The sequence below is a fragment of the Demequina subtropica genome, assembly GCF_000971235.1.
Taxonomy (GTDB): domain Bacteria; phylum Actinomycetota; class Actinomycetes; order Actinomycetales; family Demequinaceae; genus Demequina; species Demequina subtropica.
Genome location: NZ_BBMB01000011.1, coordinates 228,600 through 341,295 on the forward strand (window position 1 = coordinate 228,600; position 112,696 = coordinate 341,295).

At 71.5% G+C, this 112,696-nt stretch carries 105 protein-coding genes, 3 tRNA genes and 1 other RNA gene (2 of these 109 only partly in view); 53 read left to right on the plus strand and 56 right to left on the minus strand.

The window, feature by feature from the left end; translation table 11 throughout:
- Positions 1–32, minus strand: the start of a protein-coding gene (locus AOM06_RS10715) for a DHA2 family efflux MFS transporter permease subunit (RefSeq protein WP_062305730.1). Its footprint begins 1,405 nt before the window's first position; only the first 32 of its 1,437 coding nucleotides appear in the window; it begins with the start codon at positions 30–32; its stop codon lies off the left edge, out of view.
- A 91-nt stretch (positions 33–123) separates the two neighbouring features.
- Here AOM06_RS10715 and AOM06_RS10720 point away from each other — a divergent pair, with 91 nt between their 5' ends.
- The gene (locus AOM06_RS10720) at positions 124–738 is read left to right on the plus strand and encodes a TetR/AcrR family transcriptional regulator (protein ID WP_062305733.1); all 615 of its coding nucleotides are present in this window, start codon (positions 124–126) and stop codon (positions 736–738) included.
- 53 nt (positions 739–791) lie between these two features.
- Here AOM06_RS10720 and AOM06_RS10725 read toward each other — a convergent pair whose 3' ends face one another.
- Positions 792–2,231: a sensor histidine kinase gene (locus AOM06_RS10725; protein WP_062305736.1), complete on the minus strand. Its 1,440-nt coding sequence runs from the start codon at positions 2,229–2,231 to the stop codon at positions 792–794.
- Entirely contained in the window at positions 2,228–2,911 is a 684-nt protein-coding gene (locus tag AOM06_RS10730; RefSeq protein WP_062305738.1) for a response regulator transcription factor, read from the minus strand. The genes AOM06_RS10725 and AOM06_RS10730 overlap by 4 nt, the downstream gene beginning before the upstream one ends.
- Positions 2,912–3,099: 188 nt before the next feature.
- Between AOM06_RS10730 and AOM06_RS10735 the strand changes: the two genes are divergently transcribed.
- The 3 genes from AOM06_RS10735 to AOM06_RS10745 are packed head-to-tail and all read left to right on the plus strand — an operon-like array spanning position 3,100 to position 6,299.
- Positions 3,100–3,708, plus strand: coding sequence for a DUF4956 domain-containing protein (locus AOM06_RS10735; protein WP_062305741.1), 609 nt, complete (start codon positions 3,100–3,102; stop codon positions 3,706–3,708).
- Positions 3,705–4,466: a polyphosphate polymerase domain-containing protein gene (locus tag AOM06_RS10740; RefSeq protein ID WP_062305745.1), complete on the plus strand. Its 762-nt coding sequence runs from the start codon at positions 3,705–3,707 to the stop codon at positions 4,464–4,466. Before AOM06_RS10735 ends, AOM06_RS10740 begins: the two co-directional genes overlap by 4 nt.
- Before the next feature lie 21 nt (positions 4,467–4,487).
- Positions 4,488–6,299 carry a carbohydrate-binding domain-containing protein gene (locus AOM06_RS10745; RefSeq protein ID WP_062305748.1) on the plus strand — a complete coding sequence of 604 codons (1,812 nt, stop codon included), beginning with the start codon at positions 4,488–4,490 and terminating at the stop codon, positions 6,297–6,299.
- A 456-nt stretch (positions 6,300–6,755) separates the two neighbouring features.
- On the opposite strand, the gene AOM06_RS10750 is transcribed toward AOM06_RS10745, so the two are convergent.
- Entirely contained in the window at positions 6,756–7,634 is an 879-nt protein-coding gene (locus AOM06_RS10750) for a LysR family transcriptional regulator (protein WP_062305750.1), read from the minus strand.
- A 78-nt stretch (positions 7,635–7,712) separates the two neighbouring features.
- Here AOM06_RS10750 and AOM06_RS10755 point away from each other — a divergent pair, with 78 nt between their 5' ends.
- The gene (locus AOM06_RS10755) at positions 7,713–8,744 is read left to right on the plus strand and encodes an aminotransferase class V-fold PLP-dependent enzyme (protein ID WP_156163679.1); all 1,032 of its coding nucleotides are present in this window, start codon (positions 7,713–7,715) and stop codon (positions 8,742–8,744) included.
- An 85-nt stretch (positions 8,745–8,829) separates the two neighbouring features.
- Entirely contained in the window at positions 8,830–10,599 is a 1,770-nt protein-coding gene (locus AOM06_RS10760; protein WP_082105505.1) for a glycoside hydrolase family 6 protein, read from the plus strand.
- A 12-nt stretch (positions 10,600–10,611) separates the two neighbouring features.
- Here the strand turns inward: AOM06_RS10760 and AOM06_RS10765 are convergent, their stop codons facing one another.
- Complete coding sequence (locus tag AOM06_RS10765) at positions 10,612–11,289, minus strand: TetR/AcrR family transcriptional regulator (protein WP_228372929.1); 678 nt, start codon at positions 11,287–11,289, stop codon at positions 10,612–10,614.
- Between the two features lie 76 nt (positions 11,290–11,365).
- On the opposite strand from AOM06_RS10765, the gene AOM06_RS10770 reads away from it, so the two are divergent.
- A complete protein-coding gene (locus AOM06_RS10770) occupies positions 11,366–11,827 on the plus strand; it encodes a DUF6326 family protein (protein WP_062305756.1) in 462 nt (153 codons plus the stop codon).
- A gap of 83 nt (positions 11,828–11,910) precedes the next feature.
- Here the strand turns inward: AOM06_RS10770 and proC are convergent, their stop codons facing one another.
- Genes proC through AOM06_RS10785 form a run of 3 tightly spaced genes read right to left on the minus strand, consistent with a single transcriptional unit; the run spans position 11,911 to position 14,624 of the window.
- Positions 11,911–12,756 (minus strand): pyrroline-5-carboxylate reductase, encoded by an 846-nt coding sequence (gene proC, locus AOM06_RS10775; RefSeq protein ID WP_062305759.1) that lies wholly within the window; start codon positions 12,754–12,756, stop codon positions 11,911–11,913.
- Between the two features lie 9 nt (positions 12,757–12,765).
- Positions 12,766–13,380 carry a TetR/AcrR family transcriptional regulator gene (locus AOM06_RS10780; protein WP_062305762.1) on the minus strand — a complete coding sequence of 205 codons (615 nt, stop codon included), beginning with the start codon at positions 13,378–13,380 and terminating at the stop codon, positions 12,766–12,768.
- On the minus strand, positions 13,377–14,624 hold the full coding sequence (locus AOM06_RS10785) for a hypothetical protein (protein ID WP_062305765.1): 1,248 nt from the start codon (positions 14,622–14,624) through the stop codon (positions 13,377–13,379). Before AOM06_RS10785 ends, AOM06_RS10780 begins: the two co-directional genes overlap by 4 nt.
- Before the next feature lie 74 nt (positions 14,625–14,698).
- On the opposite strand from AOM06_RS10785, the gene radA reads away from it, so the two are divergent.
- Positions 14,699–16,072: a DNA repair protein RadA gene (gene radA, locus AOM06_RS10790; RefSeq protein WP_062305768.1), complete on the plus strand. Its 1,374-nt coding sequence runs from the start codon at positions 14,699–14,701 to the stop codon at positions 16,070–16,072.
- 24 nt (positions 16,073–16,096) lie between these two features.
- On the opposite strand, the gene AOM06_RS10795 is transcribed toward radA, so the two are convergent.
- On the minus strand, positions 16,097–16,801 hold the full coding sequence (locus AOM06_RS10795; protein ID WP_062305769.1) for a hypothetical protein: 705 nt from the start codon (positions 16,799–16,801) through the stop codon (positions 16,097–16,099).
- Positions 16,802–16,861: 60 nt separating this feature from the next.
- Between AOM06_RS10795 and AOM06_RS10800 the strand changes: the two genes are divergently transcribed.
- The gene (locus AOM06_RS10800) at positions 16,862–17,776 is read left to right on the plus strand and encodes an HhH-GPD family protein (RefSeq protein ID WP_439644739.1); all 915 of its coding nucleotides are present in this window, start codon (positions 16,862–16,864) and stop codon (positions 17,774–17,776) included.
- 242 nt (positions 17,777–18,018) lie between these two features.
- On the opposite strand, the gene AOM06_RS10805 is transcribed toward AOM06_RS10800, so the two are convergent.
- The gene (locus AOM06_RS10805) at positions 18,019–19,032 is read right to left on the minus strand and encodes an aldo/keto reductase (RefSeq protein WP_062305771.1); all 1,014 of its coding nucleotides are present in this window, start codon (positions 19,030–19,032) and stop codon (positions 18,019–18,021) included.
- Positions 19,033–19,114: 82 nt separating this feature from the next.
- On the opposite strand from AOM06_RS10805, the gene AOM06_RS10810 reads away from it, so the two are divergent.
- Positions 19,115–20,320, plus strand: a complete 1,206-nt coding sequence (locus AOM06_RS10810) for a hypothetical protein (RefSeq protein ID WP_156163680.1) — start codon at positions 19,115–19,117, stop codon at positions 20,318–20,320.
- Between the two features lie 104 nt (positions 20,321–20,424).
- On the opposite strand, the gene AOM06_RS10815 is transcribed toward AOM06_RS10810, so the two are convergent.
- Entirely contained in the window at positions 20,425–22,941 is a 2,517-nt protein-coding gene (locus AOM06_RS10815) for an ATP-dependent Clp protease ATP-binding subunit (protein ID WP_062305778.1), read from the minus strand.
- Positions 22,942–23,124: 183 nt separating this feature from the next.
- Positions 23,125–24,231, minus strand: a complete 1,107-nt coding sequence (locus AOM06_RS10820) for a zinc-dependent metalloprotease family protein (RefSeq protein ID WP_062305782.1) — start codon at positions 24,229–24,231, stop codon at positions 23,125–23,127.
- Positions 24,232–24,512: 281 nt separating this feature from the next.
- Here AOM06_RS10820 and AOM06_RS10825 point away from each other — a divergent pair, with 281 nt between their 5' ends.
- Both AOM06_RS10825 and AOM06_RS10830 read left to right on the plus strand, forming a co-directional pair.
- A complete protein-coding gene (locus AOM06_RS10825) occupies positions 24,513–25,454 on the plus strand; it encodes an ABC transporter ATP-binding protein (protein WP_062305785.1) in 942 nt (313 codons plus the stop codon).
- The gene (locus AOM06_RS10830) at positions 25,451–26,272 is read left to right on the plus strand and encodes an ABC transporter permease (RefSeq protein WP_062305788.1); all 822 of its coding nucleotides are present in this window, start codon (positions 25,451–25,453) and stop codon (positions 26,270–26,272) included. Before AOM06_RS10825 ends, AOM06_RS10830 begins: the two co-directional genes overlap by 4 nt.
- 52 nt (positions 26,273–26,324) lie before the next feature.
- Here the strand turns inward: AOM06_RS10830 and dtd are convergent, their stop codons facing one another.
- From dtd to AOM06_RS10880, 10 genes are all read right to left on the minus strand, one after another.
- Positions 26,325–26,750, minus strand: a complete 426-nt coding sequence (dtd, locus tag AOM06_RS10835; protein WP_062305792.1) for a D-aminoacyl-tRNA deacylase — start codon at positions 26,748–26,750, stop codon at positions 26,325–26,327.
- Positions 26,751–26,757: 7 nt separating this feature from the next.
- Positions 26,758–27,093, minus strand: coding sequence for a DUF2516 family protein (locus AOM06_RS10840; protein ID WP_062305795.1), 336 nt, complete (start codon positions 27,091–27,093; stop codon positions 26,758–26,760).
- Positions 27,094–27,127: 34 nt separating this feature from the next.
- Positions 27,128–27,559, minus strand: a complete 432-nt coding sequence (locus tag AOM06_RS10845) for a type II toxin-antitoxin system VapC family toxin (protein WP_062305798.1) — start codon at positions 27,557–27,559, stop codon at positions 27,128–27,130.
- 4 nt (positions 27,560–27,563) lie between these two features.
- Positions 27,564–27,818 (minus strand): type II toxin-antitoxin system Phd/YefM family antitoxin, encoded by a 255-nt coding sequence (locus AOM06_RS10850; protein ID WP_228372942.1) that lies wholly within the window; start codon positions 27,816–27,818, stop codon positions 27,564–27,566.
- Between the two features lie 52 nt (positions 27,819–27,870).
- Positions 27,871–29,007 (minus strand): CAF17-like 4Fe-4S cluster assembly/insertion protein YgfZ, encoded by a 1,137-nt coding sequence (gene ygfZ / locus AOM06_RS10855; RefSeq protein ID WP_062305805.1) that lies wholly within the window; start codon positions 29,005–29,007, stop codon positions 27,871–27,873.
- Between the two features lie 25 nt (positions 29,008–29,032).
- Positions 29,033–29,623, minus strand: a complete 591-nt coding sequence (locus AOM06_RS10860) for a heme-binding beta-barrel domain-containing protein (RefSeq protein ID WP_062305809.1) — start codon at positions 29,621–29,623, stop codon at positions 29,033–29,035.
- Positions 29,624–29,801: 178 nt separating this feature from the next.
- Positions 29,802–30,158, minus strand: a complete 357-nt coding sequence (locus AOM06_RS10865) for a DsrE family protein (RefSeq protein ID WP_062305812.1) — start codon at positions 30,156–30,158, stop codon at positions 29,802–29,804.
- 1 nt (position 30,159) lies between these two features.
- Positions 30,160–30,600, minus strand: coding sequence for a DUF4395 domain-containing protein (locus AOM06_RS10870; protein WP_062305815.1), 441 nt, complete (start codon positions 30,598–30,600; stop codon positions 30,160–30,162).
- 53 nt (positions 30,601–30,653) lie between these two features.
- Positions 30,654–31,088, minus strand: a complete 435-nt coding sequence (locus tag AOM06_RS10875; protein ID WP_062305817.1) for a thioredoxin family protein — start codon at positions 31,086–31,088, stop codon at positions 30,654–30,656.
- A gap of 18 nt (positions 31,089–31,106) precedes the next feature.
- On the minus strand, positions 31,107–31,841 hold the full coding sequence (locus AOM06_RS10880; protein ID WP_062305819.1) for a hypothetical protein: 735 nt from the start codon (positions 31,839–31,841) through the stop codon (positions 31,107–31,109).
- Between the two features lie 57 nt (positions 31,842–31,898).
- On the opposite strand from AOM06_RS10880, the gene AOM06_RS10885 reads away from it, so the two are divergent.
- Together AOM06_RS10885 and nhaA are read left to right on the plus strand one after the other, a co-directional pair.
- Positions 31,899–32,603 carry a response regulator transcription factor gene (locus AOM06_RS10885; RefSeq protein WP_062305822.1) on the plus strand — a complete coding sequence of 235 codons (705 nt, stop codon included), beginning with the start codon at positions 31,899–31,901 and terminating at the stop codon, positions 32,601–32,603.
- A gap of 46 nt (positions 32,604–32,649) precedes the next feature.
- Positions 32,650–33,996, plus strand: a complete 1,347-nt coding sequence (gene nhaA, locus AOM06_RS10890) for a Na+/H+ antiporter NhaA (protein ID WP_082105506.1) — start codon at positions 32,650–32,652, stop codon at positions 33,994–33,996.
- Positions 33,997–34,008: 12 nt separating this feature from the next.
- Here nhaA and nth read toward each other — a convergent pair whose 3' ends face one another.
- Entirely contained in the window at positions 34,009–34,719 is a 711-nt protein-coding gene (gene nth / locus AOM06_RS10895; protein ID WP_062305824.1) for an endonuclease III, read from the minus strand.
- A gap of 114 nt (positions 34,720–34,833) precedes the next feature.
- Between nth and AOM06_RS10900 the strand changes: the two genes are divergently transcribed.
- On the plus strand, positions 34,834–35,214 hold the full coding sequence (locus AOM06_RS10900; RefSeq protein WP_156163681.1) for a hypothetical protein: 381 nt from the start codon (positions 34,834–34,836) through the stop codon (positions 35,212–35,214).
- 1 nt (position 35,215) lies between these two features.
- Complete coding sequence (locus AOM06_RS10905) at positions 35,216–35,908, plus strand: Crp/Fnr family transcriptional regulator (RefSeq protein WP_062305829.1); 693 nt, start codon at positions 35,216–35,218, stop codon at positions 35,906–35,908.
- Positions 35,909–36,036: 128 nt separating this feature from the next.
- Here AOM06_RS10905 and AOM06_RS10910 read toward each other — a convergent pair whose 3' ends face one another.
- Together AOM06_RS10910 and sp36 are read right to left on the minus strand one after the other, a co-directional pair.
- Positions 36,037–36,510 (minus strand): RidA family protein, encoded by a 474-nt coding sequence (locus tag AOM06_RS10910; protein ID WP_062305833.1) that lies wholly within the window; start codon positions 36,508–36,510, stop codon positions 36,037–36,039.
- Between the two features lie 2 nt (positions 36,511–36,512).
- A complete protein-coding gene (sp36, locus tag AOM06_RS14785) occupies positions 36,513–36,671 on the minus strand; it encodes a Sp36 family protein (protein ID WP_074789164.1) in 159 nt (52 codons plus the stop codon).
- 77 nt (positions 36,672–36,748) lie between these two features.
- Here sp36 and AOM06_RS10915 point away from each other — a divergent pair, with 77 nt between their 5' ends.
- The 6 genes from AOM06_RS10915 (at position 36,749) to AOM06_RS10940 (ending at position 43,898) form a co-directional block, all read left to right on the plus strand.
- Complete coding sequence (locus AOM06_RS10915; RefSeq protein WP_082105507.1) at positions 36,749–39,346, plus strand: penicillin-binding protein; 2,598 nt, start codon at positions 36,749–36,751, stop codon at positions 39,344–39,346.
- A gap of 2 nt (positions 39,347–39,348) precedes the next feature.
- Complete coding sequence (locus AOM06_RS10920) at positions 39,349–40,251, plus strand: metallophosphoesterase (protein WP_228372930.1); 903 nt, start codon at positions 39,349–39,351, stop codon at positions 40,249–40,251.
- Between the two features lie 55 nt (positions 40,252–40,306).
- Positions 40,307–40,380 (plus strand) — tRNA-Pro (locus AOM06_RS10925).
- A gap of 305 nt (positions 40,381–40,685) precedes the next feature.
- Entirely contained in the window at positions 40,686–41,789 is a 1,104-nt protein-coding gene (locus tag AOM06_RS10930) for a sugar ABC transporter substrate-binding protein (RefSeq protein ID WP_062305840.1), read from the plus strand.
- An 85-nt stretch (positions 41,790–41,874) separates the two neighbouring features.
- Complete coding sequence (locus AOM06_RS10935) at positions 41,875–42,624, plus strand: ATP-binding cassette domain-containing protein (RefSeq protein ID WP_062305843.1); 750 nt, start codon at positions 41,875–41,877, stop codon at positions 42,622–42,624.
- Entirely contained in the window at positions 42,621–43,898 is a 1,278-nt protein-coding gene (locus tag AOM06_RS10940; protein ID WP_228372931.1) for a sugar ABC transporter permease, read from the plus strand. The genes AOM06_RS10935 and AOM06_RS10940 overlap by 4 nt, the downstream gene beginning before the upstream one ends.
- Before the next feature lie 245 nt (positions 43,899–44,143).
- Here the strand turns inward: AOM06_RS10940 and AOM06_RS10945 are convergent, their stop codons facing one another.
- Positions 44,144–45,187, minus strand: a complete 1,044-nt coding sequence (locus AOM06_RS10945; RefSeq protein WP_062305846.1) for an aspartate-semialdehyde dehydrogenase — start codon at positions 45,185–45,187, stop codon at positions 44,144–44,146.
- Positions 45,184–46,455: an aspartate kinase gene (locus tag AOM06_RS10950; RefSeq protein ID WP_062305849.1), complete on the minus strand. Its 1,272-nt coding sequence runs from the start codon at positions 46,453–46,455 to the stop codon at positions 45,184–45,186. The genes AOM06_RS10945 and AOM06_RS10950 overlap by 4 nt, the downstream gene beginning before the upstream one ends.
- Before the next feature lie 131 nt (positions 46,456–46,586).
- Between AOM06_RS10950 and AOM06_RS10955 the strand changes: the two genes are divergently transcribed.
- The 3 genes from AOM06_RS10955 (at position 46,587) to AOM06_RS10965 (ending at position 50,401) form a co-directional block, all read left to right on the plus strand.
- Positions 46,587–48,095: a carboxylesterase/lipase family protein gene (locus tag AOM06_RS10955; protein ID WP_062305851.1), complete on the plus strand. Its 1,509-nt coding sequence runs from the start codon at positions 46,587–46,589 to the stop codon at positions 48,093–48,095.
- A 111-nt stretch (positions 48,096–48,206) separates the two neighbouring features.
- A complete protein-coding gene (locus AOM06_RS10960; protein WP_062305854.1) occupies positions 48,207–49,145 on the plus strand; it encodes an ABC transporter ATP-binding protein in 939 nt (312 codons plus the stop codon).
- Complete coding sequence (locus AOM06_RS10965; RefSeq protein WP_062305856.1) at positions 49,142–50,401, plus strand: ABC transporter permease; 1,260 nt, start codon at positions 49,142–49,144, stop codon at positions 50,399–50,401. The genes AOM06_RS10960 and AOM06_RS10965 overlap by 4 nt, the downstream gene beginning before the upstream one ends.
- Positions 50,402–50,529: 128 nt before the next feature.
- On the opposite strand, the gene recR is transcribed toward AOM06_RS10965, so the two are convergent.
- From recR to ffs, 3 genes are all read right to left on the minus strand, one after another.
- On the minus strand, positions 50,530–51,126 hold the full coding sequence (recR, locus tag AOM06_RS10970) for a recombination mediator RecR (RefSeq protein ID WP_062305859.1): 597 nt from the start codon (positions 51,124–51,126) through the stop codon (positions 50,530–50,532).
- A 115-nt stretch (positions 51,127–51,241) separates the two neighbouring features.
- Positions 51,242–53,215, minus strand: coding sequence for a DNA polymerase III subunit gamma and tau (locus tag AOM06_RS10975; RefSeq protein ID WP_062305862.1), 1,974 nt, complete (start codon positions 53,213–53,215; stop codon positions 51,242–51,244).
- 66 nt (positions 53,216–53,281) lie between these two features.
- An RNA gene (ffs, locus tag AOM06_RS10980) (signal recognition particle sRNA small type) lies at positions 53,282–53,372 on the minus strand.
- Between the two features lie 66 nt (positions 53,373–53,438).
- Between ffs and AOM06_RS10985 the strand changes: the two genes are divergently transcribed.
- Together AOM06_RS10985 and AOM06_RS10990 are read left to right on the plus strand one after the other, a co-directional pair.
- A tRNA-Ser gene (locus AOM06_RS10985) sits at positions 53,439–53,526 on the plus strand.
- Positions 53,527–53,557: 31 nt separating this feature from the next.
- Complete coding sequence (locus tag AOM06_RS10990) at positions 53,558–54,232, plus strand: LytR C-terminal domain-containing protein (protein WP_169747761.1); 675 nt, start codon at positions 53,558–53,560, stop codon at positions 54,230–54,232.
- Positions 54,233–54,341: 109 nt separating this feature from the next.
- Here AOM06_RS10990 and arfA read toward each other — a convergent pair whose 3' ends face one another.
- The 3 genes from arfA to AOM06_RS11005 are packed head-to-tail and all read right to left on the minus strand — an operon-like array spanning position 54,342 to position 58,278.
- Complete coding sequence (gene arfA / locus AOM06_RS10995; RefSeq protein ID WP_062305868.1) at positions 54,342–55,844, minus strand: arabinosylfuranosidase ArfA; 1,503 nt, start codon at positions 55,842–55,844, stop codon at positions 54,342–54,344.
- Positions 55,845–55,891: 47 nt separating this feature from the next.
- Entirely contained in the window at positions 55,892–56,998 is a 1,107-nt protein-coding gene (locus AOM06_RS11000; protein WP_082105508.1) for an arabinan endo-1,5-alpha-L-arabinosidase, read from the minus strand.
- A complete protein-coding gene (locus AOM06_RS11005) occupies positions 56,995–58,278 on the minus strand; it encodes a glycoside hydrolase family 27 protein (RefSeq protein ID WP_228372933.1) in 1,284 nt (427 codons plus the stop codon). Before AOM06_RS11005 ends, AOM06_RS11000 begins: the two co-directional genes overlap by 4 nt.
- 385 nt (positions 58,279–58,663) lie before the next feature.
- Here AOM06_RS11005 and AOM06_RS11010 point away from each other — a divergent pair, with 385 nt between their 5' ends.
- The 5 genes from AOM06_RS11010 (at position 58,664) to AOM06_RS11030 (ending at position 64,149) form a co-directional block, all read left to right on the plus strand.
- Complete coding sequence (locus AOM06_RS11010; RefSeq protein ID WP_062305874.1) at positions 58,664–60,073, plus strand: ABC transporter substrate-binding protein; 1,410 nt, start codon at positions 58,664–58,666, stop codon at positions 60,071–60,073.
- Positions 60,074–60,144: 71 nt separating this feature from the next.
- Entirely contained in the window at positions 60,145–61,101 is a 957-nt protein-coding gene (locus tag AOM06_RS11015) for a carbohydrate ABC transporter permease (RefSeq protein ID WP_082105509.1), read from the plus strand.
- 18 nt (positions 61,102–61,119) lie between these two features.
- On the plus strand, positions 61,120–62,067 hold the full coding sequence (locus AOM06_RS11020) for a carbohydrate ABC transporter permease (RefSeq protein WP_228372934.1): 948 nt from the start codon (positions 61,120–61,122) through the stop codon (positions 62,065–62,067).
- Position 62,068: 1 nt separating this feature from the next.
- Positions 62,069–63,430: an arabinan endo-1,5-alpha-L-arabinosidase gene (locus AOM06_RS11025; RefSeq protein ID WP_062305877.1), complete on the plus strand. Its 1,362-nt coding sequence runs from the start codon at positions 62,069–62,071 to the stop codon at positions 63,428–63,430.
- Positions 63,431–63,438: 8 nt separating this feature from the next.
- On the plus strand, positions 63,439–64,149 hold the full coding sequence (locus AOM06_RS11030) for a YesL family protein (protein ID WP_062305880.1): 711 nt from the start codon (positions 63,439–63,441) through the stop codon (positions 64,147–64,149).
- A 183-nt stretch (positions 64,150–64,332) separates the two neighbouring features.
- Here the strand turns inward: AOM06_RS11030 and AOM06_RS11035 are convergent, their stop codons facing one another.
- Both AOM06_RS11035 and AOM06_RS11040 read right to left on the minus strand, forming a co-directional pair.
- Positions 64,333–65,325, minus strand: a complete 993-nt coding sequence (locus AOM06_RS11035) for a LacI family DNA-binding transcriptional regulator (RefSeq protein WP_062306059.1) — start codon at positions 65,323–65,325, stop codon at positions 64,333–64,335.
- Positions 65,326–65,354: 29 nt separating this feature from the next.
- The gene (locus AOM06_RS11040; RefSeq protein ID WP_062305882.1) at positions 65,355–67,295 is read right to left on the minus strand and encodes a glycoside hydrolase family 127 protein; all 1,941 of its coding nucleotides are present in this window, start codon (positions 67,293–67,295) and stop codon (positions 65,355–65,357) included.
- A gap of 150 nt (positions 67,296–67,445) precedes the next feature.
- Here AOM06_RS11040 and AOM06_RS11045 point away from each other — a divergent pair, with 150 nt between their 5' ends.
- The gene (locus tag AOM06_RS11045) at positions 67,446–68,015 is read left to right on the plus strand and encodes an NADPH-dependent FMN reductase (RefSeq protein WP_062305884.1); all 570 of its coding nucleotides are present in this window, start codon (positions 67,446–67,448) and stop codon (positions 68,013–68,015) included.
- Between the two features lie 83 nt (positions 68,016–68,098).
- Positions 68,099–68,671 carry a hypothetical protein gene (locus AOM06_RS11050; RefSeq protein WP_062305887.1) on the plus strand — a complete coding sequence of 191 codons (573 nt, stop codon included), beginning with the start codon at positions 68,099–68,101 and terminating at the stop codon, positions 68,669–68,671.
- A 13-nt stretch (positions 68,672–68,684) separates the two neighbouring features.
- Here the strand turns inward: AOM06_RS11050 and AOM06_RS11055 are convergent, their stop codons facing one another.
- The 7 genes from AOM06_RS11055 to AOM06_RS11085 form a co-directional block, all read right to left on the minus strand.
- On the minus strand, positions 68,685–69,044 hold the full coding sequence (locus tag AOM06_RS11055) for a DUF2200 domain-containing protein (protein ID WP_062305889.1): 360 nt from the start codon (positions 69,042–69,044) through the stop codon (positions 68,685–68,687).
- A gap of 74 nt (positions 69,045–69,118) precedes the next feature.
- The gene (locus AOM06_RS11060; protein WP_062305892.1) at positions 69,119–71,431 is read right to left on the minus strand and encodes a hypothetical protein; all 2,313 of its coding nucleotides are present in this window, start codon (positions 71,429–71,431) and stop codon (positions 69,119–69,121) included.
- A 90-nt stretch (positions 71,432–71,521) separates the two neighbouring features.
- The gene (locus AOM06_RS11065) at positions 71,522–72,607 is read right to left on the minus strand and encodes an FUSC family protein (protein WP_062305895.1); all 1,086 of its coding nucleotides are present in this window, start codon (positions 72,605–72,607) and stop codon (positions 71,522–71,524) included.
- Positions 72,608–72,668: 61 nt separating this feature from the next.
- Positions 72,669–73,721 carry a DUF998 domain-containing protein gene (locus AOM06_RS11070; RefSeq protein ID WP_062305897.1) on the minus strand — a complete coding sequence of 351 codons (1,053 nt, stop codon included), beginning with the start codon at positions 73,719–73,721 and terminating at the stop codon, positions 72,669–72,671.
- Positions 73,722–73,803: 82 nt separating this feature from the next.
- Positions 73,804–75,018: a M20 metallopeptidase family protein gene (locus tag AOM06_RS11075; RefSeq protein ID WP_062305899.1), complete on the minus strand. Its 1,215-nt coding sequence runs from the start codon at positions 75,016–75,018 to the stop codon at positions 73,804–73,806.
- Entirely contained in the window at positions 75,015–76,472 is a 1,458-nt protein-coding gene (locus tag AOM06_RS11080) for an MFS transporter (RefSeq protein WP_062305901.1), read from the minus strand. The genes AOM06_RS11075 and AOM06_RS11080 overlap by 4 nt, the downstream gene beginning before the upstream one ends.
- A 1-nt stretch (position 76,473) precedes the next feature.
- Complete coding sequence (locus AOM06_RS11085) at positions 76,474–77,082, minus strand: TetR-like C-terminal domain-containing protein (RefSeq protein ID WP_062305903.1); 609 nt, start codon at positions 77,080–77,082, stop codon at positions 76,474–76,476.
- Between the two features lie 243 nt (positions 77,083–77,325).
- Here AOM06_RS11085 and AOM06_RS11090 point away from each other — a divergent pair, with 243 nt between their 5' ends.
- On the plus strand, positions 77,326–78,624 hold the full coding sequence (locus AOM06_RS11090) for a hypothetical protein (protein ID WP_062305904.1): 1,299 nt from the start codon (positions 77,326–77,328) through the stop codon (positions 78,622–78,624).
- 91 nt (positions 78,625–78,715) lie between these two features.
- On the opposite strand, the gene AOM06_RS11095 is transcribed toward AOM06_RS11090, so the two are convergent.
- The 3 genes from AOM06_RS11095 to AOM06_RS11105 form a co-directional block, all read right to left on the minus strand.
- A tRNA-Ser gene (locus AOM06_RS11095) sits at positions 78,716–78,806 on the minus strand.
- Between the two features lie 34 nt (positions 78,807–78,840).
- Positions 78,841–79,938, minus strand: a complete 1,098-nt coding sequence (locus AOM06_RS11100) for an FUSC family protein (protein ID WP_062305906.1) — start codon at positions 79,936–79,938, stop codon at positions 78,841–78,843.
- On the minus strand, positions 79,939–80,394 hold the full coding sequence (locus AOM06_RS11105; RefSeq protein WP_228372935.1) for a nucleoside deaminase: 456 nt from the start codon (positions 80,392–80,394) through the stop codon (positions 79,939–79,941). It lies immediately after the preceding gene.
- Positions 80,395–80,478: 84 nt separating this feature from the next.
- Here AOM06_RS11105 and upp point away from each other — a divergent pair, with 84 nt between their 5' ends.
- The 5 genes from upp to AOM06_RS11130 all read left to right on the plus strand — a co-directional run bounded on the left by upp (position 80,479) and on the right by AOM06_RS11130 (position 87,572).
- Positions 80,479–81,120, plus strand: coding sequence for a uracil phosphoribosyltransferase (gene upp, locus AOM06_RS11110; protein ID WP_062305909.1), 642 nt, complete (start codon positions 80,479–80,481; stop codon positions 81,118–81,120).
- A gap of 456 nt (positions 81,121–81,576) precedes the next feature.
- Positions 81,577–84,474, plus strand: coding sequence for a ribonucleoside-diphosphate reductase subunit alpha (locus AOM06_RS11115; RefSeq protein ID WP_439644741.1), 2,898 nt, complete (start codon positions 81,577–81,579; stop codon positions 84,472–84,474).
- Between the two features lie 28 nt (positions 84,475–84,502).
- A complete protein-coding gene (locus AOM06_RS11120; protein WP_062305911.1) occupies positions 84,503–85,492 on the plus strand; it encodes a ribonucleotide-diphosphate reductase subunit beta in 990 nt (329 codons plus the stop codon).
- 147 nt (positions 85,493–85,639) lie between these two features.
- Positions 85,640–86,905: a multidrug effflux MFS transporter gene (locus tag AOM06_RS11125; protein WP_228372936.1), complete on the plus strand. Its 1,266-nt coding sequence runs from the start codon at positions 85,640–85,642 to the stop codon at positions 86,903–86,905.
- A 58-nt stretch (positions 86,906–86,963) separates the two neighbouring features.
- Complete coding sequence (locus AOM06_RS11130; RefSeq protein WP_062305913.1) at positions 86,964–87,572, plus strand: DJ-1/PfpI family protein; 609 nt, start codon at positions 86,964–86,966, stop codon at positions 87,570–87,572.
- Positions 87,573–87,578: 6 nt separating this feature from the next.
- On the opposite strand, the gene AOM06_RS11135 is transcribed toward AOM06_RS11130, so the two are convergent.
- Positions 87,579–90,575 carry a sigma-70 family RNA polymerase sigma factor gene (locus AOM06_RS11135; protein WP_062305915.1) on the minus strand — a complete coding sequence of 999 codons (2,997 nt, stop codon included), beginning with the start codon at positions 90,573–90,575 and terminating at the stop codon, positions 87,579–87,581.
- Positions 90,576–90,735: 160 nt separating this feature from the next.
- Between AOM06_RS11135 and AOM06_RS14790 the strand changes: the two genes are divergently transcribed.
- Both AOM06_RS14790 and AOM06_RS11145 read left to right on the plus strand, forming a co-directional pair.
- Entirely contained in the window at positions 90,736–91,509 is a 774-nt protein-coding gene (locus AOM06_RS14790) for a hypothetical protein (protein WP_169747762.1), read from the plus strand.
- Positions 91,510–91,671: 162 nt separating this feature from the next.
- Positions 91,672–92,283 carry a TetR/AcrR family transcriptional regulator gene (locus AOM06_RS11145; protein ID WP_082105515.1) on the plus strand — a complete coding sequence of 204 codons (612 nt, stop codon included), beginning with the start codon at positions 91,672–91,674 and terminating at the stop codon, positions 92,281–92,283.
- 21 nt (positions 92,284–92,304) lie between these two features.
- Here the strand turns inward: AOM06_RS11145 and AOM06_RS11150 are convergent, their stop codons facing one another.
- The 4 genes from AOM06_RS11150 to dnaK all read right to left on the minus strand — a co-directional run bounded on the left by AOM06_RS11150 (position 92,305) and on the right by dnaK (position 96,280).
- Positions 92,305–92,718 (minus strand): heat shock protein transcriptional repressor HspR, encoded by a 414-nt coding sequence (locus tag AOM06_RS11150; RefSeq protein ID WP_062305923.1) that lies wholly within the window; start codon positions 92,716–92,718, stop codon positions 92,305–92,307.
- Between the two features lie 55 nt (positions 92,719–92,773).
- Positions 92,774–93,736 (minus strand): DnaJ C-terminal domain-containing protein, encoded by a 963-nt coding sequence (locus AOM06_RS11155; protein ID WP_062305924.1) that lies wholly within the window; start codon positions 93,734–93,736, stop codon positions 92,774–92,776.
- Between the two features lie 16 nt (positions 93,737–93,752).
- Complete coding sequence (grpE, locus tag AOM06_RS11160) at positions 93,753–94,334, minus strand: nucleotide exchange factor GrpE (RefSeq protein ID WP_062305927.1); 582 nt, start codon at positions 94,332–94,334, stop codon at positions 93,753–93,755.
- Positions 94,335–94,411: 77 nt separating this feature from the next.
- Positions 94,412–96,280 (minus strand): molecular chaperone DnaK, encoded by a 1,869-nt coding sequence (dnaK, locus tag AOM06_RS11165; protein WP_062305929.1) that lies wholly within the window; start codon positions 96,278–96,280, stop codon positions 94,412–94,414.
- Positions 96,281–96,509: 229 nt separating this feature from the next.
- Here dnaK and AOM06_RS11170 point away from each other — a divergent pair, with 229 nt between their 5' ends.
- The 4 genes from AOM06_RS11170 to cofC all read left to right on the plus strand — a co-directional run bounded on the left by AOM06_RS11170 (position 96,510) and on the right by cofC (position 99,570).
- Entirely contained in the window at positions 96,510–96,992 is a 483-nt protein-coding gene (locus AOM06_RS11170) for a rhodanese-like domain-containing protein (RefSeq protein WP_062305932.1), read from the plus strand.
- A gap of 153 nt (positions 96,993–97,145) precedes the next feature.
- Entirely contained in the window at positions 97,146–98,144 is a 999-nt protein-coding gene (locus AOM06_RS11175) for a TIGR03557 family F420-dependent LLM class oxidoreductase (protein WP_062305934.1), read from the plus strand.
- 5 nt (positions 98,145–98,149) lie between these two features.
- Positions 98,150–98,953, plus strand: coding sequence for a coenzyme F420-0:L-glutamate ligase (cofE, locus tag AOM06_RS11180; RefSeq protein WP_062305935.1), 804 nt, complete (start codon positions 98,150–98,152; stop codon positions 98,951–98,953).
- Entirely contained in the window at positions 98,950–99,570 is a 621-nt protein-coding gene (gene cofC, locus AOM06_RS11185; protein WP_062305936.1) for a 2-phospho-L-lactate guanylyltransferase, read from the plus strand. Before cofE ends, cofC begins: the two co-directional genes overlap by 4 nt.
- Before the next feature lie 7 nt (positions 99,571–99,577).
- Here cofC and cofD read toward each other — a convergent pair whose 3' ends face one another.
- The 5 genes from cofD to AOM06_RS11210 form a co-directional block, all read right to left on the minus strand.
- The gene (cofD, locus tag AOM06_RS11190) at positions 99,578–100,552 is read right to left on the minus strand and encodes a 2-phospho-L-lactate transferase (RefSeq protein ID WP_228372937.1); all 975 of its coding nucleotides are present in this window, start codon (positions 100,550–100,552) and stop codon (positions 99,578–99,580) included.
- Positions 100,549–101,349: an ABC transporter ATP-binding protein gene (locus tag AOM06_RS11195; RefSeq protein ID WP_062305937.1), complete on the minus strand. Its 801-nt coding sequence runs from the start codon at positions 101,347–101,349 to the stop codon at positions 100,549–100,551. Before AOM06_RS11195 ends, cofD begins: the two co-directional genes overlap by 4 nt.
- Positions 101,340–102,377, minus strand: a complete 1,038-nt coding sequence (locus AOM06_RS11200) for an iron chelate uptake ABC transporter family permease subunit (protein ID WP_062305940.1) — start codon at positions 102,375–102,377, stop codon at positions 101,340–101,342. Before AOM06_RS11200 ends, AOM06_RS11195 begins: the two co-directional genes overlap by 10 nt.
- Positions 102,374–103,375: a putative F420-0 ABC transporter substrate-binding protein gene (locus tag AOM06_RS11205; RefSeq protein WP_062305942.1), complete on the minus strand. Its 1,002-nt coding sequence runs from the start codon at positions 103,373–103,375 to the stop codon at positions 102,374–102,376. The genes AOM06_RS11200 and AOM06_RS11205 overlap by 4 nt, the downstream gene beginning before the upstream one ends.
- Positions 103,376–103,476: 101 nt before the next feature.
- Entirely contained in the window at positions 103,477–104,874 is a 1,398-nt protein-coding gene (locus AOM06_RS11210) for an aminotransferase class I/II-fold pyridoxal phosphate-dependent enzyme (RefSeq protein WP_062305945.1), read from the minus strand.
- Positions 104,875–105,002: 128 nt separating this feature from the next.
- Between AOM06_RS11210 and AOM06_RS11215 the strand changes: the two genes are divergently transcribed.
- From AOM06_RS11215 to AOM06_RS11245, 7 genes are all read left to right on the plus strand, one after another.
- A complete protein-coding gene (locus AOM06_RS11215) occupies positions 105,003–105,851 on the plus strand; it encodes a nitrilase-related carbon-nitrogen hydrolase (RefSeq protein ID WP_062305948.1) in 849 nt (282 codons plus the stop codon).
- 13 nt (positions 105,852–105,864) lie between these two features.
- Positions 105,865–107,301, plus strand: coding sequence for a dihydropyrimidinase (gene hydA, locus AOM06_RS11220; protein WP_062305950.1), 1,437 nt, complete (start codon positions 105,865–105,867; stop codon positions 107,299–107,301).
- Positions 107,302–107,312: 11 nt separating this feature from the next.
- The gene (locus AOM06_RS11225; protein WP_062305953.1) at positions 107,313–108,329 is read left to right on the plus strand and encodes a TIGR03842 family LLM class F420-dependent oxidoreductase; all 1,017 of its coding nucleotides are present in this window, start codon (positions 107,313–107,315) and stop codon (positions 108,327–108,329) included.
- An 8-nt stretch (positions 108,330–108,337) separates the two neighbouring features.
- The gene (locus tag AOM06_RS11230) at positions 108,338–109,213 is read left to right on the plus strand and encodes an ABC transporter permease (RefSeq protein WP_062305956.1); all 876 of its coding nucleotides are present in this window, start codon (positions 108,338–108,340) and stop codon (positions 109,211–109,213) included.
- A complete protein-coding gene (locus AOM06_RS11235; RefSeq protein WP_062305958.1) occupies positions 109,210–110,022 on the plus strand; it encodes an ABC transporter ATP-binding protein in 813 nt (270 codons plus the stop codon). The genes AOM06_RS11230 and AOM06_RS11235 overlap by 4 nt, the downstream gene beginning before the upstream one ends.
- Complete coding sequence (locus AOM06_RS11240; RefSeq protein ID WP_062305961.1) at positions 110,019–110,786, plus strand: ABC transporter permease; 768 nt, start codon at positions 110,019–110,021, stop codon at positions 110,784–110,786. The genes AOM06_RS11235 and AOM06_RS11240 overlap by 4 nt, the downstream gene beginning before the upstream one ends.
- 66 nt (positions 110,787–110,852) lie before the next feature.
- Positions 110,853–112,034 carry an ABC transporter substrate-binding protein gene (locus tag AOM06_RS11245; protein ID WP_062305963.1) on the plus strand — a complete coding sequence of 394 codons (1,182 nt, stop codon included), beginning with the start codon at positions 110,853–110,855 and terminating at the stop codon, positions 112,032–112,034.
- A gap of 86 nt (positions 112,035–112,120) precedes the next feature.
- On the opposite strand, the gene AOM06_RS11250 is transcribed toward AOM06_RS11245, so the two are convergent.
- Positions 112,121–112,696, minus strand: the 3' portion of a protein-coding gene (locus tag AOM06_RS11250; protein ID WP_062305966.1) for a GNAT family N-acetyltransferase. It continues 108 nt past the right edge of the window; only the last 576 of its 684 coding nucleotides appear in the window; its start codon lies off the right edge, out of view — the gene reads right to left on this strand; the stop codon is at positions 112,121–112,123.

The following is a 112,696-nucleotide window of genomic DNA, read 5'->3' on the forward strand; positions in this document are numbered from 1 at the left end:
CCCAGCGGCGACCGGCGTGTGGTGGATGACATGTTCCCTCCCCGGAAGTCTGTGGAGCCACCGTGAGTAATCAATTGATTACTACGCTTCGCACCCTAAGTAATCGGCTGATAACATGTCAACATGAACGCGGAAGAAGGCCGTCTGACCAGCGATGACAGGCGTGAGCAGGTGCTCGCGGCCGCGACGATCGTGTTCGGGGACAGGGGATATGCGGGCGGGACCACCGATGCGATCGCGCGCCAGGCAGGGATCTCCCAGGCCTATGTGGTGCGGATGTTCGGGTCGAAGGAGAACCTGTTCCTCGAGGTCGCCCGCCGCGCGACGGGCCGGCTGCGCGTCGCGTTCCGCGACGTCATCGCCGGCTTCGACGGCGGCGAGTCCAACCTCGAGCGCCAGCACGCGCTCGGCGGTGCGTATGGCGAGCTGGTCGCGGACCGCGGGATCCTGCTGAGCCTCCTGCACCTCTTCGGCCTCGGCCAGGACCCCGTCTTCGGTCCCGAGGCGCGCGAGTGCTTCCTCGACGTCTACAGCATCGTCCGTGACGAGGCCGGGTTCACGGCGCAGGAGGCGACCGAGTTCTTCGCGCGCGGCATGCTCAACACGATCCTGCTCGCCATGCGGATGCCCGACATCGGCGACGATGCACGCGCCTTCGAGCTCATGTCCACGTCGATGGGCCCGCAGTGCGAGACCATCCTCGCCAGCTACGCGGCGCAGGCCCTGGCGCGCGGCTGATCTCAGCGCGCGGCTGATCTCAGCGCGCGGCTGATCTCAGCGCGCGGCTGATCTCAGCGCGCGGCTGACAGCTGCGCCGGCGCGGCCGGCAGCGCGATCGTCACCGTGGTGCCGTCGCCCTCGGCCGACTCGACCGTGAGGGTGCCCCCGTGCACCGCGATGATCGCGGCGGTGATCGCGAGCCCGAGCCCCGAGCCGCCGGTGGCACGCGCGCGGGAGTGGTCTCCGCGCACGAACCTCTCGGTCGCGCGCGCCGCGATCTCGGGCGCCATGCCCGGCCCGTCGTCGAGGACCTCGATCCTGGCCAGCGCATCGTCCTGGCGCACGCGGACGGTGACATGGTCGCCACCGTGGATCGCGGCGTTGGTCACCACGTTGATGACGGCCTGACGCAGGCGGTCCGGGTCGCCCTCGATGGTCACGGGCTCCGGCGCGTCGAGCGTGAACGTCACGCCCTCGCGCGCCGCGGTCGCGTCCCTCACCACCTCGCCGCACACGTGCGCGAGGTCGAGGGGGATCGGGTTGAGCTGGGGCTCGGCGTCGTACTTCGCGAGCGTGAGCATGTCCTCGACCAGGCGCTTCATGCGCTCGGCCTCGGCCTCGGTGCGCCGCCACGCGTCGGCCACGTCCTCGTCGCGCGCGATCGCACCGCGACGGTAGAGCTCGGCGTAGCCGAGCACGGTGGTGAGCGGCGTCCGGAGCTCGTGCGACGCGTCCGCGACGAACTCCCGCAGCCGAGCCTCGGAGCGCTCGCGCTCCTCGAGCGACGCCGTGAGCGTCCCGATGACGGCGTTGAGCGACGTCGCGAGCTCCGCGCTCTCGGAGCCATGTCCGGCGCCCTCGAGCCGCACGTCGAGATCGCCCTCGGCGATCCGGGACGATGCCGCGACCATCCGGCGCATGGGGTTGACCCCGAGCGAGATCACGAACCACGCCACCGCTCCGAGCCCCGCGAGCACGGCCGCGATGCCGAGCGCCTCGATCAGGATGAGGCGGTGGGTCGCGTCCTCGACCCCGGAGGTGGACAGCGCGGTGATGTCGGTGCCGATGCTGGTGGCGCGTGCGAGCACGCGGTACTCGCCCTCGTCGTCGGTGGCGGGGACCGTGAGGTACGCCGAGCCCTCGGTGGGCAGCTCGACGCCGGCGAACGACGGGGACGAGGTCTCGCCGTCGAAGACGTTCGGCGTGAAGAAGACGTAGCAGTTCCCGTCGGTGTCGACGAAGCCTCGGAAGACGTCGGACGGACGATCGCCGTCCTCGTCCGCAGCAGCCTCGTCTCCCGAGCCGCACTCGAGCAGGAGCTGGGGCTCGCCGCGCTCGAAGCGAGCGCCGACGGACCCGGACGAGGACGCGAGGCGCTCGTCGAGCTGCCCGATGAGGAACGTGTGGGTGACCGCGGTGACCACGATGGCGATGGCGATGGCGATCGCCGCGATGGCCCCGAGGCCGATGAGGACCCTCGAACGCAGCGTCAGCCCGGCACGGGCCGTCACGACACCCTCAGGGTGTAGCCCACGCCGCGGACGGTGTGGATGAGCTTGGGCTCGTGGGTGTCGATCTTGCGGCGGATGTAGCCGATGTACGTCTCCACGACACCCGGGTCGTCGTCGCGCGAGTAGCCCCAGACGCCCTCGAGGAGCTGCCCGCGCGACAGCACCCGACCGGTGTTCTGGAGGAGGTGGCGCAGCAGGTTGTACTCGGTGGGCGACAGCTGGATCTCGGCGCCGGCGCGCGTGACGCGGTGCGAGACGTCGTCGAGCTCGAGGTCGGCGATGCGGTACACGTCCGACGCGCTCGGCGCGTGCTCGACGCGGCGCGAGACGGCCTCGACGCGCGCGACCAGCTCGTCGAGGTTGAACGGCTTCTGGAGGTAGTCGTCGCCGCCGATGGTGAGCCCCTCGACCTTGTCCTTCGCGCTGTCGCGCGCGGTGAGGAAGATGATGGGCGTGCGGTCGCCCGACTCGCGCAGGCGACGGCACACGGCGAAGCCGTCGAGGCCGGGCATCATCACGTCGAGCACGATGAGGTCCGGGCGCTGCTCCTTCACGGCCTTGAGGCCGGACTGGCCGTCGGTGGCGTCGGACACCTCGTAGCCGGCGTAGCGCAGGGCTGCGCAGAGCATCGTGCGGAGGTTGTCCTCGTCGTCGATCACGAGGATGCGTCGTTCAGGCATGCGTCAAGTATCGCCGGGGAACCTCACGATTCGCTGGGAGGCACCTGGGCGTGGGCCGGGACGCGCGTCGCCCGGCGTCCCAGGCGACTCCAGCGGCGCTCCCAGGGTTCTCCCAGGTCCGCTGGGTTAACTACTGGTGAACGAACGGCCTGGGGCACCACCCGGCGCCCCCTACCTGAGAGGTCACCATGCCCGTCTACGCCTTCATCCTCGCCGACCTGATCGCGATCGCCATCATGGTCTTCGGCCTGTACTTCCCGCGTCATCGCCGCCGCGACCTCATCGTCGCGTTCCTGTCGATCAACGTGGGCGTGATGGGCGTGACCTACGCGATGACCAACGCGGACATCTCGCTGGGCTTCGGCATGGGCATCTTCGCGGTCCTCTCGATCATCCGCCTGCGGTCGACCGAGATGGACCACGCTGAGATCGCGTACTACTTCACGGCGATCGCGATCGGCCTCCTCGGCGGCTTCCCCGCGCTGTCGGCCTCGCTCAGCTTCACGCTCATGGCGGTGCTGCTCGCCGTGATCCTCGTGGGCGACAACCCGCGCCTGCTGCCGCGCAGCCGCCAGCAGCAGATGATCCTCGACCAGGCCTTCACCACGGAGGAGGGGGCGCGCGAGTACCTCGAGGCGCTGCTCGGCGCGACGGTCCACCGCGCGACCATCCGCAAGGTCGACCTCCTCAACGAGTCGACCGTGGTGGACGTGCGCTACACGCTCCACGCGCAGGTCGAGCGCCCCGCCGTCGAGCGCATCGGCGCCCAGGGCGTGGCCGCCGAGGTGGCGCGATGACCGCCTGGGAGGCGCGCCTCGAGCGGCTGCCCGCGGTCACGCTCGCGGAGCTCGAGAGCGAGTACGCCCTGCTGACCCGCGTGGACCGCAAGTACATCGTCTCGCCGGCCGTGTGGGCCGACTTGATGGCCGAGGTGGAGGGCCTGCGAGCCCTCGAGATCGACGGGGTCCGCTCGTTCGGCTACGAGTCGGTCTACTACGACACCCCGGAGCTCGACTCGTACCGCGACGCCGCGCGACGCCGGCCCGCCCGCTACAAGGTCCGCACCCGCGAGTACCTCGACACGGGCGGCCGGGCCATCGAGGTCAAGCTGCGCTCGCCGAAGGGCGAGACGGTCAAGCACCGCGAATGGCTCGCGGACGATGCGCCGGCGGAGCCTCTCGAGGGCTCGGCACGCGAGTTCGTCGCCTCCTTCCCGCAGGTCGGTGCCGCGGTCGACGACCTCGCCCCGGTCCTCACCACCCGCTACCACCGCTCGACGCTCGTGGCGCATGGCGCCCGGGTCACGGTCGACACCGGCGTGACGGGCATCTCCGCGGAGGGCCCGCGCATCGACTTCGGCGGGGCGCTCATCGTCGAGACGAAGTCTTCGATGCGGGCCGGCGACGTGGACCGCGCGCTGTGGGCGCGCGGCATCCGTCCCACCCGCGTGTCCAAGTACTGCACCACCCTGGCCGCGCTGCAGCCGGACCTGCCGTCGAACCGGTGGTCCCGCACGCTGCGCCGGCACCTGACGACCGCCGCACACGCGGCCTGAGACCTGAGAGAGACGATCCCCATGCGCAAGCCCACCCTCGCCTTCGCCGGCCTCGTGACCGGCGCCCTGATGCTGACCGGCTGCTCGACCACCACCGCCGACACGGCCGCCGAGGAGGCGACCACCTCCGAGGACACGACCGCGACCGAGACGACCTCGACCGCCACGACCAGCGACTTCACCGAGGTCGAGTACTCGGGGCTCCAGGTCAAGGACGAGGACCTCACGGTCGACGAGTCCGCCGCCGTGGACATCGTGCTCGCCGACGGCGCGACCGAGGCGGTCGACGGCGTGACCGTCGACGGCGACACCGTCACCATCACCGAGGGCGGCGTCTACCGGCTCTCCGGCACCCTCACCGCCGGTCAGGTGGTGGTCGCCACCGACGACAAGGACGTCACGCTCATCCTCGACGGCGTCGACATCACCGCCGCGGACACCGGCGCGCTCGACATCGAGGACGCCGACGAGGTGATCATCCTGCTCGCGGACGGCTCGACCAACACCATCTCCGACGCGGTGGACGCGACCGCCAGCACCGACGAGGACTACGACGGTCCCAACGCCGCGCTGTTCTCGCGCTCCGACCTCTGGATCACCGGCGAGGGCTCCCTCACCGTCAACGGTGTCGCGAACGACGGCATCACCTCGAAGGACGGCCTGGTCATCGACTCCGGCACCATCTCCGTCACCGCGACGGACGACGGCATCCGCGGCAAGGACTACCTGGTCGTCACCGGCGGCGACATCACGGTCGAGGCCGGCGGCGACGGTCTCAAGGCCGACAACGAGAACCTGGCGAACGACGACGGCGCCGCCGTCGGCGTCGCGTGGATCTCCGGCGGCACGCTCGACATCACCGCGGGCGTCGACGGCATCGACGCGTACTACCAGGTGACGATCGAGGGCGGCGAGCTCAGCATCGCCGCCGACGACGACGGCATCACCACGAGCGGCGTGCTGCACATCGTCGACGGCACGGTCGACATCACGCAGTCCTACGAGGGCCTCGAGGGTCGGGTCATCCGGCTCAGCGGCGGCGCCGGCACCATCGTGTCGAGCGACGACGGCTTCAACGTGAGCTCCGGCTCGGGCTCCACCGCGGGCGACGGCACGGCGGACGTCGGAGGCGGGATGGGCGGCGGCATGGGCGGCGGCGACCGCGGCGATCGCTCCGGCGGCCCGGGCGCGGCGCCGAGCTCGACGGACACCGATGACTCGACGGCCTCCACGACGGCCACGACCGCCGCGTACACGACCACGGCATCGTCCGACGACGGCGCGACGGACGCGACCACCGTCGCGGGCGGCGGCGGCATGGGCGGCTTCGGCCAGGCCGAGGAGGGCCTCGAGCTCGAGATCACGGGCGGCACCTGGTACATCGACGCCGAGGGCGACGGGCTCGACTCCAACGGCGACGCGGTCATGACCGGCGGCACCGTGGTGATCGACGGCCCCACCAACAACGGCAACGGCGCGGTCGACACCAACGGCGAGTTCACCATCAGCGGCGGCACCCTGGTCGCGTCGGGCTCCTCCGGCATGCTCGAGGCGCCCGAGGCCGACGGTCAGGGGGTCCTCACCATCGCCTTCGCCTCCGCGATCGAGGCCGGCACCACCATCACGGTCTCGGACTCGGACGGGGACGCGGTCGCGACCTACACGACCGGCAAGGTCTCGCAGTCGGTGGTGCTGTCCAGCGACGCCATCGTCTCCGGCGAGAGCTACACCGTCTCCACGGGCGGCACGGTGAGCGGCGACGCCTTCCACGGCCTCGTGGTCGGGGACGGTGCGTCCGGCGCCACCGAGCTCGGCACGGTGACCGCGGGCTGACGCCCCCCGCTGACAGCCGCAACGGAATCGCGAACGACGCGCCGGTGCATCGGCCCACGACGGCCGATGCACCGGCGCGTCGCCATGAGATCCGTTGGCGCTGTCAAGGGAGAGGGCGGCTCCCCGCGACCTCGCATCCCGCTCCCAGCGTTCTCCCAGGCGGCGCCGTGAGTATTGATACCAGGGCCCCCACCCCCCCAGGGGTCCCGAGCCGAGAGGCGCCCATGGTCGCCGGTCGGCCCGTCCATCGCTCGCGTTCCCTTCCCACCTCCCGGAGGGACCGCGACGGACGGGCCGGGCCGGCAGGCTCCGGATCTGATGACCGGCTTCGGCCGGGCCGGAGCAGGGCCGCGGACGCCTCTCGGCTCGCCCCCCTCGGGGCGGCGGCTGCCAACGTCGTCCCGACCGATACGCGAGGCCCCTGGTGACTGCCAACACCGGGGGCCTCGCGGCGTCTCACAGGCCGGTGACCAGCAGCTCCGCGAAGGCGCGCGCGGCGGGCGCCGGCGACGCGGGCAGGGCCACGAAGATGTCGCGGTAGGTCGCGGTGCGGGTGGGCACGGCGACGATGCCGGGGATGGCGGGGCTCGCGTCGAGCGCCATGCGCGTGAGCAGGGCGACGCCCAGGCCCTCGGCGATGAGCCGCTGCGCGGCGATGTAGTCCTCCGTGACGAACGCGATGTGGGGGTCGAAGCCGGCCTCCCCGGCGGCCGCGACCAGGTGGGTGCGGCAGCGGATGCAGCCGGAGATCCAGCGCTCGTCGGCGAGCGCCGCCATGTCGACCGCGGGGCGGGACGCGAGCGGATGGGTCTCGGGCAGGATCGCGAGGTACTCGTCGCGCCCGAGCGGCGTGGTGGGCATGTCGAGGGGCGGCGGCGTCGCGGCATCGGAGAAGCCGATGACCAGGTCCGCGGCGCCCTCGCGCAGCAGGGCGAGCGCGGGGTCCGTCTCGGTCTCCTCGAGGCCGATCTCGATGCCGGGGTAGGTGCGAGCGAACTGCGCGAGCGGGCGCGGGAGCACGGTCGCGCAGAACGAGGTGAACGCCGCGATGCGCAGCGTCCCCACGCGCAGCTCGGAGTGGTGGTGCAGCGCGCGCTCCGCGTCCTCGAGGCTCGCGGCGATCGCATCGGCATGCGCGACGAGCGCCTCGCCTGTCGCGGTGAGGCGGGTGACCCGGCCGGCGCGCAGGGTCAGCGGCACGCCCGCCCGGCGCTCCAGCGCGCGCAGGTGGTGCGCGACGGTCGGCTCGCTCAGCTGGAGGGCGCGCGCCGCCGCGGCCTTCGACCCGTGCCGGGCCACCTCGCGGAGGATGAGCAGACGTTCGACATCGATCACCGGACCATCATCTCATCGAGGTCTGGGTGCTGGTCATGCGGTCTTGTGGTGGTGTCGGCGCACGGTGAGCATGGGGGCATGCTCGACATCGCCTCGGCCTTCCGCCCCGCACCCGGGTACCTCGACACGCCGTCGTACGGGCTGCCCGCCCGCGCGACCGCCGCAGCCGTGCGGCACGCCGTGCGGGCGTGGGAGCGCGGCACCCTCGACCCGGTCGCGCTCGACGGCGCGGTCGACCGCATGCGCGTGGCCTTCGCGGCGCTGGTCGGGACGCGGGCGGAGGACATCGCCCTCGCGGGCTCGACGTCGCAGGTGGTGGGCATGGTCGCCGCCTCGCTCCCCGACGGCGCGCGCGTGGTGATCGCCGAGGGCGACTTCTCCTCGGTGATGCTGCCGTTCACCCACGACCCGCGGCTCGACGTGCGCGTGGTGCCGCTCGCGCGCATCGTCGCCGAGACCCTGAGCGGCGCGGACCTGGTCGCCGTGAGCGCGGTCCAGAGCGCCGACGGCGCGGTGCTCGACCTCACGGCGCTCGCGGACGCCGCCCGGGTGTCGGGCACCCGCACGCTGCTCGACGTCAGCCACGCCGCGGGCTGGATGACGCTCGACGCGCGCGCGTTCGACGTGGTGGTCGCGAGCACCTACAAGTGGCTCGGGACGCCCCGCGGGATCGCGCTGGCCGCCGTGCGGCCCGAGGCGGCCTGGGTCCGCCCCGTCGCGGCGAGCTGGTACGGCGCCGACTGTCCGTGGTCCGCGCTCTACGGTCCCCACGTGGAGCTGAGCGAGAGCGCGCGGCGGCTCGACACGTCGCCGCCGTGGCAGCTCGTCGAGGCCGGTGCGGTGGCGCTCGAGCTCCTGGTGCGCCAGGGCGTCGAGAGCATCGGCCGCCACAGCGTGGGCCTCGCGGACGGCCTGCGCGCGCGCCTCGGCCTCGCGCCAGGCGCGTCGCCCATCGTCTCCCTCGCCGGCGTCGACGCGGCCGTGCTCGCCCGTGCGGGGATCCGGGCCGCGGGCCGCGGCGGGCGCGTCCGCCTCGGCTTCTATCTCTACAACGACGAGCGCGACGTCGATGCCGTGGCGAACGCCCTGCGTGTCGCGCACGCCGCCTGATCCGTCCCTCGCGCGCCGCCGACCCGGGTGATGTGGGCGCGCCTCCGCGCCGGTTACGCTTGCCGGATCGGGGGCAGGAGGGACGATGCGCATCGCACCACGGATCGCCGCGGCGGCGTCCGCGCTGCTGCTGCTTGCGGGCTGCACCGGCGACGAGCAGCCGGATCCCGGGCCCAGCGCCACGGGCGCGCCGACCACGGACGCCGGCGTCCCCGTCAGCCGTGAGGGGCACGTCGAGAACCCCTACGAGGGCGCGACGATGTACGTGAACGCGGACTGGACCGCGAACGTCCTCTCGACCGCAGGGGAGACCGCCGACTCGTTCCTCGCGGACGACATGCGCGCGCTGTCGACGCAGCCGACCGGCGTGTGGCTCGACCGCATCAAGACCATCGCCGGGACGGACTCCGTCCGGGGTCTCGAGGCGCACCTCGACGACGCGGTGAGGCAGGCCGCGAACGATCCCGACGGCGCGCCCGTCGTGGTGACGCTCGTGATCTACGACCTCCCGGGCCGCGACTGCTACGCGCTCGCCTCGAACGGCGAGCTCTCCGCCAACCAGGAGGACATGGCGCGGTACCGCACCGAGTACATCGACGCGATCGTGGACATCCTCGCGCGGGACGAGTACGCGGACCTGCGCATCGCCGCCGTGATCGAGCCCGACTCCCTGCCCAACCTCGTGACCAACGCGGATGCGGAGGCGTGCCAGGAGGCGGCGCCGTACTACCGCGAGGGCATCGTGTACGCCCTCGACACGTTCGCGTCGCTCGCGAACGTGTACTCGTACCTGGACGCCGCGCATGCCGGCTGGCTCGGATGGCCGGACAACGCGGGTGCGGCGGCGGCGCTGTTCGCGGAGGTCGCCCAGGAGACCCAGTCGGGCTTCGCGTCGATCGACGGCTTCGTCACGGACACCGCGAACACCACGCCGCTCGAGGAGCCGTTCCTCGAGGCCGGGGCCCAGGTGGGCGGGCAACCCGTGGAGGCCGCATCGTTCTACCAGTACAACCCCGACCTCGACGAGGCCTCGTGGGCCGCCGACCTGTGGCAGCGCCTGGTCGCCGCCGGCTTCCCCGAGTCCACCGGCATGGTGATCGACACGAGCCGCAACGGTTGGGGAGGCCCCGACCGCCCGACCGCCGCCTCGACCTCGAACGACCTCGAGACCTATGTGGACGAGTCCCGGGTGGACCGCCGCGGGCATCGGGGCGCGTGGTGCAACGTGTCCGGCGCCGGGATCGGCGAGCGGCCCGTCGCGTCGCCCGAGGGCTACCCCGACGCGCACCTCGACGCCTTCGTCTGGGTCAAGCCGCCGGGCGAGTCGGACGGCTCCTCGCGCCTGGTCGCGAACGATCAGGGCAAGGGCTTCGACGAGATGTGCGACCCGGCGTACCGCTCGGACCGGCTCGACGGTCAGCTGACGGGCGCGCTCCCGGACGCGCCCATCTCGGGTGCGTGGTTCCCGGCGCAGTTCAGCGAGCTCGTCGCGAACGCGTACCCCGCCGTCGGGCAGGGGTCGGAGTCGGCCGGCGGCTCCACCTCGGGCGAGACCGAGGCGCCCACGATCGACGGGGCCTGCGCCGCGACGCTGACGATCGAGCAGATCTGGACCAACGGCTACACCGCGCGGGTGCTCGTCACGGCGAACGCCGACCTCAGCACGTGGGCGGTGATGCTCCCCGCAGGCACCCAGATCCGTGGCTCCGACTTCTGGAACGCGGAGCACAACGACGGCATCGCGACCCCCAAGGAGTGGAACGACGACCTCACGGCAGGCGCGACCGCGGACTTCAGCTACATCGGGGAGGGCGATCCTCCCGCGGACGGTCCGCTCGAGTGCCGCGCGGAGTGAGGCGCGCGGCGCTCAGCCCGCGAGCTCGAGCCGACGCGCCTCGAGGCCGTCGAGCACCAGGCCGAGCGTGAACTCGAACTCCGCCTGCGTGTCGCACATGCTGAGCGCTCCCTCGGCCGCGTGCAGCTCCATGTCCGCCATCTCGAGCAGGTGCGGGAAGGTGGCCGCCATGGCACGCATCGCCGCCTCGTCGGGCTCTTCGTCCCCGCCGGGGGCGGGGTCGAAGAGCTCGTTCGAGAAGCCGAGCACGAACGAGCCCAGCGCGTGGATCGCGCGATGCGCGAGCGCGTGGTCGAATCCCGCGGCGAGCAGCGTCCCCACGAGCTCGTTGTAGAGCACGAACGCGGACGCGGGCGACTCCTCCTGCTGCGCGATCACGCTCGGCGCCCAGGGGTGGGAGAGCATGATGCGGCGTGCCTCGAGGCACCGCTCGCGCACCGTCGCGCGCCAGTTCGCGCGGTGGACGGCCGTGCCGGCCTCCGCGACCTCGGCCACCACGGCGTCGACCATGCCCGCGATCAGGGCCTTCTTGTCGGCGACGTGGTGGTAGAGCGACATCGCCTCGCGATCGAGCTCGTCGCCGATCGCACGCATCGTCACGGCTCGCATGCCGGACTCGTCGGCGAGCCGGACCGCGGCGTCGAGGATGCGGGCGCGGGTGAGCGGCTCCTTCGCATGCTCGTCGGACACATGACCTCCTGTTGCCTTCATGAACCTTACGGCGTATGGTCGCCTTACGGTGTAAGGACACATCCGGGGGGATCTCATGAACTCGACCACCGCGACCACCCATGACCCGTCCACGGCCGCCTCGGCGGTCTCTCCGAGGACCGCGCCGTATCGGCAGCCGCGCACGCTGCTGTCCGCGCTCTGGCTCTTCGTGATCCTCAACTACCTCTACTGCGACGTCATCGGCTTCTTCGACAAGGACGTGATCCGCGACACCCTCGACGGCACCGGGGCGATGGGCGACTACGGGCAGCCTTTCCTGCTCGGCGCCTCGGTGCTCATGACCATCCCGATCTCCAACGTGCTGATCGCACGCATCGCGCCGCGCGCGCTGGTGCGGTGGGCATCGATCATCGGTGCCGGGGTCATGACGCTCGTGCAGGTCGCGACGCTGTTCGTCGGCTCGTTCACCGTCTACTACGGCTACTTCTCGGCGATCGAGATCGGCACCACCATCGCGATCCTCATCGTCGCGTGGAGGTGGCGCGGCGTCGCATGAGAGCACGGGGCGCGATGCGCCGACCTCAGACGTGGAGCGCCGGCCGGGCGTGTGCTCGGCCGGCGCTCCACGTCTCGCTGGTCTCAGCCGGCGAGCTGCGCGCTCATCTCCCGGGTGCGGGCCACCGCGGCCCGCGCCCCGGCCGAGACGACCCCCTGAAGGCCGGCATCGGTCATCGCCTCGAGCGCGGCCAGGGTGACGCCGCCGGGGGAGCTCACGCGGCGGCGCAGCTCCTGCGGGGTCTCGCCTGACTCGGCGAGCAGCTGCGCGGCGCCCGCGAAGGTCTGCTGCGCGAGCAGCGCGGCGAGGTCGCGCTCGAGGCCCTGCATCACGCCCGCCTCCGTGAGCGCCTCGGTGAACGCGTAGAAGAAGGCGGGCGCGGAGCCCGCGACCACGGTCACCGCCTCGATCAGCTCCTCGGGCACCCGCACCACCAGGCCGGTCGCGCGCAGCATCGCCTCGGCGACGAGCAGGTGCTCCTCGGTCGCGTGCGCACCGGGCGACACGGACGTCGCGCCCCGTCCCACGACCGAAGGCGTGTTGGGCATGATGCGGATCACGGGCGTGCCCCCCGCGAGACGCTCCTCGTAGAACGAGGCGGGCAGCGCGGCCGCCACGGTGAGCACGAGCGCGCCGGGCTCGACCGCCGAGGCGATCTCCTCGAGCACGTCGGCCATCTGCTGGGGCTTGACCGCGAGCACCACCGCCTGGGCCCCGGCGACGGCCTCCCGGTTGTCACCGGTGGCCTTGATCGCATGCGCCTGCACCAGGGCCTCGCGCTTCGCCTCGCCGCGGTTGGCGACCGTGATCGACTCGCCCGGCCAGCCCGCGACCTTCATCGCGGTGATGAGGGTGCCGCCGATGACGCCCCCGCCGATGACGGCGACGGTGGGCAGCGCGGACGGGGAGGACGTGGCTTCGATGCTCATGCGTCCAACCTATCGCGGCGCCTCCGCGAGGTCGCCGTCGAGGTAGCGCTGCAGCGTCGGCGCGTAGACCGCGCAGAGCTCGTCGACCGTGGCGTCGGCGAGCGCGGGGATCGCGAGCACGTAGCGCCCGAGCGCGAGGCCGGTGATCTGCGTCGCGCATGCCGCGGCGCGCGCATCGGCCTGGTCCTTCCGCACGATGCGTCGCAGCAGGTCGCGCTGCATCACGGTCGCCATCGCGGGACCCACCTCCGCGGTCGAGACGGCGGAGGCGAGCACCGCGCGCAGCCGCACGTTCGCGACGGGGTCCTCCCACAAAGACAGCGCGAGCCGCAGGAGGCCCTCGCCCAGGCGCTCGCGCGGCAGCGACGCGAGGTCGACGACCCGCGCATCGTCGCTCTCGAGCGGGCGCATCACCGCGACGAAGAGATCCTGCTTGGTGCCGAAGTAGTGCCGCACGAGCGCCGGATCCACGCCGGCCGCCCGCGCGATCTCCCGCAGGGACGATGCGGCGTAGCCCTTGTCGCCGAAGACCTCCGCGGCCGCGGCGAGGATGTCGCCGCGCGTGTCCGCGCCCGGGCCCCGCGGACCTCGGCCGCGCGGACCGTCCGCCGCGGGGGCCGTCATAGCCCGAGCATCTCCGCGAGGTCGGCGACGTCCTCGGCCGCGCCCTTCGCGACGAAGAGGGCGCTGCCGTTGGTCCAGGCCACGCGCGTGACATCGTCGGACTCGAGCACCGCGCGCTCGCCCACGACGGTGCCGTCGACGGTCGCCTCCGTGAGGTCGGCACCCTTGCCGGCCACCTTGGCGAGCGCCTTGGCGGCGTCCTCCTGCGAGTACAGCTGGCGTGCGACGACCGTCACCTCGTCGGTGCCGTCGGAGTAGGTGAGCAGGTATGCCTCGGCGATCCGTCCGGGCAGCGCGCCGTCGGAGGCGGCGTCCCTCGCGGCCGCGTCGATGAGCGTCCAGTCGCCAGCCGCCGTGGGCATCGCCGCGAGGAAGGGGCTCGGGTCGGTGGGGACGAACGGCTCGAGCGTGCTGCCGGGCTCGGCTGACGGCACGCTCAGCACGTGCTGCTCGGGCAGCGTGATCGCCTCGGGGCGCAGCAGGAGGAACCAGGCCGCGGCGAACGCGGCGCCCAGGATCACCAGTCCCACGAGGATGAGCGGCCAGGCGCGTCCGGGCGTGCGGCCCTCGTCGACACCCGTGCCGTCGCCGCCGTCACCCGCGTCGCCGCCTGCGGGGGCCTCGCTCCCCGCCGTCGCCGCCGGGCGCGCGCCGGCGCTGCCAGAGGCCTCGGCCGGGACGCGCGGCCGGTACAGCGCCGGGGTCGGCTCGTCGTCGCTGCCGGGCTTCGGGACGGTCGCGGCGATGGTCGCCCACGAGGGCACGGCCGGCACGGGCGCCATGGCCGGTGCGGGGGACGATGCGGCGGTGGGGCGAGCGGCATCGTCCGCAAGGACCGGGGTGAAGGCGGGGCCCTCGTCCGCGAGCGGGGCGGGGTCGAGGATGCGGCCGCGCACCTGAGGCACGCCCGCGAGCGGGGTGGGGGCTCCGGCCGCGTGGAGCGCGGCGTTGGCCGCCGCGGTCGCCCCGAGGGCCTCGACGGACGTCCGGTACGACGCCTCGACCTGGGCGGCGGGTCCGCGGTCGCCGTCCGTGGGAGACCACGCCTCGGGAAGGACCTCGTCGGGATCCGGGCCCTCGTACGGGGTCGCGACCTCGTCGATGTCGAGGTCAATCGGCTCGGGCGAGTCCTGGCGCGCGCGTGCGGGGGCGCGCGGCGGCGCGGGCTTCGACGGCGCCACCTCCTCGGGCTGTCCGGCTCGGGCCTCGTGGACCGGGGCCCAGCTCCACTCGTCGCGCGTCATGCGCCCCAGCCTAAGGGCGAGCGCCGACCCCGCCGGCGAGCCGCGCTGTCGGAGGCCGCCGGTAGCGTGAGCGCATGGCGACCTCGACCCGCAAGACCCTTCCCGGCTACCGCTGCAGCGAATGCGGCTGGACCGCCGTCAAGTGGGTGGGGCGCTGCGGCGAGTGCCAGGCGTGGGGAACCGTGGTGGAGGTGGGGGCCGCGCCCGCGGGGCCCGCGACCAAGGCCACCGCGGTGACGGCTCCCGCGCTGCCCATCCCCGAGGTCTCGGCGGCGGCGGCCGCGCGCGCCGCGACGGGCGTGGGGGAGTTCGACCGCGTGCTCGGCGGCGGGCTGGTTCCCGGCGCGGTGATCCTGCTCGCGGGGGAGCCGGGCGTGGGCAAGTCGACGCTGCTGCTCGACGTCGCCGCGCGCACCGCGCGGGCCGGCGGGCGCGTCCTCTACGTGACGGGCGAGGAGAGCGCGGGACAGGTGCGCCTGCGAGCCGAGCGCATCGGGGCGCTCGAGCAGGAGGTGCTGCTCGCGGCGGAGACGGACCTCGGGGCCGTGCTCGCGCACCTCGACGCGGCGGAGCCCGCGCTGGTGATGATCGACTCGATCCAGACCATCGCGTCGGCCCAGGTCGAGGGTGCGCCGGGTGGCGTGGGTCAGGTGCGAGAGGTGTCGTCGGCCCTCATCCAGGCGGCCAAGACTCGCGGCCTGCCCATGGTGCTCGTGGGCCATGTGACCAAGGACGGTTCCGTTGCGGGACCGCGCATCGTCGAGCACCTGGTCGACGTGGTGTGCCAGTTCGAGGGCGACCAGCACAGCCCGCTGCGGCTGCTGCGGGCGCTCAAGAACCGCTTCGGCTCGGTGGACGAGGTCGGCTGCTTCCAGCTGGTCGACTCCGGCATCGAGTCCATCGCCGACCCGTCGGGGCTGTTCCTGTCACGCGACGCCGAGTCCGTGCCCGGCACGTGCCCCACCATCACCATCGACGGCAAGCGGCCCCTGCCCGCGGAGATCCAGGCGCTCGTGGCGCCCAGCGCGCTCGCGAACCCGCGCCGCGCGACCTCGGGGGTGGACGGCTCGCGGGTCGCGATGCTGCTGGCCGTCCTGCATCGTCGCGTGGGGTTGCCGGTCGCCTCCGAGGACGTCTACGTCTCGACCGTGGGCGGCGCCCGCGTGAGCGAGCCGGCGGCGGACGTCGCGCTCGCGCTCGCGCTCGCCTCGGCGCGTGCCGACACCCCGGTGAGGCCCGGCTGGGCCGCGGTGGGCGAGGTCGCGCTGTCGGGCGCGGTCCGGCCCGCGTCGGCGATCTCCCAGCGCGTCGCGGAGGCGGCGCGGCTGGGCTTCACCGACGTGATCGTGCCCGCATCGACCGACACGTCCCGCCTGCCGAGCCAGGTCCGCGTCCACGCGGTGGGCTCGGTCGCGCAGGCCGTCGATCTCGCGCTCCCGCGCGACTGACCGTCGGGACACGCCCCGCCAGCGTCAGGACAGCACGAACGGGATGCGCTCCGCGGTCTGGCCCTGGAAGGTCAGCTGCGCCCAGTACGTGCCAGGCTGGGGAGCCCGGGTGCTGGGCGTGCCGCAGCCCTCGGAGCTCCACGCGCGCGGCCACGAGACCTCGAAGGTCTTGGACTTGCCCGCGTCGAGCAGCCACTCCTTGTCGGCGAGCGTCTTGGTCGCCTTGCAGTCGGACGACGACCAGATGCGCGTGTCGCCCGAGGTGATGAGCAGCGAGCTCTTGCCGGTCGAGGCATCGAGCAGGCAGGCCTCGTCGCCGGTCTGCGTGAGGGTGACGTCGAAGGCGACCGACTCGGCACCCACCCGGGCCTTGTCGCCGAGCACCACGGAGATGTCGCCCTGCTCGCAGGCCCCGATCGAGGCGGCGGGCTCCTCCGCGACGACGGTCGGCTCCGCGGTGGCGCCCGACTGGTCCGCCACCTCGGTGACGGTTGCGTCGACGTCGGCTGCCGCATCGTCCGCGGGTGCGTCGGCGGTCTCCGTCACGGCGGGCTCCGACCCGCCGGCGGCTCCCGCGCCGTCCGTGCCGGTCTCCGAGCCGGACGCGACAGCGCTCCAGATGAGCTTGCCGACCAGCACGATGACCACCACCGCGACCACGAGCACGATCCTGCGTCGCCAGTACACCTCGGCGGGATGCTCGCCCACGGGCTCGCGTAGACCCTTCATGGCAGCCACCTCCGATCCCCATCCACGGTAGGGGCGTCAGGCGCTGGGATGATGGAGGGCGTGCCGACCGTCCCCAGAAACGCCGCCGTGCCTGCGATGTCCGAGACCGCCGCGCGCGTCGACGCGGTGCGCGCGTGGTTCCGGGAGGCCGGCCGCGACCTCCCGTGGCGAGACGACCGCACGTCGGCGTGGGGGGTGCTGGTCAGCGAGGTCATGCTCCAGCAGACGCCGGTGGTGCGCGTCGAGCCGGTGTGGCGGGAGTGGATGTCCCGGTGGCCCACGCCCGCCGCGCTCGCCGCGGACACCCAGGCCGATGCGGTGCGCGCGTGGGGTCGGCTCGGCTACCCGCGGCGCGCGAAGCGTCTGTGGGAGTGCGCGGTCGCGCTGGTCGAGCGGCACGAGGGCGAGGTGCCCTGCGACCTGGAGGCGCTGCGCGCGCTTCCCGGCGTGGGGGACTACACCGCGGCGGCCGTGATGTCCTTCGCGTTCCACCGGCGCGCGCTGGTGCTCGACACGAATGTGCGGCGCGTCATCGGGCGCGCGTGGAGCGGCGAGCCGTTGCCGGCGGCGCACCAGACCGTGGGCGAGCGCGCGCTCGCGGCGTCGCTGATGCCGGAGGACGATGCGGCGGCCGCCGAGTGGGCCGCGGCCTCCATGGAGCTGGGCGCCCTGGTGTGCACGGCGCGCGTCGCGCGCTGCGACGAGTGCCCGCTCGCCGCGTCCTGCGCGTGGTTCGCGGACGGCTGCCAGGGGCTCGAGGCCGCGCCGCGTCGCACGCAGCCGTGGCACGGGACGGACCGCCAGGTCCGCGGGAGGATCATGGCGCTGCTGCGCGCCGCATCGGCTGGGGTGAACGTGACGGGGCACGCGGCGCTCGCGGACGTCGAGCCGGGGCAGCTCGACCGCTGCCTCGAGGGGCTGCTCGAGGACGGCCTGGTCACCCGCGACGAGGCGACGGGACGCTGCTCGCTCTAGCGGCGCATCGTGCCGTCGCCCGCGCGCCCGCGCCCGCTGCGTGCCACTCGTGCCGCTCGTGCCCCGCGCGCCGCGCCTCGCGCGCCCCGCGCGCCCCCGCGCCCCGCGCCCCGTGCTGGCGGGACATGAGGGCCGGGATTCACCCGGATCCAGCCTCTATGTCCCGCCAGGAGGCGGATCAGGCGTAGCGCAGGTCAGGCGTAGCGCGGATCAGGCGTAGCGCAGGTCAGGCGTAGCGCGGATCAGGCGTAGTGCGTGCCGTGGACCGCGTGCGGCTCGATCGCCGCGAGCTCCTCGTCGGTGAGGTCGGGGAAGTCCAGCGCCGCGACGTTGGCCGCGAGCTGCGCGACCGAGGAGGCGCCCACCAGGGCGGAGGTGACGCGCCCGCCGCGCAGCACCCACTGGAGCGCGAGCTGAGCGAGGGACTGGCCGCGGCCCGCCGCGATCTCGTTGAGCGCCCGCGTGCGCTCGAGGTAGGTGTCGGTCAGCTGGTTCTCGTGGAGGAACTGCGAGTGCGTGATGCGCGAGCCCTCCGGGATGCCCGCGAGGTACCGGTCCGTGAGCATGCCCTGCGCGAGCGGCGAGAAGACGATCGACCCGGCGCCCACCGCATCGAGGGCGTCGAGGAGGCCGTCCTCTGCGGTGCGCTCGTACATCGAGTACTTGAACTGGTGGATGAGCAGCGGCGTGCCCAGCTCCTTGAGGATGCGCGCCGCCTCCTCGGTCTCCGCGGGGCCGTAGTTGGAGATGCCCGCGTAGAGCGCCTTGCCCGAGCGGACGGCCTGGTCGAGAGCCATCATCGACTCCTCGATGGGCGTCTCCGGGTCCGGGCGGTGGTGGTAGAACACGTCGACGTAGTCGAGCCCCATGCGGGTGAGCGAGGCGTCGAGGCTGCTGAGCAGGTACTTGCGCGAGCCCCAGTCGCCGTACGGCCCGGGCCACATCGAGTAGCCGGCCTTGGTGCTGATGATGAGCTCGTCGCGGTAGGGCTTGAGGTCGCGCGCGAGGAAGCCGCCGAAGTTCTCCTCGGCGCTGCCCGGCGGGGGTCCGTAGTTGTTCGCGAGGTCGATGTGCGTGATGCCCATGTCGAACGCGGCCAGCAGGATCGCGCGCTGGTTGTCCAGGGAGTGATGCCCCCCGAAGTTCTGCCACAGCCCGAGGCTGATGCGCGGGAGTCGGAGGCCGGAGCGCCCTGAGCGGGCGTAGGGCATGGTCGCGTAGCGGGCAGCGTCGGCCACATACGGGTCGTGGGTCATGCGCTCCACCCTAGGCGTTCACGCGGCGCCCCTCGGATGCGGCGCCCTGGTATCTGCGGTCCCGCCCGCTACGGTGGGTCGCGTGCGGGGGAGCGACTGGCTGGTGGTCCTGGCGGTGGTGATCGCCGTGGTGTGGCCGTTCGCCCGCTGGGCGGTGAGGGTCCTGAGCGCGGTCCCGCGCGGCAAGCGGGCAGCGCTGGCGCGACGAGCCCTCCAGGTCGCGGCGGACCGCGATCCTCCTAACCGCGTGCCGCGCGACGCACCGCCGGTGATCGCTGCGCTCTACGGACCCGCGCCCGCGGCGCGGGTGGTGCCGCTCGACGTGTGGCACGAGCTGGACGGCCTCGTCGCGGAGGTGCGGGAGGTGAGCGACGCGGAGGACGCGGCCTTCGGTGCCGCGATCGACGTCGACGGCTCGGTGCTCATGCTCGAGCGTGGCGGTCCGGTGGGCGACTCGCTGTGGATCGCGAAGCCCGACGGCGTGAGGATCGCCGTGGCGGAGGCGCGTGCGGGCATCATCCTGGGGGCGAGCATCGACCGCGGCCGATGCGCGTGGTGGTACGCCATGCCAGAACGCAAGGTTGCGCAGATCCGGGTGTGGGACGAGGCGCACGGCGTCGCGATCCTGGGAGAGGTGCGCTACGAGCTCGACGAGCTGGCCGACGAGCCGTACGGGTGGCTGGTGGTCGAGGGCGACGTGGTCGTCGGGACCCTGCTGGGCGGGGTCGAGGGGATGGTCGTCGCGGTGCGCACGGGCCTCCCGCTCGTGGTGCTCGGCGGCACGCGGTTCGTCACTGTCGCACGCGATCTCGCGGCGGAGCGCCGTGGCGAGCGACGCGTGTCCGTCTCGCTCTTCGGCCCCGAGACCGATCGTGCCGATCAGCTGACCTCGCTCGACCTCTCGGTGTTCCCACCCGCGCGCACACCTGTCCGGCGCGGTGGCATCCCCGGTGGCTCGGTGGCGGACGGCGAGGCGGTGATCCAGTGGTCGCGGCCCCGCGTGCTCGAGCTCCCGGGCCCGCTTCACGTGCCGATGCGGGACGGACGGGCGTTCGCGACCGATCCGGTCTTCGACGGCGAGCACGTCGCCATGGGCCTGGTCGGCATCCCGAAGCGCACCGTCGCCACGGTCCTTCACCCGGCCACCGGCGCCCGGACCTCGCTGCCCGGCGCCTCGCACGGCAGGGTGCAGATCAGGAACGGCCGGGTCATGTGGACGGAGGTTCTCCCCGGGACCTCGCCACGCTACGTGACCCGGGTCGGGGCGCTGCGCCGTCCCGGCGGCTGAGCCCGGACCGAGGGACCGGACGATGCGCCGGCATCGTCCCGAGCAACGCCGAAGGCCCGGCCTCGCCGCGTGAGCGGCGGGACCGGGCCCTCGAAGCGTTCGCGCTACTCGGCGGTCTTGGAACCCGCCTCGGCGTCGGTCGCGATCGGCTCGTCGACCACCGAGTCGCGGTCGACGCCCTCGAACGTGAACTCGCCGAGGATGCCCTCGCCCTGCGCGTCCACGCGGATGATCTGACCCGAGGTGACCTCGCCGAAGAGGATCTTCTCCGACAGCGGGTCCTCGATCTCGCGCTGGAGGGCGCGGCGCAGCGGTCGCGCACCCAGGACGGGGTCGTAGCCCTTCTCGGCGAGCAGCTCCTTCGCGGCGGTCGTGAGCTCGATGCCCATGTCCTTGTCCTTCATGCGCTCGTCGAGGCGGGCGACCATGAGGTCCACGATCTGGATGATCTCGTTCTGAGTGAGCTGCGGGAAGACCACCACGTTGTCGACGCGGTTGAGGAACTCCGGCTTGAAGTGCTCCTTGAGCTTGCCGTTCACCAGCTTCACCATGTCGTCGTACGTCTGGCCGCCCTCGACGATGGCCGAGAAGCCCGTCGCCTGACGGCGCGAGATCGCGTCCGCACCGAGGTTGGTGGTCATGATGATGATGGTGTTCTTGAAGTTGACCTCGCGACCCTGCGCATCCGTCAGCTTGCCGTCCTCCAGGATCTGGAGCAGCGAGTTGAAGATGTCCGGGTGGGCCTTCTCGACCTCGTCGAACAGGACCACGGAGAACGGCTTGCGGCGCACCTTCTCGGTGAGCTGGCCGCCCTCCTCGAAGCCCACGTAGCCGGGGGGCGCACCGAAGAGGCGGGCCACGGTGTGCTTCTCGCCGTACTCGGACATGTCGAGCGAGATGAGCGCGTCCTCGTCACCGAAGAGGAACTCGGCGAGCGCCTTGGCAAGCTCGGTCTTACCCACACCGGTCGGGCCGGCGAAGATGAACGAGCCACCGGGACGCTTCGGGTCCTTGAGGCCGGCACGGGTGCGGCGGATCGACTGCGACAGGACCTTGATGGCCTGCTCCTGGCCGATGATGCGCTTGTGGAGCTCGGCCTCCATGTGGAGCAGACGCGAGGACTCGTCGGAGGACACGCGCGTGACGGGCACGCCGGTCGACATCGACAGCACCTCGGCGATCAGGTCCTCGTCCACCACGGCGGCGACGTCGAGGTCGCCCGACTTCCAGGCCTCCTCCTTGCGCGCACGCTCCTCGGAGAGGCGGCGCTCGACGTCGCGCAGCGACGCGGCCTTCTCGAAGTCCTGCTCGTCGATCGCGGACTCCTTGTCGCGGCGCACGCCCGCGATCTTGTCGTCCAGCTCCTTGAGCTCGGGCGGCGACGTCATGCGACGGATGCGCAGGCGCGCGCCCGCCTCGTCGATGAGGTCGATCGCCTTGTCCGGGAGGAAGCGGTCGGAGATGTAGCGGTCCGCCATGGTCGCGGCGGCCACGATCGCATCGTCCGTGATGGTGACGCGGTGGAACGCCTCGTAGCGGTCGCGCAGGCCCTTGAGGATCTCGATGGCGTGCGACAGCTCCGGCTCCGGCACCTGGATGGGCTGGAAGCGGCGCTCGAGCGCGGGGTCCTTCTCGACGTGCTTGCGGTACTCGTCGAGCGTGGTCGCGCCGATGGTCTGCAGCTCGCCGCGCGCGAGCATCGGCTTGAGGATCGAGGCCGCGTCGATCGCGCCCTCGGCCGCGCCGGCACCCACGAGCGTGTGGATCTCGTCGATGAACAGGATGATGTCGCCGCGCGTGCGGATCTCCTTGAGCACCTTCTTGAGGCGCTCCTCGAAGTCACCGCGGTAACGGGAGCCCGCGACCAGCGAGCCGAGGTCGAGCGTGTAGAGGTGCTTGTCCTTGAGCGTCTCGGGCACGTCGCCGCGCACGATCGCCTGGGCGAGTCCCTCGACCACGGCGGTCTTGCCGACGCCGGGCTCGCCGATCAGCACCGGGTTGTTCTTGGTGCGGCGCGACAGGACCTGCATCACGCGCTCCATGATGAGCTCGCGGCCCACCACGGGGTCGAGCTTGCCCTCGCGCGCGGCCTGCGTGAAGTTGCGGCCGAACTGGTCCAGGACCGTCGAGCCGGCCGGGGTGCCCTCCTGGGGGCCGCCGCCGGAGGTGACGGGCTCCTTGCCCTCGTAGCCGGAGAGCAGCTGGATGACCTGCTGGCGCACGCCGCCCAGGTCCGCGCCCAGCTTGCCGAGCACCTGCGCCGCCACGCCCTCGCCCTCGCGGATGAGGCCCAGCAGGATGTGCTCGGTGCCGATGTAGTTGTGGCCCAGCTGCAGCGCCTCGCGCAGCGACAGCTCGAGGACCTTCTTCGCGCGCGGGGTGAAGGGGATGTGACCGGAGGGGGCGTGCGAGCCCTCGCCGATGATCTCCTGCACCTGCTCGCGGACGCCGTTGAGGGAGATGTCCATCGCCTCGAGGGCCTTCGCGGCCACGCCTTCGCCCTCGCGCACCAGGCCGAGCAGGATGTGCTCGGTACCGATGTAGTTGTGGTTGAGCATCCGCGCCTCTTCCTGCGCGAGCACCACAACACGACGGGCTCGATCGGTGAACCGTTCGAACATGTCAGCCTCCCTTGATTCGTCCGGCCGGGGCCGGGGTCGCGGCAGTCTCCCGCCACGGTGCTTCCAGGCTAACCGCGGGCCCCCGGGCCTCATGCCCGTGTTCGCCAGGGGCGTGAAGGGATTGGGGAGGGGACGATGCGCGGGCCGGCGCGCGCGTGAGCGTCGCGTCCGGCGTCGCGGGCCTCAGACGCTCCGCTTCACGGAGATGCGGACCTTCATGGTGGTCGCCGTCTGCGACACGACCGTGGCGGTGAAGGGCACGCCCGAGCTCGAGAACGTCTGGCCCGTGCGGTGGGTGGTGTGCCAGCGCCCGCTGCGGCCGGTCGACAGCACCTCGACGCCGCCGCGTCGCTTGGCCTGGGTGGCCAGCAGGCCCGAGCGGTACACCACCGAGCGGTACTGCACCGTGAGGGGCCCGAACAGGCCCGACGCGTAGTAGGCGCCGGCGTCGGTGCCGCGCGCGTTGCGGTACTCGAGGTAGTAGGAGATCTTGGTCCGCTTGTCCGTGATCCGGACGGCGCGCGTGCCTCCGCGCGTGTGCGTGGGGCTGAGCGTGACGGTCCGCGTCTGCGCCTTCGACGTGTCGAGGGACACGGTGGCCCTCGCCTCGCCCGGAAGGCCCAGGTAGGCGCGCTGCGCGGCGCCGAGCGCGCCGGGCGCGTAGCCCGTGCCCATGCCGATGCCCATGGGACCGTAGAGGCCGTAGTACTCCGAGGTCCGCGTGGACGAGCCCTTGCCCGTCCGCAGGTTGGAGTGCATGAGCCCGAGGTTGTGCCCCAGCTCGTGCGCCACGAGGTTCATCCGCGGGTAGACCATGTGGACCTTGCCGCCGCTGTGCAGGGTCCCGGCGTTCGCGAGCCCGCTGTAGCCGTAGCGGCACCCCGTGGGGCTGTACACCACCAGGTGGTTGGCCTTCTTGCTGAAGTCGACGCCGGGGAACCTCTTCGCCGCGCGGGACCACAGCTGCGTGGCCGTCAGGCCGCACGACCCGGAGATGCGCATCGTCCTCGTCGACTTGACCGGGAACGCGGTGATCGCACCACGAGACTCCGACGTCCAGTAGTTCGCGGCCGACCTGGTCACGCGGGTCGCGGTCGCGGCCGACACGTCGCCCGACACGCGCGGGTCGGAGATGGTCACCACGTAGGCGCGGTGCGCGCGCGGCGATGCGACGGAGGACGATGCGGCGGACGCCGGCGGCGCCGAAGACACGGCGACGACGGTGAGCGCGGACCACGCCGCGAGCAGCACGAGGGCACGGCGGAGGGCACCGGGGCGCGAAACGGACATGGCGCCCGAGGGTAGGGGTGCTCAGCGGTCGCGGAATCCGCCTTGTGCGTGGCGTGTGAGCACTCCCACAACGCCTTCATGATCGCGTGGAGCGGGCGACTCGTCGCCCGCCTGCTGCGTGCGCAGTACGCGCGCGGCGCCGCGCATCGTCCCCTGTACCGCGTCCGTGGCATCTTCGTCCCTGACGGGACGGAAGCCTGGTCGGACCAGGGATCTCGTCGTTATCTTGGGTCCAGGTCGCGCATTCGCCGGCCGCACGGCGCCGGGAGGGGCAGCACACCATGATCGAGGCGAGAGACCTCACCAAGAAGTACGGCAGCAAGACCGCCGTCGACCACGTCACGTTCACCGTCCAGCCGGGCATCGTCACCGGCTTCCTCGGCCCGAACGGCGCCGGCAAGTCCACCACGATGCGCATGATCCTCGGCCTCGACAGCCCCACGGCCGGCGAGGTCACCGTCAACGGCAAGCCCTACGCGAAGCTGGTGACGCCGCTGAGCGAGATCGGCGCGCTGATCGACGCCAAGGGCGTGCACCCGCGTCGCTCGGCGCGCCAGCACCTGCGTGCGCTCGCCGCGACGCACGGCATCTCGGACCGCCGCGTCGACGAGGTGCTCGACCTCACGGGCCTGAGCCAGGTCGCCAAGCGCAAGGCGGGGAACTTCTCGCTCGGCATGGGGCAGCGCCTCGGCATCGCCGGCGCGCTGCTGGGCGACCCGAAGATCGTCATGTTCGACGAGCCTGTCAACGGGCTCGACCCCGACGGCGTCCTGTGGGTGCGCCAGCTCGCGCGGCGGCTCGCGGAGAACGGGCGCACCGTGTTCCTGTCGAGCCACCTCATGAGCGAGGTCCAGCAGACGGCCGACCACGTCATCATCATCGGCCGCGGCAAGATCCTCGCCGACGCCCCGCTCCAGGAGTTCGTCCGGGCTCACGCCCGCGAGGGCGTCCTGGTGACCTCGCCCGATGCGGGCCGGCTCGCCGAGGCCGTCAAGGCGGCGGGCGGGACGGTCCAGGCCGTCGACCACCGCGAGCGGATCTCCGTGACCGGCATCGAGGCGCGCGAGATCGGGCGGATCGCCCGCGACAACTCCCTGTGGCTCGCGGAGCTCCGTGACGAGAGCACGAGCCTCGAGGACGCCTACATGCACCTCACCGCCGAGGAGACCGAGTACCGGGCCGGCGTGCCCACCGAGAGCACCGCGAAGGAGGCCTCCAAGTGAGCGCCGCGACCCAGACCGATACGACCACGTCCGTCGAGGTCGTCACCCACCGTGCGGGCTACGCCCGTGCCGTCCGCTCCGAATGGATCAAGGCGCGCACGCTGCGCTCGACCTGGATCCTCGTGGGCTTCGCGCTGCTGGCGTTCATCGGCTTGCCGGTGCTCGTCGTCGGGGAGACGACCGTCACCGACCCAGCCGAGGGTGCAGTGGCGGCGATGCACGCGATCTTCGTCGCGAACGACTTCGTCCTCATCCTGGTCGCGGTGCTCGGCGCGCTGCTCACCACGTCGGAGTTCACCACCGGCATGGCGCGCAACACGTTCACGGCGACGCCCAAGCGCGGGGCCGTGCTCGCGGCCAAGGCGACCATCGCGTCGCTCTTCGCGCTCGGCATCGCGGTGGTGGGCGCCGTGGCCACGTGGTTCGCACTCGGGGACAAGCTGTCCGGTGCGGCGTCGCTCGACTTCGGCAACGCCGAGATGGTCAAGGTGCTCGTCGTCACCCTTGTCGGCTACATCGTCACCGCCGTGCTCGCCGCCTCGCTCGGCGTGCTGCTGCGGTCGTCGGTGGGCACCATCTTCACCATCGTGGCGATGCAGCTGATCCTTCCCGGCATCCTGCTCTCCGTGCCCAGCGACATCGCCAACTGGTGCGGGGCCGTCATGCCCGGCGTCGCGGCGAGCGCCGCGGTCAACACCGATCCGATCGACCCCGGCACCATCTTCCTCACGCCGGGCGCGGGCCTCGCGGTCCTCATCGCGTGGGCGGTGCTGCCGTTCCTGGCGGCGATGGCGGTGCTGAAGGCACGCGATATCTAGCCCCGATCACCCATCGCAGGGGCCGGCCGGCTCGGTCGGCCCCTCCGTGTGTCTAGGCCTCGAGCAGGATGGTGATCGGGCCGTCGTTGACCAGTTCGACGTCCATGTGGGCGCCGAACACCCCGGTGCCCACGGTCAGCCCCTGCGCGCGCAGCGCGGCCACGACGGACTCGACGAGCGGCTCGGCCACGGGCCCCGGCGCGGCGCCGTTCCACGACGGCCGGCGGCCCTTGCGCGTGTCCGCGTAGAGCGTGAACTGCGAGACCACGATCACGGGCGCGTCGACGTCCGACACGCTCCTCTCGTCGGAGAGGATCCGCAGCTCCGCGATCTTGCGCGCGATGGTCTGGACCTGCTCGGGCCCGTCGCCATGGGTGACGCCCACGAGCGCGACGATGCCCTGGCGGTCGAACGATGCGGTGACGGTGCCGTCGACCGTCACCGAGGCGCGGGACGCGCGCTGGAGGACCGCCTTCACCCGCGGCTCACCAGCCGCCGCGCGAGCCGCCGGACGAGCCGCGCGACTGGCCGGGGCGGCGCGGTCCCAGCGCGGGCCGCACGTCGACGAAGTAGATGATGACCGCGACGATCGATGCGAGCCCGAAGATGCTGGCGAGGCCGATGACGCCGCCCAGCGGGGCGGGGATGGTGAACACCGCCGCGAGGCCCAGGATGACGAGCCACATGGTCTTCGAGCGCTTGCCCGCAGCGACGAACTGCGTGTCGGGGTAGCGCGCCGCATCGATCAGGCCGTAGACGGCACCGGCGAACGCCGCGATGGAGATGACGAGCAGCACCAGCTGCTGCAGGCCTCCGAACATGGGAACCTCCGGGTGTGACGGCGCGGACGGGTTCCTACGCTAACGCAGGGGGAAGAACCTGCAGTCCCTCGGCACGCGCGGCAGCCGCGAGACGGCGGTCCCACGCGGCGAAGACGAGCTCGGTCCCGGTGAGCGTGAGCGCGCTCGCCAGGTGGATCGCGTCTCCCGCGCGGAGCGGCCTGCGATCCACGAGCTCCGCCGCGCGCTCGGTCACGGCGGGGCTCACCTCGACCTTGATGAGGCCCGGCCACAGCTCGGACCAGCGGTCGCGTGCCTGCGCTGCGGGCGCGGCGTCGATCCGGCCGATGCGCTCGGCGGACGCGAGCACCGAGCGTGCCTCCGCATCGGCCAGACGGGAGGTGACCAGCGCATCGGCGGCCTCCCAGAGCGCGACCGCGAGGTCGCTTCCCGTCTCGAGCACGCACAGCTTGAGCAGCGCGGAGGTGTCCAGGTAGACCAGCGCCATCGCGCTACCTGCGCAGCCTGCCGAGCAGGCTCGACAGCGCGTCCTTGGCCGCCTCGGCCTGCGGGAGGCGTGGCACGGCGCGGTCGGACGCGGGGAGGGCGATCACGCCTTCCTCGGCAAGACGCGTGAGCAGGGGCGTCGACTCGACGGGACCGATCTTGGCCGCCGGCAGCCCGCTGTCGGTGAGGATCACGTCCTCGCCGTCGCGCGCGGCCGCCAGCGCCTCGTCCAGCCTCGTCGCCAGATCGCTGATGGGCATCTCCACCCGGCCACCGTACCCCGGAGGTCCGCAGCGGCGGCGGAGGCGGGCGTCAGGCGGGAACGTCGCCGCCGTCGGCCGCGCACCCCTTGCCCATGAGCAGCCCCTTCATCGTGGGGCCGGGCTTGGGCGGCCTGTCGGCGGAGAAGCCGTCCGCGTTGACCACCAGCTCCTGCGCCGCCGAGACGGGGCCGCCGTCGGTCGGCACGGTGAGCGTGAGCGACGGGTCCACCGAGCGCTTGAGGATCGCGAGGGCGATGGGCCCGAGCTCGTGGTGGCGCGCCACGGACGTGACCCGCCCCACCTCGGCGTCGTCGCGTCCGAGGACGGGGGCGCCGGGCTCGGGAAGCGAGTGACCCGAGCCGTCGAGGTGCAGCATGGTGAGCCGCCGCGGGGGGCGGCCCACGTTGTGGACCTTCGCGACCGTCTCCTGGCCGCGGTAGCAGCCCTTGTGAAGGTGCACCGCGGTGCGGAGCCAGTCGAGCTCGTGGGGCAGCGAGTGGTCGTCGACGTCGAGGCGCGCGCGGGGACGATGCGCGGCGATCCGCAGCGCCTCGGTCGCCCAGGTGCCCGCGAGGGTCCAGCCGGACTCGAGGCGCGCGTCGATCTCGGCGTCCAGCGATGCGCGCGGGACGAGCACCAGCCGCCAGGGCCGCACCGCGTCGGTGAGCGCGGCGGGGTCGGCCGCGTAGGAGGTCCCGCCCGCGACGATGCCGGGCCAGGGGTCCACCCACGTGACCGGCTCGCCCTCGGCGGCCGGACGCGCGACGGCCTCGCCGATCGCCGCCCACTCCTCGGTCGCATCGTGCACCTCGACCCGCAGCATGAAGCGCATCCGGTCGAGGAACGCGGCGAGCGCGGGCGCGGTCTCGGAGATCAGCCACGCCGTGGCGCCGTCGTCCACGAGCCCGGCGACGTGCTCGATCCGGCCCTGCGGGGACAGGATCATGAGCTCGGCGGACACGCCCGGGGCGAGCGCCGCCACCTGCTGCGTGCACAGCGAGTCGAGCCACGTGAGCCGGTCGGGCCCCGTGACCATCACCACGCCGAGGTGCGACTGGTCGACCACGGCGCGGCCCTGCTCGAGAGCGCGCTGCTCGGCAGTGGGGTCGCCGTAGTGCCAGGCGACGCCCGCATCGGCGCCGAGGCCCACGACGGCGCCGTGACGGGTGAGGAGAGGTGAGGTCATGGCGGGAGAACGCGCGGCGCGGGGGTCAGGATTCCGGGGCGTCGTCCGAGCCGCCGAGCGTCTCGGCGTCCTCGGGCACGGCGGGGCCGTCGACGCGGGTGAGGCGCGCGCTCGCGTACGACTGGAGGTCCTGGCCGAAGGCCGCGAGGTCCCACGCCCACATGAGCTCGCCGCCCACGTTGCCGTACATGCGGGTCGCGCCGCGCACGTCGGGACCGGACTCGGTGGCGGCGGCGAAGCGGGTCGCGAGGTCGATGCGACCGTTGCCCACGGCGCCGAAGTAGGCGGTCAGCAGGCCCGACGCATCCGCCATGACCACCTCGAGCGGGTGCTGGAAGTCCCTGAGCTCGACGCCCTCGGGCGCGCTGGGCGCGACCCGCCAGTAGCCCGACTCCTGCGACCAGACCTGGCCCTCCTCGCCGTCCGGGCCCATGAGGGTGATCGTCGACGTGTAGATGAGGTACGGGCCGCCGTCGTGGTCGAAGACCACGCGCTGGCGGAAGTCCGAGGCTTCGATGCCGGGGTAGTCCACGACGCCGTGGCCCTCCCACGTGCCCACGACCCACGCGAGCGGGTAGACCTCCGGTGCGAGGTCGGACGGGATGACGAAGGTCACCGCTTGGGACCCTTCACCAGGCGGAAGGCGACGATGCCCGCGACCCAGGTGGTGGCGCCGAACGCCGCGACAGCGAGGACCGTGAAGGTGACGTCGAGTGCAGTCATGCGCCGAGTCTATGCCGGGACGCAGGTCCCGGGCCACGGCGGTCGCCGGCCCGGAGGGACGATGCGGCGCGTCAGTAGACGAGCGCCGTCGCGTCCGCCGCGGTCGCCTCCGCGACGAAGGCCGCGGCGCCCGCGATCCGCGCCCCGGGCAGCAGGTCGTCCTCTTCGATCTCGCGGCGGCGGGCGCACTGCGCGCACACCGTGAGGGTGCCGCCCGCGAGGACCGCGTCCCGCAGCTGGGACAGCGGCGGGGAGTGCGGGATCACCACGTCGTCGGTGCCCGGCAGCGCGTGGAGCGTCGCGTCACCCGTGAGCCAGACGCTCACGTCGAGCCCCGACGCGAGGCCGGTGGCGGCGACGGTGAACGCCTGCATGAGCGTCTCGACGCGCTCCGTCCCGCACGTGACCTTGACCACGAGCGCGGGCATGTCAGACCGCCGTGCGGGTGGTGGCGCGCTTGAACAGGAGGTAGATCTCGCAGCCCAGGCACAGGTCGAACACGCTGTTGAGGAACGACGCGAACGTCACGAATCCCGTGAAGACGAAGAAGCCGAGGTCCCAGCTGAGCAGCCCCGACCCGACCGCGAGGATCGAGAACGTGAGGCCCATCTGCTGCGCGAAGCGCGGAGCGCGGAAGGACTCGGTCTCCTTCGGCGGGTCGAGGCGCGGGCGCACGGCCTTCTTGAAGACCCACGACTGGAAGGTCGCCTGAGGGCCGATGATCGCGCCGGGGATGAACAGCACGAGCAGCACCGCCATGATCGCGATGCCGCCGGCGTTCGCGCCGGCCAGCAGCGCGGCGATGGAGAACGCGAGCTGGAAGAACGCGCCGAAGCGCGGTCCCCGAGGGTCGATCTGGATGTCGTTCATTTGTGCCTCCTGGGGCGGAGTCTAGGCGCGCCGCGCGACGCGCGTCACGCCCGCTAGATCGAGTAGTCGGTGCCCGTGCGCGGCACGGCCGCGAGCGCCTCGCGCGCCTGGCCCTCGGTGGGGGCGCCGGAGATGCGGGAGACCACCACGCCGTCGCCGTCGAGCAGCAGGATCGTGGGGGTCCGCAGGATCTCGAGCTCGCGCGCGAGCTCGAGGCGCTCGGCCGCATCGATCTCGATGTGCTCGACGCGCGGGTCCTCCGCGGCGATGCGGCCGAGCAGGGCCGCGGTGGGCGGGCACTTCGCGCACATCGGCGTCGAGAACTGCACGAAGGTCGCGTGGTAGCCGCGCTGGGCCCCGAGCGTCGCGGAGGACAGCGCCCCCGCGCGCTCCACCTCGCGCACGACTCCCTGGCGGCGCTGCCACCAGACCGCGGCGACGCTCGCGACCGCGAGGATCGCGGCGACGATGAGCACCCGTTCGAGCATGTTCTCCCTCGCTTCCTGTCAGCCGACCAGCAGGCGGCCCGCGACGTAGACGAGCACCCCGGCCGAAAGAACAGGCGCGAGCGCTGAGGACATTCCCGGCATCCACCCCTTCGCGCGGGGCTCCCGGCGCATGAGCTCCTGCAGCAGCGACACGATGACGCCGCACAGGAGGCCGACCCCGGCGCCGCCGTACCACGGCAGCTCGGGGAACAGCACGCCCGTCGCGAGCCCGGTCCCGGTGGCGAGGATCAGGGCGAGCAGCGAGTTGAGATGCGGCCGTCGGGTCGACACCGCGGCGACGGCCGCGACGGCGAGCGCCGCGCCGCCGGTCACCACGAGGTCCTCCGCGCCGTGCGTGCGCGACGCCGCGACCCACGCGGCACCGGACGACACCACTATCGCGCCCGCGCATGTCGCGGCCACCGACGTGACGGCGCGCCCGCGCGAGCTCGGCACGAACACCTCCGACACCAGCGCCGCGATCGCCATGAGCGCCACCGCGACCACCATGTGGCGCAGGTGCGGAGCCGATCGTCCGAGCACCACGGCGACCACGGCGAGCGCCCCGCCGCCCATGAGGATCACGGACGCGGCGCGGCGGCGCGAGGCGCGCAGCAGCGCGGGCCAGCCGAGCGCGAGCACCACGATCATGGCGAGCACCACGACGGCGAGATACCTGGTGCCCAGGAATCCGCCGGCCGCGATGAGCGCCGCGGCGACGGCGCTGATGGTCGCCCTGGTCGTGGGAAGCATGGGCGTTAGTGTCTCAGACCCTCGCGCCGCTAGAGTGAACCGCAATCGGAGGTGGCGATGGCAGACCTGCTCGTGCTCACGCCGTCAGGAGACGGCGCGGCTGACGTCCTGCCTGCCCTCGCGCTCCTGTCACACCGCACACGGGTGGTGGCGCCGGAGCCCTCGGCGATGCTCGATGCCATGGACGCGGACGTCCTGGTCGTCGACGCGCGGACCGACCTGGTGGAGGCGCGCAACAACTGCAACCTCATCCAGGTCACGGGCGTCGCGGTGCCCCTGCTGCTCGTGCTGCGCGACGGCGGCATGTCCATCGTCAACGCCGACTGGGGCGCGGCGGACGTGGTGCTGGCCGAGGCCTCCCCGGCCGAGGTCGAGGCCCGCATCCGCCTGCTCATCGGCCGCGCGAACGCAGCGGACCCGCTCGACCGCGTGGCCGAGTTCTCCTCGGGCGACCTCACGGTCGACGTGGGCGGCTACACGGCTCGCCTCAAGGGGGTCCCGCTGGACCTCACCTACAAGGAGTTCGAGCTCCTCAAGTACCTGATGCAGCATCCGGGCCGGGTCTACACCCGCGACCAGCTGCTCCAGGAGGTCTGGGGCTTCGACTACTACGGCGGCACGCGCACCGTGGACGTCCACGTGCGCCGCCTCCGCGCGAAGCTCGGCGCGGAGCACGAGCAGCTCATCGGCACCGTCCGCAACGTCGGCTACCGCTTCGATCCGCCGCAGCCTCAGCGCTCCGTCGCCCCGGAGACCGTCTGACGCCCCGATAGGATTGCGGCGTTCCCGTCCCGTCTCCAGGAGCGCCATGACCTCTCGGACCCCCGCCCGCCTCTTCTCGCGTCTCACGCCCTCGACCGAGCGGACGCTGGTCGACGTGCTGCGCACGGAACGCGCCGGGGGGATCCTGCTGCTCATCGGCACCGCGGCGGCGCTCATCTTCGCGAACACGCCGCTCCAGGAGTTCTACGGCAACCTCAGCGAGCTGCGCATCGGCCCGCACGCGCTGCACCTTGACCTCACGGTCGCCGCGTGGGCCAAGGACGGGCTGCTCGCGATCTTCTTCTTCGTGGTCGGCCTCGAGCTCAAGCGCGAGATCGTCGCCGGCGAGCTGCGACGGCCCGCGACGGCGGTGGTGCCCATCGTCGCCGCCATCGGCGGCATGGTGATGCCCGCGGCGCTGTACGTGCTCTTCAACATGGTCGAGGGCGGCTCGCTGGACGGGTGGGCGGTCCCGACCGCCACGGACATCGCGTTCGCGATCGCCGTGCTCGCGGTCGTGGGCAAGTGGCTGCCGAACGCGTTGCGCGCCTTCCTGCTGACGCTCGCGGTGGTCGACGACCTCCTCGCGATCATCATCATCGCGGTGTTCTTCTCGAGCGACCTGCACTTCGAGTGGCTCGCCGCCGCCGTGGTGTGCATCGTCGCCTTCGGCCTGCTCATCCGCAAGGGCTGGGCGTCTCCGTGGCTGCTGTTCCCGATCGCGTTCGCGGCGTGGGCGTTCATGCACGCCTCGGGCATCCACGCCACCATCGCGGGCGTCGCGCTCGGCATGATGGTGCCCGCGATCGCGCGCGAGGGGGAGCGCACGTCGCTTGCGGAGCACTGGGAGCACGTGTGGCGTCCCGTCTCCGCCGCCGTGGCCGTGCCGATCTTCGCGTTCTTCGCGGCGGGCGTCACCATCAACTCCGACGCGATCGCGGACCTGGTCTCGAGCCCCGTCGCGCACGGCGTGATCGCGGGCCTCGTGATCGGCAAGCCGCTGGGCATCGTCCTCGCGACGTGGCTCGTGGCGACGTTCACGCGCGCTCAGCTCGACCGTGGGCTGTCGTGGCTCGACGTCACCGGCATGGGCATGCTCGCCGGCATCGGCTTCACGGTGTCGCTGCTCATCGGCGACCTCGCGTTCGGCGGCGAGAACGCCGAGGTGGTGAAGCTCTCGGTGCTCACCGCATCCCTGCTCGCGGCGATCCTCGGTGCCTCCCTGCTGTTCGGGCGGGACCGGTTCTACCGCAAGCTCTACGAGCGCCGCTCCACGCCCATCCCGCTGCCGTCCAACCGGATGGCCAAGCCGCAGGAGCTCGGGAAGTCGATCGGTGTCGACCCCGCCGAGGTCGGCGTCGAGGGCGAGGACGATGCGGAGGCCTCCCACTAGGAGGCGCCCCCCTCAGGCGGTCGGAGGCTCGACGCGGACCCGGGCTCCGGGCGCCGTGGGGCACAGGGCCGCGATCTCGCAGCTCCCGCAGTCGGGCTTGCGCGCCATGCATCGGCGCCGTCCGTGGAAGATCACGCGATGCGACCAGAGCGTCCACTCGCGGCGCTCGATGAGCGCCATGAGGTCCCGCTCGACCACCACGGGGTCCTCGTTGACGGTGAGCCCCAGGCGGCGTGCCAGCCGGCCCATGTGGGTGTCGACGGTGATGCCCGGGATGTCGAAGGCGTTGCCCAGCACCACGTTCGCGGTCTTGCGTCCCACGCCGCGCAGCGTCACCAGGTCGCGCTGGCGTCCGGGCACCTCCCCGCCGAAGCGCTCGACGAGGTCACGGCTGAGCCCGAGCAGCGACTCGGCCTTCGCGCGGTAGAAGCCCGTGGGGCGGATGAGCGCTTCGAGCTCGTCGCGGTCGGCCGAAGCCATCGCATGCGCGTCGGGGAAGCGCGCGAACAGCGCGGGAGTCACCTGGTTGACGCGGACGTCCGTGCACTGCGCGCTGAGCACCGTCGCGACGAGCAGCTCGAAGGGGTCGCGGTGGTCGAGCTCGCAGTGGGCGTCGGGGTAGACCTCCGCCAGGGCTCGGTTGATGGCGCGTGCGCGTCGCACGAGCGCCACCGGCGGCGCCTCCTGGGCCGCCGAGGCGACCGTGAGCGGGGTGCGTGACATGCGCCCACCCTAGACCGCTCAAGCGCCCTCACCGCCCCGCCGATAAGGGTGGGGACAGGTGCGCGACGGCGTGCCGGACGGGAGGCGGATGTGGCAGTGACGGCGGCTGCGAGCGTGATCGCCGACCTGCGGCAGCAGCGCCGCGATGCCCGGCGCGAGCTGGCACGCGTGCGGTGGTGGAGGCGGCTCGTCCGCGCGCGGCGCGATCTTGCGCTCGCCTTCGTCGCCGAGCCCGGCGGTCCGGGCGAGCTGGGCCTCGACCTGTCGTGGGAGGCGCTCGCGGCGGGAGCGCCCACCACCGACGAGCTTGGTCAGGCGGTGTGGCCGGAAGGGACTACTCTCTCAATCCGGGCGCTCGATGACCTGGACGATCTGGACGCACGGCTCGCGTCGTACGAGTCTCGAGTGGCCGCAACGCTTGATAATGTGACGGGCCAGATGGTGCGTGCGCTCGGTCAGGCGCATACCGTCGAGGTGGAGAACAAGGAGGCCTGACATGCCCGAAGCGGCACGCGAGGAGCAGCTGCTCCGGTCGTCGCCGCTCTTCGGCGGCATGGATGGCGCCACGGCGCGCTCGCTCATCGCCGAGATGACGCGACGCGAGCTCTCCCGCGGGGACACGATCTTCGCCGAGGGCGCCGACGGTCACGAGCTCTACGTCGTGGTCAAGGGCAAGGTCAAGCTGGCCCGTACCGCGCGCGACGGTCGCGAGAACCTGCTCGCGCTGCTCGGTGCCGGCGACATGCTGGGCGAGCTCGCGGTCTTCGACCCGGGCCCGCGCATGTCCCGCGCGCACGCCGTCGAGGACACCGTGGTCTACGAGCTTCCCAAGCAGGTCCTCGACACGTGGCTCGACGACCACCTCGAGATGTCGCGGCACATGCTGCGCGCGCTCGCGCAGCGCATCCGCCGTCAGTCCAACACCATGGCGGATCTGGTCTTCTCCGACGTCCCCGGCCGCGTCGCCAAGGCGATCCTCGACCTCGGCCACCGCTTCGGACGCATGGAGCGCGGCCACGTCACGGTGCGCCACGGCCTCACCCAGGAGGAGCTCGCCCAGCTCGTGGGCGCCTCGCGCGAGACCGTCAACAAGGCGCTCGCGGACTTCGCGTCGCGCGGCTGGATCGACGTGCACATCGGCTCGGTCGAGGTCTACGAGCCCGAGCGCCTGCGCGCCCGCTCGCGCTGACGTCCCCCTCCCCGCTCCGACACTCACCACGGATCTCGCGGCGACACGCCGCATCGTGACCGGTCACGGGCCGTGACACGCCGGCAACCCGGGACGCACTCCGTTGGAGCTGTCAGCGGGTGGGGAGGCTAGAGCGAGCGCAGGGCGACCGTGATCTCGACCTCGACGGGCGCCCCGAGCGGCAGCGCCGCCACGCCCACGGCCGAGCGTGCGTGACGCCCCGCCTCCCCGAACACCTCGACCATGAGGCTCGAGGCGCCGTTGATGACGGCGGGCTGCGCGGTGAAGCCCGGCGCGGAGGCGACGAACCCGGTGATCTTCACCACGGACTCGATGTTGTCGATCCCGCCGGCGGCCTGCGCGACCGCGGCGAGCGCGTTGAGGGCGCACTGGCGCGCGCACTCGGTCGCGCGCTCGGGCGTCACGTCGCCGGTGCGCTGGCCCACGAGGCCGACGGCGAGCAGGTCGCCGTCGAGCAGCGGCAGCTGGCCGGAGGTGTGGACCAGGTCGCCGTGGCGCCGGGCGGGCACGTAGGTCCCCACGGGCGTCGCGACCTCGGGCAGCTCGAGCCCGAGCGCGGCGAGACGCTGGCTCGCGGACACGGCTACTTCTCCCCGGTGGGGCGCTTGAGATAGGCGACCAGGCCTCCGGTGGGGCCGGTCACCACCTGCACGAGCTCCCAGCCGTCCTCGCCCCACTGGTCGAGGATCTGCTTGGTGACGTGGTCGATGAGCGGAACGGTGGCGTACTCCCAGGTGGTCATGGCCCCGAGCCTAGCCCGCGGGCGCCCACGGAGGGGGCTGACCCGAGCTCCCAGAACCCTCGCTTACCCTTGTACGCATGTCCCGGTCTCATCCGCGCCCTCGTACGAAGGTCACGTTCGTGCAGCTGCTCACCGCGCTGTCGCTGTTCGTCGCCCTGTCGATCATGGGCGGTTTCCTCGTCGCAGGCCTCGCGCTGCCTGCGGTGACGGTCGCCGGATCCGCCGCGAGCGGCACCGCCGAGCTGTTCGAGGAGCTGCCCGAGGAGCTCGCCTCCGTGACGCTCCCGCAGCAGTCGAACATTTACGACCGCACCGGCAAGAACCTGCTCGCGACCTTCTACCTCCAGAACCGCGTGGTGGTCCCGCTCCAGGACATCTCGCCGTGGCTGCAGAACGCTGTCGTGTCGATCGAGGACAAGCGCTACTGGCTCCACCACGGGGTCGACGGCGAGGGCCTGCTGCGCGCGGCCTACGTCAACCTCACCTCGCCCGACTCGCCCGGTGCGTCGACGCTGACGCAGCAGGTGGTGAAGAACACGATCCTGCAGAAGGCGATCCTCTCGGAGGATGACGACGCGATCGACGCGGCCACCGAGGTCTCGCTCACCCGCAAGATCCGCGAGTGGCGCCTCGCGCTCGCGCTCGAGGAGAACCTGGACCGCGAGTACGGCGACTCGTGCGACCCCCTGGAGCCCAAGGTCGACTGCGGCAAGGAGCAGGTCCTCGAGCAGTACCTCAACATCGCGCAGTTCGGCTCGAACACGTACGGCGCCGAGGCCGCGTCGCAGCTCTACTTCTCGAAGTCCGCCGCGGACCTCAACGCGATCGAGGCCGCGACCATCGCGGGCATCACGCAGAACCCGTCGAAGTGGGACCCGATCCGCTACCCGGAGAACGCCAAGGCGCGCCGCGACACGGTGCTCTACCAGATGTACCTGCAGAAGTTCATCACCGCGGACCAGTACGACGAGTACTCGACCATCCCCGTCGAGGAGACCCTGGACGTCTCGAGCCCCAAGTTCTCGTGCGTCGCGGCCGCGGACGCCCCGTTCTTCTGCGACTACGTCACCAAGATCATCCGTCGTGACGAGGTCTTCAACCAGGACGGCGCCGAGCTCACGGGCACCGAGCTGCTGAGCCAGGGTGGCCTCGATGTGGTCACCACGCTCGACCTCGGCAAGCAGCGCGCGGCGAACAAGGCGCTCGAGGACGCGCTGCCCGCCGACGACCCGTCGGGCTGGGCGATGGCGCTCGTGTCGCTCGACCCGCAGACGGGCGAGATCCTCGCGATGTCGCAGAACCGCGAGTTCGACCCCTCCGACGAGGGCGAGGTGGGCACCACCGCGATCAACTACGCCGTCGACTACGAATGGGGAGGCTCCTCGGGCTTCTCCCCGGGCTCGACGTTCAAGCCCATCATCCTCACCAACTGGCTCCAGAGCGGGCACTCCCTCATGGAGAAGGTCAGCGGATCGCAGACCAAGTTCGACCCGTCGTCGTGGGACGCCTACTGCGTCGACGGCAACGTGACCGGCGACTGGTGGTCCCCGGGCAACGTCGAGGGCGCGCGCACCTACACGCAGACGGTGCTCGACGCGACGGCGAACTCCGTCAACACCGCGTACGCCCACATGGAGAACGAGCTCGACCTGTGCGAGATCCGGGACACCGCCGAGCTGCTGGGCTTCCAGCGCGCGGACGGCAACGACCTCGAGATCACGCCGACCATGGTGCTCGGCTCGCAGGAGGCCTCGCCTCTCACGATGGCCCAGGTGGCGCAGGTGTTCGCGAACGAGGGCGTGAAGTGCGATCCCATCGCGATCCTCTCGGTGACCGACGCGGACGGCAAGCAGCTCGAGGTCCCGCCGCAGCACTGCGAGCGCGTCATCGACAAGGAGATCGCCGACGGCGTGGCGTACGCCATGCAGGAGGTCATGAAGACCGGTTCCGGCAAGAAGATCCCGCTCGCGGACGGCCGTCCGGCGGCGGGCAAGACGGGTACCGCCCAGAAGAACGCGCACACGTGGTTCCTGGGCTACACCCCGAACCTGGTCGCGACCGTGTGGCTGGGCAACCCCGACTTCAACGAGCCGGGGCAGGGCATCGAGCTCAACGGCGTGACGTACTGGCCGCTGTACGGATCCTCGCTCGCCGCTCCGACGTGGAAGGCGTACATGGACGCGGCGCTCAAGGACATGCCGGTGGAGGACTTCAACGAGCCGACCGACGACATCCTCTACGGCAAGCCCGTGCCCGTGCCGTCCATCGTGGGCAAGACGCCCGAGGAGGCGAAGAGCACGGTCGAGTACGCGGGCTTCAAGCTCGCCGAGAGCGGCACCGCGATGTACTCGACGCAGTACGCCCCGGGGACGATCATCGCGCAGTCGCCGAGCGCCTACTACAAGTCGCTGCCGGGTACGACGGTGAACTACACCGTCGCCACCGATCAGCTGCCGTCCTGGTACACCAAGTGGCCCAAGGGCTGGGACCCGACGGTCGCGCCGGACGACTGGTGGGGCGCCTCGTGGCCCCCCGCCGAGTTCGCGACCAACCCGCCGGCGGGGTGGCCCGTCGAGGACACCACCACCGACGAGGGCGACACCACGAACAACGGCGGCGGCAACAACGGCGGGAACAACGGCAACAACGGCGGCGGCGACCGCAGGGGCAACTGACCGTGGCGCGGCGGGTGGTCGCGGGGCTCGCGGCCGTCGCGGCGGCCGGCGTGGCCTGGGGCCTGGCCGAGGCGCGCGCCTTCACGGTGCGACGCCACGAGGTCCCGATCCTGCCGCCGGGCAGCCGCCCCGTGCGGCTTCTGCACCTGTCCGACCTCCACCTGACGCCCGGCCAGCGCCGCAAGGTGGCGTGGGTGCGCGCCCTCGCGAGCGAGCAGATCGACGCCGTCGTCACCACCGGCGACAACCTCGCGCACCCCGACGCGGTGCCCACCGCGCTCGAGGCGCTCGAGCCGTTCCTGGGGCTCCCCGGCGCGTTCGTCTTCGGCTCGAACGACTACCACGGTCCGCTTCCCAAGAACCCTCTCGACTACTTCGGCGGGCCGTCGCGGCTGCGCCCGAAGCAGGCGGAGCTCCCCACCGAGGACCTGCGCGCGGGGCTGGTGGCCCAGGGCTGGGTGGACCTCAACAACGCGCGCGGCTCGATCGCGGCGGTGGGCTCGGTGCTCGACCTCGTGGGCGTCGACGACCCGCACATCGGCCGGGACCGCATGCCCGAGCCCGCGCCGGAGGTCGACGGCGCGTCCGCGCGCATCGGCGTCGCACACGCGCCCTACCGGCGCGTGCTCGACCAGATGGCCGCCGACGGGGCCTCCCTGATCCTCGCGGGGCACACGCACGGCGGTCAGGTCTGCGTGCCGTTCTACGGCGCTCTCGTGACCAACTGCGACCTCGACACGAGCCGCGCGAGCGGTCTCCACGGGTGGCCGGGCGTGCGCCCGGACTCCGGCGGCAAGGGAGCCTACGTGCACGTGTCCGCGGGCCTGGGGACGTCGCCGTACGCGCCGTACCGGATCGCGTGCCGCCCCGAGGCGACGATCCTGACGCTCGTGCCGGGGGTCTGAGGGCCCGATTTCGTGTTTCGGCCCCGAGTCCGATATTCTTAGCAGGCTCAAAAACCGGGGTGTGGCGCAGCTTGGTAGCGCGCGTCGTTCGGGACGACGAGGCCGCAGGTTCAAATCCTGTCACCCCGACGGTTGAGACGAGGGCCGGATCCGCTGAGGATCCGGCCCTCGCTGCTTGTCCGGCCGGCGGGCCCGGCGCGCGGCCGCCGCGCGTGGACGATGCGACACGTGGCCGTCTGCAACGATGCACAGGCACGCGCATCCCTTATTTGCCACTTGACCAGGTATGACAACGTTATCGAAATGTGACCGATTTGTGAGTCGCACCCCTTGCTTACAGGGCTGTCAGGCATATCGTGAGCGAGACGCCACCTCAACGTCGAGGGCGGTGCCCCGGGGCGAAGACGCCCTGGCCTAGTCGAAGGGATGTCGACGTGAAGAAGTCCTCACTGATCTCTGCAGGGGCCCTGCTCACCGCCTCGGCTCTGGTGCTGGCCGGCTGCTCGAGCGGCGACGGCGGCGACGAAGGCTCGTCCATGGAGCCCACCACCGGCGACACCGGCGGCGCGATGGCCGAGGGTGGCCGCGCGTGCGTGATCCTGCCCGACGCGGCATCGTCCCCCCGATGGGAGAACGGCGACCGCCCGGCTCTCGAGGAGGCCATCACGGCCGCCGGGTTCGAGGCCGACATCCAGAACGCACAGGGCGACACCGCGAAGTACGCGACCATCGCCGACCAGATGCTCACGCAGGGCTGCGGCGTGATGATCCTCGTCGACTACAACGGCGCCGGCATCACCGTCACCGAGAACGCCGCCGCCCAGGGAATCCCCGTGATCGCCTACGACCGCCCGATCGAGGGCGCCGACTACTACGTCTCCTTCGACAACTTCAAGGTCGGGGAGCTCGAGGGCCAGTCCGTGGTGGACGGCCTCGAGGCCAACGGAGTCGACCCCGCCGAGGCCGTGGTGGTCTACATCGGCGGAGACCCGGCGGACGGCAACGCGGCGAAGTTCCACGACGGCGCGGTGTCCGTCATGGAGGCCGCAGGGATCACCGCGGCAGCGGAGCCGCCGGGCAAGTGGGACGGCGAGTACTCGGCCACCCAGTTCGAGCAGGCGCTCACGGACCTGGGCGGCAAGGTCGACGCGGTCTGGGCCGCGAACGACACGAACGCCGCGGGCGTCATCACGATCCTCGACAAGAATGGGCTCACCGTCCCCGTCTCGGGTCAGGACGCCTCGGTCGCAGGCCTGCAGAACGTCCTGCTCGGCAAGCAGGCCGCGACGGTCTACAAGCCGTACCAGCTCGAGGCGGCCACGGCCTCGGAGCTCGCGGTGCAGCTGCTCAACGGCGAGGCGCCGACGGCCCCGGAGGAGTACGACGACGGCACGCCGTTCTTCGCCGAGACCCCTGTCCTCGTGGGCCCCGACGGCATCCAGCAGGTCATCGACGACGGCAACGCGTCGTACGACGAGATCTGCACGGGTGAGGTCGCGGCCAAGTGCGACGAGGTGGGGCTCCAGCCCGCGTCGTGATGCTCGGGCGTGGGGAGGGTGCCGTGCGGCGCCCTCCCCACGCGCATCGTCCTCCCGTCCGTCCCGTCCGAGCAAGGAGAACCGCATGAGCGCGATCATCGAGTTGAGATCCATCACCAAGAGCTTCGGCCCCGTCGACGTCCTCAAGGGCGTCGACTTCACCGCGCATGAGGGGCGGGTGACGGCGCTCGTCGGCGACAACGGCGCCGGGAAGTCGACCCTCATCAAGGGCCTGGCCGGCGTGCAGCCGTACGACGGCGGGGAGGTGCTCTTCGAGGGCAACCCCGTCACGCTCCATCACCCGCGTGACGCCGCGCGGCTGGGGATCGAGGTGGTCTATCAAGACCTGGCGCTGTGCGACAACCTCGACATCGTCCAGAACATGTTCCTCGGGCGCGAGGAGCTGGCGGGCGGGACCTTCGACGAGGGCCGCATGGAGGCGGAGGCCGCCCGCGCGCTGCAGACCCTGTCCGTCAAGACCGTGAAGTCGCTGCGGCAGAAGGTCGCGTCGCTGTCCGGCGGCCAGCGCCAGACCGTCGCGATCGCGCGCTCGGTGGTGAAGAAGGCGAAGGTGGTCATCCTCGACGAGCCCACCGCGGCGCTCGGCGTCGCGCAGACGGCGCAGGTGCTCGACCTGGTGCGGCGCCTCGCGGACAGCGGCGTCGCGGTCATCATCATCTCCCACAACCTTCAGGACGTGTTCGCGGTAGCTGACGACATCAGCGTCCTCTACCTGGGCACCATGACCGCCCGGCTCGAGGCGTCGCAGACCAGCCGCGACGACGTGGTCGGCTACATCACGGGAACCAAGCGCATGACGGGGGTCGACGCGTGAGCACCGAGATCGAGAACGAGGGCCCGGCGACCGTGGTCGAGGACGAGGCGCCGAGCCTCCTGGGCAAGGGCGGCCACGGCGGCGTCGGCGACGCGGTGCGCTCCTACTTCCAGCGCGTGCGAGGCGGCGACATGGGTCCGCTGCCCGCCGTCGGCGGCCTCGTGGTGCTCGTGGTGATCTTCGCGATCGCGAACCCGCTCTTCCTCACGGAGCGCAACATCGCCAACCTGTTCACGCAGGCGGCGCCGCTCGTCACGCTCGGCATGGCGCTCGTGTTCGTGCTGCTGCTGGGCGAGATCGACCTGTCCGCGGGAGTGACGTTCGGCGTCGCCATGGGCGTCTTCGTCAAGCTCACCCAGCCCGGAGGGATGGCGTGGCCGCTCGCGCTGCTGCTCGCGCTCGGCATCGGCGTGGCCGTCGGCGGCTTCATCGGCTTCTTCGTGGCCCGCATCGGCGTGCCATCGTTCGTGGTGTCCCTGGGCCTGTTCCTGGGCCTGCAGGGCGTGATGCTCGTGATCATCGGCGCGGGCGGCACGTACCGCCTCAGCCCGAGCCAGATCAGGGCCATCCAGAACCAGAACCTGCCGCCGTGGGCCGGGTGGACGATGCTCGGGGTGGTCCTCGGGGTCCTCTTCGCGGTCGCGCTGCTCGACCGCCGGCGCCGCGCCGCGTCGGGGGCACCGAACCCGCCCGCGAGCATCATGTACGCCAAGCTCGGCGTGATCGCGGTGCTGGGGGCGTTCGTCGTGTTCTACCTCAACCAGGACCGCGGCACCGCGGCGAGGTCGCTTCAGGGCGTGCCCATCGTGGTGCCGCTCGTGCTGCTCATCCTCATGGTGGGGACCTACGTGCTCGACCGCACGCGCTTCGGCCGCTACATCTACGCGATCGGCGGCAACACCGAGGCCGCGAGGCGCGCGGGCGTCAACGTGACGCTGGTGAAGTGGTCGGCCTTCGTCGTCTGCTCGGTGCTGGCCGTGGTCGCGGGCATCTTCACGGTCTCGAAGGTGGGATCGGCCGATGCGGCGATGGGCCGCGAGATCGTCCTCTCGGGCGTCGCGGCCGCCGTCGTGGGCGGCGTGAGCCTCTTCGGCGGCCGCGGGCGCCTGGTGCACGCCGTCATCGGTGCGACGGTCATCGCGGTCATCACCAACGGCATGGGCCTGCTCAAGTTCTCGGCGGGGGCCAACCTCGCGGTGACCGGCGGCGTGCTGGTCCTCGCGGCGACGGTGGACGCGCTCGCCCGGAAGCGCTCGGGCGCCACCGGGGTGTAGCGGCGCGCATCGTCCCCTCGCCGCGCCCGCGCATCGTCCCTCGCCGCGCCCGCGCATCGTCTCCTCGCCGCGCCCGCGCATCGTCCCAAGCCTCCTGGCGGGACATGGAGGCCGGATCGGGGCCGGATCCGACGTCCATGTCCCGCTGGGGCGGCAGGTCGACTGCGGCACGCCCGCGACAACGAGCCGAGGGCCGGCCTCCCCAGCGGGAGACCGGCCCTCGGGACGGACGACGCGGCGGTCGCCTACGCGGCGGCCTTCAGCTTGGCCGCGACGAGCTCCGCGATCTGAACCGCGTTGAGCGCCGCGCCCTTGCGCAGGTTGTCGCCCGAGACGAACAGCACGAGGCCGCGCGTGCCCTCGAGGGACATGTCCTGGCGGATGCGGCCCACGAGCGACACGTCGCCGCCGGCGGCCGCGAGGGGAGTAGGGACCTCCTCGACACGCACGCCGGGGGAGTTCGCGAGGATCTCGTAGGCGTCGGCGGGGGTGATGCCGCGCTCGAACTCGGCGTTGATCGACAGCGAGTGGCCGGTGAACACGGGCACGCGCACGCACGTGCCGGACACCATCAGCTCGGGCAGGCCGAGGATCTTGCGCGACTCGTTGCGGAGCTTCTGCTCCTCGTCGGTCTCGTTCGAGCCGTCGTCGACCACGGAGCCCGCCATGGGGAGCACGTTGAACGCGATGGGCGCGACGTACTTCACGGGCGCGGGGAACTCGACCGCCGAGCCGTCGTGCGCGAGCGCCTTGGCGCCATCGAGCACCGCGGCGGCCTGCGAGTGCAGCTCCTCGACGCCGGCCAGGCCGGAGCCCGACACGGCCTGGTACGAGCACACGACCAGGCGCTCGAGGCCCGCGGCCTCGTGCAGCGGCTTGAGGACCGGCATCGCGGCCATGGTGGTGCAGTTGGGGTTCGCGACGATGCCCTTGGGGATGTCGTCCAGCGCCTCCGGGTTGACCTCGGAGACCACCAGCGGCACCTCGGGGTCCTTGCGCCACGCCGACGAGTTGTCGATGACGATCGCTCCCGCGGCGGCGAACAGCGGCGCGTACTCCTTCGAGGCGGCGCCCCCCGCGGAGAACAGCGCGATGTCGATGCCGGCGTAGTCGCCGGAGGCGACGTCCTCGACCACGATCTCGCCGTCCAGGTGCGGCAGCACCTTGCCTGCCGAGCGCGCGGACGCGAAGAAGCGCACGGTCGCGTCGGGGAAGCGCTCCGCGACCAGCTCGCGCATGACGGCGCCCACCTGCCCGGTGGCGCCCACGACTGCAACGGTCAGGCTCATCGTCCCGTCCCTCCGTAGACCACGGCCTCGCCCTCGGTGGAGTCGAGCTCGAACGCCGTGTGCACCGCCTTGACGGCCTTCTCGAGGTCCGCGTCGCGCGTGACCACGGAGATGCGGATGTCCGAGGTGGTGATCATCTCGATGTTGACCCCCGCGTCGCGCAGCGCCGCGAAGAACTTGGCGGAGACGCCCGACGAGGACTTCATGCCGGCGCCGATGAGCGACACCTTGCCGATGCTCTCGTCGGTGACGAGCTCGACGAAGCCGATCGCGGCGTGGTCCGCCTCGATCGCCGCGAGCGCGTCCGGCACCGAGGCTGCGGGCAGCGTGAAGGAGATGTCCGTCACGCCCGTGTTCGTCGCGGAGACGTTCTGGACGATCATGTCGATGTTGACGTCGGCGCGCGCGACGGCCTCGAAGAGCCGCGCGGCGGAGCCGGGCACGTCGGGCACGCCCGTGACCGTGATCTTGGCCTCGGACCTGTCGTGCGCGACTCCCGCGATGATCGGGTCTTCCATCTCGTCTCCTTCTTCAGTCTCCCCCACGACCCACGTTCCCTCCAGGCCGGAGAACGACGAGCGCACGTGGATGGGCACATTGAACCGGCGCGCGTACTCGACGCAGCGGGGCATGAGCACCTTCGCGCCGGAGGCGGCCATGTCGAGCATCTCCTCGTAGGTGATGCGTGCGAGCTTGCGGGCCGCGGGGACGATGCGTGGGTCGGCGGAGAAGACGCCGTCCACGTCCGTGTAGATCTCGCACACGTCCGCGCCGAGCGCGGCGGCGAGCGCCACCGCGGTGGTGTCGGAGCCGCCGCGGCCCAGGGTCGTGACGTCCTGCGTCTCCTGGTTGAGGCCCTGGAAACCGGCGACGATGGCGACCTTGCCGTCGGCGAGCGCCTTCTGCAGGCGACCGGGAGCGACGTCGATGATGCGCGCGCGGCCGTGGTGCTCGCTGGTGATGACGCCGGCCTGCGGACCGGTGAACGCCTGCGCGGGCACGCCCTCCTTGGCGATCGCCATCGCGAGCAGCGCCATCGAGATGCGCTCGCCCGCCGTGAGCAGGATGTCCATCTCGCGCGCGTCGGGTGCATCGGTGATCTGGTTCGCGAGGTCGATGAGCTCGTCCGTGGTGTCGCCCATCGCGGACACCGTGACGACCACGTCGTTGCCCTCGCGCACCGTCTCGGCCACGCGACGCGCGACGCGCTTCATCGCGGCGGCGTCCGAGACCGAGGATCCGCCGTACTTCTGCACCACAAGGGACATGCAAGACTCCAGGAGGAATGGGGGTCGATGTCCGCCCGGCGGACACGGTGTCTCATTCTAGGGGCACGCGTGCGCGAGGCCAGTGCCTCCGGTCCCGTGCGCTGCCGAGCGCTCCGCCCTAGGGTGACCTCGTGGGCACCGTCGCACCTGTGGTCTGGACCGCCTCCGGCGCCGTGAGCGGCCGCTGGCGCGAGCATCGTTCCGCCGACGGCTCCGCGAGCCGCGCCGCGATCTTCCTCGGGATCCCGTACGCCGAGCCGCCTGTGGGCGCGCGCCGGTTCCTCGCTCCTGAGCCTCGCGCGGCGTGGGACGGGGTGCGGCCCGCGCTGCTGCACGGCGCGACGCCGCAACGAGGCTGCCCCTGGCCCGACTCGTATGTGCCCGAGCCGTCGATCCCGGGCGACGACCTCCTGACGCTCGACGTCGGCACGCCGGATCCCTCGCCCGATGCGGGGCTGCCCGTGCTCGTGTACATCCACGGCGGCGGCTTCGTCGGGGGCTCGCATGCGGGCCCGTGGTGGGGCGGCCAGGCATTCCATCGCGACGGGGTGGTGACCGTCGCGGCGTCCTACCGGCTCGGCTTCGACGGCTTCGGCTGGATCGACGGCGCCCCGCTCAACCGCGGGGTCCTCGACTGGATCGCGGCGCTCGACTGGGTCCAGCAGAACATCCGCGCCTTCGGCGGCGACCCCGCCAAGGTGACGATCGCGGGCCAGTCCGCGGGTGGCGCCGCCGTGATGCGGCTGCTGACGATGCCCGCGGCCCGGGGCCTCTTCCGCGGAGTCCTCGCCCTTTCGCCCGCGGACACGCCCATCCGGGTCGACCGGGCCCGTGCGGCCACGATCGAGGGCGCGGCACGGCTGGGCGTCACGCCCGACCTCGAGGGCCTGCGTTCGCTCACCGAGGCGCAGGTGCTCGCGGCGCAGGCGCAGGAGCCGCCTCCGCTCGACGACCCCCTGGCCGGCACGTTCCACGACAACCTGGTGCTCTCGCCCGTCATCGACGGCGAGCTGGTCCCCGGCACGGTGGCCGACGCGCTCGCGGCCGGGGTGGGCGACGACGTCGCGCTGCTCATCGGGGCGACCGCGCACGAGTTCACGCTCGCCCTGCACGATGCGCCGGACGCACTGGTGGCGGGGCCGCCGGGGGAGCTGCTCGCACGCGCCGGGGTCCCGGAGGACCTGCGCGACGAGCTCGCGGCGACCGCGCCGGGGCCCGAGGGTCGCCTGGTCGCGGGGCAGGCGATCACGCACGCGATCTTCCGCCGGCACGTGGGGCGGTGGGCGGCGCTGCGCGCGGCGCGCGGGGCCCAGCCGCGCACGTGGGCGTACGACTTCCGTTGGACCAGCCCCGTCGACGGCATCGCGGGCCACTGCCTGGACCTGCCCTTCGGCTTCGACGTGCTGCGCGAGCGCAACGCCGCGCGCTGGGTCGGGCCCGAGGCGCCGCAGGAGCTCGCGGATGCGGTGCACGGCGACTGGCTCGCGCTCGTCCGTGACGAACGGGTCGACGCGCCCGTGCATGCGGAGGGCCGCTCGACCATCGTCTACGGGGAGCCGCTCCGTGAGGTGCGCCCGGGTTACGCGTTCGAGGAGAGGCTCGCCCTCGCGACGGCGCCGCTATCCCAGGGGAGCCCCTGACCGCTACCCCCAGAAATGGGGGGATGTCCCTGATAGATCCGCCGATCGCGGTGTGCGACTGTTGAGCCACCCGGTGCGGCGTCGGAGCCGCACCCCATCCCAGGGGGATCCATGGTGGCGACAACCACGGCCGCGGTCACGACCGCGGCGGTGAGCGCGCAGGGCGTGGCACGGTCGTTCGGCTCCGTGCAGGCCGTCGCGAACGCGACGCTCGAGGTGCAGCCCGGCACGGTGACGGCGCTCATCGGGCCGAACGGCTGCGGCAAGACGACGCTCATGCTCATGCTGGCAGGCCTGCTGCGGCCCGACGCGGGCGAGATCCGCGTCGCGGGCGCCGACCCGCGGCACGATGCGGCGGCGGTGCGCGACGCGATCGGGTGGATGCCCGACCAGCTGGGCTCATGGGACAACCTCACGTGCCTGCAGACGCTCACGCTCATGGGGCGCGGCTTCCGGCTCCACGCTCACGAGGCGCGCGCGCGCGGCGCGGCGCTGCTGCGCACGGTGCACCTGAGCGAGTTCGCCGACCGCCCGACGCGGGTCCTGTCGCGCGGCCAGAAGCAGCGCCTGTCCATCGCGCGTGCGCTCATGAACGACCCGGCGGTGCTGCTCATGGACGAGCCCGCGAACGGGCTCGACCCGCGCTCGCGCGTCGAGCTGCGCACGCTGGTGCGCGAGCTCGCCGCGGAGGGCAAGGCCGTGCTGGTGTCCTCGCACGTGCTCGCCGAGCTCGACGAGATGGTCGACGACGCGGTGTTCATGTCGAAGGGCCGCACGCTGGGCGACGAGATCGCCGCGAAGGTCGCCGACGCGAAGACGCGCTACCGGATCGGGACGCTCGACGACGACCTGCTGCGCGCGGTGCTGACCGAGGGGCAGATCGCCTTCGACGACGAGCCCGCCGGCATGGTGATCCGCGTCGGCTCCGAGGCCGATGCGGCGCAGGCGCTCGCGTGGCTCATGTCCAAGAACGTGCCCGTCCACCGCTTCGGCCCCGCAGGCAGCGCGCTCGAGCAGACCTACATGACCATGGAGGAGGAGCGGCGATGACTGTTCTCGACGACACCCCGGCCGCCGCTCCCGCGCCCGGCCCCGCCCCCGCATCGTCCCGTCGTCCCGTGAAGGGAAACCCGTGGCTCCCGACGCTGCGCGGCACGCTGCTGGTCACCCAGATCGAGCTCATGCGCCGCCGCCCGACCGCCAAGGGCTGGATCTTCTACGGACTGCTGTTCGCCGGCATCATGGCGATCGGCCTCTTCGCCGCCGCACAGTCGGACGGCTCCAAGAACTCGACGCTGCTCGAGCTGGTGCTGGTGATGGTGCTCGGTGCGGGCCTGCTGGTCGCGCCGTCGCTGTCCGCGACCTCGCTCAACGGCGACTCGTCCGAGGGCGTGCTGGCGCCGCTGCAGATGACGCGCCTCACGGCTGGCGACCTCGCGGTGGGCAAGCTGCTCGCCTCGTGGTTGTTCGCGCTCGCGGTGCTGCTCACCACGACGCCGCTGCTGGTCTACGCGTTCTCGCGCTCCGGCTGGCACTGGGACGAGCTGCTCATCGTCATGGCCGTCATCCTCCTGGTGGTGCTCACCGCGACGGCCGTGGGCCTGGCGTGGTCCGCGCTCGCGGCGCGCGCCGTCGCATCGGTCTCGCTCGCGCACCTCACCACGGGCTTCCTGCTGCTGGGCACGCTGCTGCTGTTCTTCTTCACGCAGCCGCTGATCTCCGTGACCGTCACCGAGACCTCGCGGAGCTTCGACTGGGACCAGTTCACGCCCGAGCAGGAGGCGGCGGTCGACGCCTGGTACATGAACGGCGATCCCTCCGCGTTCGACGGGATCGATGTGCACGACATCACCTGCTCCGTCCAGGACGGCGGATGGGAGCACGGCGTCGCCCGCACCGAGCAGACGGCGTGGCTGCTGCTGGTGAACCCCGTGGTGCTGATCGGCGAGTCGTCGCCCATCGTCAACTACCTCACGTGGGACGAGGACGGCCGCGCGGCCCCTGGTCTGTTCGCGGAGATGCACCGTGCGGTGAGCGACGCGCGCATCGGACCCTCCGAGGAGGATCTCCAGGACTCCGTGAACTGGGACGAGTGCGTCGACCTGGTCGCCTCGGTGACCGGCGACTACTCGGTCTACGAGGACAACGACTGGGAGCAGGAGCAGGAAGCTAACTCCGTCTACCCGCGCGCGCCGTGGCTCGGCCTGGGCGTCCAGGCGGCCCTGCTGCTGGGGTCGATGTGGATCGTCATCGCGCGTCTCCGGGTGCCCTACAAGAAGCTGCGCCAGGGCACGCGAGTCGCCTGACCCCTGCGACCTGACCCATTCGACAGTCGCAACGGATCCCGACTCGACACGCCGGTGATCCGGGCCTTCCGGGCCTGGATCACCGGCGTGTCGGCGTCGATTCCGTTGGGACTGTCAGGGGCGGGAGGTCAGCTGACCTTGCGGCGTCCCTCGAAGGCGCGGCCCAGGGTGACCTCGTCGGCGTACTCGAGGTCGCCGCCGACCGGCAGGCCGCTCGCCAGGCGCGAGACGGTCACGCCCATGGGCACGAGCATGCGCGTGAGGTAGGTCGCCGTGGCCTCGCCCTCGATGTTGGGGTCGGTCGCGATGATGACCTCCTCGATCTTGCCGTCGCCGAGGCGGGAGAGGAGCTCGCGGATGCGGAGGTCGTCGGGGCCGACGCCGTTCATCGGATCGATCGCGCCGCCGAGCACGTGGTACCGGCCGCGGAACTCGCGCGTGCGCTCGATGACCACGACGTCCTTGGGCTCCTCGACGACGCACAGCACGTCTTCTGCGCGGCGCGGGTCGGTGCAGATGCGGCACTGGTCCGACTCGGCGACGTTGCCGCAGACGGTGCAGAAGCGCACCTTCTCCTTGACCGTGGTGATGGCGTCGGCGAGGCGCCGCACGTCCGCCGGATCGGTGCTGAGGATGTGGAAGGCGATGCGCTGCGCGCTCTTGGGGCCGATGCCCGGGAGGTGCCCGAGCTCGTCGATGAGGTCCTGAACCGCGCCGTCGTACATGGGGACAAGCGTAGGCGCATGAGGCGTCAGCGCCGGTCAGCGACCACGAGGCACCGCTGCGAGGCGGGAACCTCGCGGAGGCGACGCTGATCCACCGTGGCGGCGGGGGCAGGCGTCAGTCGTCGATGACCACGCCGCCGAGCTCCTTGGCGAGGATCTCGGCCGCGCTCATCCCCGCCTCCGCGGCGCGTGCGTCGTCGTCCGAGATCTCCTCCTCCTCGTACGGAGGCTCTTCCTCGGGCGGCGGGACGTCCCACGGCGGGGGGTCGCCGACGGGCGCGGTGGCGACCGGGGCGGCCGGAGCCGTCGCCGGACGCGGCGCGGCGGCCGACGGCGCGGACGATGCGGCCGGAGCCGCAGCGGGCACGGGCGCCGGACGGGCGGCCGGTGGTGCCGCGGGCCGCGTCGGGGCGGGACCGGCAGGACCGGCGACCGCAGCGATGCGGAGCTGCATCCCGAGCGTCTCCCGCAGCGCGAGCTGCAGGTTCTCGGCGTGCTTGCCGCCGTCGAGCATGGACACCAGGTTGGGATTGGAGACCGCGAGCGTGAGCGTGCCGTCCTGGACGGACTGCACCTGCGCGTTCTGGCTCACGAGCGTCCACGTGACGCGCCACCGTTCGAGCGTCCCAAGCACTTCGGGCCAGCGACGGCGCACCAGCTCCGTGTCCGCGGGTCCGCCGGACGAGGCCGCGGCGGGCTCGTCAGCGGGCGTGGGCGGCGCCGGGGCCGGCGCTGCGGGCGCCGCCGGGGTCCAGTCGTCGTCGTCCTGCACCGCCGCAGCCGCAGGCGCGGGAGCGGGAGCGGGAGCAGGCACGGGCGGTGCCGAGGCGGCAGGCGTCACGGCGACCGGCGGCGTGGCGGCCGGAGCCGGGGCGGGTGCCACGGGCGCGGGGCTCGCGGGCGCCGCGACGGGCGCGGGCGTGGGCGCCGCCGGGGCGGGAGCGGGGGCGGCATACGCCGGTGCGGCGGGTGCGGGGGCCGTGGCCGGTGCCTCCGAGGCGAGGAGGCGCGCGCACAGCAGCTCGAGGTGGAGCCGCGGCGAGGTCGCGCCCACCATGTGGGTGAGCGCGTCGTTGACCAGGTCGGCCGCCGCGGAGCCCCGCGCGAGCCCCAGGCGTCGCGCCTGGGCGCGCACCCGCTCGAGCTGGTCCTCGGGCATGGAGCCGAGCGCGCGGGCGCCCGCATCCCCGGCGGCGCACAGGACCAGGAGGTCGCGCAGCCGCTCGAGGAGGTCCTCGACGAACCGCCGGGGCTCGTGGCCCGTGGACATGACGCGCTCGACCACGTCGAACAGCGAGGCGCCGTCCGCCGCGGCGATCGCATCGACGGCGTCGTCCAGCAGCGTCGCGTCGGTGAAGCCGAGCAGCGCGATCGCGCGGTCGTACGTCACGCCCGAGTCGTCCGATCCGGCCATGAGCTGGTCGAGCACCGACAGCGAGTCGCGGACCGATCCGCCGCCCGCGCGCACCACGAGCGGGAGCACGCCGCTCGCGACCTCCACGCCCTCGGCCGTGCACAGGGTCTCCATGTACTCGGTGAGGACGGGCGGCGGCACGAGCCGGAACGGGTAGTGGTGCGTGCGCGAGCGGATGGTGCCGATGACCTTCTCCGGCTCCGTGGTCGCGAAGATGAAGCGGATGTGCGGCGGGGGCTCCTCGACCAGCTTGAGCAGCGCGTTGAAGCCCTGCGGCGTCACCATGTGCGCCTCATCGAGGATGAAGATCTTGTAGCGGTCCCGCGCGGGCGCGAACGCGGCGCGCTCGCGCAGCTCGCGGGCATCGTCCACGCCGTTGTGGGAGGCCGCGTCGATCTCGACCACGTCGACCGAGCCGGCGCCGCCGCGGGCGAGCTCGACGCACGACGGGCACGTGCCGCACGGGGTGTCCGTGGGGCCCTCCGCGCAGTTGAGGCAGCGCGCGAGGATGCGCGCGGAGGTGGTCTTGCCGCAGCCGCGCGGGCCGGAGAACAGGTAGGCGTGGTTGACGCGGTCTGCGCGCAGCGCCTGCATGAGCGGGACGGTGACGTGCTCCTGACCCACGACGTCCGCGAAGTTGTCGGGACGGTAGCGGCGGTACAGGGCGGTGGTCACGGGTACGACTCTAGTGCGGGGCCCTGACGCCCAGGAAAAGCCCTCCACAGCATCGTGCGGGCATGAAGAGGCCCCCCACGCACCCGACAGAGCCCGCTTACCCTTGCTTCGTTCCCGACCTGGGGGAGTTGGGCGAGGTATCGCCACGTGGGGGGTTGCCGACAAGTCTAACGGCTTGTCGGGTGAGGAAGTGCCCGCCGGATCGGGTATAGTTTCCGGGCCTGGAGGATTCGCCTAGTGGCCTATGGCGCACGCTTGGAAAGCGTGTTGGGTGCAAGCCCTCAGGGGTTCGAATCCCCTATCCTCCGCCAGAAGTCCTCGATCAGCGACGGGATGGTGCCTGTGACCGAGCGAGCGAACGGACGCCCCGACGCCCGACGCGCTCAGGTCCGCCGCCACCGGCGCGAGCGCCAGATCGTCGTGTTCGGCGTGCTCGTCATCGCCCTCGCCTTCACCGGCGTGTTCGCCGCCGGCGTCTACAAGGGCGACATCGACGGGCCGTTCTCGCAGCCGTTCGTCACGCCGGTGGGCGAGTTCGAGAGCGATGTGACGCTCGTGTGCCCGCCGGTCAACAGCACGCCGATGCTCCACCGCAACGTCGGCGTGCGCGTCCTCAACGGCAGCGACGTGTCGGGGCTCGCGGGCAGCGTCTCGTCGGTGCTCGACGAGCGCAACTACGTGATCGTGACGACCGCGAACTGGGGCCGCACCTACGCGGGCAACGTGCGCATCGTCTTCGGTCCCGACGGCGTCCGCCAGGCGTACACGGTGGCCCAGAACTTCGACGGCGACGTCGACATGGTGCTGGACAACCGTGAGGGCACGCTTGTCGACATCGTGCTCGGCGAGGAGTACCAGAGCGCGAACCTGCGCTCGACCCTCGCGCCCGAGCTGGACCCGGACCTCATCCTCACGGCCAACGCCGAGTGCCTCCCGGTCGGCCTGATCACGCCGGAGCCCGCTCCGCGCTCGCTCCCGGCGAACCCGGTCGACGAGAAGAAGAAGCAGGACTCCTAGCCCCGCGACGCGGGGCGGGGACGATGCGGCGGCACGGGCACGGGCACGGGCACGGGCACGGGCACGGGCACGGGCGCGGTCGCCCGGCCGCCGCATCGTCCGGTGGGCCTCAGCCCTTGAGCGAGCCGTGGAACGCGGTCCACGACTCGGGTGCGAGGCGCAGCGTGATGGCGCCGTCCGCATGCTCGACCGGCAGTGCGTCGACCATGCCGTAGGCCTCGGCGGCCTCCTGGCCCTCGCGCGGTCCCACGTGGTCCGCGAGCACCGCCGAGCCGCCCTCGATGCGGGCCGTCGCACCGGGATGACGCAGGGTCACCGTCTGCTCCTCGGCGGTGCGGTTGGTGACGAACAGCGCGAGCGCGCCCGTCTCCGGGTCGACGGTCGCGGCCGCGGTCACCGTGGGCACGTCGCCGTGCTTCTTGGTGCTCATGGCGGCCGCGTCGACCTTCACCTGGAGCGCCTCGCCCTGCGCGAGGCGCGCGGCGGTCGCGAACGGGTGGAAGGTGGTCTGCTTCCAGGCCGGGCCGTCGGGCTCGGTCATGATCGGCGCGATCACGTTGACCAGCTGCGCGAGGCAGCCCACCGCGACGCGGTCCGCGTGCGACAGCAGGCTGATGATCATGTCGCCCACCACCACGGCGTCCAGCGCCGAGTAGACGTCCTCGATGATGCGGGGCGCATCCTTCTGGACGGGCAGGTTGGTCTCGCCCACGAAGCGGGAGAACAGGTACCAGACGTTCCACTCGTCGAAGCTGATGGAGATCCGCTTGTCCGAGCGCTTCTGCGCGCCGATCGCGTCGGCGGACGCGGCGACGCGCTCGATGAACGTCGACATCGCGGTGCCGGAGGCGAGGAACGAGTCGCGGTCGCCGTCCATCTCCTCGTAGTACGCGTGCATCGAGATGTGGTCGACCACGTCGTAGCAGTAGGACAGCACGGTGCGCTCCCACTCGCCGAACGTGTCCATCATCATCGAGCTCGAGCCGCACGCGACCAGCTCGATCGATGGGTCCACCTGGCGCATCGCGCGACCGGTGGCGGCGGCGAGCTTGCCGTACTCGTGGGCGTCCTTGTGGCCGATCTGCCACGGTCCGTCCATCTCGTTGCCCAGGCACCAGAGCTTCACCCCGTACGGCTCGACCCGGCCGTTCGCGATGCGCATGTCGGCCCACTTGGTGCCGGCCTCGCCGTTGCAGTACTCGAGCAGGCCGATGGCCGCGTCGATGCCGCGGGTGCCCAGGTTGACGGCCATCATCGGCTCGATCCCCTCGCGCTCGCAGTACTGCAGGAACTCGTCGGTGCCCACGAGGTTCGGCTCGACGGTGCGCCACGCGAGGTCCAGGAACGGCTTGCGCTGCTCGACCGGGCCGACCGCGTCCTCCCACGTGTAGTTGGAGACGAAGTTGCCGCCCGGGTAGCGCAGCATCGTGACGCCGAGCTCGCGGGTGAGGTCCGCCACGTCGCGGCGGAAGCCGTGCTCGTCCGCGGTCTCGTGGCCCGGTTCGTACACGCCCGTGTAGACGCATCGTCCCAGGTGCTCGACGAACGAGCCGAACACGCGGCGGTCGACGGGCCCCACGCGGAAGCCGGGGTGCAGGGTGATGGTGGTCATGCTTCTCTCTCTCTTCGTTGAGGGGTTCGGGACGATGCGCGGGCGGCCTAGCCGTTGTCGGCGAGCTCCTCCGCGGTCCAGGCGACGGGCCAGCCGTCCTCGGTCCAGCCGAGCTCTCGGATCGCGAGCTGGAAGTCGCCGCCCAGGGTCTCGTCGTAGTAGTGGAAGGCCAGGTAGCCGTGCGAGTAGGACTGGCCGCCGGGGCCGATCATGGTGCCGCGGGTCGACAGCAGCTCGTCGCCGCCGTCGTACATCATCTGGTTGCCCCAGCTGTCGAGGTAGGGCCCCGTGATGTCGGTGGAGCGGCCGACCGCGATCGAGTAGGTCGAGTCGGTGCCCTGACAGCACTTGTCGCGCGAGACGAACAGGTAGTAGTAGCCGTCCCGGTACATGAGGTAGGGCGCCTCGATCGCGTTGGTCGCGTTGTTGCGCGTCGCGATGGTGGTCGGCTCGGCGCCGTCGACGGGCTTCCCGCTGGGCCACTCGAGCTCCACCAGCTGGATGCCGCCCCAGAACGACCCGAAGGTCATCCACGGGGTGCCGTCCTCGGCGGTGACCACACCGGCGTCGATCGCGTTGAAGTTGTCCACCCCGGGGGTCGAGCGGATCACCATGCCCTGGTCGGTCCAGCCGTAGTCCGGGCTGTCGACGTCGAGCGTGGGGGAGGTCATGAGACCGATGACGGAGCCGTTGGTGCCGAACGTCGAGGCCGCGTAGTAGAGGTACCACGTGCCGTCGTGCTCGACCAGCTCGGGCGCCCAGAAGTTCTGGACTCCGGAGACCTCCTCGTAGACCCACTCCGGCCGCGTCGAGGCGGTCCACGCGGTGCCCACGTACTCCCACGTCTCGCCCGCGTCGGTCGAGCGGCGGATCTGGGGGGAGCCCAGGCCCTTCTGCACGTCCCCGGTCGAGTAGACGTACCAGTCCTCGCCGTCCTCGCCGACGACGAGCGCCGGGTCGTGGGTGTGGATGTCGCCCTCGAGCTCGAGCGCGGTCGCGGCGACCGCCTCCTCGGCCGGGCCCGCCGTCGCAGCGGTGCCCGAGCCATCGCCGTCGCCGTCGCCCCACGGGCTCCAGACCAGGACGCCGGCGCCGAGCGCTGCGACCGCCGCGGTGGCGACCGCGCCGATCACGATGCCGCGGCGGGCGCTCATGCGGTCGGGTCCAGCGCCACCCACGCGACGCCGTGCGCGGGAACGGTCGCCGTGAGCAGCCCGTCCACCACGGCGGCGGACTGACCCGGCCACAGGTCGGTCGCCGCGACGTCGACGATGCCGGTGCCCAGGATCGAGGGGAGCGCGACGCTCGCGTCGAACGGCGCGTCGCCGGTCCAGAACACCGCCGCGTAGACGCGGGAGGACGATGCGGAGCGCGCCGACCAGACGATGAGCTCGCCGCCCTCGAGGGGCTCGCGGAGCAGCTCGCGTCCGTCGACGGATCCCTGCAGGACCTCGGCGACCGCGGGCGTCGCCAGGAGGTCGAGCGTCTCGGGCGTGCTGGTCGGAAGGTCGCCGCCCACCATGAGGGGGGACCGGCCCATGCACCACAGGCTCAGCATCGTGCGCTGCTCGTCGAGCGTGAGGCGGCAGTCGCGCGGCTCGCCGCGCTCGGCGCGGATGCCGATGCGGCCCAGCGGGAGCATGTCGGCATCGGCCCAGCCGCCGGCCTGCTGGAACGGCGCCCAGCGCGCGAGGCGCGCGAACTGCGCGTGCACGTCCTCCCAGCGGTCCCAGAGGTCGTCCGAGATGCGCCACATCTGCGCGTTCTCGCGCAGGTGGGGCAGGTGCGCGGTGGACAGGTGCGTGCCGGGGGACAGCGACAGGGAGATGTCGCGGCCGGAGCGCTCGATGGCGCGCTGGTACGCGGCGATCTCGCGCTCGAAGTACGGCGCCTGCATGTCGTCGGCCTTGATGAAGTCCACGCCCCAGGCTGCGAACTGCGCGACCTGCGCGTCGTAGTACGCCTGCGCGCCCGGGTGGTCGTGGTCGAGCCCGTAGTTGTCGGGGTTCCACTGGCACACGTGCTCGAGGTCCGCCACGTCCTTCGCGGTGTAGTCCGTCCCGAGGACCGGCAGGTCCAGCTCGACGGCGAGGCGCGGGATGCCGCGCATGATGTGGAGGCCGAACTTCAGCCCGAGCGCGTGCACCTGGGAGGCGAGCGGGCCGAAGCCGGCACCGTCCGCCGCCGAGGGGAAGCGGTTGGGGGCCGGGACCTGGCGTCCGTAGGCGTCCAGCGTGAGCGGCGCATCGGCGTTGTAGCCGTGGGAGCGCGCGGTCGGGTCGTACCACGCGATGTCCACCACGACCGTGTCCCAGCCGTGCGGCAGGAGGCGCTCGGCCATCACCTGTGCGTTCGCGAGGACCTCGTCCTCGGTCACCGTGGTTCCGTAGCTGTCCCAGCTGTTCCAGCCCATGGGCGGTGTCGCGGCTCGCATGCGAGGCGTCCTCCTGTCTACATCGTTGTAAGTCAATCGTGCCCAAATCGGGCGGCGATCGTCAAACGGAGGGTACCGGTGCGAAGGTCCCACGCGGCTCGACAAACGGCCCATACGGGGGCGGAAAGCGCGCCGTACGTGCTCATTTGCCTGCGTCATCCCTGGCAGATCCGCTCCGAGCCAACGTGTTTCGGAATCGTAACCTGACCGACTTGACCGAGCGCCGTTTCCCGTGTCATTGTTCCATCGTTGTAAAGGCGCCGACAAAGGGTCGGTTCCAGAGCCTGGGGTCAACGACGACCAGGATGCGACGATCGCCTCATCAGGGCATCGTGGGATCCGGACACAAGACCTCACTCATCAACGATGATCAGGGAGGCAGGCAATGCGTAAGTTCAGGACAGCCGCCATCACCGCGACCATGGTGGGTGCGCTCACCCTCGCGGCGTGCAGCGGCGGCACCGGTGGCGACACCTCGGGTAGCCCCGAGCCCGACACCGCGGGTGGCGACGCCCCCAACGAGCTCACGTTCATGTTCCGTGGTGGCGAGTACGACAAGATCGCGTACGAGGCCGCCATCGAGAAGTTCGAGGAGGAGACGGGCGCCTCGGTGACGATGATCATCACCGACGCGGACCAGTACGCGACCAAGCTGCAGGCGGCCATCGCCGGCAACAAGGTCCCGGACGTCTTCTACATCGAGCCCGGCAAGATGATGGGCTACGTCTACGCGGACGTCCTCGCGGACCTCACCGAGTACGTGCCGCAGGAGACCATCGACAACATCTGGTCCTTCGGCACCGACGCCTACCGCTTCAACACCGAGACCGGTGCGCGCGGCGACTCGGCCGACCCGCTGTACGGCCTTCCCAAGGACGTCGGCCCGTTCGGCTTCGGCTACAACACCGTCCTCTTCGACGCGCTCGGCCTCGAGCACCCGTCGGCGGACGAGCCGCTGACCTTCGACGAGTTCGTGGCGCTCTGCCAGGAGCTCACGCAGTCCGACAAGCTCGACTACGAGACCTGGGGCACCGGCCTCAACGTGGTCTGGAACTCGCAGGCCTTCATCTGGGGCGCCGGCGCGGACTGGATCTCCGAGGACCAGAAGACCGTCACGGTCGACACCCCGGAGTTCGCCGAGGCGCTGCAGTGGTTCGCCGACCTGGGCCTCGTCGAGGGCGTGACCCCGTCGGCCGAGCAGGCGCAGACGCTCGACACGTACCAGCGCTGGATGGCCGGCGAGATCGGCTTCTTCCCGGTCGCCCCGTGGGACATCGCGACGTACAACTCGGTCGCGGAGGAGAACCCCGACAAGTTCGGCTACGACGTGATCCCCTACCCCGTCGCCAACGAGGGTGACGACTGGTCGACCTGGCTCGGCTCGCTCGGCATCGCGGTGTCGGAGAACTCGAAGAACAAGGAGCTCGCGGCCCAGCTCGCGACCTACCTGTCGACCGACCTCGACGCGCAGAAGATCCTCGCGGAGAACAAGGTCCAGATCCCGAACCTGATCGACTACGCGACCGGCGAGTGGATCGAGACCGACGCGCCAGCCGCCGGCTGGCCCGCCAACACCAAGGCGTTCCTCGAGATCGCCGAGGAGAAGGGCCGCCCGCTGCCCGGCGTGTGGACCTACACCCCGGAGTGGTACGACAACTTCTGGGTCAACATCACCCGAGTCGTCGACACCGGTGACCAGAGCGCTGCGGACTTCCTCGCGGAGGTCCAGCCTCAGATGCAGCAGCTGCTCGACCAGTCGTGGATCAGCGCCGACCAGGCGAAGGCCAACGGCTGATAGCAGGAACGTAGGGAGGGGCCGGCGCTCCGGCGCCGGCCCCCACCCTCGCGATGAAGTAAGGACAGATCATGGCGACAACGGCTCCCCCCGCCGAGTCCACCACCGTGTGGACCAAGGAGGACGCGAAGGCGTCCCGGAAGGCCAACAACAAGCTTCACCGGAGGGAGCACGCCTGGGCGGCGGCCTTCATGGCCCCGCCCGTGATCGGGTGGATCGCCTTCCTGCTCTTCCCGCTCGGATTCTCGGTCTACGCCTCGCTGACCAACTGGAACGGCATCGGCAACATGACCTTCATCGGTCTCGACAACTACACGAGGCTGCTGCAGGACCAGTACTTCTGGAAGGCCCTGTGGAACACGGTCTTCTACATGATCGGCATCCCGATCGGCCTCGCCCTCTCGCTCGCGCTCGCGCTCGCGCTGAGCCGCAAGATCCGTGGCCGCACCTTCTTCCGAACCGTGTACTACATCCCGGTCATCTCGTCGCTCGCCGCGGTCGCCATCCTCTGGCAGTGGGCCTACAACGGCGACTTCGGCCTGGTGAACCAGGCGCTGGGCCTCATCGGCATCGAGGGCCCGAACTGGCTCATGGACAAGGACTGGGCCAAGCCCGCGCTGATCATCATGGCCGTGTGGAAGGGCCTCGGCTACTCCACGCTGCTCTACCTCGCCGCCGTCCAGGCGGTCCCGCGCTCGCTGTACGAGGCCGCCGCCCTTGACGGCGCCTCCAGCTGGAAGCGCTTCACCAAGATCACGTGGCCGATGGTGCAGCCCGTCACGTTCTTCCTCGTGGTGACCAACATCATCGCGGGCTCCATGATCTTCACCGAGATCAACATCATGACCCCGACGGGCGGACCCGAGTGGAGCACGGCCTCCCTGGTCTGGTACGTCTGGAACCAGGCGTTCCGGAACCTCCAGATGGGCTATGCGACCGCGATGGCGCTGGTGCTGGGAATCCTGGTCCTCATCGTCACGGTGATCCAGTTCCGCATCAACCGTGCCAACGACTTCTCGATCGACTGAGGCGAAGGAGATACTGCGATGAGCCTCAACCAGAACACCGCGCGCTCCGCCTCGAGCGCGATCGCCGACACCGCCGCGGACAGCGGCCGCCGGCTTCCACAGCAGCGCGGCATCCTCAAGCGCAAGGCCGCGACCCAGGAGAGCCCCGCGGTCAACCTGGTCCTCACCATCATCCTGTCGTTCGGCGCGATCATCATGGCCGCCCCGCTCGTGTGGATGGTCTCGACCTCGCTCAAGACCAAGGAAGGCGTCTACTCGCTCCCTCCGGAGTGGATCCCCGACCCCTTCGTGTGGGACACCTACGCCCGCGTCTTCGACGACACGTACGTCCTCTCCGGCATCAAGAACTCGCTGATCGTCGCGCTCTCCGTGACCATCGTCGGCACGCTGTTCTCCTCGCTCGCGGCCTTCGCCCTCGCGAAGCTCCGCCTGCCGGGCAAGAACGCGATCTTCCTCATGCTGCTGTCCGGCATGATGGTGCCGTTCCCGACGCTGATGATCCCGCAGTTCGTGATGTTCTCGAAGATCGGCTGGGTCGACACCCTGCTGCCGCTGATCATCCCGGTGATCCTGGGCAACGTCATCATGATCTTCTTCCTCCGCCAGTACCTGCACAACGTGCCGGACTCGCTGGTCGAGGCCGCGAAGATCGATGGTGCGAGCTACCTCAAGATCTTCTGGACCATGATGTTCCCGCTCATGCGCCCCGCGATCGCCGCGCAGTTCATCCTGTGGTTCATGGCGGTGTGGAACGACTACCTCGCGCCGATCATCTACCTGAACTCGCCCGAGAAGCAGACCCTGCAGGTGGTCATCGCGAACATGAACGTCCAGTACGCGACGCAGCGCGACTACCCGCTCATCATGGCGGCGTCGGTCATCTCCGTCATCCCGATCCTCATCGTCTTCCTGATCTTCCAGCGTCAGATCATCGAGTCGATCGCCCTGACCGGATCGAAGACCTGACATGAGCAACGAGCACGCGGCCCCGGCAGACGCCGGGGCCGCGGGCCTTTCACGGCCCGAACCGTCCACGTGGGGCGCCCGCAACTCCCACGACCCGACCGCCGTGCGCGACGACGACGGCGTGTACTGGCTCTTCTCGACCGATGCCGATGCGGACGGCCCGCTCCGTGCGGCCGGTGCCCAGATCCGCCGCTCGACCGACCTGGTGACCTGGGAGTTCGTGGGCTGCGCGCTCGACGGCGTCCCGGGCCCGGCCCGCGAGCACGCGGGCGCCGAGGGCCTCTGGGCCCCCGACGTGGTCCGCGTCGAGACCGCCGGCGGTGTGGAGTGGCGCATGTACTACTCCGCGTCCTCGTTCGGGTCGCGGACCTCCGCGATCGGGCTCGCCGTCGCGCCGCACCCGAGCGGACCGTGGGAGGACCGCGGGATCGTCGTCGCGACCGAGCACGATCGCGACGGTCACAACGCCATCGACGCGCAGCTCGTCATCGACGGCGACCGGAACCACCTGGTGTACGGCTCGTTCTTCGGCGGCCTGCACATCTTCGAGATCGACCCGGCGACGGGCTTCGCCCTCGACGCTCCCGCCCCGGCACCCGGACAACACGGCGCTCCCGCATCGTCCTTCGGGACGCTCATCGCGCGGCGTCCCAAGTCCGTCGACACCGCGATCGAGGGGCCGTACATCGTGCCTCGCCCCGGCGGGGGCTGGGCGCTGATCGTGTCCTACGACTCCCTGGTGAGCACGTACCACGTGCGGGTGGCGGTCTCCGATGACCTCTACGGACCGTATGTGGACCCGGCGGGCCACGAGATGACCGACCTCGACGCCGACCCCGAGGCCGTGGGCCTCACGGTGCTCGCGAGCCACCGGCTCGAGGGCGCCGCGCGCGGGATCCTCGCGCCCGGCCACGCGGCCGTGCTGACCGAGCCGACCCATCAGCTGCTGGTCCACCACACGCGCTTCGACGAGACCCCGCGTCAGCACGAGGTCCAGGTGCGTCGCCTGGTGTGGACCCACGGCGGGTGGCCGCTCGTGTCCGTCCAGACCTGGGCTGGCGAGCGCGAGGACGATGACGAGGCCGGCTGGCCCTCGGACGTCGCGGTGCTCGCCGGCGAGTGGGAGATCGTGGACTATGCGGGTCCCACCCAGGAGGTCGTGGGGTCGCGGCGCGTCAGCGTGGGCGAGACCGAGCTCGCGGGCCTCGTCGCGCGCGGCGCGGGACGCTTCACGCGCGACGGGGAGGCGCCGGTGGATGCGGTGGTGTTCCCCGCGTGGGATGCGGTGCGCGATCGCGCGACGCTGTCCTTCGCCGCGCGTGGGCCCCAGGGCACGGTGCTGGTCGGTACTCGGGTGGGATGATGGCTGTCGTGGCGGAACGTAATCCCGACGACAGGCGGCGCGAGCGCGACAAGGCGCGCATGCGGCTCGAGGGCTCGCCCGCGGACATCAGCGAGGTGCCCGGCTGGACCGGCCGGCTCATGGTGTGGATGCGCGTGGTCGCGCACCTGGTCGCCATCCAGCTGATGATGATCGCGGGAACGGTGCTCGGCCTCGTCATCGTGGGCCTGGGGCCCGCGACCGTCGCGGGAGCTGGACTGCTCCGGCGCATCGTCGACGGCGACCCGTCCGATGCGCTGTGGGGCGACTTCTGGCGCGCCTACCGCGCGGAGCTGCCGCGCGCCGCGATCGTCACCGCCCCGTTCATGGGGGTGATCGCGCTCGCGTGGTACGAGCTGCTGGTGCTGCTCGCATACGGCGGCGACATGGTGACGACCATCCTGTCAGGTGCCGTCATCGCGCTCGGGGCCTACGCCGTCGCCTGCCTCGGGTACGCGCCGCATGTGCTGCGTCGCTACGAGGACCCCGCGGTGCGGACGCTGCGCTTCGTCGCGGTCGCGCCCCTGCTCTCGCCCCTGACCGCGCTCGGCTGCGCGATCACGGTGATCGCGCTCACGGTGATCGGCATCAAGTTCATCCCGGTCATGCTGCTCATCGGCCTCTCCGTGCCGTTGCTGCTCACCGGGCTCATCGTGGACCGCTGGCTCGACAAGGTCGACGCGCGAGGTGCGGTGGCCTGAGGCGCGTATCGCCCGCGCCCTCCGGAAGTGGTAGGTGAGTGTCGGATCTCTGCGATCTGGACACCGCAGTGGTGCGCCATTGTCGGCACGCCGCCCCGCGCGACAACCAGCCACCACTGCGAGGTGAGAACCTCGCGAGACCGACCACCACCTACCACTTCGGTGGAAGGCGAAGGCGGCGGCTCAGACCCCGGTCGACTCCCGCGGCACCACGGTGAAGTCCGCGATCACGCGGCGGTAGGGATCGCCGCCGCCGGCGATGCGCGCGAGCAGCAGGTCGACGGCCTCCTGCGCGATCTGCTCGCGCCCGGGGGAGATCGACGAGAGCGTGGGGGACGTGTACGCCGCGTCCTCGATGTCGTCGAAGCCGATCACGGCGACCGGGTCCGGCACGTCGATGCCGCGTGCGTGGAGCGCGTGGAGCGCGCCGAGCGCGAGCGCATCGTTGAGGCCGAAGATCGCGTCGAACTCCACGCCCGACTCGACGAGCCTCGCGACGCAGTCCGCACCCGTGGCGCGGTGCCACAGGCCACCCTCGACGATGAGCGCGGGGTCGAGCGGGATGCCGTTCGCGGCCAGCGCCGCCTGATAGCCCAGCACGCGCAGCGCCGCGGAGCCCATCGTCTCCCCGGCGTGCGCGCCGATGACGGCGATGCGCCGGCGGCCCTGGTCGATGAGGTGCTGCGTCGCCGCGCGCGCCGCGTCGACGTTGTTCATGGTGACGTGGTCCCAGTCGCCGCCGAAGATGCGCTCGCCCAGCACCACGAGCGGGTAGTCGACCTTGAGCGCATCGGCGTCGTCGGGTCCCAGCTCGAGGGGGGAGAAGATCAGCCCGTCCGTGAGCTGGCGGCGGTCCGACGTGAGCACGTCGAGCTCGTGCTGACGGTCCGCGCCGGTCTGCTCGATGAGCACCACCACGCCGCGGGCCTCCGCCGCGCGGATCACGGAGTCCGCGAGCTCGGCGAAGTACGGCAGCGAGAGCTCGGGGAGCGCGAGGCCGATGATGCCGGTGCGGCCCTGGCGCAGGCTGCGCGCCGACAGGTTCATCCGGTAGCCGAGCTCGTCGATGGCCTTCTGGACCTTCTCGCGCGTCGCCGGACGGATATGCGGATAGTCGTTGACCACGTTCGACACGGTCTTGACCGACACACCGGCCGCCGCGGCCACGTCGTGCATCGTCACCGTGCCACGCACACCCGAGCCGCTCACGTGGTCGAGACCTCCTCGTCGACGGGGATCCACACCCGCATCGCGCCGCCCGCGCGGTTCGCCCAGCGGGCGTACGGGATGGCGCGCAGGGCGATCCTTCCCGGAAGCATGCCAGAAGCGGCCGTCGCGCGCGAGGACCGGGGCAGCGCCGTGAGCGGCGGCAGTCCGTCGGTCCCGCGGACGATGCCCTCGGCGAGCACCGTCGCGCCGGCACGCAGCGATGCGACGCCCGGTCCCACGCGCGGCGCGACGGCCAGGTCCAGCCGGATGTCCTCGAGCGCGACGCCGGGCGGCAGGTCGGCCTGCTCGAGGCAGAAGACCACGGGCCCGCGGCGCAGCGCGGCGGTGCCGCGGACGGCGTCCACCCGCGGGTGCGGGTCGAGCACGTCGACGGGCATGGGGAGCACGAGCACCAGGCGATGGGTCCCGGGCGCGAGCCTCACCCGCGCGTACCCGTCGGCACCGCCGCGCGCCTCCCTCTCCGCGCCGTCCACGTCGAGCATCGCGCCGATGCACCACCCGGGGATCCGCAGCGCGAGCTCCTCGAGGGGGCCGTCGACGTCGATCTCGATGCGCCCGTCCCAGGGGTACGCGGTCGCGAGGCTCAGCGTGGTCGCGCCGATGCGCACCGTCCCCGCCCCGTACAGGTGGAGGCGCGCGCGGCGCTCCGTGCCCGTGGCGACGTACGCGCCCAGCGAGGAGACCAGGCGTGCGAGGTTCGGCGGGCAGCACGCGCAGCCGTACCAGTCGCGCCGGGACGATGCGGTGTTCTCGCCCGCGCCGTCGTGACCCGTGCGCACCTGGAGCGGGTTCGAGTAGAAGAACGTCCTCCCGTCGACGCCGATCCCGGCCGCGATCGCGTTGTGGAGCGCCCGCTCCATCGCGTCGGCGTGGCGTCCGTCGCCCGTCGCGAGCAGCATGCGCCAGTTCCACTGGAAGGAGGCGATGGCGGCGCAGGTCTCGGCGTACGCGCGGTCCGGCGGCAGCTCGTAGGGCTCGCCGAAGGACTCGTCGCGGTGGCGCGAGCCCATGCCGCCGGTCACGTACTCCTTGGTGCCATGCGCCGAGCGCCACAGCGCGGCGAGCGCCTCGCGGAGGCCCGGATCGTCGACCTCGGCCGCGGCATCGGCCATCCCGGCGGCGAGGTAGAGCTGGCGCACGGCGTGCCCGGTCGCCTCGCGCGCCTCCCGCACGGGCGCGTGGTCCTGGAAGTACGAGGGCTCGAGGGGCGCGCTCCCGAGCGCGCCCGCGCCGCGGCGGTCGAGCATCGCGAGAGCGGTGTCGAGGTAGGCGCGCTCGCCCGTGTGGCGGTACAGCTCGACCAGGGCCGTCTCGACCTCGGGGTGGCCGCAGTAGCCGTCCTCGCGGGTGCAGGCCGGGCCGAACGTGGCCACGGCCAGGTCCGCGAAGCGTCGTGCGACGCGCATGAGGTCGGACGCTCCCGTCGCGCGCTCGCGGGCGACGGCCGCCTGGATCAGGTGGCCCAGCAGGTAGAGCTCGTGTCCCCAGCGCATGTCCGTCCAGGGCTCGCCTTCCATGCCCTGGACGTGCGAGTCGAGGTAGCCGTCGTCGGCCTGCGCGGCGGCGAGCAGCGCGGCGGCGTCGCGGGACCAGGGCTCCCATGGCAGCTCGGCGGGGATGCGCGCGGACTCCCACGCGATCGCCTCGAGCGTCTTGTAGAGGTCGGAGTCCGCGAAGTGCGGGCCGCGGAACGGCGCGTCGGAGGCCCCCGTAAGGCGGCGCAGGTTGTCGAGGACCCCCGTCGACTCGAGCCGCGCGATCACGTGGGGGAGGGTCTGCTCGCGGTTGAGGTGCTGCCAGGCGCCGAGCTCGTGCTCGGGGGCGAGCGTCACGGCGGCGAGCGGCAGCGGCGTGAGGTCATGCGCGGCCACGGCCGAGGGCGTGGCGGGGGCACAGACGTCATGCGTGCGGACCATTGACAAGGCTCCTCCTTGAGCGCGGCGTCGGGGACGTCTTTGCAACGATGTAAAGACTACCCTGCGAGGCGCGATCGCACACGGGACGTCTCGGACGAAGCGCTGGCTGCACGGGTTGTGCAGGCGTGCGCGGCGGGAGACGATGCGCGGATGGACACCTCGAACCTCCGCATCGGCGTCATCCTCGGCTCCACGCGTCCGCGCCGGCGCGGCGAATCGGTGGCCGGCTGGGTGCTCGACCAGGCCGAGCATCGCGGCGCGACCTACGAGCTGATCGACCTGCGCGACCACCCGCTGCCGCTCCTCGATGAGCCCGCCGCCGCGTCGACCGGCGACTACACGCACGCGCACACGCGGATCTGGGCGGCGGTGATCGCGCGCTACGACGGGTTCGTATTCGTGTGCCCGGAGTACAACCACGGGCTCCCCGGGGCCCTCAAGAACGCGATCGACTACCTCTGGGCCGAGTGGCTCGACAAGGCCGCCGCGATCGTCTCGTACGGCAACGGCGAGGGTCTGCGATCCGCCGAGCACCTGCGCGGCGTGCTGAGCGCCGTGGGGATCGCGCACGTGCGCCCGCAGACCACGCTGTCCAACCGCGCGGACTTCGACGGCTACACCGCGACGCCGAACGAGCATCACGAGCACGGTCTCGCCACGATGCTCGAGGACCTGGAGCTGTGGGCGGGCGCGATGCGCGAGGTGCGCGCGCAGAGGTGATGCCTCGCCATGGCATCGCCGCGAGGATCGTGTGATCCTGCTGTGGTCCTGTCCCGCACTCCAGGTCGCACCGGGAGGCCGTCATGACCGCACCCCTCGACTCCGCCGACGAGCCTGATCGCACGGGCGCGTTCGAGGCCGCGCAGGTGCCCGAGCCGTCGCCCGAGCCGTCGCCCGAGCCTGAACCGGACGGTGTGGCCGAGCCCGAACCTGGCGAGCACAGCACGGCGTTCACAGTGGTCGCCGGGATCGTCGCGGTGCTCGCGATCGGTGCCGCGTGGTTCGGGATCTGGCAGCTCATCGACGTGGTCGGGCTCGCGGACGCCCCGCGACAGGTCCGCAAGGGCGTGGAGCTCAACGGGACCTGGAGCGAGCGCATGCTCGGCACCGTGGTGCTCCTGATGCTCGCGCTCGGCGTCGCGCTGCTGGTGATCGCGGCGTTCCTGGGCGCACTCGAGACCCGCGGTCGTCTGCGCAGGGCCGCGCGCACCGCGCGCATGCTTGCGGCGGAGGGCCTGACGGTGGACGATGCGGTGCCCAAGGTGGTCGAGGCGATGCGCGGCTCGCGCGCGGTGGTGGTGATCGCCGTGGTGGGGGCGGTGGTGATCGCGGTCGCGGGGTGGGCCGCGCTGGGGCTCGGACCGGCCGGCGAGTAGCCGACGGTCCCGATCAGGCCTTCGGGGCGCGCAGGATCGAGGTAATGCGCTTGCCGCGCGCGACCTCGTCCACCAGCTTGTCCATCCAGCGGATCTGCTGCATGAGCGGGTCCTCGATCTCCTCGACGCGGACGCCGCAGATCACGCCCGTGATGAGGTCCGCGTGGGCGTTCATCGCGGGTGCGCTCGCGAAGAACTGCTCGACCGTGCGCTCGTCGGCGACCGCCTCCGCGAGGGTCTCCTCGCTGTAGCCGGTGAGCCAGGTCAGCACCGTGTGGAGCTCCTCGACGGTGTGGCCCTTGCGCTCGACCTTCTTCACGTACTCGGGGTAGATGCGCGCGAAGCTCATGTCGAAGATCTTGTGGCGGGGCATGGGGTCAGGGTAGACGGTGCCGTGCGGCGGCTACACGCGGCGGGGGTGCGCCAAGAGCCTTTGCGGCGTTCCAGTCACTGCTCGTCCGCGCTCGGCGTGCTGCGCGCGTTCGCAAGGGCCTCCTCCTCGCGACGCTCGGCGGCGCGAATCTCTGCGGGCACGAGGTCCGGAAGTGCCTCCTTCAGGCTGGCAAGCTCGGGATCGGAAGCGGACCATCGTCTGTTCTCGGCGTCGCGCATCGCAGCCTTCAGCAGTTTCTGGATGTCCTCGAGATCGGCGCTCTCGTGGTACCAGCCCTGGGCTGCGCGATGGCAGAGCAGCGAGTAGGCGACGTAGGGATCGCGTGTGAAAGGGCCCTCTCGGTCGAACACTGCATCTTCGCGTGCCCTGCGCTTGACGCTCGTGTCGTCACCTTTGCGATCCGTCGCCATGCGCCACTTCCATTTCTCGACGAGAGTGAGCGAGTGAGGGGGCTTCCGCGAGTACCCACTGACTTCTCCGGGCACTGTTTCGCGGAAGGTGGCGATGAGGATGATGAGTCGGTATCGCACGGCATTGCTACGCCTGTCCTCAGGGTTCCTCGGGCCGAAGCCCCACGCAAGAGGCCATGGCCTCGGCAGCAGCGAGTTCGCGAGGAGGTTGCGATACTGCAGCCCGCGGTCGAGACGCGTCTGCATCGCCGGTGTGATGTCGCCGGACTCGCCTGCGTTGAGATTGGTTCGTGCATTGTGGGCGGCGTGAAGCAGCCGGATCATCGCCGCGTCCCCTCGGATCCGACGCAACGACATCAGACGCAGCGAGATCCCCATTCCGCTCCATCGCTTCTGCCTGCGGAAGATCAGCAATGCCGGCCACATCACGTAGATCGCGCGCGTGTGCTTCTTCTCGTGGTCGAGCATCTCGAGCACCTTGGTGAGGTAGTCGTCGTGGTGGTGCGATGGGCCGTCGAAGAGCTCGCGATACTTGGTGTTGTCGAGCGCCGCGCGCGCCGACACGTTGAGGGCGTCGATATCGATCGCGTGTTCGAGCATCGTACGAGCCGTGCGGTCGGTGGTGGGGTCGTCGTCGTAGTGGGTGGCTGCAAGCCAATGGAGGACGATCGACTCGGCATTCGACGCGCCGTGGAGCACAGGCTGGAGATCCCGCCCGTAGCGGCTCACGATTGTCGCGAGTAGTTCGGCTGCGACCAGGGCGGCGAGCCGCCCCGCCGTCGAGACCCGATCGGCCGCCTTGATCATGTGGTCGTTGTCGACGTCCATGGTGCGAGACAACACCACGGTCCCGTTTCGGGCGATGGTGATCGAAGCGGTCGTCGACGTGACACGGTCGACGGATAGTCGCCACGGTGTCTGTCCGAACAGTGCAGCGAGTGCGCGTTGCGCCGCCGCGATCTGGCGATTCTCCGAGAGGTCCGCCACGGCCTCTGTGGCGGCGGCCACGATCGTGCCCGATGGGATGTCGACTGCCCTGCGGTGCGGAGTGCCAAGAAGGCCCTGCATCGCCTCAAGAATCCGTGTCTGGTCGAGTTCCCCGCCCGGCTCCGGCTTGGAGACGTCGATCACGATGCCGAGATGGCACGCGAGCCCCTTCGCCATCAGGCCGACAGCTAGCGCTGCGAGGACCACGAAGAGCAACCACCATGCGACGGGCTGTGCGAGTACCGCATCAACGAGGTCCGCGCGGCTCGAGGTCTCGAGCGCGCTAATCGTGAGGAAGTCGGCGGTCACAGGGCCGCCATTGCGCATCACCCACGTGCCAGAGCCGACGAACGCTATTGCTGTGATCACTGCGACTGTGAGGCCTGACCACCAAAGGATCGTGGGTCTGGCGAGCAGGGATGGACGGTCCCGCAGCCGTGGGAACAGTACGAGCAGTCGCGCCAACACCACCATCCCGAGCATGATGCTGAGGATCGCGAGCCCGACGTGCCCGGCGGGTACCAACAGGCTGCTGACGAACGTGTCCCACATTTTCGAGAACTGTCGCGGAGTGGCATGAGCACTCGTCGCCTCGTACTCTGCCGTGCACGCCTCGCCGTCGTCGGAGCTTGCACGCACGCTCTCGATCAGCGCGCGTGCGTCCCCGTCGCGGCCCGTCTGCACGTATCCGTCGGCAACCACGCAGACCGTCGCGACGAGCGTCTCGGGAGACGCAGCCTCGCCCAAGACGCACTCAAGCACGGGCGCGAGCGCCTCTGGGTCGGCCACGTCCACGGAGAACAGCTGGATCGCGGTCTCCACCGCTGCGGCATCGTTCCCGAGCGCCGCGATCACCTGGCACTGCGCCGAGGCGTCCGCGCCGTCCTCGGCCGCGGCCGAGGCGGGCGCGCCGACGACGGGCGCGAGCAGCGCGGCGGCGAGGGCGAGGAGCATGGCGATCGGGCGCATGGTTCCCCTCTCGACGCGCCGGCACGTGCCTCGATTGTCGGGAATGCCTGGGCGTGCGTCAATGCTGGTACCGCAGGGAATTCGCGCGCGTCACCGCTTCCGCCCATGCACCAGCCCGGTGAGCGCGCCGAGGATGCCGCCCACGATCGTGTCGAGCACGCGCTCCCACACCACGGCGAGCAGGGGATCGTCGCCGCGGGCGGCGCCGACGATGATGAGCACGGTGGGGGTGATGAAGGTCAGCGCGAGCGCGTAGTTGCGCACCACCAGCATCTGCGCGGCGAACTGGAGCGCGCCGATGATCAGCACGAGGACCCATGGCGGTGGCGACGTGAGCGTGGCCGCCGCGACGTACAGCGCGGCGCCCGCGATGGTGCCGACGATGCGGTGGACCCCGCGTTGGGCCGCGCGGCCGCGTCCCGGCCGCGCGCCGACCACGGCGAGCCCCGCGCCCACGGTCCAGTACGCGCGTCCCGGGTCGACGACCAGGTAGCTCACGGTGGTGCCGACCACGGCGACGATGCTCGCGCGGAGCAGCAGCTCGCGTGCCGCCGTGTCCCACGTGGGCCCGGGAAGCAGGACGCGCAGGGGTGTCGCGGCCATGCGCCGATGCTGCGGCATCAGCAGGCGTCCGGCGGCCACCAGCCATGCGAAGGCCGCGCCCGCTCCGATCGCGCCGATCACCACCCCGGGCTCCTGGATGCGCGCGCCGTCCTCGAGCTCGCTCACATGCGCCGCGAGGCCGTACGCGAGCATGGGGAACAGCGGGCCTGGCGGCCCGAGCGAGTAGCCGTAGCCGATCGCGGCGACGCCGACGGCGACCAGCATGAGGCCGATGCTCGCGGCGACGGGGGAGGGGCCCGTCAGTGTGCCAAGCGCCGCGCTGAGCGTCAGCACCGCGGCGACGAACGGCAGGAGCCGCACGCGGTCGATGGGGGAACGCCACGAGGCGTACAGCGTGGTGAAGCCCCCGGTCGAGGCGATCAGCCCGAGGTCGGCATGGCCCACCGCGACGCCGACCGCCACGGGCGCGGCGGTCGCGATGGCGGCCTGGAGGGCGATCTGCCAGCGCGGATCGGGGAACGGCTCGATCGCGCCGAGGCTGGCGACCGCCCGTCCCGCGCCGCCCGCCCAGGCGCGCCCGCGCCTGCGAGGTGTGCGCGCATCGTCCGCCATGGCTCTCCCCGGCTCCCTTGCCAGGGTGCCACGGATGCGCGAGGCGCCGCCCGCCGAGCGTCTACGCGGCGGTGTCGGCGTGCAGCGCGCCCACGTTGCGCTGGAACAGGATGATCCAGGTGAAGACCAGCACGCCCGCAACCAGCTCGACTGCGGTGAGCGAGTAGTAGCCCGTGGCGAAGAAGACCGCGAGCACGAAGATCACGGCGACGAAGGCCCACCCGATGGGGAGGAACGCGCGCGAGATGCCGGGCACCCACGCGCGCAGGCGGATGGTGAGGACGGCGAACGTGACGGCCATGCCGCTCGCGACCGCGGTGTGGATCCAGAAGTGCGTGTCGACGTGGAAGACGCCCACGAGCCCGAGGAAGATGCCGATGACGATGAGCGCGATGCGGACTCGCCTCACGCCGTCTGCGGTCGCGGTGGGGACGTCGCGGGTCGCGACCCTCGCGAGCACCGTCACCAGGAACCCGGCGACGATGAGGGTGAGGTTGAAGGCCATCGCCGAGAGGTCGTGCGAGATGCCCAGCGTGCTGAGGTTCTGCATCCACCAGTCGGGGTCCGATGCCGTGAGCGTGCTCGCGAGGATGCCCTCGACCAGGAAGACGGCGAGCACCACCGCGAGCAGCTCGGGGTTCATGTGCGCCGCCGAGAGGAACGCCGCGTATGCGGTGACAGCGGCCGCGGCGCCGCTGAGCGCGAGGATCGGCAGCGTGTAGAGCGTCGCACCCACGAAGCCGCCGGCGAGGACCACGGCCACGAGCGTCCAGCTGAGCAGCGCGATGACGCCGTGAGCAAGGGCGAGCGCCGCGATGTCGACGATGTCGAGCGCGCCGCGGATCCGCGGGCGTCCTCCGAGGTGCAGCGCGTAGCGGCCGGCGGCGAAGGCGAGCGTCGCGGTCACGGCCGATGCGATGGCCGCGTACTGGCCCACCGATCCTGGCCCGGAGATCGAGGCCTCCTCGAGGCCGAACACCGGCAGCGCGATCGCGGCGACCACCGCGAACGCGACCGCGCCGAGCCCGGTCGCGGTGAGCTCGAGCGTGGTGTTCGCGCGCTCGGTCAGCGTCAGCCGAAGGTCCGTCCGCCTCTCCGAGGCTGCATCGTTCATCCCGCGCTCCTCCTGCCCTCGATTGGGAGCGTACCTGCGTCGACGCGGACAGTGCGCGGGGACGATGCGCGTGGGCTGACGGCTACGGGTGAGCGGTCCTCGCGAAGGCGAGCGTCGCGAGGGCTGCCGCCTGGTCGCCCAGCACCGCATCGTCGAACAGCACGCGCGGGGAGTGGTTGAACTCCGCGGTGCGCATGTCGATCTCCGTAGGCGAGGCCATGAGCATGAGGAACGTCCCAGGGACCTCGTTCAGCACGAACGAGAAGTCCTCCGAGCCCATGATCGGCGTGGGCAGGATCTGGACGCGATGCTCGCCGAGGCTTGCGCGCAGCGTGTCGAGGGCGCGCTCGGTCTCCCCCGCATCGTTCACCGTCGCCGGGTAGTACTCCTCGAAGCGGACGTCCGCGGTGAGGCCGTGCGTGGTGGCGACGCCCTCGGTCACGCGGGTCAGGCCCTCCCGGAGCGTCTCGAGAGACGCGGCGGACATGAAGCGGACCGTCGCGGCGAGCTCGACCTGCTCGGGGATGACGTTGATGGCGCCCTCGCCCGTGCTCATGCGGGTCACCGAGAGCACCACCGGGTCGAACGCGTCGAAGCTTCGCGTGACGAAGCTCTGGAGCGCGAGCACGGTCTCCGCCGCCACCGGGACGGGATCGAGGGCGTGCTGGGGCTGCGAGCCGTGGCCGCCGCGGCCGTTCACGGTGACGCGCAGAGTGGCCGCTCCCGCCATGACCGGCCCCGGGCGGGTGCCGAACACGCCGCGAGGGCCGGGTGCCACGTGGATCGCGTACGCGGCCACAGGCCTCTGCCCGGCGGCATCGAGGAGCCCCTCGTCGATCATGACCTTGGCGCCGCCGTCGCCTTCCTCGCCCGGCTGGAACATGAAGACGACCGAGCCCGCGAGCTGGTCACGGTGCGCCGCGAGCAGCCGTGCGGCCCCGACGAGGCCCGCGGTGTGGAGGTCGTGACCGCACGCGTGCATGGCGCCGTTGGTCGACGCGTAGTCCAGCCCGGTCGCCTCGTCGAGCGGAAGCGCGTCCATGTCGCCGCGCAGCAGCACGGTGGGGCCGGGAAGGGCGCCGCGGAGCACCGCGACCACCGAGGTGGTCGCGGTGCCCGTGGTGACCTCGAGCGGCAGGCCCTCGAGGGCCGCGAGAACCTTCGCCTGAGTGCGCGGCAGGTCGAGGCCCAGCTCCGGATCGGCGTGCAGCGCGCGGCGCAGGGCGACCAGGTCGGGCAGGAGGGCGGCGGCGTCCGCGACGAAGTCGGGTGCCTCGGTGGACTTGTCGGTGGTCATCGGGCTGCGCCCTCCAGCTCGTGGGTGTCGGCCTCGGCGGCGACCGTGTCGCCGTCGGGCATCCGCATCGTTCCCAGCGCGATCGCGATGACCACGAAGGCGACGGCGGAGAACGTCCAGATCGCCACGTAGCCGCCCAGCGAGGAAGCGAGGTCGCCCACCGGGGTGAAGGCCGTGAGCAGCACCGCGAACACCGCGCCCGCCGCGGCGCCGCCGAGCGTGCGCAGCGAGTTGTAGATGCCGGCCGCGATGCCCGTCTGGTCGCTCGGCGCAGCCTCGGCGATGAGTGCGGGCAGCGCGCCCATGAGGAGGCCCATGCCGATGCCGCCAACCAGTGCGAAGAGGTACATGTGCCACATGGCCGAGTGCATCGCGATCTGGAAGGCCCACGCGCCCGCGGTGAGGCCGGCACCCGCGACCAGGACGGCGCGCATGCCGATCCTCCGGGCGAGGGGGGCGAACGCGCCTGCGCCCACGGTGGCCATGATCATCAGCAGGCCCATGACGGCCGAGACGGTGCCGGGCTCGGCCGCGAAGCCGTAGCCGACCTCGGCCGGGTCGGCCGCGAGGAAGGTCGTGATCGGGGTCTGCGTGCCGAAGAGCACCATGCCGAAGAGGAAGGCGGCGAGGTAGGCGGGTCCCAGCTTGGGCGAGACGACCATGCGCACGTCGATCGCGGGGGAGTCGGAGCGGCGCTCCCAGGCGACCCACGCGGCGAAGATCGCGACGGCGACCGCCAGGGTGATGAGCGTCGAGGGCGCGCCGAACCCGGCGTCGGAGGCCAGGTGGAGGCCGAAGAGCAGGGCGATCATCGCGATGCCGATGCCCGCGAAGCCGATGCCGTCGAGTCGGACCCTCGTGCGCTCGGTGGACTCGGGGACCTTGAAGAATGCGGCGTAGACGGCGACGAGGCCGAACACGACGGGGACGAGCAGCGTGGCGGTGAGCGACGGCAGGGCGCCGGCGATCAGGCCGCTCGCGACCGTGCCGAGGATGAGGCCGCCGGTGAGGAAGGACACCAGCAGGCCGATCGAGCTGCGCGCGGTGTCGCCCTTGATGCGGTTGTGGATCAGCGCGATCTCGAGCGGCAGCCACGCGGCCTCGGGGGCCGTGAGGAGGCGGCCGACCAGCATCGTCTCGTAGTTGGGGGCGAAGGCGGTGAGCAGGCCGCCGACGATGACCGCGACGACGGCGATGCGGAGGATCCGGCGGTGGCCGAAGACGTCGCCCAGGCGCGAGAGCAGCGGCACGCACACGGCGGCGCCGAGCGTCTGGACCGTGAGGAACCAGGTGATGTCGGCATCGCTCACCCGCATGTGCTCGGCGATCTCGCCGAGCAAGGGCGGGTAGAAGCCCTGGGCGAAGCCGGAGGCGAGCTCGCAGAGCAGGAGGAAGCCGACGACGACGCGCGGCGAGAGCCGTCGCATCGAGCCGGTCGCGGGGGAGGCGGTCATGTCAGTCCGTTTCTTCGGGCGTGCCGAGCAGGCGGGGAGGCGAGGAGAGGAGCGCGTCGATGAGCGCCAGGTACTGGCGCGGCTCGACGCGGACGCCCTCGATCGCGTGCCGGAGCAGGGTGAGCCCGGAGACCGCATCGAGGATGACGTCGGGGTCGACGTCGGAGGGGAGCTCGCCGCGGGTGATGGCGCGGTCGAGGATCCGCTCGCCGTGGAGGCGGCGGACCCGGAAGAGGGAGTCCCAGATCAGGGCGAAGACGTCGGGCTCGAGGATCGCGGACATCGCGCGCCCGGCGGCGACCCCTTTGCCCTCCTGGTTGCGCTGGTTCTGGAGCGCATGCTCGAGGAGGTCCTCCCGCACCGACCCGGTGTCCGGGCATTCGCCGATCTCGGCGTGGGCGAGCACGATGGCCGCGACCAGGGTGGCCTTGTCGGCGTGACGGCGGTAGATCGCGGCTTTGCCGCAGCCCGCCGCCTTCGCGACGTGCTCGACGCGCAGCGCGGCGTAGCCGTGCTCGTGGAGCAGGTCGAGGCCGACGTCGAGGATGCGGCGGCTGAGCTCCTCGTCCGTGGGGCGGCCGGAGGTCGCTGCGGGCTCGCGGTCTTCCATGGTGGCGACATTACGGAACGATCCGTTTCGTATCTGTTAACCGCGCGTAACAGTCGCGACACCCTGGCGAGGCGAGGCGTTCGCAGTGCGCGAGAGCGGATCCCGGACAAAGCGGACATGCCGGGAATACCATGGGTGTGGCGCCGGCGTCGGGGTGGATGGTCGCCGACGTGCGGGAGGACGGGCGCACAGGGGGGGCGTCGCTCGCGCTCGGCGTCGTGCGGCAGCACCCGGAGGTGCCGTATGGACAGCGTCGTCCTCGAGATCGCCATCGGCCTCGTCCTCGTCTTCGCGATAGCCGCTGCGGCGGCGTCGGCGGTGAACGAGATCATCACCCGCTCCTTCAACGTCCGTTCCAAGGCGCTGTGGGCGAGGCTCGACGAGCTGCTCTCGGGCACGGACCATCGGCTAGGGGTCCGTTTCCTGTGGAAGGGGCTGTGCTTCCGGTCTGTCAGGCCCACCCATGAGAACCCGGCTGTCGAGCTCACGTCGGCCCCGGACGCCGAGGCTGGTGCCCCACCGGTGCAGGAGGCCCACGGCGCCGCCGGTGCGAAGCCCGCCGGGCCTCGAGGGCGGGCCGCGAAGATCGAGGCGGGCCTGATCGCGTGGGAGGAGAAGGTCGTCGCGCGCCGTGACAAGAGGTCAGACGAGCAGAAGGCGGAGGACGATTCGCGTGCCGCGGTGGCACAGGGGCGCCTCAGCACGCTCGCGCGGACGGGGGCGATCGGGGGTCTCGACTACGTCGAGCTGGGCAACCCGTCGAAGGTCTCCCAGATCCCCGGCAAGGTGTTCGCGAACGCGCTGCTCGAGCTCGCGCAGGCGCGTAAGGGCGACGGGCTCGAGGCGCGCGTGATGGATCTCGCCAAGGAGTATCAGCAGCCGGACCAGAAGCTGCTCGCGCCGCTCGGGGCCTTCCTCGCGACCACCGGCGCTGCGGTGGCCCACGACACCGACAAGCTGCTCGCCGCAGCGGAGACCTGGTTCGACGGCCAGATGGAGGTCCTCAGCAACACCTACAAGCGGAACACCAAGTGGGCGCTCGGGGCGATCGGCGTGGTGATCGCGATCCTGTTCAACGTCAACGCGATCGCGATCGCCGGCGGGCTCAACGACAATGCCGCGTTCCGCCAGGCGGCGGTCACCGCTGCGGACGGCGTGAGCGCGGGGGAGTTCCCGGCCTGCATCGAGGAGGACGCGACAAGCTCGGCGGCCGCGGACTCCGAGTCCGGCGACGACGGCACCAGCGATCCGTACGCGGAGGTCGGGTGCGCGGTGCAGCAGTTCCGCGTGTTCTCGGAGGCCGGCGTGATCGTGCCGGGCGATGCCGACTACTTCACGCTGTTCGGCGATGCGTGGAACGGCGCGCAGGATCACGCGGAGGTCGCGGCGAAGGTGGAGGCCGGGGACTCCACCCAACCGCGCCAGATGAACCTGCTCGGACAGATCGTCGGCGTCATGCTCACGGGCCTCGCGACGGCGCTCGGCGGGCCGTTCTGGTTCGACCTCATGAAGCAGCTCACGGGACTGCGCAAGGGGAAGTAGGGGCGGTCGCTGCGCGCTCTGGCGACCCTTCGCATCGTCCCCCGACAACGAGAGAAGCCCTCCCCGAGACTCTCGGGGAGGGCTTCCTCAATGGCGGTGACGGTGGGATTTGAACCCACGGTACGGGGTTACCGTACACAGCATTTCGAGTGCTGCACCTTCGGCCGCTCGGACACGTCACCGCGAAAGAGATTACAGGAACGTGAACTGAAAAACCTAATCGGGCCGATGCGGTGGGGCCATGCGGCCGGCCGGATCCGGCGGTGCTGGCGGGTGTAGCAGGGCGGTTGCCACCGCGAGGCTTGCACCAAGTGCCGTATCGAGGATCCGTTCGCCCGTGACGGAGAGGTCGCCGAGCTCCCCGGCGCTCGCGGTGACGATCACGAGCGCCATCGGCGTGACCGCCGTGACCGCGATCGCGTAGTGCCGCGTGATCGCCAGCTCGGTCATGAACTGCAGCGCGCCCAGCGTCAGCGCGAGCACCACCGCAGGCATCCCGGAGTACGCGATCGCGAGGTAGACACCCACGCCCAGCACGGTGCCGACGGCACGATGCAGGCCCCGCGTGACCGCCGGCCCTCGCCCGGGCACCACGCCGATGACGACCACGCCGGCCGCGACGGTCCAGTACGCGCGGTCGGGGTCGACGAACAGGAGCGACAGCGCCGTGCCGAGCACCGCGACGATGACGGTGCGCCACACGAGCTCCTTGGCGCCGCGGTCCCACTCGGGGCGCGCGAGCAGCACCGAGAGCGGTCGGGGTGTGACCTGCCAGTGCACCCGCCTCACCAGAGGCGCGATGCTCGCGACCACGGCCCAGGCGCAGCCCGCCGTGACCGTCGCGACCAGCACGAGCGGCGGCACCCCGCCGTTCACGGCATGGCCCGACATGCCGTACACGAGGATCGGGAACAGCGGCCCGGGTGCGCCCAGCCGGTAGCCGTGCACCGAGATCGCGACGAGCACCGCGACCGCGATCAGGCCCAGCGCGGACAGCAGCGGGTAGGGGGCGAGGGTCGCGCCCAGCACGCTCGTCAGCACCAGCCCCAGGCCGGCGATGGGCCGCAGCCTCAGCCGCTCGAGCCGTGGCAGGGCCGCGAAGTACGGCACGGTGAAGGCGCCCGTGGCGGCGATGAGGCCCAGGTCCACGCGGCCGAAGGCGATTCCCACCAGCACGGGCACCGTGAGCACCACGGCCGCCTGCAGCGCGATGGGCCAGCGCGGCTCCTTCGCGGGCACCATGGTGCCGAGGCTCACCACCGCGCGCCTCATGCCGTGGCGCCACACGTCCCGCTTGCGGGGCTCCTCGGACATCTAGCGCTTCGCCTCGAAGAACTCCGCGAGCAGCGCGGCCGACTCCTCGGCGCGCACGCCCGACACGACCTCGACCTTGGAGCCGATCCGCGCATCGCGCACCACGTCCCACTGGGAGCCCGTGGCGCCGGCCTTCACGTCCCACGCGCCCAGCACGAGCCGCGGGATGCGCGCCTGAAGGATCGCTCCCGCGCACATGAGGCACGGCTCCAGGGTGACGACGAGCGTGCAGCCGTCGAGGCGCCAGGTGCCCAGGGACGATGCGGCGGCGCGGATCGCGACCACCTCGGCGTGGGCGGAGGGGTCGCCCTCGACCTCGCGGAGGTTGCGCCCGGCGCCGATGACCTCGCCCTCGGGGGAGAGCACCACGGCGCCCACCGGGACGTCGCCCGCCTCGCCGGCGGCGCGGGCCTCGGCGAGCGCGATGTCCATCGCCTGGTCCCAGCGTCCTCTCACGTGGCCAGGCTACCGGCGCATCGTCCCGACGCCCTGGGAGCAGCGACCCGGGAAACGCGCGGCTCGAGACGATAGTCTCGGACCATGCAGCTGCACGTCGCGGACCACCCGCTCATCCGTCACAAGGTCACCGTCCTGCGCGACAAGAACACCAAGTCGCCGACGTTCCGCCTCCTGGTGGACGAGCTGGTGACGCTCCTCGCCTACGAGGCGACGCGCGACGTGCGTGTCGAGGAGTGCGAGGTCGAGACGCCGCTCACCGCGACCACCGGCACCAAGATCGCCGACCCGGCCCCGATCATCGTCCCCATCCTGCGCGCGGGCCTGGGCATGCTCGACGGCATGACGCGGCTCATCCCGAGCGCCGAGGTGGGCTTCCTGGGCCTCAAGCGCGACGAGGAGACGCTCGAGGCGATCACGTACGCGAACCGCCTTCCCGACGATCTGACGGGCCGTCAGGTGTTCCTCATCGACCCGATGCTCGCGACCGGCGGCTCGCTCGTCATGGCGATCGAGTACGTGCTCGAGCGCGGCGCGACCGACGTGACGTGCGTGTGCCTGCTCGCGGCGCCCGAGGGCATCCAGCACGTGCAGGAGAAGGTGGGCGACCGTGCCGACGTCTCCGTGGTGGTCGCGCAGGTCGACGAGAAGCTCAACGAGGTCGGCTACATCGTCCCGGGCCTCGGCGATGCGGGCGACCGCCTGTACGGCATCGTCGACCTGTAGCGTCCCGCGCTCCGCTCGCGCCGCATCGTCCCGCCGGACGATGCGGCGCTTCCGTTTGTCGGTGATGGACGGGAGTCGTTGTCAGACCCCCGCGCGACACTGTTCTGGTGGCGCCCGGATGCGGTGGGGCAGTCTTCACAGGGAAGGCGGTACCGTCCACATGACACGCCGAGGTGTCCACAGGCTTTGCACAGAGAACTCCACAAGACCACAACATCTAGGGGCTGGGCTTCAAAAAGGCCCCCATATCTTGTTGCACACGGATGGTGTTCGGGTTAGGTTCGGATAGCGCCTCGTGCTGACGACGCGGGTGGACCACCCCGGAATCCGCCGCCATCCGAGCGCCAAGTCACCACCATGCTGCGCGGCCTGGGGAGGGTCACGCAGGGCACCCGCGAGGAGAGCATCGTGACGATCACCGAGAACACCGCCGGCGCGACCACCGAGGGCGTCGCCGTGGCGCGCCCGGGCATCCATGTGACCAAGCGCGACGGCACGCGCGAGCCCTACAACGCGGACCGCATCAACAAGGCGATCGAACGCGCGGCGCACGGCCTTCCCGATCAGATCTCGATGACCACGCAGATCGCGTCCGAGCTCGCGATCACGCTCTTCGACGGCATCACCACGGAGCAGCTCGACGAGGCCGCGATCGGTGTGGCGGTCCAGAACGTCAAGGACGACCCTCAGTTCGACATCGTCGCTGCGAGGCTGCTGCGCAAGGTGATCTACAAGAGGGTGCTCGGCGGCTACGACACCGAGCTCGAGCTGTCGCTCCTGCACCAGGCGCGCTTCCCGGGCTACATCCGCGACGCGGTCGAGGACGGCCTGCTCGACACGCGGCTCACCGAGCTGTTCGACCTCGACGCGCTCGCGGCGCGGCTGGACCACACGCGCGACGACAACCTCCGGTACATCGGCACCGTGACCATGCGCAACCGGTACATGATCACCGACCGCCACGGGAAGGCGCTCGAGGTCCCGCAGTACTTCTGGATGCGCGTCGCGATGGGCCTGTCGCTCAACGAGGCCGACCCGACCGGCGCGGCGCTCCTCTTCTACGACAAGATCTCCACGCTTGAGTACCTGCCCGCCGGTTCGACGCTCGTCAACGCGGGCACGTCCTACCCGCAGCTGTCGAACTGCTTCGTCATGCAGATGGAGGACGACATCGAGCACATCGCGAAGTCGGTGCGCGACGTCATGTGGCTGACCAAGGGCACGGGCGGCATCGGGCTGTCGGTGACGAAGCTGCGTGCCGAGGGCTCCCCGATCCGCTCGAACAACACCACGTCGACCGGCCCGATCCCGTTCATGCACACCATCGACTCGACGCTGCGCGCCGTGTCGCGCGGCGGCAAGAAGTTCGGCGCGCTGGCGTTCTACATGGAGAACTGGCACCTCGATTTCCACCAGTTCCTCGATCTCCGTCAGAACTCGGGCGACCCGTACCGTCGGACGCGCACGGCCAACACCGCCGTGTGGATCTCCGACGAGTTCATGAAGCGCGTCGCCACCGACGGCGACTGGTACCTGTTCGACCCCGCCGAGACCCCTGACCTGGTGGAGCTGGTGGGCTCGGCCTTCTCCGCGCGCTACGCCGAGTACATCGCGCTCGCGGAGGCGGGCCGCATGCGCACCTTCAAGAAGATGAAGGCGCGCGAGCAGTACAAGTCGATCCTGGTGATGCTGCAGACCACCGCCCACCCGTGGCTCACGTGGAAGGACACCATCAACCTGCGTGCCCTCAACACCAACACGGGCACCATCCACCTCTCCAACCTCTGCACGGAGATCTGCCTGCCGCAGGACCGCGAGAACATCGCCGTCTGCAACCTCGCGTCGATCAACCTGCCGGAGCACCTGGTCGACGGCAAGATCGACTGGGACCGCATGAAGGACTCGGTGCGGCTCGCGGTCCGCCAGCTCGACAACCTGGTGGACATCACGCTGTCTTCCGTGCCCGAGTCCGAGCATGCGAACAGCGAGAACCGTGCGATCGGGCTCGGCGTGATGGGCTACACCGACATCACGGAGCGCCTCGGGCTCGCGTACGAGTCCGAGGAGGCGTACGCGCTGATCGACGAGATCGTCGAGTTCGTGTCCTTCCACGCGATCGACGCCTCCGCGGACCTCGCACGCGAGCGCGGCTCGTACGCGAACTTCGAGGGCTCCGGCTGGTCGCAGGGCAAGGTCCCCTTCGACACCATCGCGGAGACCGAGGCGGACCGCGGCGTCCCCATCACGGTCGACCGGACGATGCGTCAGGACTGGGCCGCGATGCGCGAGAAGGTTGCGGGCGGCATCCGCAACGCGACGCTCATGGCCGTCGCTCCCACCGCCTCGATCGGCCTCGTCGCCGGCGTCACGCCCGGATTCGACCCGCAGTTCTCGCAGATCTTCTCGCGCGCCACCAGCTCCGGGAAGTTCCTCGAGGTCAACCGGAACCTGGTCAAGGACCTCCAGGAGCTCGGACTGTGGGAGTCCGTGCGCGACCGCCTGCTCGAGGTCCAAGGCGACCTGTCGCAGATCGACGAGGTCCCGCAGCACCTCAAGGACGTCTACAAGACGTCGTTCCAGCTGCCGCCGCAGGCGTTCATCGAGGTCGCGGCGCGCGCCCAGAAGTGGATCGACCAGGCCATCAGCCGCAACATCTACCTCGAGGACCGCGACGTCGAGGGGATGATGAACCTCTACGCGGCGGCGTGGGAGAAGGGCGTGAAGACCACGTACTACCTCCACATGAAGCCGCGCCACACCGCCGAGCAGTCGACGGTGCGCGTCAACAAGACCGAGAAGATCAACAGCACCGGCAACGCCGCGGGCCGGCCCTCCGCCGGCGGCTCGACGGGGCCCGCGCGCAAGGGCTTCGGCGCCGCACGCAAGGGCTTCGGGGCGGCCAAGGCGGCCGCGGTGCCCGCGGACGATGCGACGGCCGCCCAGCCGCCCGCCTCGCCGGCACCGGGCACGGCGCCCGCGGCACCCGCATCGTCCCCGGTGCCCGAGGCCGCAGCGGTCCAGCGCCCCGCGGCTCGCGGCTTCGGCGCGGTCAAGGCTGCCGAGCCGGCGGCGGCCACCGCGCCGATCGAGACGGTCGCGCCGACCGCGCACCCGGGTCCGTCCCTGGCTCCCGCGTCGGTGCTGTCCTCGATCGCCGCTCAGGCCTTCGCCACCTCGCCGGCCGATCAGCCCGAGGTCCCGCCCACCTCGCTTCCCGAGGGCGTCCAGATGCCCGAGGGGGCCCGCCAGCTCGAGATGGTCGAGTCCACGGGATCGGGGGACACGGAGATGGTGGGCGGCGTCGCGTGCCCCGTGGACCCGATGGAGCGCCTCCAGTGCGAGTCGTGCCAGTGATCGCGTACGTCAAGACAGGAGACAAGTGATGGGAATCCTCGGAACCGGCGTGCAGGACGGGCTGCTGCTCAAGCCGATCACCTACCCGTGGGCGATGGAGCTCTACAACCAGGCGGTCGCGAACACCTGGTTCCCCAACGAGATCCAGCTGGGCGAGGACCTCGCGGACTTCAAGCGCATGACGGAGGAGGAGAAGCACGCCATCACCTATCTGATGTCGTACTTCAACCCCAACGAGCTGCTGGTCAACAAGGCGCTCGCCTTCGGCGTGTACCCCTACATCAACGCACCCGAGGCGCACCTGTACCTCGCGAAGCAGATGTGGGAGGAGGCCAACCACTGCATGTCGTTCGAGTACGTCCTCGAGACGTTCCCGATCGACCGCGAGGCGGCCTACGAGTCCCACGTCACGGTGCCGTCGATGGCGGCCAAGGAGGAGTTCGAGGTCCGCTTCATCCGGAGGATGACCGAGGAGACGCTCGACATCACCACCACGGAGGGCAAGAGGGACTTCATCCGCAACCTCGTGGCGTACAACATCATCCTCGAGGGCATCTGGTTCTACTCGGGCTTCATGGTCGCCCTGTCCTTCCGCCAGCGGAACCTGCTGCGGAACTTCGGCTCGCTCATGGACTGGATCATCCGCGACGAGTCGCTGCACCTGCAGTTCGGCATCAACCTCATCCTCACGGTGCTCGAGGAGAACGAGGACCTCCAGGACCCCGACTTCGCGGAGGAGATCCGCCAGATGATCCTCGGCGCGGTCGCGATGGAGGAGCAGTACAACCGCGACCTCCTGCCGACCGGCATCCTGGGCCTCAACGCCGACTACGTGAACCAGTACGTCAAGTACCTCGCGGACCGCAGGCTGGAGGAGCTGGGCTTCGATGCGCATTACAATGTGTCGAATCCCGCCAAGTGGATGGCCACGGCGAACGACACCCTTCAGCTGGTGAACTTCTTCGAGGCCACGAACACGTCGTACGAGGTCAACGCCCAGGCGACCAAGCAGCCGTAGACACCTGTCAAACAGCCGCTTAGACTGGCGGCACCCCACAAGACGCCCGGAGCAGAGCGATCCTCTGCGACGGGCGTCTTGGTGTGCGTCCCCCGCACCCCCACCCCTTTCGCCGCGCCCCCTTTCTCGAGAAATCAGGTCACGCCCGTGAGCGCCGCCGTCCAGAACGCCGCCGACCAGTTCGCCCCCCGCATCGTCGCCAGCCCCGGCCTCGCGATGCCGCGACGCCAGAAGCTCCTCTACGTGGTGGTGCTCGGCGCGCTCATCGCGCTCGGCCCGTTCACCATCGACATGTACCTGCCGGCGTTCCCCGCGGTGGCCGCAGACCTCGCCGCCTCGGACGCGGCCATCCAGCTCACGCTCACCGCCACCACCATCGGCTTCGCGCTCGGTCAGCTGGTGGTCGGTCCGCTGAGCGACGCTCTCGGACGCAAGAAGCCGCTGGTCATCGCGACGACGATTCACATCGCGGCCTCCGCGTTCGTGGTGTTCGCGCCCAGCGTCGAGTGGGTCATGGCGGGCCGTGTGCTCCAGGGCATCGGCGCGGCCGGCGGCGGCGTGGTCGCCAACGCGATGGTCCGCGACCTGTTCGCCGGTCAGGCGCTCATCCGCATGCTGGCCCGCATGGCGCTCGTGGTGGGCCTCGCGCCCGTCATCGCTCCGGTGATCGGCTCGCAGCTGCTGTCCTTCATGGACTGGCGCGGCCTGTTCGTGGTGCTCGCGCTGTACGGCACCGCCGTGGCGCTGGTGGTGAGCGGGGTCATCAAGGAGACGATGCCGGCCGAGCGACGCGGCAAGGCCTCGTTGTCGGCGACCCGCACGCGCTACGCACACCTGCTGAACGACCGTGCGTTCGTCGGCATCTCCATGGTCGGCGCCCTCACGTTCGCGGCGCTGTTCTGCTACCTGTCCGCCTCCTCGTTCGTGCTCCAGGACCAGTTCGGCATGAGCGCCCAGGAGTACGGCCTCGTGTTCGCCACGAACTCCGTCGGCCTCATCATCGCGAACCAGACCTCCGCACGCCTCATGCGCGTCTTCCCGCCCCGCTCGGTGATCACCTGGGGTCTCGCGATCATGCTCACGGGTGCCGTGCTGATCGTCGCCGGCAACCTCATGGGCCTGGGCCTGGTCGGCCTGCTGGTCCCGCTGTTCTTCGTCGTCTCGTCGCTGGGCATCATCGGCCCCGCGGTGCAGATCACGGCGCTTAACAGCCACGGCGAGGAGGCCGGCACCGCGGCGTCGCTGCTCGGCGCGCTCAACGCCGGCATCGCGGGCGCGGTCTCGCCGCTGGTCGGAGTCCTGGGCGTGTCGGTGATCAGCATGGGCGCGGTCATGATCGGGAGCCTCGTGGTCGCGATCGCGATCTTCTGGACCGTGGTCCGGCCGCGCATCCAGACCACCGTCATCGCCTGACCCGCGAGTCGCGCCGCCGAACGCGGCGCGGCGCCGGCGCGCTCGCTACGGTGAGGTCATGGCGACGCTCGCAGTCATCCTCCTGTTCGACGGCTTCGACCTCATCGATGCCGGTGGGCCCTACGAGGTGCTCCTCACCGCCTCGCGGCTGCAGGAGCGCGACGGCGACGCGCCGCAGTTCGAGGTCATGCTCGCGACGCCGGGCGGCGGCGACGTCTCCGCGTACGGAGGCATGACCCTGACGCGGCTGGCGGACTCGGACATGATCGAGGCGTGCGACATCCTGCTGGTGCCGGGCACCATCGACGTCGCCTGCGCGCTCGGCGACACGGGCCTCATCGCGACGATCGAGCGCCTCGCGCCGGAGACCGACATGACCGCGTCGGTCTGCACGGGCGCGTTCCTGCTGGCACGCGCCCACCTGCTCGACGGCGCCCGCGCGACCACCCACTGGGAGGACCTGCCCGACCTGGCCTCATGCGGCGAGGTCGGCTCCGTGGTCGGGGGCGTGCGCTGGGTCGACGAGGGTCGGGTGCTGACGAGCGGTGGCCTGACCTCGGGGATCCACCTCGCGCTGCACCTGGTGGCGCGCGTCGCATCCGTGGATCTCGCGCGGCGCACCGCGCGGCAGCTCGACCTGGACTGGAGCCCGGATCCCGCTCGCTGACGTCGGTCAGTCGGTGGGGGTGATCGTGAGGACCAGGCGGTTGAGCATGAACAGGTCCGAGTACCCGCTGTAGAGCTGGACGCGGTGGACGCCGGCGCCCACGGTCTTGGTCTTGAACGGCTTGGCGTCCACGCCGAGCGAGTTGGCGAAGGGTGAGCCGAACGCCGTGGAGTCCACCGCGTTGCCCGAGTTGCCGCCTACCGCGTGCTTGCCGTTCCAGCCCCACGGGTTGAGCGTGTCGCCGTCGACCGAGACGCGGTTGTCATGCTTGCCGCGGTCGCCCTCGAAGGCGATCATCGAGACGTCGACCGTGGCCTGCCCGTCGGTGGCGAAGGGGAGCTCCGTGGTGGTCCCGAACATCCACTCGGTGCCGTCGAGCGTCACGACCGTCGCCTCGGGGTAGTCCGCACGCTCGTAGACCACGGTGATGGCGAAGCCCGCGTAGTAGTTGGGCGCCAGCGCGCGGAACTGCGCGGGCAGCGCGATGTCCGCGACCGCGTAGGCGCCGAAGCCGCCCGCCGCGACCTGGTCGGTGATGTCCGCGGTCGCGACGTAGTTGAGGTCGAATCCGTCCCAGCTCGACTCGACCGAGTCGGCCGTCACGTCCTGGTACTCGCCCCCGGGGGTCTTGAGCCGGGCCGAGGACAGCGAGCCGTCCCACGTGTCGAGCAGGCTGCGGTTGGCCGACCACGTCAGGGTCGCGGAGACGATGCTCGCGCCTTCCGCGTCGTCGGGCATCACGATGGACTCGGACGAGCTGGCCTCGCCGCCCGCGATGTTGAGCGGACGCATCGTCTGACCGTCGTTGTCGTACTTGCCGTTCGCGTCCGAGCCGTTGAAGCTCATGGTCCGGTCGCAGTCGCGGTCCTCGAGGTCGCAGCCCAGGAGCGGCGCGCCGAACACGGAGGCCTTCACCTGGCCGCTCGTCGCGTGCTCGTCGGTCAGCGTCGTGAGAGACGAGGTGAGCCCGGTGCGCACGCTGTAGGTCACCGAGTCGTCGCCCGAGGCGGCGGTGAAGCTGGTGCGCGCGTCGTCGCTCAGCATCGCGTCCTGGCCCGGCGACGCGAGCCGCAGGCTCAGGTCGGTCGACAGGCCCGCGTCGAGCGTGTCGAGCGTGCACTCCGCCGTGGAGGCCTCGTCCACGATCTCGCAGACCCAGTCGCCGGCGGTGATGGTGGAGGTCTCCGCGTACGCGAGGTAGTCGTCGATCGCCGCGGCGGTCACGCGCGCCGTGGCACCCGCGCCCGCCGGGGCGGCGGCGAAGGTGAGGCCGTCGGGGAGGACGATGCTCGCCGTGATCTCGTCAGCGTCGTCGGGGCCGCCGTTGCGGAGCGCCATGGAGACGAACGGCGCCGTGCGCGAGACGCTCATGTAGTTGAGCGCCGAGGTCTCGAAGCTCAGCGACGTCTGGACGGTTCCCCCGTCGGTGCCGCCATCGCCGCCATCGGTCCCGCCGTCAGTCCCGCCATCGGTCCCACCGTCAGTCCCGCCATCGGTCCCACCGTCAGTCCCGCCGTCAGTCCCGCCATCGGTCCCACCGTCGGTCCCGCCATCGGTCCCGCCATCGGTCCCACCGTCGGTCCCACCGTCGGTCGAGCCACCCGTGGACCCGCCAGTCGAACCACCGGTCGACGTGTCGCCGCCCGTGGAGGATCCGCCCTGGTCCGTGGCGCCGTCGTCGGCGGTGGGGGAGGCGTCGTCGCCGGCGCCGTCGCCGGTGCGGGTCGCTCCGGCGGACTGCGTTCCGGGCGCGATGACGCCGACGCCGAGGACCGAGCCGTCCGTGCCGGGCTCGGGGGTCTCGGCCGCGTCGTCCGCCGGCGCATCGTCCGCGGGTGCCTCGGTGGCATCGTCGGACGGGACGGTCGAGGGCGCGGTGGTGGGCTCATCGTCGCCCGGCGTCGTGGCATCGACGGTCGGCACGGGCTCGGCCGCCGGCGCGTCGGGGTTCGACTCGCCGATGATCCCGAGCACGCTCGCGCCGGTCATCACCAGCGAGACCACGCCGAGCGTCGCGGCCGCGGGCAGCGCGACCGCGGCGATGCCGTTGGCGACCGCCGCGAGCCCCGTGGCCGTGGCGATGGTGCCGGAGGTGCCCGCGGTGCCGCCGGCGGCGGTGCCCGCCGCGCCCGCGCCTCCGGAGGCGCCGGCGCCCGATGCCGCGGCACCCGCCTCGCCGAGAGCGCCGCCCACGGGCAGGCCGCCCTCGAGGGCCTTGGCGCCCAGGACGCCCAGGAAGAGGGGAGCGATGATGCCGCGCAGGCCGCGGTTGACGTCCTCGAGCTCCGCGACCAGCGCGGAGCACTTGTCGCAGCGGCGGACGTGATCGTCCACGCGGGTGTGCTCGCGCTTGCTCAGGCCGCCGCGCACATACGAGCCCAGCTGCGCGTTCGCCTCGAGGCAGTCCACGGTGTCGGCTGCGCCCAGGTGCTGCTGCAGGTAGGCCTGGCGCAGCGCCTCGCGCGCCCGGTAGGCGAGCGCGGCGACGCCGTTGGCGGAGAGGCCGAGCAGGGGAGCGATCTCGCGCGGGCTCTTCTTCTCGACCTCGGTGTACCAGAGCACGGCGCGCCACCGCTCGGGGAGCGAGCGGAAGGCGTCCGCGACCATGGACTGCTCGAAGGTCTCGAGCGCGGGCTCGTCCGAGCCGGCCTCGTAGCCGATCGCCGACTCGAACGGCGACATGTCGTCGCGCGGTCGGGCGCGGTTGCCCTTCTCGATGAGGTCGAGACCGGTGCGGCGCACGATGGTGAAGAGGTAGGCGCGGAAGGCCAGGTCGGGGCCGTCGCCCTGCTGCAGCGCGCGAAGGATGCGGGAGAAGGCCTCGGAGACCACGTCCTCGGCATCGGCGGCGCTGTTCGTGTACTGCGCCGCGACCTTGCGGGCGGCGTCCGCGTGACGCTCGTAGAGCACGCCAAAGGCCGCCGGGTCGCCTGCGCGAACCCCGGCGATCAGCTCTGGATCGCTGGATGTCTCCGTCCAGAGCGACAGCGCCTCCTGCGACATGCCGTGCTCTCCCCTAGCCGGGTGGGTATCCGCATTCTTCCGGTAGGTGGTGGTTCGGACAAGGCTCGTGAGGCGTATGTCACACCTGCTTATCGCATTTGTCGGAAAAGATCTTCGAGAAGTCGCGTCATAACGGCGTAGCCCGTCCCTCTCATCGGGCATGACGAGCGAGGTGAACATCCCCAGCGCAGCACCGGCCTTCGCGCTGCTGCGCCGCTGGGAGGCCGCGAGCATCGGCTCCGTGTGGCGCCGGCCGGGCGACTGGTTCACCCCTGCCGCTGAGGCGCTCGCGGAGGCGCTCGACAGCCGGCTCGACACCGCGCCCGCCGCGTACCGGCTCGGCTTCGCCCGTGCCGAGTCCGGCGTGGGCATCACCGAGGCGATCGACGACATGGCGGTGCTGTTCCGCGCCGCCGGCTACGAGGCCGCGCCGATCCGTTCGATCCGTTCGCTGTGCGAGGGCTGGACCGAGGGCGACGCCGCGCAGCGCATCGGCCCCTCGATGAACGACCCGGAGTCCGGGCTCGGCACCCAGGAGTACCTTGTCGCGCGGCTCGAGGAGCTCTACGGCACCTCCGAGCGCGCCGGAAGCCTCGTGAGCTCCGCGTACGCGCTCGTGCTGGTCGACGTGGCCGCCGCTCACACCGATCCGTGGCAGCGCATGGCGCGCAACGCCGCCATCGGCCAGTCGCTGCGCGACGCGTACGGCAAGGGTCACCCGATGGCGCGCCTGGCCGACGGCCTGTACGCCGTGCTCGTCGAGCGCGGGCCCGACATGGGCCGTGGCGTCGCGGACCTTCGCGACCGGATCTCCCGGCGTGCGACGCAGATGCGCGTGGGCAACCTCATGAGGCAGCCCCCGCGCGTCTGGATCGAGTCGTTGCCGGACTCCCACGACTACGCCGTGGACCTGTTGGACTCCCTGCACCGCTGAGGGGCGGCATGGGGTCGGCACCGAGCTGAGGGCGGTGCCGGCCCCATGTGATGCAGGGCCCGGAGGTAAGCGTTTGTGGCATCTCCCACACACGGCGGGATCGGGGCAGTTTCAGGGCTGTGAGGGGTCCCGGAAACTACCGCGTTCACTTATCATTTACGCATGGTCGAAAGTTCTGTTCCGGATCTCCGTACGAGGCTCCTTGAGAGCGCTCTCAGTATCGTGGCGGAGAGTGGCGCGAGCGCGCTGACGGTGCGCGCTGTCGCGAAGGCGGCAGGCTGCTCGACCATGGGCGTCTACACCCACTTCTCCGGCAAGTCCGGCCTCATCGATGCGATCGTCGACTCGGGCTTCGACGCCCTCGACGCGCACGCCGCCCAGGCGTGGGAGCACGCCGAGGCCGGTCGCGAGGGCCTCGTCGCGGTCGCCGAGGCGTACCGCGCGTGGGCGCTCGAGAACCCGACCCAGTTCCAGACGATGTTCGCTCCGGGGATCGCGGGCTACGACCCGTCGGACGCCACCCGTGAGCGCATGTGGGACGTCTTCTACGCGCACCGTTCGCGCGTCGCCTCGGTGCTCGAGAGCGCCGACGGCGACCCCGCGGCGTGGCACCAGACCGCGATGGCGATGTGGTCGTGCGTCCACGGCCACGTGGCCATCGAGCTGCTCCGGGTGTCCTATGCGACGCCCGAGATCGCGCGCTACGAGGCCTCCGACCTCGGCGCGCTCATCGACGCGCAGATCGCGGCAGCGAAGGTCGCCGCCTCGCGCTGACGGGCGAGCCGCCGCCGGGGCTCAGTCCCGCGGCGCGGCCCACAGGACCACGGCGCGGCCCTCATCGCGCCGCGCGCGCCGACCCCGCTCGACGATCACGACGTTGCCAGTCGGGCCCGTGGTGAAGATGCGCGACCCCGTGTCCGCGCGCGGTCGCAGCCGCTCGACCTCGCGCTCGAGGCGCTGGACCTCGTGCGCGAGGTGGAGGATGCGCTTGATGCCGGCGAGGTTGATGCCCTCCTCCTGGCTCATGCGCTGGATCTCCCGGAGCGTCGCCACGTCGCGCAGCGAGTAGCGGCGGCCGCCGCCCGGCCGGCGGCGGGGGACCACCAAGCCGAGCCGGTCGTACTGGCGCAGCGTCTGCGCGTGCATGCCTGCGAGCTCCGCGGCGGCGGAGATGAGGAACACGGGCTCGTCCACGTCGGGCTGCTCCACGGTCCACCTCCTTCCGGCCCACGCTAGCGGGCGTGCATCGTCCCTGGTGGGACCCCTACCGCGAGGAGTCCTTGAACAGCGCCTCGCGCGGGTCCTCGTCGCGGAACGTGCTCATCAGGGCCTCGAGCGCCTTCTTCGAGTCGCGCGACAGCTTCTGGGGCACCATCACCTCGATGGTGACGAGCATGTCGCCCGTGCCCTTGCGCGAGCTCAGGCCCTTGCCCTTGACGCGCAACGTGGTGCCCGACTGTGTGCCGCCCGGCACCTTGACCTTGACGCGGTCGCCGGTGAGCGTGGGCACCTCGACCTGGGCGCCCAGCGCGGCCTCGTCGAACCGCACCGGCACGCGCACGCGGAGGTTGAGCCCGTCCGCGGTGAACACCGGGTGCTTCTGCACATGCACGGTGAGCAGCAGGTCGCCCGCCGGTCCGCCGTTGGTGCCCGCGCGCCCCTTGCCCGGCACACGGATCCGCTGGCCGTCACGCACGCCCACAGGCAGCCGCGTGGAGACGCGGCCGTTGGAGGTGCTGAGCGCGACGGTCGCGCCCTCCGCCGCCTGGCGGAAGGAGACCTCGACGGCGGCCGCGAGGTCGCCGCCCTTCTGCGGGCCACGGTTGAAGCCGCCGCCGCCGAACATCCCGCTGAGGATGTCCTCGAAGCCGCCCGCACCGCCGGCGCCGCCGGTCTGGAAGCGCGTCCCGCCGCCGCCGCCGAACATGCCGCCGAGGATGTCCTCGAAGCCGCCCGCACCGCCGGCGCCGCCGGCCTGGAAGCGCGCGCCCCCGCCCATCGCCCGCACCGCGTCGTACTGCTTGCGCTGCTCGCCGTCGGAGAGCACCGCGTAGGCCTCTCCCACGTCCTTGAAGCGCTTCTCGGACGCCGCGTCGCCGGGGTTGCGGTCGGGGTGAAGGTCGCGAGCGAGCTTGCGGTACGCCTTCTTGATGTCGTCCTGCGAGGACTCCTTGGAGACGCCGAGCGTCGCGTAGAAGTCCTTGTTGAACCAGTCCTGGCTGGCCATGGCGCCTCCCTCCGTCCTACTCGGGCTGCGCGACGATGACGCGCGCGGGGCGCAGCACGCGCTCGCCCACCTTGTGGCCCGGCTGCGCCACGTGCTGCACCGTCGGCTCGGTCACCTCGGTGCTGGGCTGGGACATGAGCGCCTCGTGCAGCTGCGGGTCGAACGCGTCGCCCTTCTCGCCGTACGCGGACCAGCCGAGGCCGCCGAGCGCGCCCTCGAGCTTCGCCGCGATGGCCGCGAACGGGCCGTCGGCGAGGTCGCCGTGGTCGCGCGCCGCCGCGATGTCGTCGAGCGCGGGGATGAGCGCCTCGATGGCCTTCGCGGTCGCGTTGACGCCGATGAGCTCGCGGTCGCGGTCCACGCGCTTGCGGTAGTTCTGGTACTCGGCCTGGAGCCGCTGGAGGTCGGCGAGGTGCTCCGCCGCCTTCGTGTACGCGGCGTTGAGCGCGTCGTCCGCGCCCGCCTCGTCGGCCGTGAGGTCGTCGAGGCCGTCCTTGTCCTCGTCCAGGAAGCTGGCCGCCGCCTCGTTCACGATGCGCTCGGCCTGGGCCTCCGCATCGTCCTGGGGCTCGGGAACGCTGTTGGTGCTGTCGGTCATGTCTGCCTCCACATGGGGAGACGGCGGGCGGCGGCTCGGTCGTCGTGACCGGGTGCCGCGCGCCCGCCGTCGTGCCGTTACTTCTGCTCGTCCTCGTCGTCGACGATCTCCGCGTCGACGATGTCGTCGTCCTGCGGGGCGCTTCCGGCGGTCTGCGCCGCGGAGTCCTCGTCGACGTTGACGCCCTCGGCCTGCTGGGCCGCGTAGACGGCCTCGCCGATCTTCTGCGCCTTCTCGACGAGCACGTCGTGCTTCGCCTTGACGTCGTCGGTGTCGTCGCCCTCGAGCGCCGTCTTGACGTCGGCGATCGCGGTCTTGACCTCCTCCGCGATCTCGGCGGGGACCTTGTCCTCGTTCTCGGACAGGATCTTCTCGGTCGAGTAGGCGAAGGTCTCGGCGTTGTTGCGGGTCTCGGCGGCCTCGCGGCGCTTCTTGTCCTCCTCCGCGTGCTCCTCGGCGTCCTTGACCATGCGGTCGATGTCGTCCTTGGACAGGGCCGAGCCGCCCGACACGGTGATCGACTGCTCCTTGCCGGTGCCGCGGTCCTTCGCGTGGACGTGGACGATGCCGTTCGCGTCGATGTCGAAGGTCACCTCGATCTGCGGGACGCCGCGCGGGGCCGGCGCGATGCCGCCCAGCTCGAACGTGCCGAGCATCTTGTTGTCGCGGGCGAACTGGCGCTCGCCCTGGTAGACCTGGATCAGCACGGAGGGCTGGTTGTCCTCGGCGGTCGAGAAGACCTCGGAGGACTTGGTCGGGATCGCGGTGTTGCGCTCGATCAGGGTGGTCATGACGCCGCCCTTGGTCTCGATGCCCAGGCTCAGCGGCGTCACGTCGATGAGCAGGACGTCCTTGCGCTCGCCCTTGATGACGCCCGCCTGGAGCGTGGCGCCCACGGCGACGACCTCATCGGGGTTGACGCCCTTGTTGGGCTCCTTGCCGCCCGTGAGCTCCTTGACGACCTCGGAGACGGCGGGCATGCGGGTCGAGCCGCCGACCAGCAGCACGTGGTCGATCTCGCTCAGCTTGATGCCGGCGTCCTTGATGACCTGGTGGAACGGCGCCTTGGTGCGCTCGAGCAGGTCCTGCGTCATCTGCTGGAACTGCGCGCGGGTGAGCTTGGTGTCGAGGTGGACGGGGCCGTTCTCGCCGATCGAGAGGTACTGCAGCGAGATGGTGGTCTGCTGCGCGGAGCTCAGCTCCTTCTTGGCCTGCTCGGCGGCCTCGCGGAGGCGCTGCAGCGCGGAGCGGTCCTTGGAGAGGTCCACGCCCTCGGTGTTCTTGACCTCCTTGACCAGGTGGTCGACGATGCGCTGGTCCCAGTCGTCGCCGCCGAGGCGGTTGTCGCCGGCGGTGGCCTTCACCTGGATGGTCGAGAAGTCGTCCTCGTCCTTGCCCACCTCGAGGAGGGACACGTCGAACGTGCCGCCGCCGAGGTCGAAGACCAGGATGTGCTCGTCCTCCTTGCCCTTGTCGAGGCCGTACGCGAGGGCCGCGGCGGTGGGCTCGTTGACGATGCGCAGGACGTTGAGGCCCGCGATCTCGCCGGCCTCCTTGGTGGCCTGGCGCTCGTGGTCGTTGAAGTAGGCCGGCACGGTGACGACCGCATCGGTCACCTTCTCGCCCAGGTACTCCTCGGCGTCGCGCTTGAGCTTGCCCAGGATGCGGGCGGAGATCTCCTGCGGCGTGTACTTCTTGTCGTCGATCTCCTTGGTCCAGTCGGTGCCCATGTGGCGCTTCACGGACGCGATGGTGCGGTCGACGTTGGTGACGGCCTGGCGCTTCGCGATCTCGCCGACGAGGACCTCGCCGGTCTTCGAGAACGCGACCACCGACGGGGTGGTGCGGGCGCCCTCGGCGTTCGCGATGACGGTGGGCTCGCCACCCTCGAGGACCGACACCACGGAGTTGGTGGTGCCGAGGTCGATGCCTACTGCACGTGCCATGTCTGTTCTTCCTCCAGTCGCGGCGCTCGCCGCGTGATCTGCCTCGCTCGGGAGTTGAGCGACTGAGACTCAACTTAAATCGCGTGATGGCGGGTGTCAAGTTGACCGGGCAAGAGTTGAGCCAACTCTGCTCAACTTCTCAGGAAGTGCCCTGGTGGGGGTCGGGTAGCGGGCGCCCGGTGCCTGACGGCGCTCGACTGGCCCCGCGCATCGTGCCTAGCCTCGCCGTATGGACACCGCCACGGACCTCGCCGCCCACCTCGCCGCCGCCCGCGCGCACTTCGCCGGCCGCCTCGCCTTCGAGACCGACGTGTCCGATGCCCACGCCGCTCTCGAGGCCGGCGATCCGGGATTTGTGTTCATCGACACGCGCTCCCGGGAGGCGTGGGAGCAGGGACACGCCCGTGGCGCGCTGCACATGCCCAAGCCGGACATGCCTGCGCGCATCCCCGCGGAGTTCGCTCCGGGGACCCGGTTCGTCGTCTACTGCTGGGGCCCCGCCTGCAACGGCGCGACCCGGGCGGGGCTGATCATCACGGAGCTCGGCTACGAGGTGAAGGAGATGATCGGCGGCTTCGAGTACTGGGCGCGCGAGGGCCTGCCCGTGGATGCCGTGAACGCGGACGGCGCGGTGGTCGACGCGACCTACCCGGTCGACCCGCTCACGTCTCCGCTCCCCGCCGCCGGCGCGCGCATCGCCTGCGACTGCTGACCGGGCCCGGTGCCCTGGCGGGACATGGGTGCAGGATCCCCCGCGGATCCTGCACCCATGTCCCGCTGGCGTGCGAGAGTCGAGGCAGGACGGTGTTACGCACACGAAATGTTCATGTGAATAACATCGGCGCACCCGAGAGAAGGGACGGCGATGGCGGATCTGACGGTGGGCTACGCGGCGATGCTCGAGCAGTTCGCGCCCATGGAGGCGGTCGAGCTGAGCGCCTACGCGGAGTCGAAGGGCTTCAGCGGCGTCATGGCCGCCGACCACTTCCAGCCGTGGGTGCCGCAGCAGGGGCAGTCGGCCTTCGTGTGGAACGTGCTCACCGCGATCGGCGAGCGCACCACCGGTGACATGGGCCCGGGCGTCACGGCCCCGACGTTCCGCTGGCACCCCGCGATGGTCGCGCAGGCCTCCGCCACCCTGGCCGCGATGTACCCCGGCCGCCACTGGCTGGGCCTGGGCAGCGGCGAGGCGCTCAACGAGCACATCGTCGGCCAGTACTGGCCCGAGGTCCCCGAGCGCATCGACCGGATGTTCGAGGCCATCGAGATCATCCGCAAGCTCTTCGCCGCAGGTGACAAGAAGGACGTCAAGCACTCCGGCCGCTACTACAAGCTCGAGTCCACGCGCCTGTGGACCATGCCGGAGGTCCCTCCGGAGATTCTCATCGCCACCGCCGGTCCCATCACGGCGAAGAAGGCGGGCGCGGTCGCGGACGGCCTCATCACCGTCGGCGCGCCGCTCGAGAAGATCGAGGGCCTGTTCGCGCGCTTCGACGCAGGCATGCGGGAGTCCGGCCGCGATCCGGAGAACGCCCCGAAGGTGCTGCAGCTCCACCTGTCCTGGGCGCCCACCTACGAGGAGGCGCTCAAGAACGCGATGACCGAGTGGCCCAACGGCGGCATGAAGTTCCCCAAGGGCGACATCCGCTCGCCGCACGAGCTCGAGCAGATCGCGAAGCTGGTGCGTCCCGAGGACTTCGAGGGCCGCATGGTCATCAGCGAGGACCCGGACGTCCACCGCGCGTACATCCAGCGCTTCGTGGATCTCGGCTTCGACCGCATCTACCTGCACAACGTGGGCCGCAACCAGCGCGAGTGGATCGACGTGTTCTCGCGCGAGGTCCTCCCCCGGCTGGGGAGGTAGGGACGATGCCCGCGTTGAGCGTGTGGGCCCTCGAGGGTCTGGGCGAGGTGCGGCAGGGCGACGACCTGCCCGCGCTCATCGAGGCCGCGATCCTGGAGAGCGGCACCCCGCTCGAGAGCGGCGACGTCCTGGTGGTCGCGAGCAAGATCGTGTCCAAGGCCGAGGGGCGGACGGTGCCGGCCGAGGACCGCGAGGACGCGATCACCGCCGAGGCGGTCCGCGTGGTCGCGAGCCGGCCGCGCGCCGACGGCGGCGTCACGCGCATCACCGAGACGCGCCACGGCTTCGTCATGGCAGCGGCCGGCGTCGACGCGTCCAACGTGCCCGAGGGCCACGTGCTGCTGCTCCCGGTGGACCCCGACGGCTCGGCGCGACAGCTGGTGCGCGGCCTGCGCGAGCGCACCGGCGCGCGTATCGGCGCGGTGGTGACGGACACGTTCGGCAGGCCGTGGCGGCATGCGCAGACCGACCTTGCGATCGGGGCGGCCTACGTCCGCGTGGTCGAGGACCATCGCGGCGGCGAGGACTCGCACGGGCGCGTGCTGACGGTCTCCGTGACCGCGCTCGTGGATGAGATCGCGGCCGCGGCGGACCTGGCCAAGGGAAAGGCCGGTGGCACGCCGGTGGCCGTGGTGCGCGGGCTCGACGCCGTGATCGACGAGCCCGGGCCGGGCGTCGCGCTCCTGGTGCGGGGCGCGGAGGGGGACATGTTCAGGCTCGGCTCGGACGAGGCCTTCGCCGAGGGCCACGAGGCCGGTATGCGCATGGCCGAGGCCCTGGGCGACGATGCACGGGAGCCGCGCTCATGACGGCCTGGACGGCGATCGTGCCGGTCAAGGGCGGGGCACGCGCGAAGTCGCGGCTTCCCGAGGAGATCGACGGCGTGCCGCGCGCAGTGCTCGCGGCCGCCTTCAGCGCGGACACCATCGCGGCGGTCGCGGCCACGCCCGGGATCGACAAGGTGCTGGTGATCGCAGGTGTGTCCGAGCTCGACGAGGCCTGGCTGGGCGAGGCCTGCCCGCGCGTGCGGATGCTCCGTCAGGGATCGGCCGCGGGGCTCAACGCGGCGGTGCGCCACGCGGCCGCGCTGGTGACGGGGCCGGTCGCAGTGGTGCTGGGCGACCTCCCGTCGCTGCGTCCCGAGGACCTGGCCGCGGTCCTCGACGTTGCGCGGCGACGCCCACGCTCCATGGTCGGGGACGTCGCATGCCACGGCACCACGATGCTCATGGCCCGCGACGGCGGCCTCGCCGCGAGCTTCGGTCCCCGCTCCTTCACCCGTCACGGGCGTGCCGGCTACGTCGAGCTCGACGCGCCGATCCGCGCCCGCGCGGATGTCGACACCGTCGCGGACCTCGAGCGGGCCCATCGGCTGGGCGTCGGGGAGCGCACCGCCGCGGCGCTCCGGCTGGTCTCCGCGGCGTAGACCTCCGCTACCGCAGCCGCAGCGCGAGATCCACGGCCGCCCCGGCGATCGCCGCGGTCGCGTCGACGTCGGTCATCCACAGGGGACGCGCCACGGCGGCGACTCCCGCCGCCTCGAGCTCGGGCACGGACCCGGCGTCCGCATCGTCCACGAGCCAGCCATCCAGGAGGCCGTGCCGCGCGCGGTAGTCGAGCGCGACCCCGGAGGCCGTGGCCGACACGCCGAGCGTGGCGAGGCACGCCTCGGCCATGCCGCGGACCGCGGCGCCGCCGATGATCGGGGAGACCCCCACGAGCGGTGCGGCAGAGGCGCGCAGCGCGTCCGCGAGGCCAGGCACGCCCAGAATCGTGCCGACCGAGACCACCGGGTTCGACGGCGGCAGCAGCACCATGTCCGCCGCCCCGATGGCCTCGAGCACGCCGGGCGCGGGTCGCGCCTCCTCCACGCGTGCCTGCACGAACCGGCGCGCGGGCGCGGCCGCGCGCGTGCGCACCCACCACTCCTCGAAGTGGACCGTCTCGCCGGAGGCGAGCTCGACATGCGTCTCGACGGGCTGGTCGCTCATGGGCAGCAGCGTCACGGGCAGGTCCCAGCGCGAGGCGAGGCGCGCGGTGGCCTCGCTGAGGGTGGCGCCGGACGCGAGCAGCGAGGTGCGCGCGAGGTGCGTCGCCAGGTCGCGATCGCCCAGCGTGAACCATTCCCAGCCCACGCCGTAGGGTCGCAGCTCCTCGGCGACGGTGAAGCGCTCATCGGCGCGTCCCCAGCCCTGGTCCTCGTGGATCGCGCCGCCGAGCGTGTACATGACCGTGTCCATGTCCGGGCAGACCTGGAGGCCGTGCAGGCGCATGTCGTCGCCCGTGTTCGCGATCACCGTGACGTCGAGCGGCGTCGCGGACGCCTCCCCCCACGCGAGGAGCCCGCGCAGGAAGCGCGCGCCTCCCACGCCTCCGGACAGCGCGACGATGCGCAGGGTGTCGGTCATGAGCCCTCCTCGGGTGGTGGCGTCGAGTCGACGGCGCCATCGAGCGCGATGACGGGCCGGCCGTCCTCGGGATGCGTGAGCACGGTCGCGCGCACGCCGTAGACGGCCGCGATCACGTCGGGTGTGAGCACCTCCGCTGGGGCGCCGACCGCCGCCACGCGGCCCCGGTCCAGCAGCACGATGCGCGAGCACAGGCGCGCGGCATGGTCCAGATCGTGAAGCGCGGCGACGGCGGTGATCCCCAGACCCGCGACGAACGCGAGCGTGTCGAGCTGCGCGCGCACGTCGAGGTGGTTGGTGGGCTCGTCGAGCAGCAGCAGCCGCGGCCGCTGCACGAGCGCGCGGGCCAGCGAGACGCGTTGCCGCTCGCCGCCCGACAGCTCTGTCCACGGCCGGTCCGCGACGTGCGCCGCGCCCGCCGTCGCGAGCGCCTCCCGCGCGAGCGCCGCATCGTGCGCGGACCCGCCGCGATCGAAGCGGCCCCGGAACGGCAGGAGGCCCAGCTCGACGATGTCCGCCGCGCGCAGCGGGATGTCCCGGTCGGGCTGCTGCTCCATGAGCGCGACGCGGCGCGCGATGTCGCGGCGGGGCAGGCGATGCGCCGGCTCGCCGTCGAGCAGCACCGAGCCGCGCGTGGGCGCGAGCATCCCCGCGATCGAGGCGAGCAGCGTCGACTTGCCCGCGCCGTTGGGGCCCAGCAGCCCCACGATCTCCCCGGGGGCGACCGTGAAGGACACGTCCGTGAGCACCTCGCGGTGCGCGCGCGTCGCCGCGAGCGACTCGACCCTCACCTCCATGCGGTCCCCCTCGCATGCCTCAGCACCACCACGAACACCGGCACCCCCACGAGCGCCGTGACGATGCCCACGGGGATCTCGCGCGGGTCGAGCATGGTGCGCGCCAGGGTGTCCGCCCACAGCAGGAACACCGCGCCGCCGAGCGCCGCCGCGGGCAGCACGTGCCGGTGCAGGCCGCCGACCAGGCCGCGGACCAGGTGGGGGATGATGAGCCCGACGAAGCCGATCGCCCCGCTCGTGGAGACCATGGCGCCCGTGAGGAGCGAGACCGCGACGAACAAGGTGAGCCGCGTGCGGCGCGTCGAGATGCCGAGCGCCTCCGCGGCGGCGTCGCCGAGCGTCAAGGCATCGAGCGGGGCCGCGTGGAGGCGGAGCAGCGGGTAGACGAGCGCGAGCGCCACGGCCGCGATCGCCACCGTGGTCCACGTGGATCCCGCGAGCGAGCCGAGCAGCCAGCTCAGCACCTGCCGGTACGCGTCTCCCTTCGCGGTGACCACGATGACCAGCGAGGTGCACGCCGCGAGCAGCTGCGACACCGCGATGCCGGCCAGCACCACGATGGTCGGGCTGAGGCTGCCGGCGAGCCGCGCGATCCCGAGCGCCGCGCCGAGCGCGAGCAGCGCGCCGAGGAACGCCGCGATCGGCAGCGCGATCGAGAGGGCCAGAGCCGAGCCGATCCCGAGGAGCAGCACCCCGACGGCGCCGAGCGAGGCGCCGGAGGACAGCCCCAGCAGGTAGGGATCGGCGAGCGGGTTGCGCGTGAGGCCCTGCATGACCACGCCCGCGGCGGCGAGCCCCGCGCCCACGAGCGCTGCGGTGAGGACGCGCGGCGCGCGGATGGACCACACGATCGCATCGGCGGTGCCCGCCGTCGCGTCACCCGTGAGGTGGGCGGCGAGGATGCGCCACGCCTCGAGCGGGCCGAGTCCCGCGACCCCGATGGTCACGGCGATCGCGACGGACGCGAGCAGCGCCGCAGCGAGGGCGGCGGTGAGGACGCGTGCGCGTCGGTCGCGGCCTGCGCTCATGAACCGTCCGGCACCGCCGTCGCGAGCTGGTCGACCAGGGACGCGACCGTCTCGACGTTGCGGACACCGGCCTCGGCGCCCGCGAACGGGACGATGACGTAGGCGCCGGCCTTGACCGCGCTGAGCGCCGCGGTGGCCGGGTTGTCCTCGAGCATCGCGATCTTGTCCTCGGCGGTGTTCCACGACGCGTCGACCAGGACGATCACGTCGGGGTCCGCCTCGACCACGGCCTCCCATGTGGCGGAGGTCCACGTGTCGTGGACGTCCTCGAAGACGTTGGCGAGCCCGGCCGCCTCCATCATCATCTGCGGCGCCCCGATGCCGGCGCCCACGTAGGGCGAGTCGGTGCCCGAGCTGTACCAGAGCGCCGTGAGGTCGCGCCCGTCGGGCTCGATCGCTTCGAGGTCGGTGCTCATGCGGGTGACGAGCGTGGCGGCGGCGTCCGGCACCCCGAACAGCTCGCCCGCCTCCTCGATCTGGGCGAAGAGCGCGTCGAAGGTCATCGGGTCGGGCTGGTACCCGGGCTCCTTGCACGCGGAGGGGGCGACGTACGTGAGGATCCCGCGCTCCGCGAGCGCGTCCCGTTCGCCCACGCCGTCCGCCGCGAAGTTGGACTCCCACCCCGCGACGATCGCGTCGGGCTCGAGCGCGAGCGTCGCCTCCTGGCCCGGGAGGAACTCGGACAGCACCGGGATGTCCGAGTCGAGCGTCGTGTACGGCGGCTCGATCGGGCCGTCGAGGAAGGCCGCCCCGACGATGGCGTCGGCGAGGCCGAGCTCGACCAGCAGCTCCGTGGTGGTCGACTTCACGGCGACGATGCGCGTGGGGGTCCCCGCGGACTCCACCAGGACGCCGCAGTTGTCGACCGTGACGAGGGCGTGCGCGTCGCCGATCGCGACGGTGGGGGCGACGGTGGGCGTCGGCGATCCCGCGCCTGTGCACGCGGCGAGGCCGAGCGTGCACGCGAGGACCGCGGCGGTGGGGGCGAGGCGGCTCATGGGTCCTCCTGGGGCGACGGGCGGCTCGGGGTGGCCGAGCGGGGGCGGGACAGCGTCGGCTGCGGCGTCCCGAGGTGTGCGCGAAGGTTAATCACCTGGCATTACCCCGATGTTTCGCGCCCGGATGCCGCCGCCGCGATCGCCGCGGCGACGGACGGGACGGACTCGCGCAGCGCCCCCACGCTCACGCGGATGTGGTCGCCCGTGTGCGGGCCCGGCGCATCGGAGTCGACCGCGGCCGGCACCACGAAGGTGCTGCCGCGGCTCACGTTGATGCCGTGCGCAGCCAGCGTGATGCGGGCGGCGTGCTCGTCGGCCACGGGGATCCAGGCGTTGAGGCCGTCCGCGAGCGGGACGTCGAGCCCCGCGGCGGCGAGGCAGGCGGCGAGCTCGCGCTGGCGCAGGAAGTACGCGTGGCGAGCGCGGTCCACGGCGTGCACCGAGGCGCGGCTGGTGAGGAGGTCGTGGAGGATCGCCTGGAGCAGGCGCGACGTCCAGCCGGGGCCCAGGACGCGGTAGCCGACGATGCGCTCGATGGCGCTCGCGGGTCCGCCGAGCGCCGCGATCCGCAGGTCGGGGCCGTGCGACTTGGAGAAGCCGGCGACGCGCAGCGTGCGCTGCGGGATCCACGCCCCGAGGCTCACGGGCTGGGCGGCGGAGACCAGCCCGGTGTGGTCGTCCTCGATGATGACGGCGTCGCGGCCGTAGCGGTGACCGGTGAGCACCGTCGCGAGCTCGTCGGCGCGCGACGCGGTCATCGAGATGCCGGTGGGGTTCTGCGCGCGGGGCTGGAGGATCACCGCGGCTGGGCGCGAGGCGAGCGCGGCCTCGAGGCTCGCGGGGATGATCCCGTGCGCGTCCATCCGCACGGGCACCGCCATGAGGTGGAGGTGCTCGAGCAGGTCGAGCAGCATGGGGAAGGTCGGGGTCTCGACGATGACGCGGTCGCCGAACCGTGCGACCGAGCGCAGCGCGCGCTCGATGCCGTCCATGACCCCGTCGAGCACGGTGAGGGCCTGGACGGGGGCGGGCCACAGCGCGCGCAGCGGCGCCTCGAGCTCGGGTAGCAGCGGGGGCTGAAGGTACGAGCCGACGGCGGCCCGCGAGGGCGCCACGCGCTCGAGCGCCGCGGTGATGTCCGGCAGCAGCAGCGGGTCGGGGATCCCGATCGCCAGCTCGAGGCGCTCGACGCCGGGAGGCGTGGCGGCGGCGACCTCCGCGAGGTGGCCCGAGCGCGTCGTGAGCCAGGGCGTGCGGGGCTCGAGCACGTACGACCCGGCGCGGCCGCGGGCCTCGATGAGCCCCGCGTCGACCAGCCCGTGCCACGCCGCGCTCACGGTGCCCGGGCTCACCTCGAGCCGCTTGGCCACGTCGCGGACGGTGGGCAGCCGCGTGCGCGGGGCGACCTCCCCCGTGCGGATGAGCATCGACAGGGCGGAGGCGATCCCCTGGGGGCTCGGCTCCTCGATCTGGCTGGCCAGACGGTCGATCAGCGCCACCCGCCCTCCTTTCGTCCGATCTGGGCGTGAGCGTTCATAAACCTGTTACAGCAGGTAACCCAAGGGAAATGTTCAATCGCGACAGTAACAGTCACTGCATCGGACTGGAAAGAGCGCGAGGAGACGACATGACGGTGATCAGGGCGGCCATCACCCAGACCACGTGGACGGGTGACAAGGAGTCCATGCTCGACAAGCACGAGCAGTTCGCGCGGACGGCGGCGGCGCAGGGCGCCCAGGTCATCTGCTTCCAGGAGCTCTTCTACGGCCCCTACTTCGGCATCACCCAGGACAAGAAGTACTACCGCTTCGCCGAGCCGGCCGACGGGCCCATCGTCCAGCGCTTCGCGGCGCTCGCGAAGGAGCTGTCGATGGTGATGGTCCTCCCGATCTACGAGGAGGCGCAGACCGGCGTCTATTACAACACCGCCGTGGTGGTGGATGCGGACGGCACCATCCTGGGCAAGTACCGCAAGAACCACATCCCGCACGTCGAGAAGTTCTGGGAGAAGTTCTACTTCCGCCCGGGCAACATGGGCTACCCGGTGTTCGACACCGCGGTCGGCAAGGTCGGCGTCATCATCTGCTACGACCGCCACTTCCCCGAGGCGTGGCGCGAGCTGGGCCTCAACGGGGCGCACCTCGCCTTCAACCCCAACGCGACCAAGCCGGGCCTCAGCAACCGCCTGTGGGAGATCGAGCAGCCCGCCGCGGCCGTCGCCAACGGGTACTTCGTGCTCGCGCCCAACCGCGTGGGTCTCGAGGACAACGAGTACGGGGACGAGGCCGTGAACTTCTACGGCACCTCGCAGATCGTCGACCCGCGCGGCAACTACGTCGGCGAGCTCGGCTCGGGCGAGTCGGAGGAGATCCTCATCCGCGACCTCGACCTGGGGCTCGTGCAGGAGATGCGCGACGACTGGCAGTTCTACCGCGACCGCCGTCCCGACACGTACGACGAGATCACGGCGCCGTAGGGGAGGCACGGACATGACCACCACGCTGATCACCGGAGGCACCGTCGTCTCCGCCACGGGCCGCGTGCTCGCGGATGTGCTCGTCGACGGCGAGACCATCGTCGCCGTCCTCCAGCCCGGCTCGACCTCGCTGGGCGCGGACCTCCCGAGCACCGTCGACCGCGTCATCGACGCGACCGGCAAGTACGTCATCCCCGGCGGCATCGACGCGCACACGCACATGCAGCTGCCGTTCGGCGGCACCTCCGCCTCGGACACGTTCGAGACCGGCACCGCCGCCGCCGCGTGGGGAGGCACCACCTCCATCGTCGACTTCGCGGTCCAGAGCTACGGCGGCAAGGTGCAGGACGGCCTGGCCGCCTGGCACGAGCTCGCCGCCGGCAACTGCCACGTCGACTACGGCTTCCACCAGATCGTCGGCGGCGTCGACGACGACTCCCTGGCGGCGCTCCCATGGCTCATCGACGAGGGCATCACCAGCTACAAGATGTTCATGGCTTACCCCGGCGTCTTCTACGCCGACGACGCTCAGATCCTCAAGGCCATGCAGGTCGCAGCGGACAACGGCCTGCTCACGATGATGCACGCGGAGAACGGCCCCGTCATCGACGTGATCGCGGAGCAGCTGGTCAAGCAGGGCAAGACCTCGCCGTACTACCACGGTGTCGCCCGCGTCTGGCAGGCCGAGGAGGAGGCGACGCACCGCGCGATCATGCTCTCCGACATCACCGGCGCCCCGCTGTACGTGGTGCACGTCTCCGCCAAGCAGGCGGTCGCGCAGCTCGCGGCGGCGCGCGACAACGGCAAGAACGTGTTCGGCGAGACCTGCCCGCAGTACCTCTACATGTCGCTCGAGGAGCAGCTCGGCGCGACCAGCGAGGAGTGGGGCGACTTCGAGGGAGCCAAGTACGTGTGCTCGACCCCGGTGCGCTCGCGTGCCGAGGGCCACCAGGACCACATGTGGCAGGCGCTGCGCACCAACGACCTCCAGATGGTCTCCACGGACCACTGCCCCTTCTGCATGAAGGACCAGAAGGAGCTCGGGCTCGGCGACTTCCGCAAGATCCCCAACGGCATCGGCTCCGTCGAGCACCGCATGGACCTCATGTACCAGGGCGTCGTGACCGGGCAGATCACCCTCGAGCGCTGGGTCGAGCTCACCTCGACCACGCCGGCGCGCATGTTCGGCATGTACGGCAAGAAGGGCGTGATCCAGCCCGGTGCCGACGCGGACATCGTCATCTACGACCCGAACGGCCACACGTCGATCGGCATCGACGGCAAGCACCACATGAACATGGACCACTCCGCGTGGGAGGGCTACGAGATCGACGGCAAGGTCGACACGGTCATCTCCCGCGGCCGTGTGCTCGTCGAGAACGACACGTTCCACGGCGTCAAGGGCCACGGGCAGTTCCTCAAGCGCGGCCTGTCGCAGTACCTGATCTGAGGAGGCTCACCATGGAATTCGGGGTCGTCCTTCAGACCAACCCTCCCGCGCAGCGCACCATCGCGCTCGCCAAGCTGGCCGAGGAGCACGGCTTCGGCTACGCGTGGACGTTCGACTCGCACCTGCTGTGGCAGGAGCCGTACGTCATCTACAGCGCGATCCTCGCGCAGACCGACCGCATCAAGGTCGGGCCCTTCGTCACCAACCCCGCGACGCGCGACTGGACGGTCACCGCCTCGGTCTTCGCGACGCTCAACGAGATGTACGGCAACCGCACGGTGTGCGGCATGGGTCGCGGCGACTCGGCGGTGCGCGTCACCAACGGCAAGCCCGTCACGGTGCGCGAGATGCGCGAGTCGATCCACGTGATCCGCGAGCTCGCGAACTGCCGGTCCGTCGAGTACAAGGGCTCGCAGCTCCAGTTCCCGTGGGCGCGGACCTCCTCGCTCGAGGTCTGGGTCGCGGCGTACGGCCCGCTCGCGCTCAAGGCCGCAGGCGAGGTGGGCGACGGCTTCATCCTCCAGTGCGCGGACGTCGACATCGCGCGCTGGATGATCGACTCGGTGAAGGCGGCGGCGGAAGGGGTCGGCCGCGACCCCGAGAGCCTCACGTTCTGCGTCTCCGCGCCCATGTACATCGGCGACGACTGGGAGCACATGCGCGAGCAGTGCCGCTGGTTCGGCGGCATGGTGGGCAACCACGTCGCGGACATCGTGGGCCGCTACGGCGACTCGGGGGCGATCCCGACCGCGCTGTCCGACTACATCAAGGGCCGCGAGGGCTACGACTACAACGAGCATGGCCGCGCGGGGAACTCGCACACCGAGTTCGTCCCCGACGAGATCGTCGACCGCTTCTGCGTGCTCGGCACGGCGGCGGACCACATCGCGAAGCTCGAGGAGCTGCGCGACGCCGGCATGACCCAGTTCGCGGGCTACCTCCAGCACGACAACAAGGAGGAGACGCTCCGCGTCTACGGCGAGACGGTCATCCCGGCACTGACGGACGCGATCACGGCGAAGGTGTGAGGCGGACGATGCGGACGGCCAGGGCGCAGTCGATCCTCTGGGGCGTCGTCGGCGTCCTCGGGGTCGCGGCGCTCTGGGAGCTCTACAAGGCGGTCGCGCCCGACGAGGGCGTCACGGTGGGATCGATCACAGTCCTGCCCCGCACCACCGACATCGCGATGCCGCACATCTGGGACATGGTGACGCGGCTGTTCGATCCGGTCACCCGCGCCGCCGACGCCGATGTGCTCTGGTGGGCGGTGCTGCAGGCGGCGGCGTTCTCGCTGGGCATCGCGGCGCTCGGGTGGGTGCTCGGCGTGATCTCCGGGATGCTGCTCGCGCTCCTCATGCAGCGCTGGCTCACCGCGGAGAGCGCGGTGCTCCCGTGGGTGGTGCTGAGCCAGACCGTGCCGCTCATCGCGATCGCGCCGCTGGTCAAGCGCTGGGGGACCAACATCCACGTCGGCTCCTTCCAGTGGGAGAACTGGATGTCGGTGGCGGTGATCGCGTCCTACCTCGCGTTCTTCCCCGTCGCCGTCAGCGCGCTCCGCGGGCTCAAGTCGCCGCCGCAGGCCGATACCGACCTGTTCCACGCCTACGCCGCGGGCTGGTGGACCACGCTGATCCGCCTCCGCCTGCCCGCCTCCGTCCCCTACCTGATGCCCGCGCTCAAGCTGGCCGCCGCGAACGCCGTGGTGGGCACCGTGGTGGCCGAGGTCAGCATCGGCCTGGGCGGCGGCATCGGCCGCATGATCATCGAGTTCGCCGCCACCGCGAGCGGCGACCCCGCCAAGACCTGGGCCCCGATCTTCGGCGCCGTGCTCATCGGGCTGCTGTCCGCGGGGCTCGTCGCGCTGCTCGGGCGCGGTCTCGGGCGGTTCAGGAGAGGAGAGGTCCCCGCATGAGCGCCACCCGCGCCGCCGTCACCATCCAGGGCGTCGACAAGGTCTTCCGCACCCGCAAGGGCGGGGAGGTCCACGCGCTGTCCGACGTCAGCCTCGAGGTCGCCGCCGGCGAGTTCGTGTCGCTGATCGGGCCCTCGGGCTGCGGCAAGAGCACGCTCATGCGGCTGGTCGCCGACCTCGACCCCGCCACCGGCGGCGAGATCACGGTGTTCGGCAAGACCGTCGAGCAGGCGCGCAAGGACCAGGACTACGGGATCGCGTTCCAGCAGGCGGGCCTGCTGCCGTGGCGCACCGTGCGGGCCAACATCGAGCTGCCGCTCGAGATCCACGGGGTCGACGCGCGTGCCCGCAAGGAGCGCTCGGACGAGCTGCTCGCGCTCATCGGCCTCGAGGACTTCGCGGACCACCACCCCGACCAGCTCTCGGGCGGCATGAAGCAGCGCGTCGCGATCGCCCGGTCCATGGCCGAGCGGCCCCGGCTGCTCCTCATGGACGAGCCCTTCGGCGCGCTCGACGAGATGACGCGCGAGCACATGCAGAACGAGCTGGTCGCGCTGTGCCAGGAGACCGGCGCCGCCGTGATCTTCGTGACGCACTCGATCCCGGAGGCGGTGTTCCTCTCGGACCGCGTGGTGGTGATGTCGCCCCGGCCGGGCCGGATCACGGACATCATCGACCTCAGCTTCTCCTCGCGCGACGAGGATCTGCGCGAGGACGCCGCGTTCTACAAGGGCGTCACGGCGGTGCGCTCCGCGCTGCACGGCGGCGCCGACGCATCGCCCGGTCCCCGGGGGGTCGAGAACCGATGAGAGGCTCGACCACGGCACGGACGATGCTCGCCCCGGTGGCGCTGGGCGTCGTCGCGATCGCGCTGTGGCAGCTGCTCGTGGTCGCCTTCGAGGTCAAGCCGTTCCTGGTGCCGTCCCCGTCCGGGATCGCGGGCGCGTTCACCGAGTCCTTCTCGCACATCGTCGACGCGGCGAAGGTGACGGGCCTCAACGCCCTCATCGGCCTCGTCGTGGGAGGGCTGACGGGCATCCTCGTCGCGATCTTCGCGAACGCGCTGCGCGTGCTGTCGCAGATGCTCGCCCCCCTGGTCGCGGCGCTCGCGGTCATCCCCATCGTGGCGCTCGCGCCGGTGTTCTACGCGATGTTCGGCGCGGCCGCCCACACCGGCCGGCAGATCATCGCCGCCATCGCGGTGTTCGTGCCGATGTATCTCAACACGTTGAACGGTCTCCGCCAGGTGGAGCCCGTGCATCGTGACCTCATGCGGTCCTATGCCGCGACGGCCGAGCAGGCCAACCGCCTGCTCCTCCTCCCTGGAGCCGTGCCCTACGTCCTCAACGGTCTCAAGATCGGTTCGTCGCTCGCGGTCATCTCGGCGCTCATCGCGGAGTACTTCGGTGGCCCGGCGAACGGTCTGGGCAAGGCGATCACCTCCGCAGCGGCGGGCAGCAACTACACGGGGGCCTGGGCGTACGTCCTCGGCGCCGTGCTGCTCGGCGCGCTCTTCTACGGCGTGACGGCAGGCATCGAGGCCTGGGCGCTGCGTCGTCGCGGGGGGTCATAGGCGTCCGCCGGCGGGCGGTCGAGCAGGTCAGCAAGGCATCACAGGGAGAACGAGGGGTAGGGACAGATGGCATTCATCGCAACTCGCGGCGCGCGCGCGGCCGCGTTCACGGCGGCGGCGCTCGGCGCGCTCACGCTCACCGGCTGTTCGTCGGACGAGGCGGAGCCGGCGGCGACCGGCGGCGACACGGGCTCGGAGGCGCCCGCGGAGCTCACCGCGGTCTCGGTGCAGCTCCAGTGGCTCACGCAGGCGCAGTTCGCCTGCTACTACGCGGCGGCCGATCAGGGCTACTACGAGGACGAGGGCCTCGACGTCACGATCATCCCCGGCGCGGTCGACATCGTGCCCATCGACGTGCTCACGTCGGGCGGCGCGGACTTCGCGGTGTCGTGGGTTCCCAAGGTGCTCGGCGCGATCGAGCAGGGCGCGACCGTCACCAACGTCGCGCAGATCTTCGAGCGCTCGGGCACCATGCAGGTGGCGTTCGCGGACTCGGGCATCACCTCGGCCGCGGACCTCGCGGGCAAGAGCGTCGGCTCGTGGGGCTACGGCAACGAGTGGGAGCTGATCGCCGGCATGCAGGCCAACGGCGTCACGCTCGCGGACCTCCCGGGCGGCGCGACCGTCCAGCAGGCCTTCGACATGAACGCCTTCATCGCGGGCGACATCGACGCGGCGCAGGCCATGACGTACAACGAGTACGCCCAGGTCCTCGAGACCGTGAACCCGGAGACCGGCGAGCTCTACACGCCGGAGGACCTGGTGGTCATCGACTGGAACGAGGAGGGCACCGCGATGCTCCAGGACGCCATCTGGGCGGACTCCGAGCGTCTCGCGTCCGACGAGGACTACGCGGCCACCACCACCAAGTTCATCAAGGGCACCATCAAGGGCTGCGTCTACGCCAAGGACGAGCCCGAGGCGGCGGCGGACATCGTGACGGCGGCGGGCTCGACGCTCGGCACCTCGCACCAGCTGTGGATGACCAACGAGGTCAACAAGCTGATCTTCCCGTCCACCTCCGGCGTGGGCCACATCAACGAGGACCAGTGGAGCTCGACGGTCGCCATGGCGCTCGAGACGGTCAACCCCGAGGGAGCGACCATCATCACGGCCGACCCGCCGGAGACCGCCTACTCGAACGAGTACGTGGACGCGGCTCTCGAGGAGCTCAAGGCCGACGGCGTGGACGTCATGGGTGAGGACTTCGCGCCCATCGAGGTCACGCTGAACGAGGGCGGCGCGTAGGCCCTAGCCGCCTCCGCGTGCTGGCGGGACATGGGTGCAGGATCCGGCTCGGATCCGGCGCTCATGTCCCGCTGGCGCGTTCAGGCTCAGCGCGCGACGCGCACGAACTGCACCACGTTGCCGCCCTCGCGGTGCTCGAAGCCCAGGTGCTCGTAGAGGCGGATCGCGGTCGCGTTGCCTGCGCCGGTGTGGAGGAACGGTCGGCGGCCCTGCTCGCGGATGCCGTGCGCCACCACCTCCATGAGCCGGGTCGCGAGCCCGCGGCCGCGGTGGGTGTCGCGCGTGCACACCGCGCTGATCTCGGTCCACGACGGGGTGGTGAGCCGCTCGCCGGCCAGCGCGACCAGGCGGCCCTCCTCGCGGATCCCGTAGTAGGCGCCCATGAGCGGCGTCTCCGGGAAGAACGGCCCCGGCTGCGCCTCGGCGACGATCTCGAGCATCTCCTGGGCGTCGTCGAGCGAGAGCCGCACCACGTCATCGTCCGCGGGACGCCCGAAGCCCTCGGGCGCGGTCATCTGCACCACCGCGAAGCGCTCGGTCTCCTCCCAGCAGTCGGGGACCTCCTGCGGGACGCCGAACAGGATCATCTCGTCCTCGCCCGCGATGCCGGCGAGGTCGCTCCAGTCCTGGGCCGTGGGCTCCGGGGGCACGGCTGCGAACGA

Bases quoted from the DNA above. Each gene is read 5' to 3' on its own strand.
- AOM06_RS10720 (WP_062305733.1), top strand. From the start codon at position 124: ATGAACGCGGAAGAAGGCCGTCTGACCAGCGATGACAGGCGTGAGCAG.
- AOM06_RS10730 (WP_062305738.1), bottom strand. From the start codon at position 2,911: ATGCCTGAACGACGCATCCTCGTGATCGACGACGAGGACAACCTCCGC.
- AOM06_RS10735 (WP_062305741.1), top strand. From the start codon at position 3,100: ATGCCCGTCTACGCCTTCATCCTCGCCGACCTGATCGCGATCGCCATC.
- AOM06_RS10740 (WP_062305745.1), top strand. From the start codon at position 3,705: ATGACCGCCTGGGAGGCGCGCCTCGAGCGGCTGCCCGCGGTCACGCTC.
- AOM06_RS10745 (WP_062305748.1), top strand. From the start codon at position 4,488: ATGCGCAAGCCCACCCTCGCCTTCGCCGGCCTCGTGACCGGCGCCCTG.
- AOM06_RS10755 (WP_156163679.1), top strand. From the start codon at position 7,713: ATGCTCGACATCGCCTCGGCCTTCCGCCCCGCACCCGGGTACCTCGAC.
- AOM06_RS10760 (WP_082105505.1), top strand. From the start codon at position 8,830: ATGCGCATCGCACCACGGATCGCCGCGGCGGCGTCCGCGCTGCTGCTG.
- AOM06_RS10770 (WP_062305756.1), top strand. From the start codon at position 11,366: ATGAACTCGACCACCGCGACCACCCATGACCCGTCCACGGCCGCCTCG.
- proC (WP_062305759.1), bottom strand. From the start codon at position 12,756: ATGAGCATCGAAGCCACGTCCTCCCCGTCCGCGCTGCCCACCGTCGCC.
- AOM06_RS10780 (WP_062305762.1), bottom strand. From the start codon at position 13,380: ATGACGGCCCCCGCGGCGGACGGTCCGCGCGGCCGAGGTCCGCGGGGC.
- AOM06_RS10785 (WP_062305765.1), bottom strand. From the start codon at position 14,624: ATGACGCGCGACGAGTGGAGCTGGGCCCCGGTCCACGAGGCCCGAGCC.
- radA (WP_062305768.1), top strand. From the start codon at position 14,699: ATGGCGACCTCGACCCGCAAGACCCTTCCCGGCTACCGCTGCAGCGAA.
- AOM06_RS10795 (WP_062305769.1), bottom strand. From the start codon at position 16,801: ATGAAGGGTCTACGCGAGCCCGTGGGCGAGCATCCCGCCGAGGTGTAC.
- AOM06_RS10805 (WP_062305771.1), bottom strand. From the start codon at position 19,032: ATGACCCACGACCCGTATGTGGCCGACGCTGCCCGCTACGCGACCATG.
- AOM06_RS10815 (WP_062305778.1), bottom strand. From the start codon at position 22,941: ATGTTCGAACGGTTCACCGATCGAGCCCGTCGTGTTGTGGTGCTCGCG.
- AOM06_RS10820 (WP_062305782.1), bottom strand. From the start codon at position 24,231: ATGTCCGTTTCGCGCCCCGGTGCCCTCCGCCGTGCCCTCGTGCTGCTC.
- AOM06_RS10825 (WP_062305785.1), top strand. From the start codon at position 24,513: ATGATCGAGGCGAGAGACCTCACCAAGAAGTACGGCAGCAAGACCGCC.
- AOM06_RS10840 (WP_062305795.1), bottom strand. From the start codon at position 27,093: ATGTTCGGAGGCCTGCAGCAGCTGGTGCTGCTCGTCATCTCCATCGCG.
- AOM06_RS10845 (WP_062305798.1), bottom strand. From the start codon at position 27,559: ATGGCGCTGGTCTACCTGGACACCTCCGCGCTGCTCAAGCTGTGCGTG.
- AOM06_RS10850 (WP_228372942.1), bottom strand. From the start codon at position 27,818: ATGCCCATCAGCGATCTGGCGACGAGGCTGGACGAGGCGCTGGCGGCC.
- ygfZ (WP_062305805.1), bottom strand. From the start codon at position 29,007: ATGACCTCACCTCTCCTCACCCGTCACGGCGCCGTCGTGGGCCTCGGC.
- AOM06_RS10865 (WP_062305812.1), bottom strand. From the start codon at position 30,158: ATGCCCGCGCTCGTGGTCAAGGTCACGTGCGGGACGGAGCGCGTCGAG.
- AOM06_RS10870 (WP_062305815.1), bottom strand. From the start codon at position 30,600: ATGAACGACATCCAGATCGACCCTCGGGGACCGCGCTTCGGCGCGTTC.
- AOM06_RS10875 (WP_062305817.1), bottom strand. From the start codon at position 31,088: ATGCTCGAACGGGTGCTCATCGTCGCCGCGATCCTCGCGGTCGCGAGC.
- AOM06_RS10880 (WP_062305819.1), bottom strand. From the start codon at position 31,841: ATGCTTCCCACGACCAGGGCGACCATCAGCGCCGTCGCCGCGGCGCTC.
- AOM06_RS10885 (WP_062305822.1), top strand. From the start codon at position 31,899: ATGGCAGACCTGCTCGTGCTCACGCCGTCAGGAGACGGCGCGGCTGAC.
- nhaA (WP_082105506.1), top strand. From the start codon at position 32,650: ATGACCTCTCGGACCCCCGCCCGCCTCTTCTCGCGTCTCACGCCCTCG.
- nth (WP_062305824.1), bottom strand. From the start codon at position 34,719: ATGTCACGCACCCCGCTCACGGTCGCCTCGGCGGCCCAGGAGGCGCCG.
- AOM06_RS10905 (WP_062305829.1), top strand. From the start codon at position 35,216: ATGCCCGAAGCGGCACGCGAGGAGCAGCTGCTCCGGTCGTCGCCGCTC.
- sp36 (WP_074789164.1), bottom strand. From the start codon at position 36,671: ATGACCACCTGGGAGTACGCCACCGTTCCGCTCATCGACCACGTCACC.
- AOM06_RS10915 (WP_082105507.1), top strand. From the start codon at position 36,749: ATGTCCCGGTCTCATCCGCGCCCTCGTACGAAGGTCACGTTCGTGCAG.
- AOM06_RS10935 (WP_062305843.1), top strand. From the start codon at position 41,875: ATGAGCGCGATCATCGAGTTGAGATCCATCACCAAGAGCTTCGGCCCC.
- AOM06_RS10945 (WP_062305846.1), bottom strand. From the start codon at position 45,187: ATGAGCCTGACCGTTGCAGTCGTGGGCGCCACCGGGCAGGTGGGCGCC.
- AOM06_RS10950 (WP_062305849.1), bottom strand. From the start codon at position 46,455: ATGTCCCTTGTGGTGCAGAAGTACGGCGGATCCTCGGTCTCGGACGCC.
- AOM06_RS10960 (WP_062305854.1), top strand. From the start codon at position 48,207: ATGGTGGCGACAACCACGGCCGCGGTCACGACCGCGGCGGTGAGCGCG.
- AOM06_RS10965 (WP_062305856.1), top strand. From the start codon at position 49,142: ATGACTGTTCTCGACGACACCCCGGCCGCCGCTCCCGCGCCCGGCCCC.
- recR (WP_062305859.1), bottom strand. From the start codon at position 51,126: ATGTACGACGGCGCGGTTCAGGACCTCATCGACGAGCTCGGGCACCTC.
- arfA (WP_062305868.1), bottom strand. From the start codon at position 55,844: ATGACCACCATCACCCTGCACCCCGGCTTCCGCGTGGGGCCCGTCGAC.
- AOM06_RS11000 (WP_082105508.1), bottom strand. From the start codon at position 56,998: ATGAGCGCCCGCCGCGGCATCGTGATCGGCGCGGTCGCCACCGCGGCG.
- AOM06_RS11005 (WP_228372933.1), bottom strand. From the start codon at position 58,278: ATGCGAGCCGCGACACCGCCCATGGGCTGGAACAGCTGGGACAGCTAC.
- AOM06_RS11010 (WP_062305874.1), top strand. From the start codon at position 58,664: ATGCGTAAGTTCAGGACAGCCGCCATCACCGCGACCATGGTGGGTGCG.
- AOM06_RS11015 (WP_082105509.1), top strand. From the start codon at position 60,145: ATGGCGACAACGGCTCCCCCCGCCGAGTCCACCACCGTGTGGACCAAG.
- AOM06_RS11020 (WP_228372934.1), top strand. From the start codon at position 61,120: ATGAGCCTCAACCAGAACACCGCGCGCTCCGCCTCGAGCGCGATCGCC.
- AOM06_RS11025 (WP_062305877.1), top strand. From the start codon at position 62,069: ATGAGCAACGAGCACGCGGCCCCGGCAGACGCCGGGGCCGCGGGCCTT.
- AOM06_RS11035 (WP_062306059.1), bottom strand. From the start codon at position 65,325: ATGCACGACGTGGCCGCGGCGGCCGGTGTGTCGGTCAAGACCGTGTCG.
- AOM06_RS11040 (WP_062305882.1), bottom strand. From the start codon at position 67,295: ATGGTCCGCACGCATGACGTCTGTGCCCCCGCCACGCCCTCGGCCGTG.
- AOM06_RS11045 (WP_062305884.1), top strand. From the start codon at position 67,446: ATGGACACCTCGAACCTCCGCATCGGCGTCATCCTCGGCTCCACGCGT.
- AOM06_RS11050 (WP_062305887.1), top strand. From the start codon at position 68,099: ATGACCGCACCCCTCGACTCCGCCGACGAGCCTGATCGCACGGGCGCG.
- AOM06_RS11055 (WP_062305889.1), bottom strand. From the start codon at position 69,044: ATGCCCCGCCACAAGATCTTCGACATGAGCTTCGCGCGCATCTACCCC.
- AOM06_RS11060 (WP_062305892.1), bottom strand. From the start codon at position 71,431: ATGCGCCCGATCGCCATGCTCCTCGCCCTCGCCGCCGCGCTGCTCGCG.
- AOM06_RS11065 (WP_062305895.1), bottom strand. From the start codon at position 72,607: ATGGCGGACGATGCGCGCACACCTCGCAGGCGCGGGCGCGCCTGGGCG.
- AOM06_RS11070 (WP_062305897.1), bottom strand. From the start codon at position 73,721: ATGAACGATGCAGCCTCGGAGAGGCGGACGGACCTTCGGCTGACGCTG.
- AOM06_RS11075 (WP_062305899.1), bottom strand. From the start codon at position 75,018: ATGACCACCGACAAGTCCACCGAGGCACCCGACTTCGTCGCGGACGCC.
- AOM06_RS11080 (WP_062305901.1), bottom strand. From the start codon at position 76,472: ATGACCGCCTCCCCCGCGACCGGCTCGATGCGACGGCTCTCGCCGCGC.
- AOM06_RS11085 (WP_062305903.1), bottom strand. From the start codon at position 77,082: ATGGAAGACCGCGAGCCCGCAGCGACCTCCGGCCGCCCCACGGACGAG.
- AOM06_RS11090 (WP_062305904.1), top strand. From the start codon at position 77,326: ATGGACAGCGTCGTCCTCGAGATCGCCATCGGCCTCGTCCTCGTCTTC.
- AOM06_RS11100 (WP_062305906.1), bottom strand. From the start codon at position 79,938: ATGTCCGAGGAGCCCCGCAAGCGGGACGTGTGGCGCCACGGCATGAGG.
- upp (WP_062305909.1), top strand. From the start codon at position 80,479: ATGCAGCTGCACGTCGCGGACCACCCGCTCATCCGTCACAAGGTCACC.
- AOM06_RS11120 (WP_062305911.1), top strand. From the start codon at position 84,503: ATGGGAATCCTCGGAACCGGCGTGCAGGACGGGCTGCTGCTCAAGCCG.
- AOM06_RS11130 (WP_062305913.1), top strand. From the start codon at position 86,964: ATGGCGACGCTCGCAGTCATCCTCCTGTTCGACGGCTTCGACCTCATC.
- AOM06_RS11135 (WP_062305915.1), bottom strand. From the start codon at position 90,575: ATGTCGCAGGAGGCGCTGTCGCTCTGGACGGAGACATCCAGCGATCCA.
- AOM06_RS14790 (WP_169747762.1), top strand. From the start codon at position 90,736: ATGACGAGCGAGGTGAACATCCCCAGCGCAGCACCGGCCTTCGCGCTG.
- AOM06_RS11145 (WP_082105515.1), top strand. From the start codon at position 91,672: ATGGTCGAAAGTTCTGTTCCGGATCTCCGTACGAGGCTCCTTGAGAGC.
- AOM06_RS11155 (WP_062305924.1), bottom strand. From the start codon at position 93,736: ATGGCCAGCCAGGACTGGTTCAACAAGGACTTCTACGCGACGCTCGGC.
- grpE (WP_062305927.1), bottom strand. From the start codon at position 94,334: ATGACCGACAGCACCAACAGCGTTCCCGAGCCCCAGGACGATGCGGAG.
- dnaK (WP_062305929.1), bottom strand. From the start codon at position 96,280: ATGGCACGTGCAGTAGGCATCGACCTCGGCACCACCAACTCCGTGGTG.
- AOM06_RS11170 (WP_062305932.1), top strand. From the start codon at position 96,510: ATGGACACCGCCACGGACCTCGCCGCCCACCTCGCCGCCGCCCGCGCG.
- AOM06_RS11175 (WP_062305934.1), top strand. From the start codon at position 97,146: ATGGCGGATCTGACGGTGGGCTACGCGGCGATGCTCGAGCAGTTCGCG.
- cofE (WP_062305935.1), top strand. From the start codon at position 98,150: ATGCCCGCGTTGAGCGTGTGGGCCCTCGAGGGTCTGGGCGAGGTGCGG.
- cofC (WP_062305936.1), top strand. From the start codon at position 98,950: ATGACGGCCTGGACGGCGATCGTGCCGGTCAAGGGCGGGGCACGCGCG.
- cofD (WP_228372937.1), bottom strand. From the start codon at position 100,552: ATGACCGACACCCTGCGCATCGTCGCGCTGTCCGGAGGCGTGGGAGGC.
- AOM06_RS11195 (WP_062305937.1), bottom strand. From the start codon at position 101,349: ATGGAGGTGAGGGTCGAGTCGCTCGCGGCGACGCGCGCGCACCGCGAG.
- AOM06_RS11200 (WP_062305940.1), bottom strand. From the start codon at position 102,377: ATGAGCGCAGGCCGCGACCGACGCGCACGCGTCCTCACCGCCGCCCTC.
- AOM06_RS11205 (WP_062305942.1), bottom strand. From the start codon at position 103,375: ATGAGCCGCCTCGCCCCCACCGCCGCGGTCCTCGCGTGCACGCTCGGC.
- AOM06_RS11215 (WP_062305948.1), top strand. From the start codon at position 105,003: ATGACGGTGATCAGGGCGGCCATCACCCAGACCACGTGGACGGGTGAC.
- hydA (WP_062305950.1), top strand. From the start codon at position 105,865: ATGACCACCACGCTGATCACCGGAGGCACCGTCGTCTCCGCCACGGGC.
- AOM06_RS11225 (WP_062305953.1), top strand. From the start codon at position 107,313: ATGGAATTCGGGGTCGTCCTTCAGACCAACCCTCCCGCGCAGCGCACC.
- AOM06_RS11230 (WP_062305956.1), top strand. From the start codon at position 108,338: ATGCGGACGGCCAGGGCGCAGTCGATCCTCTGGGGCGTCGTCGGCGTC.
- AOM06_RS11235 (WP_062305958.1), top strand. From the start codon at position 109,210: ATGAGCGCCACCCGCGCCGCCGTCACCATCCAGGGCGTCGACAAGGTC.
- AOM06_RS11240 (WP_062305961.1), top strand. From the start codon at position 110,019: ATGAGAGGCTCGACCACGGCACGGACGATGCTCGCCCCGGTGGCGCTG.
- AOM06_RS11245 (WP_062305963.1), top strand. From the start codon at position 110,853: ATGGCATTCATCGCAACTCGCGGCGCGCGCGCGGCCGCGTTCACGGCG.